The 115,343-nt window shown below is 43.2% G+C and carries 104 protein-coding genes and 7 pseudogenes (2 of these 111 running past the window's edge); 56 read left to right on the forward strand and 55 right to left on the reverse strand.

Going from position 1 to position 115,343, the window contains the following annotated elements; translation table 11 throughout:
* Positions 1-192 carry the 3' end of a PLP-dependent transferase gene (locus ACMAZD_RS07810; protein WP_435249182.1) on the forward strand. 1,620 nt of this gene lie to the left of the window's left edge, so only the last 192 of its 1,812 coding nucleotides appear in the window; the start codon falls outside the window, past its left edge; its stop codon occupies positions 190-192.
* A gap of 191 nt (positions 193-383) precedes the next feature.
* On the opposite strand, the gene ACMAZD_RS07815 is transcribed toward ACMAZD_RS07810, so the two are convergent.
* The gene (locus ACMAZD_RS07815; RefSeq protein ID WP_435249183.1) at positions 384-629 is read right to left on the reverse strand and encodes a hypothetical protein; all 246 of its coding nucleotides are present in this window, start codon (positions 627-629) and stop codon (positions 384-386) included.
* Positions 630-958: 329 nt separating this feature from the next.
* Entirely contained in the window at positions 959-2,053 is a 1,095-nt protein-coding gene (locus ACMAZD_RS07820) for a methyl-accepting chemotaxis protein (RefSeq protein WP_435249184.1), read from the reverse strand.
* Positions 2,054-2,302: 249 nt separating this feature from the next.
* On the opposite strand from ACMAZD_RS07820, the gene ACMAZD_RS07825 reads away from it, so the two are divergent.
* Positions 2,303-3,064 carry an IS5 family transposase gene (locus ACMAZD_RS07825; protein WP_102276546.1) on the forward strand — a complete coding sequence of 254 codons (762 nt, stop codon included), beginning with the start codon at positions 2,303-2,305 and terminating at the stop codon, positions 3,062-3,064.
* A 485-nt stretch (positions 3,065-3,549) separates the two neighbouring features.
* Here ACMAZD_RS07825 and ACMAZD_RS07830 read toward each other — a convergent pair whose 3' ends face one another.
* Positions 3,550-4,044 carry a YcxB family protein gene (locus ACMAZD_RS07830; RefSeq protein ID WP_435249185.1) on the reverse strand — a complete coding sequence of 165 codons (495 nt, stop codon included), beginning with the start codon at positions 4,042-4,044 and terminating at the stop codon, positions 3,550-3,552.
* A gap of 275 nt (positions 4,045-4,319) precedes the next feature.
* On the opposite strand from ACMAZD_RS07830, the gene ACMAZD_RS07835 reads away from it, so the two are divergent.
* Positions 4,320-4,433 carry an ArsR family transcriptional regulator gene (locus tag ACMAZD_RS07835; protein ID WP_435249186.1) on the forward strand — a complete coding sequence of 38 codons (114 nt, stop codon included), beginning with the start codon at positions 4,320-4,322 and terminating at the stop codon, positions 4,431-4,433.
* 45 nt (positions 4,434-4,478) lie between these two features.
* Here the strand turns inward: ACMAZD_RS07835 and ACMAZD_RS07840 are convergent, their stop codons facing one another.
* A complete protein-coding gene (locus tag ACMAZD_RS07840; protein WP_435249187.1) occupies positions 4,479-5,576 on the reverse strand; it encodes a nickel/cobalt transporter in 1,098 nt (365 codons plus the stop codon).
* A 94-nt stretch (positions 5,577-5,670) separates the two neighbouring features.
* On the reverse strand, positions 5,671-6,393 hold the full coding sequence (locus ACMAZD_RS07845; protein WP_435249188.1) for a DUF1007 family protein: 723 nt from the start codon (positions 6,391-6,393) through the stop codon (positions 5,671-5,673).
* 340 nt (positions 6,394-6,733) lie between these two features.
* Between ACMAZD_RS07845 and rcnR the strand changes: the two genes are divergently transcribed.
* Positions 6,734-7,009, forward strand: coding sequence for a Ni(II)/Co(II)-binding transcriptional repressor RcnR (rcnR, locus tag ACMAZD_RS07850; RefSeq protein WP_017631168.1), 276 nt, complete (start codon positions 6,734-6,736; stop codon positions 7,007-7,009).
* Between the two features lie 9 nt (positions 7,010-7,018).
* Here rcnR and ACMAZD_RS07855 read toward each other — a convergent pair whose 3' ends face one another.
* From ACMAZD_RS07855 to ACMAZD_RS07865, 3 genes and pseudogenes are all read right to left on the reverse strand, one after another.
* Positions 7,019-7,198: a DUF1289 domain-containing protein gene (locus tag ACMAZD_RS07855; protein WP_435249189.1), complete on the reverse strand. Its 180-nt coding sequence runs from the start codon at positions 7,196-7,198 to the stop codon at positions 7,019-7,021.
* Positions 7,199-7,230: 32 nt separating this feature from the next.
* Positions 7,231-7,668, reverse strand: a complete 438-nt coding sequence (locus ACMAZD_RS07860; protein ID WP_435249190.1) for a hypothetical protein — start codon at positions 7,666-7,668, stop codon at positions 7,231-7,233.
* A 381-nt stretch (positions 7,669-8,049) separates the two neighbouring features.
* Positions 8,050-8,313: pseudogene (locus ACMAZD_RS07865) on the reverse strand (VOC family protein); the annotation flags it as partial.
* A 300-nt stretch (positions 8,314-8,613) separates the two neighbouring features.
* Between ACMAZD_RS07865 and ACMAZD_RS07870 the strand changes: the two are divergent.
* Positions 8,614-9,705 (forward strand): transporter substrate-binding domain-containing protein, encoded by a 1,092-nt coding sequence (locus tag ACMAZD_RS07870; protein ID WP_435249191.1) that lies wholly within the window; start codon positions 8,614-8,616, stop codon positions 9,703-9,705.
* Positions 9,706-9,747: 42 nt separating this feature from the next.
* Here the strand turns inward: ACMAZD_RS07870 and ACMAZD_RS07875 are convergent, their stop codons facing one another.
* The 9 genes and pseudogenes from ACMAZD_RS07875 to ACMAZD_RS07915 all read right to left on the reverse strand — a co-directional run bounded on the left by ACMAZD_RS07875 (position 9,748) and on the right by ACMAZD_RS07915 (position 15,890).
* Positions 9,748-9,951, reverse strand: a complete 204-nt coding sequence (locus ACMAZD_RS07875) for a hypothetical protein (RefSeq protein WP_102266202.1) — start codon at positions 9,949-9,951, stop codon at positions 9,748-9,750.
* A 204-nt stretch (positions 9,952-10,155) separates the two neighbouring features.
* Complete coding sequence (locus ACMAZD_RS07880) at positions 10,156-11,466, reverse strand: hypothetical protein (protein ID WP_435249192.1); 1,311 nt, start codon at positions 11,464-11,466, stop codon at positions 10,156-10,158.
* Positions 11,467-11,933: 467 nt separating this feature from the next.
* Complete coding sequence (locus ACMAZD_RS07885) at positions 11,934-12,848, reverse strand: VirK/YbjX family protein (RefSeq protein WP_435249340.1); 915 nt, start codon at positions 12,846-12,848, stop codon at positions 11,934-11,936.
* A gap of 285 nt (positions 12,849-13,133) precedes the next feature.
* Entirely contained in the window at positions 13,134-13,280 is a 147-nt protein-coding gene (locus ACMAZD_RS07890; protein ID WP_435249193.1) for a hypothetical protein, read from the reverse strand.
* 27 nt (positions 13,281-13,307) lie between these two features.
* Complete coding sequence (locus ACMAZD_RS07895) at positions 13,308-13,583, reverse strand: HU family DNA-binding protein (RefSeq protein ID WP_192888868.1); 276 nt, start codon at positions 13,581-13,583, stop codon at positions 13,308-13,310.
* A gap of 352 nt (positions 13,584-13,935) precedes the next feature.
* Entirely contained in the window at positions 13,936-14,631 is a 696-nt protein-coding gene (locus ACMAZD_RS07900; protein WP_435249194.1) for a VC0807 family protein, read from the reverse strand.
* A gap of 182 nt (positions 14,632-14,813) precedes the next feature.
* Positions 14,814-14,954: pseudogene (locus ACMAZD_RS07905) on the reverse strand (NADH oxidase); the annotation flags it as partial.
* Positions 14,923-15,108 (reverse strand): annotated as a pseudogene (locus ACMAZD_RS07910) (NADH oxidase); the annotation flags it as partial. The pseudogenes ACMAZD_RS07905 and ACMAZD_RS07910, both read right to left, overlap by 32 nt.
* 210 nt (positions 15,109-15,318) lie before the next feature.
* Positions 15,319-15,890: pseudogene (locus ACMAZD_RS07915) on the reverse strand (YceI family protein).
* A 292-nt stretch (positions 15,891-16,182) separates the two neighbouring features.
* Here ACMAZD_RS07915 and ACMAZD_RS07920 point away from each other — a divergent pair.
* The gene (locus ACMAZD_RS07920; RefSeq protein ID WP_435249341.1) at positions 16,183-16,899 is read left to right on the forward strand and encodes a DUF1826 domain-containing protein; all 717 of its coding nucleotides are present in this window, start codon (positions 16,183-16,185) and stop codon (positions 16,897-16,899) included.
* A 63-nt stretch (positions 16,900-16,962) separates the two neighbouring features.
* Here ACMAZD_RS07920 and ACMAZD_RS07925 read toward each other — a convergent pair whose 3' ends face one another.
* Entirely contained in the window at positions 16,963-17,322 is a 360-nt protein-coding gene (locus tag ACMAZD_RS07925; protein WP_435249195.1) for a VOC family protein, read from the reverse strand.
* Positions 17,323-17,455: 133 nt separating this feature from the next.
* The gene (locus ACMAZD_RS07930; protein ID WP_435249196.1) at positions 17,456-18,157 is read right to left on the reverse strand and encodes a helix-turn-helix transcriptional regulator; all 702 of its coding nucleotides are present in this window, start codon (positions 18,155-18,157) and stop codon (positions 17,456-17,458) included.
* Positions 18,158-18,461: 304 nt separating this feature from the next.
* Here ACMAZD_RS07930 and ACMAZD_RS07935 point away from each other — a divergent pair, with 304 nt between their 5' ends.
* From ACMAZD_RS07935 to ACMAZD_RS07980, 10 genes and pseudogenes are all read left to right on the forward strand, one after another.
* The gene (locus tag ACMAZD_RS07935; protein WP_435249197.1) at positions 18,462-20,348 is read left to right on the forward strand and encodes a methyl-accepting chemotaxis protein; all 1,887 of its coding nucleotides are present in this window, start codon (positions 18,462-18,464) and stop codon (positions 20,346-20,348) included.
* Between the two features lie 654 nt (positions 20,349-21,002).
* Entirely contained in the window at positions 21,003-23,108 is a 2,106-nt protein-coding gene (locus ACMAZD_RS07940; protein WP_435249198.1) for a TonB-dependent siderophore receptor, read from the forward strand.
* A 302-nt stretch (positions 23,109-23,410) separates the two neighbouring features.
* Positions 23,411-23,488, forward strand: a pseudogene (locus ACMAZD_RS07945) (IS6 family transposase); the annotation flags it as partial.
* 154 nt (positions 23,489-23,642) lie between these two features.
* On the forward strand, positions 23,643-24,842 hold the full coding sequence (locus ACMAZD_RS07950) for an IS4 family transposase (RefSeq protein WP_435249199.1): 1,200 nt from the start codon (positions 23,643-23,645) through the stop codon (positions 24,840-24,842).
* Between the two features lie 46 nt (positions 24,843-24,888).
* Entirely contained in the window at positions 24,889-25,137 is a 249-nt protein-coding gene (locus ACMAZD_RS07955) for a DDE-type integrase/transposase/recombinase (protein WP_435249200.1), read from the forward strand.
* Between the two features lie 445 nt (positions 25,138-25,582).
* Complete coding sequence (locus tag ACMAZD_RS07960) at positions 25,583-27,688, forward strand: TonB-dependent receptor (RefSeq protein ID WP_435249201.1); 2,106 nt, start codon at positions 25,583-25,585, stop codon at positions 27,686-27,688.
* 140 nt (positions 27,689-27,828) lie between these two features.
* Entirely contained in the window at positions 27,829-28,215 is a 387-nt protein-coding gene (locus tag ACMAZD_RS07965) for a hypothetical protein (RefSeq protein ID WP_435249202.1), read from the forward strand.
* Complete coding sequence (locus ACMAZD_RS07970) at positions 28,175-28,483, forward strand: hypothetical protein (protein WP_435249203.1); 309 nt, start codon at positions 28,175-28,177, stop codon at positions 28,481-28,483. The genes ACMAZD_RS07965 and ACMAZD_RS07970 overlap by 41 nt, the downstream gene beginning before the upstream one ends.
* A 4-nt stretch (positions 28,484-28,487) precedes the next feature.
* Positions 28,488-29,834 (forward strand): MATE family efflux transporter, encoded by a 1,347-nt coding sequence (locus tag ACMAZD_RS07975; RefSeq protein ID WP_435249204.1) that lies wholly within the window; start codon positions 28,488-28,490, stop codon positions 29,832-29,834.
* Positions 29,835-30,001: 167 nt separating this feature from the next.
* A pseudogene (locus ACMAZD_RS07980) lies at positions 30,002-30,103 on the forward strand (IS6 family transposase); the annotation flags it as partial.
* Positions 30,104-30,371: 268 nt separating this feature from the next.
* Here ACMAZD_RS07980 and ACMAZD_RS07985 read toward each other — a convergent pair.
* The gene (locus ACMAZD_RS07985; protein WP_435249205.1) at positions 30,372-31,241 is read right to left on the reverse strand and encodes an alpha/beta fold hydrolase; all 870 of its coding nucleotides are present in this window, start codon (positions 31,239-31,241) and stop codon (positions 30,372-30,374) included.
* A 423-nt stretch (positions 31,242-31,664) separates the two neighbouring features.
* On the opposite strand from ACMAZD_RS07985, the gene ACMAZD_RS07990 reads away from it, so the two are divergent.
* From ACMAZD_RS07990 to ACMAZD_RS08005, 4 genes are all read left to right on the forward strand, one after another.
* Complete coding sequence (locus ACMAZD_RS07990) at positions 31,665-33,257, forward strand: S8 family peptidase (protein ID WP_435249206.1); 1,593 nt, start codon at positions 31,665-31,667, stop codon at positions 33,255-33,257.
* Positions 33,258-33,724: 467 nt separating this feature from the next.
* Complete coding sequence (locus tag ACMAZD_RS07995) at positions 33,725-34,540, forward strand: TauD/TfdA dioxygenase family protein (protein WP_435249207.1); 816 nt, start codon at positions 33,725-33,727, stop codon at positions 34,538-34,540.
* 322 nt (positions 34,541-34,862) lie between these two features.
* The gene (locus ACMAZD_RS08000) at positions 34,863-36,632 is read left to right on the forward strand and encodes an ABC-F family ATP-binding cassette domain-containing protein (RefSeq protein ID WP_435249208.1); all 1,770 of its coding nucleotides are present in this window, start codon (positions 34,863-34,865) and stop codon (positions 36,630-36,632) included.
* Between the two features lie 291 nt (positions 36,633-36,923).
* Complete coding sequence (locus ACMAZD_RS08005) at positions 36,924-37,787, forward strand: AraC family transcriptional regulator (protein ID WP_435249209.1); 864 nt, start codon at positions 36,924-36,926, stop codon at positions 37,785-37,787.
* 197 nt (positions 37,788-37,984) lie between these two features.
* On the opposite strand, the pseudogene ACMAZD_RS08010 reads toward ACMAZD_RS08005, so the two are convergent.
* Together ACMAZD_RS08010 and ACMAZD_RS08015 are read right to left on the reverse strand one after the other, a co-directional pair.
* Positions 37,985-38,140 (reverse strand): annotated as a pseudogene (locus ACMAZD_RS08010) (alpha-hydroxyketone-type quorum-sensing autoinducer synthase); the annotation flags it as partial.
* A gap of 244 nt (positions 38,141-38,384) precedes the next feature.
* Positions 38,385-39,773 carry a PLP-dependent aminotransferase family protein gene (locus ACMAZD_RS08015; protein ID WP_435249210.1) on the reverse strand — a complete coding sequence of 463 codons (1,389 nt, stop codon included), beginning with the start codon at positions 39,771-39,773 and terminating at the stop codon, positions 38,385-38,387.
* A 103-nt stretch (positions 39,774-39,876) separates the two neighbouring features.
* On the opposite strand from ACMAZD_RS08015, the gene ACMAZD_RS08020 reads away from it, so the two are divergent.
* The gene (locus ACMAZD_RS08020; RefSeq protein WP_435249211.1) at positions 39,877-40,773 is read left to right on the forward strand and encodes an EamA family transporter; all 897 of its coding nucleotides are present in this window, start codon (positions 39,877-39,879) and stop codon (positions 40,771-40,773) included.
* Positions 40,774-40,946: 173 nt separating this feature from the next.
* Here the strand turns inward: ACMAZD_RS08020 and ACMAZD_RS08025 are convergent, their stop codons facing one another.
* The 4 genes from ACMAZD_RS08025 to ACMAZD_RS08040 all read right to left on the reverse strand — a co-directional run bounded on the left by ACMAZD_RS08025 (position 40,947) and on the right by ACMAZD_RS08040 (position 44,460).
* Positions 40,947-41,957, reverse strand: coding sequence for a CobW family GTP-binding protein (locus ACMAZD_RS08025; RefSeq protein ID WP_435249212.1), 1,011 nt, complete (start codon positions 41,955-41,957; stop codon positions 40,947-40,949).
* Positions 41,947-42,507: a carbonate dehydratase gene (locus ACMAZD_RS08030; RefSeq protein ID WP_102431767.1), complete on the reverse strand. Its 561-nt coding sequence runs from the start codon at positions 42,505-42,507 to the stop codon at positions 41,947-41,949. The genes ACMAZD_RS08025 and ACMAZD_RS08030 overlap by 11 nt, the downstream gene beginning before the upstream one ends.
* Before the next feature lie 37 nt (positions 42,508-42,544).
* Positions 42,545-43,924, reverse strand: a complete 1,380-nt coding sequence (locus ACMAZD_RS08035) for a dihydroorotase (protein WP_435249213.1) — start codon at positions 43,922-43,924, stop codon at positions 42,545-42,547.
* A gap of 77 nt (positions 43,925-44,001) precedes the next feature.
* A complete protein-coding gene (locus ACMAZD_RS08040) occupies positions 44,002-44,460 on the reverse strand; it encodes a Fur family transcriptional regulator (protein WP_286298145.1) in 459 nt (152 codons plus the stop codon).
* A gap of 638 nt (positions 44,461-45,098) precedes the next feature.
* Between ACMAZD_RS08040 and ihfA the strand changes: the two genes are divergently transcribed.
* The 5 genes from ihfA to ACMAZD_RS08065 all read left to right on the forward strand — a co-directional run bounded on the left by ihfA (position 45,099) and on the right by ACMAZD_RS08065 (position 48,291).
* Complete coding sequence (ihfA, locus tag ACMAZD_RS08045) at positions 45,099-45,395, forward strand: integration host factor subunit alpha (protein WP_004734853.1); 297 nt, start codon at positions 45,099-45,101, stop codon at positions 45,393-45,395.
* Between the two features lie 445 nt (positions 45,396-45,840).
* Complete coding sequence (locus ACMAZD_RS08050) at positions 45,841-46,146, forward strand: c-type cytochrome (RefSeq protein ID WP_435249214.1); 306 nt, start codon at positions 45,841-45,843, stop codon at positions 46,144-46,146.
* A complete protein-coding gene (locus ACMAZD_RS08055) occupies positions 46,143-47,369 on the forward strand; it encodes a molybdopterin-dependent oxidoreductase (protein ID WP_435249215.1) in 1,227 nt (408 codons plus the stop codon). The genes ACMAZD_RS08050 and ACMAZD_RS08055 overlap by 4 nt, the downstream gene beginning before the upstream one ends.
* Positions 47,369-47,857 carry a cytochrome C gene (locus ACMAZD_RS08060; protein ID WP_102285839.1) on the forward strand — a complete coding sequence of 163 codons (489 nt, stop codon included), beginning with the start codon at positions 47,369-47,371 and terminating at the stop codon, positions 47,855-47,857. The genes ACMAZD_RS08055 and ACMAZD_RS08060 overlap by 1 nt, the downstream gene beginning before the upstream one ends.
* The gene (locus ACMAZD_RS08065) at positions 47,854-48,291 is read left to right on the forward strand and encodes a c-type cytochrome (protein ID WP_435249216.1); all 438 of its coding nucleotides are present in this window, start codon (positions 47,854-47,856) and stop codon (positions 48,289-48,291) included. The genes ACMAZD_RS08060 and ACMAZD_RS08065 overlap by 4 nt, the downstream gene beginning before the upstream one ends.
* 112 nt (positions 48,292-48,403) lie before the next feature.
* On the opposite strand, the gene ACMAZD_RS08070 is transcribed toward ACMAZD_RS08065, so the two are convergent.
* Entirely contained in the window at positions 48,404-49,180 is a 777-nt protein-coding gene (locus ACMAZD_RS08070) for a RelA/SpoT domain-containing protein (protein WP_435249217.1), read from the reverse strand.
* Positions 49,181-49,512: 332 nt separating this feature from the next.
* Between ACMAZD_RS08070 and ACMAZD_RS08075 the strand changes: the two genes are divergently transcribed.
* Complete coding sequence (locus ACMAZD_RS08075) at positions 49,513-50,166, forward strand: thiopurine S-methyltransferase (RefSeq protein ID WP_435249218.1); 654 nt, start codon at positions 49,513-49,515, stop codon at positions 50,164-50,166.
* A 129-nt stretch (positions 50,167-50,295) separates the two neighbouring features.
* On the opposite strand, the gene purT is transcribed toward ACMAZD_RS08075, so the two are convergent.
* The 8 genes from purT to tnpA all read right to left on the reverse strand — a co-directional run bounded on the left by purT (position 50,296) and on the right by tnpA (position 58,658).
* Positions 50,296-51,471 (reverse strand): formate-dependent phosphoribosylglycinamide formyltransferase, encoded by a 1,176-nt coding sequence (gene purT / locus ACMAZD_RS08080; RefSeq protein WP_435249219.1) that lies wholly within the window; start codon positions 51,469-51,471, stop codon positions 50,296-50,298.
* A gap of 166 nt (positions 51,472-51,637) precedes the next feature.
* Positions 51,638-52,525, reverse strand: a complete 888-nt coding sequence (gene cdd / locus ACMAZD_RS08085) for a cytidine deaminase (RefSeq protein ID WP_435249220.1) — start codon at positions 52,523-52,525, stop codon at positions 51,638-51,640.
* A gap of 288 nt (positions 52,526-52,813) precedes the next feature.
* Positions 52,814-53,491, reverse strand: coding sequence for an LrgB family protein (locus tag ACMAZD_RS08090; RefSeq protein WP_435249221.1), 678 nt, complete (start codon positions 53,489-53,491; stop codon positions 52,814-52,816).
* Between the two features lie 2 nt (positions 53,492-53,493).
* Entirely contained in the window at positions 53,494-53,865 is a 372-nt protein-coding gene (locus tag ACMAZD_RS08095) for a CidA/LrgA family protein (protein ID WP_017080643.1), read from the reverse strand.
* A gap of 24 nt (positions 53,866-53,889) precedes the next feature.
* Positions 53,890-55,314 (reverse strand): exodeoxyribonuclease I, encoded by a 1,425-nt coding sequence (gene sbcB / locus ACMAZD_RS08100; protein WP_435249222.1) that lies wholly within the window; start codon positions 55,312-55,314, stop codon positions 53,890-53,892.
* A gap of 1,096 nt (positions 55,315-56,410) precedes the next feature.
* Positions 56,411-57,937: an IS66 family transposase gene (gene tnpC / locus ACMAZD_RS08105; protein ID WP_435247105.1), complete on the reverse strand. Its 1,527-nt coding sequence runs from the start codon at positions 57,935-57,937 to the stop codon at positions 56,411-56,413.
* A gap of 59 nt (positions 57,938-57,996) precedes the next feature.
* Positions 57,997-58,350 carry an IS66 family insertion sequence element accessory protein TnpB gene (gene tnpB, locus ACMAZD_RS08110; protein ID WP_435247104.1) on the reverse strand — a complete coding sequence of 118 codons (354 nt, stop codon included), beginning with the start codon at positions 58,348-58,350 and terminating at the stop codon, positions 57,997-57,999.
* Positions 58,347-58,658: an IS66 family insertion sequence element accessory protein TnpA gene (tnpA, locus tag ACMAZD_RS08115; protein WP_016767112.1), complete on the reverse strand. Its 312-nt coding sequence runs from the start codon at positions 58,656-58,658 to the stop codon at positions 58,347-58,349. Before tnpA ends, tnpB begins: the two co-directional genes overlap by 4 nt.
* 187 nt (positions 58,659-58,845) lie before the next feature.
* Between tnpA and ACMAZD_RS08120 the strand changes: the two genes are divergently transcribed.
* The 5 genes from ACMAZD_RS08120 (at position 58,846) to ACMAZD_RS08140 (ending at position 64,613) form a co-directional block, all read left to right on the forward strand.
* The gene (locus tag ACMAZD_RS08120) at positions 58,846-60,465 is read left to right on the forward strand and encodes an IS1634 family transposase (protein ID WP_435247103.1); all 1,620 of its coding nucleotides are present in this window, start codon (positions 58,846-58,848) and stop codon (positions 60,463-60,465) included.
* A 5-nt stretch (positions 60,466-60,470) separates the two neighbouring features.
* On the forward strand, positions 60,471-60,881 hold the full coding sequence (locus tag ACMAZD_RS08125) for a DUF4402 domain-containing protein (protein WP_435249223.1): 411 nt from the start codon (positions 60,471-60,473) through the stop codon (positions 60,879-60,881).
* Positions 60,882-60,934: 53 nt separating this feature from the next.
* Positions 60,935-61,372, forward strand: a complete 438-nt coding sequence (locus ACMAZD_RS08130; protein WP_435249342.1) for a DUF4402 domain-containing protein — start codon at positions 60,935-60,937, stop codon at positions 61,370-61,372.
* Complete coding sequence (locus ACMAZD_RS08135; protein WP_435249224.1) at positions 61,369-62,079, forward strand: fimbrial biogenesis chaperone; 711 nt, start codon at positions 61,369-61,371, stop codon at positions 62,077-62,079. Before ACMAZD_RS08130 ends, ACMAZD_RS08135 begins: the two co-directional genes overlap by 4 nt.
* Before the next feature lie 74 nt (positions 62,080-62,153).
* A complete protein-coding gene (locus tag ACMAZD_RS08140; protein WP_435249343.1) occupies positions 62,154-64,613 on the forward strand; it encodes a carboxypeptidase-like regulatory domain-containing protein in 2,460 nt (819 codons plus the stop codon).
* 51 nt (positions 64,614-64,664) lie between these two features.
* Here the strand turns inward: ACMAZD_RS08140 and ACMAZD_RS08145 are convergent, their stop codons facing one another.
* Positions 64,665-65,411: an ADP-ribosyltransferase gene (locus ACMAZD_RS08145; protein ID WP_435249225.1), complete on the reverse strand. Its 747-nt coding sequence runs from the start codon at positions 65,409-65,411 to the stop codon at positions 64,665-64,667.
* A 281-nt stretch (positions 65,412-65,692) separates the two neighbouring features.
* Here ACMAZD_RS08145 and ACMAZD_RS08150 point away from each other — a divergent pair, with 281 nt between their 5' ends.
* The gene (locus ACMAZD_RS08150) at positions 65,693-66,415 is read left to right on the forward strand and encodes a hypothetical protein (RefSeq protein WP_435249226.1); all 723 of its coding nucleotides are present in this window, start codon (positions 65,693-65,695) and stop codon (positions 66,413-66,415) included.
* Positions 66,416-66,600: 185 nt separating this feature from the next.
* On the opposite strand, the gene ACMAZD_RS08155 is transcribed toward ACMAZD_RS08150, so the two are convergent.
* Together ACMAZD_RS08155 and ACMAZD_RS08160 are read right to left on the reverse strand one after the other, a co-directional pair.
* Positions 66,601-67,449 carry a sterol desaturase family protein gene (locus tag ACMAZD_RS08155; protein ID WP_435249227.1) on the reverse strand — a complete coding sequence of 283 codons (849 nt, stop codon included), beginning with the start codon at positions 67,447-67,449 and terminating at the stop codon, positions 66,601-66,603.
* Between the two features lie 33 nt (positions 67,450-67,482).
* Positions 67,483-68,496 (reverse strand): DUF2804 domain-containing protein, encoded by a 1,014-nt coding sequence (locus ACMAZD_RS08160; RefSeq protein WP_435249228.1) that lies wholly within the window; start codon positions 68,494-68,496, stop codon positions 67,483-67,485.
* A 164-nt stretch (positions 68,497-68,660) separates the two neighbouring features.
* On the opposite strand from ACMAZD_RS08160, the gene ACMAZD_RS08165 reads away from it, so the two are divergent.
* Positions 68,661-69,695, forward strand: coding sequence for an AraC family transcriptional regulator (locus ACMAZD_RS08165; protein WP_435249229.1), 1,035 nt, complete (start codon positions 68,661-68,663; stop codon positions 69,693-69,695).
* A 24-nt stretch (positions 69,696-69,719) separates the two neighbouring features.
* Here ACMAZD_RS08165 and ACMAZD_RS08170 read toward each other — a convergent pair whose 3' ends face one another.
* Both ACMAZD_RS08170 and ACMAZD_RS08175 read right to left on the reverse strand, forming a co-directional pair.
* The gene (locus tag ACMAZD_RS08170; RefSeq protein ID WP_435249344.1) at positions 69,720-70,670 is read right to left on the reverse strand and encodes a chromosome partitioning protein ParA; all 951 of its coding nucleotides are present in this window, start codon (positions 70,668-70,670) and stop codon (positions 69,720-69,722) included.
* A gap of 39 nt (positions 70,671-70,709) precedes the next feature.
* Positions 70,710-72,044 (reverse strand): sphingomyelin phosphodiesterase, encoded by a 1,335-nt coding sequence (locus ACMAZD_RS08175; protein ID WP_435249230.1) that lies wholly within the window; start codon positions 72,042-72,044, stop codon positions 70,710-70,712.
* 402 nt (positions 72,045-72,446) lie between these two features.
* Here ACMAZD_RS08175 and ACMAZD_RS08180 point away from each other — a divergent pair, with 402 nt between their 5' ends.
* Positions 72,447-72,968 carry a DUF2058 domain-containing protein gene (locus ACMAZD_RS08180; protein ID WP_004734880.1) on the forward strand — a complete coding sequence of 174 codons (522 nt, stop codon included), beginning with the start codon at positions 72,447-72,449 and terminating at the stop codon, positions 72,966-72,968.
* A 238-nt stretch (positions 72,969-73,206) separates the two neighbouring features.
* On the opposite strand, the gene ACMAZD_RS08185 is transcribed toward ACMAZD_RS08180, so the two are convergent.
* The 5 genes from ACMAZD_RS08185 to ACMAZD_RS08205 all read right to left on the reverse strand — a co-directional run bounded on the left by ACMAZD_RS08185 (position 73,207) and on the right by ACMAZD_RS08205 (position 80,437).
* A complete protein-coding gene (locus tag ACMAZD_RS08185) occupies positions 73,207-73,389 on the reverse strand; it encodes a hypothetical protein (RefSeq protein ID WP_017104482.1) in 183 nt (60 codons plus the stop codon).
* A gap of 179 nt (positions 73,390-73,568) precedes the next feature.
* Positions 73,569-75,188, reverse strand: coding sequence for a M91 family zinc metallopeptidase (locus ACMAZD_RS08190; protein WP_435249231.1), 1,620 nt, complete (start codon positions 75,186-75,188; stop codon positions 73,569-73,571).
* A gap of 4 nt (positions 75,189-75,192) precedes the next feature.
* A complete protein-coding gene (locus ACMAZD_RS08195) occupies positions 75,193-77,472 on the reverse strand; it encodes a hypothetical protein (protein ID WP_435249232.1) in 2,280 nt (759 codons plus the stop codon).
* A gap of 173 nt (positions 77,473-77,645) precedes the next feature.
* Complete coding sequence (locus ACMAZD_RS08200; RefSeq protein ID WP_435249233.1) at positions 77,646-79,118, reverse strand: aerolysin family beta-barrel pore-forming toxin; 1,473 nt, start codon at positions 79,116-79,118, stop codon at positions 77,646-77,648.
* A 557-nt stretch (positions 79,119-79,675) separates the two neighbouring features.
* Entirely contained in the window at positions 79,676-80,437 is a 762-nt protein-coding gene (locus ACMAZD_RS08205; RefSeq protein WP_435249234.1) for a YdcF family protein, read from the reverse strand.
* Positions 80,438-81,181: 744 nt separating this feature from the next.
* Here ACMAZD_RS08205 and ltrA point away from each other — a divergent pair.
* Positions 81,182-82,474: a group II intron reverse transcriptase/maturase gene (gene ltrA, locus ACMAZD_RS08210; protein WP_435249345.1), complete on the forward strand. Its 1,293-nt coding sequence runs from the start codon at positions 81,182-81,184 to the stop codon at positions 82,472-82,474.
* A gap of 55 nt (positions 82,475-82,529) precedes the next feature.
* On the opposite strand, the gene ACMAZD_RS08215 is transcribed toward ltrA, so the two are convergent.
* Positions 82,530-83,900 (reverse strand): L-cystine transporter, encoded by a 1,371-nt coding sequence (locus ACMAZD_RS08215; protein ID WP_435249235.1) that lies wholly within the window; start codon positions 83,898-83,900, stop codon positions 82,530-82,532.
* 184 nt (positions 83,901-84,084) lie between these two features.
* A complete protein-coding gene (locus ACMAZD_RS08220) occupies positions 84,085-84,780 on the reverse strand; it encodes an NAD-dependent epimerase/dehydratase family protein (protein WP_435249236.1) in 696 nt (231 codons plus the stop codon).
* A 680-nt stretch (positions 84,781-85,460) separates the two neighbouring features.
* Between ACMAZD_RS08220 and ACMAZD_RS08225 the strand changes: the two genes are divergently transcribed.
* The 9 genes from ACMAZD_RS08225 (at position 85,461) to btuD (ending at position 94,350) form a co-directional block, all read left to right on the forward strand.
* Complete coding sequence (locus tag ACMAZD_RS08225; protein WP_435249237.1) at positions 85,461-86,072, forward strand: flavin reductase family protein; 612 nt, start codon at positions 85,461-85,463, stop codon at positions 86,070-86,072.
* Positions 86,073-86,143: 71 nt separating this feature from the next.
* The gene (gene cobT, locus ACMAZD_RS08230) at positions 86,144-87,172 is read left to right on the forward strand and encodes a nicotinate-nucleotide--dimethylbenzimidazole phosphoribosyltransferase (RefSeq protein WP_435249238.1); all 1,029 of its coding nucleotides are present in this window, start codon (positions 86,144-86,146) and stop codon (positions 87,170-87,172) included.
* A complete protein-coding gene (locus ACMAZD_RS08235; RefSeq protein WP_435249239.1) occupies positions 87,172-87,978 on the forward strand; it encodes an adenosylcobinamide-GDP ribazoletransferase in 807 nt (268 codons plus the stop codon). Before cobT ends, ACMAZD_RS08235 begins: the two co-directional genes overlap by 1 nt.
* A 26-nt stretch (positions 87,979-88,004) precedes the next feature.
* The gene (gene cobU / locus ACMAZD_RS08240) at positions 88,005-88,598 is read left to right on the forward strand and encodes a bifunctional adenosylcobinamide kinase/adenosylcobinamide-phosphate guanylyltransferase (RefSeq protein ID WP_435249240.1); all 594 of its coding nucleotides are present in this window, start codon (positions 88,005-88,007) and stop codon (positions 88,596-88,598) included.
* Positions 88,599-88,607: 9 nt separating this feature from the next.
* Positions 88,608-89,225: an alpha-ribazole phosphatase family protein gene (cobC, locus tag ACMAZD_RS08245; protein WP_435249241.1), complete on the forward strand. Its 618-nt coding sequence runs from the start codon at positions 88,608-88,610 to the stop codon at positions 89,223-89,225.
* Positions 89,226-89,372: 147 nt separating this feature from the next.
* Complete coding sequence (locus ACMAZD_RS08250; RefSeq protein WP_435249242.1) at positions 89,373-91,169, forward strand: M3 family oligoendopeptidase; 1,797 nt, start codon at positions 89,373-89,375, stop codon at positions 91,167-91,169.
* A gap of 278 nt (positions 91,170-91,447) precedes the next feature.
* Positions 91,448-92,476 (forward strand): succinylglutamate desuccinylase, encoded by a 1,029-nt coding sequence (locus ACMAZD_RS08255; RefSeq protein ID WP_435249243.1) that lies wholly within the window; start codon positions 91,448-91,450, stop codon positions 92,474-92,476.
* A gap of 133 nt (positions 92,477-92,609) precedes the next feature.
* The gene (gene btuC, locus ACMAZD_RS08260) at positions 92,610-93,605 is read left to right on the forward strand and encodes a vitamin B12 ABC transporter permease BtuC (protein ID WP_435249244.1); all 996 of its coding nucleotides are present in this window, start codon (positions 92,610-92,612) and stop codon (positions 93,603-93,605) included.
* Complete coding sequence (gene btuD / locus ACMAZD_RS08265) at positions 93,592-94,350, forward strand: vitamin B12 ABC transporter ATP-binding protein BtuD (RefSeq protein WP_435249245.1); 759 nt, start codon at positions 93,592-93,594, stop codon at positions 94,348-94,350. The genes btuC and btuD overlap by 14 nt, the downstream gene beginning before the upstream one ends.
* Positions 94,351-94,813: 463 nt before the next feature.
* Here the strand turns inward: btuD and ACMAZD_RS08270 are convergent, their stop codons facing one another.
* On the reverse strand, positions 94,814-95,761 hold the full coding sequence (locus tag ACMAZD_RS08270) for an IS30 family transposase (RefSeq protein ID WP_435248156.1): 948 nt from the start codon (positions 95,759-95,761) through the stop codon (positions 94,814-94,816).
* Between the two features lie 131 nt (positions 95,762-95,892).
* Between ACMAZD_RS08270 and ACMAZD_RS08275 the strand changes: the two genes are divergently transcribed.
* The 6 genes from ACMAZD_RS08275 (at position 95,893) to cydX (ending at position 104,277) form a co-directional block, all read left to right on the forward strand.
* A complete protein-coding gene (locus tag ACMAZD_RS08275; protein WP_435249246.1) occupies positions 95,893-97,659 on the forward strand; it encodes a hypothetical protein in 1,767 nt (588 codons plus the stop codon).
* Between the two features lie 529 nt (positions 97,660-98,188).
* Entirely contained in the window at positions 98,189-99,637 is a 1,449-nt protein-coding gene (locus ACMAZD_RS08280; RefSeq protein WP_435249346.1) for a lytic polysaccharide monooxygenase, read from the forward strand.
* Between the two features lie 201 nt (positions 99,638-99,838).
* Positions 99,839-101,257 carry a PLP-dependent aminotransferase family protein gene (locus ACMAZD_RS08285; RefSeq protein WP_435249247.1) on the forward strand — a complete coding sequence of 473 codons (1,419 nt, stop codon included), beginning with the start codon at positions 99,839-99,841 and terminating at the stop codon, positions 101,255-101,257.
* Positions 101,258-101,432: 175 nt separating this feature from the next.
* Positions 101,433-103,016, forward strand: a complete 1,584-nt coding sequence (locus tag ACMAZD_RS08290; protein WP_435249248.1) for a cytochrome ubiquinol oxidase subunit I — start codon at positions 101,433-101,435, stop codon at positions 103,014-103,016.
* A gap of 12 nt (positions 103,017-103,028) precedes the next feature.
* Entirely contained in the window at positions 103,029-104,165 is a 1,137-nt protein-coding gene (cydB, locus tag ACMAZD_RS08295) for a cytochrome d ubiquinol oxidase subunit II (RefSeq protein WP_435249249.1), read from the forward strand.
* 10 nt (positions 104,166-104,175) lie between these two features.
* A complete protein-coding gene (gene cydX / locus ACMAZD_RS08300; RefSeq protein ID WP_017109819.1) occupies positions 104,176-104,277 on the forward strand; it encodes a cytochrome bd-I oxidase subunit CydX in 102 nt (33 codons plus the stop codon).
* A 159-nt stretch (positions 104,278-104,436) separates the two neighbouring features.
* On the opposite strand, the gene ACMAZD_RS08305 is transcribed toward cydX, so the two are convergent.
* On the reverse strand, positions 104,437-105,198 hold the full coding sequence (locus tag ACMAZD_RS08305; protein WP_435246940.1) for an IS5 family transposase: 762 nt from the start codon (positions 105,196-105,198) through the stop codon (positions 104,437-104,439).
* Between the two features lie 439 nt (positions 105,199-105,637).
* On the opposite strand from ACMAZD_RS08305, the gene ACMAZD_RS08310 reads away from it, so the two are divergent.
* Entirely contained in the window at positions 105,638-106,126 is a 489-nt protein-coding gene (locus ACMAZD_RS08310; protein WP_435249250.1) for a GNAT family N-acetyltransferase, read from the forward strand.
* A gap of 203 nt (positions 106,127-106,329) precedes the next feature.
* Here the strand turns inward: ACMAZD_RS08310 and ACMAZD_RS08315 are convergent, their stop codons facing one another.
* Entirely contained in the window at positions 106,330-106,905 is a 576-nt protein-coding gene (locus ACMAZD_RS08315) for a nucleoside triphosphate pyrophosphohydrolase family protein (protein WP_435249251.1), read from the reverse strand.
* Between the two features lie 213 nt (positions 106,906-107,118).
* On the opposite strand from ACMAZD_RS08315, the gene ACMAZD_RS08320 reads away from it, so the two are divergent.
* Positions 107,119-108,189: a sensor domain-containing diguanylate cyclase gene (locus ACMAZD_RS08320; RefSeq protein WP_435249252.1), complete on the forward strand. Its 1,071-nt coding sequence runs from the start codon at positions 107,119-107,121 to the stop codon at positions 108,187-108,189.
* Positions 108,190-108,227: 38 nt separating this feature from the next.
* On the opposite strand, the gene ACMAZD_RS08325 is transcribed toward ACMAZD_RS08320, so the two are convergent.
* Positions 108,228-108,794: a DUF1415 domain-containing protein gene (locus ACMAZD_RS08325; RefSeq protein WP_435249253.1), complete on the reverse strand. Its 567-nt coding sequence runs from the start codon at positions 108,792-108,794 to the stop codon at positions 108,228-108,230.
* Between the two features lie 85 nt (positions 108,795-108,879).
* Positions 108,880-110,079: an MFS transporter gene (locus tag ACMAZD_RS08330; RefSeq protein WP_435249254.1), complete on the reverse strand. Its 1,200-nt coding sequence runs from the start codon at positions 110,077-110,079 to the stop codon at positions 108,880-108,882.
* A gap of 110 nt (positions 110,080-110,189) precedes the next feature.
* Between ACMAZD_RS08330 and ACMAZD_RS08335 the strand changes: the two genes are divergently transcribed.
* The gene (locus ACMAZD_RS08335; protein WP_435249255.1) at positions 110,190-111,062 is read left to right on the forward strand and encodes a LysR family transcriptional regulator; all 873 of its coding nucleotides are present in this window, start codon (positions 110,190-110,192) and stop codon (positions 111,060-111,062) included.
* 94 nt (positions 111,063-111,156) lie between these two features.
* On the opposite strand, the gene ACMAZD_RS08340 is transcribed toward ACMAZD_RS08335, so the two are convergent.
* Positions 111,157-111,393, reverse strand: coding sequence for a glutaredoxin family protein (locus ACMAZD_RS08340; protein ID WP_004734934.1), 237 nt, complete (start codon positions 111,391-111,393; stop codon positions 111,157-111,159).
* A gap of 153 nt (positions 111,394-111,546) precedes the next feature.
* Between ACMAZD_RS08340 and ACMAZD_RS08345 the strand changes: the two genes are divergently transcribed.
* Together ACMAZD_RS08345 and rlmF are read left to right on the forward strand one after the other, a co-directional pair.
* Positions 111,547-112,044 carry a M48 metallopeptidase family protein gene (locus ACMAZD_RS08345; protein ID WP_435249256.1) on the forward strand — a complete coding sequence of 166 codons (498 nt, stop codon included), beginning with the start codon at positions 111,547-111,549 and terminating at the stop codon, positions 112,042-112,044.
* Positions 112,045-112,048: 4 nt separating this feature from the next.
* A complete protein-coding gene (gene rlmF, locus ACMAZD_RS08350) occupies positions 112,049-113,371 on the forward strand; it encodes a 23S rRNA (adenine(1618)-N(6))-methyltransferase RlmF (RefSeq protein ID WP_435249257.1) in 1,323 nt (440 codons plus the stop codon).
* A gap of 127 nt (positions 113,372-113,498) precedes the next feature.
* Here the strand turns inward: rlmF and pilW are convergent, their stop codons facing one another.
* Both pilW and metA read right to left on the reverse strand, forming a co-directional pair.
* Positions 113,499-114,245: a type IV pilus biogenesis/stability protein PilW gene (pilW, locus tag ACMAZD_RS08355; protein WP_435249258.1), complete on the reverse strand. Its 747-nt coding sequence runs from the start codon at positions 114,243-114,245 to the stop codon at positions 113,499-113,501.
* Positions 114,246-114,449: 204 nt separating this feature from the next.
* Positions 114,450-115,343, reverse strand: the 3' portion of a protein-coding gene (gene metA, locus ACMAZD_RS08360) for a homoserine O-succinyltransferase MetA (RefSeq protein WP_435249259.1). The gene runs 48 nt beyond the window's last position; 894 of the gene's 942 nt are visible here — the last part of the coding sequence; the start codon falls outside the window, past its right edge — the gene reads right to left on this strand; its stop codon occupies positions 114,450-114,452.

Here is a 115,343-nt window from a genome sequence, read left to right on the forward strand (position 1 = left end):
TTGGAAGATCCTCGAATGTTCATTGCTCATATTATCGAGGCCGCTAAATTGTCGATTGACCGCAAGCACGCCGACTTCTCATCCAGCTTCCCCAGTGGTGACAATATCGATAAACTCTATATGCAAACCTATATGGATGTTCACCAGAGGTTTGTGAAGAGCTTGCCCAAGTTCAGCCAGCTCATTCAATAACTTTGGTTAGTAAGCCAAGTCATTGGAGTATGGCGCAGTGATCGTTGAGAATCGCTTCATCGCTAGACAGAAAAACTAAGGCCTCTCATGTGCGAGGCCTTTTGGGTTTTGGAGAGTGCCAATAAATCAGTTTCGAACACACTTGTGAAGACTGTCGTTAGCGAATTTTGTAATTTTCTCTACCCACTCGTCTAGTCTTTTGGCTGGTGGCCTGTCTTCTTCGCAAGCTCTTGCATAGCCTCTGCAAAGGTTGTTGTCCCGCCTTTAGCTTTAACCTGTACCACTTTATATCCCAGTTTTTCCAGTGCTTGGCGCTCTGCTAAAACAGCTTTATCGTCAGGTTGACTGCCTTGCAAAGGCTGATGAATGTAACACCCCTCAAGTTGACCATCTTCGACCCGTTGGTGGTGTTTTAGTGCATTGATATCAAAATTCATAGTCAGTCTTTTCGTTTAAATGGTGAGTCTCTGTGGCAAAGGCCGCAAGTCTTTATAATTTGATTTTTGTACCATACGGCATTTTAACCATAAGAAGCTAGTGTGAATACAGTAATTCAAAGGAATATAGCTGGGTACGGTTCCCCCCGGAAGGGGCAAAGATCAATGACGAAACACCTCGTTTCGTCATTCAGTGAAAAGCTGACGCCTAATGTATCGCGTTTGCGAGGCCTTTTTGTGTGGTGACAGTAAACTGAGTTCTGGCAACTTATTGGACAGACATTGGCTAGTGGTGTCGCACTAACCAAGTCGAATATATGGGGTCAGTGCTACTTTGATTCAGTTTCAATGATTTCAATCATTAAACGATCAATTTGGAACACAACTTGGATACTCGCATCTTCCATCGCTTGAACCGCTGTGATTACGCCTTTTGTATCCCCTGAGGCTGCTTGATGCATGGCCTTGCGACCGTTGTCATGCACCTGTTTGTGTGGCTCTTCAAGCAATTGATAGCTTCTCAAGTGATTGTAAGCCTTACCATCACCGCGATAATACCATTGCCCTAAGCGACACTCTGAGTGAGTGTTGATGGTTTCAGTGAATGAACCACTTTGGAGTAGGCGATAGGTATTATTTTTCCAGATAGCGTGGTCGAGTTTTACTGAATCCAAGAACGCGCGAGTAGAAGCAATGTGAATCACTTGCTTCATGTTTTCCGACTTCACAACCACTTCATTAACAATAGAGCTTATTTGTGCGGAGGACGCTGACACTTCTTCTGCGCAAACTTGGTTCTCTTCAATAGAGGTCTTTATCGCGTTTACTTGAGTCAAAACTTGTTTCACTAATGAATCAATTTTTTCACTGGCTTCGCTGGCTTTACCTGCAAGGGTTCTTACTTCGTCAGCGACGACTGCAAATCCGCGTCCAGCCTCACCTGCGCGCGCGGCTTCAATAGCAGCGTTTAATGCTAAAAGGTTAGTTTGGTCTGAAATCTCTTGGATAGTCGATACCAGGTTAGAAATAGCGCCAGCCGTATGATCCAATATATCCACAGATTGAATGCTTTGAGACGCCTGATCGCTGATCTTGATTGCTCGGTTGTCTAGGTGCACTAATGCTTGATGTGTTTGTTTAAACATATCATCCAGCTGTTGAAGCTCTTGGTTTTCATGATCCATAGATTTCGCACTTTCAACCATCTCTTTTTGAATGGTTTTGAGCATGTCTCCACCTTTCAAGCAATTAGACATCATTTCACTGCTGTTACGATGTTGTTGATGTGTCGATTGAGCAAGGTTTTGCGACTTATTTAATTCCATTTCGAGAGCATTAATATCAGATTGATACTTCTTTTTTAGTTCGGCTAGTTGTTTTTTAAGTAATTGGTTTTCTAGTTTTATTTGTTTTATTCCAAACATAAAATACCTATATGTATAGATCGAAAAGCTATTCAAGGGGCTGATAATGAAGCCGGGTTGGTAACGTATTGGTTTTAAAGGTAATAATTACCGGCTGGATTGTAACAAAGTATTATTAGGTTGTTAGCCTTATTATCTTGGCTAGTTTGATTAATGACTAGGGCGTGTTGATCTTTCGTGAGTGTTTTTTGAACAGCATGGTAAAGAGTTATAATTTGCTTCGCCAAAAGTAAAACCATAACCAATACCATGCCAAGAACAATGCTAACTGATATTCGCTGGGAACTGCTACTCCAAGTTATGAAAAGTACAGGTCGTATTTACGATAAAACTGAACATCGAATGACATTTGAAGGAATACTTTATCGAATGAGAACAGGTATTCCTTGGCGAGATCTACCCTCTGAGTTCGGAGAGTGGAGTACCGTTTACAGACGATTTAATCTTTGGTCAAAGAAAGGGATTTTAGATAATCTTTTCAAAAGCTTATCTAGCATGGCTGACTTTGAATGGGTATTTCTTGATGGCTCTATAGTTAGAGCGCATCAGCATAGTACAGGTGCAGCTACTGAAAGTTCAGAGCAAATAGGAAAAAGTCGCGGGGGCAACTCAACCAAAATTCACTTAGCTGTAGATAGTGGTGGCCTGCCGATTTGCTTTGATTTATCAGAGGGACAACGCCACGATATAGTGCATGCCGAAAGCTTAGTTGAGCAACTCGATGAAGTTAATACCATCGTTTGTGATAAAGGATATGACAGCGAACCTTTCCGTACTTTTGTTAAGGAACGTGGCGGAGAAACAGTAATTGCTAAACGCAATTACGGACAAGATATAGACAAAGACAGTATGGATTGGTGTCTATACAAGTATCGTCACTTGGTCGAAAATGCCTTTGGGAGAATTAAGCATTATCGAGCTATTTCAAGTAGATATGACAAGCTAGAAAGGAATTATGCCAGCATGTTATCACTGGCATTCATGTTAATGTGGCTACCGATGTATTGTTGAACACGGAATGTACAGCAAAGATCAACACGCCCTAGTAAATCACTTTTTTATTGTTTGGATAGTATAATTTTGGCTCGTTTTAAACACGCCTTCACAATATTTTTATAGGGTGGTTGGTATTGATAAATATAAATAATGTTTGATTGTAATTATCTTACCCATTGATTTAGAATGCTCTAATGCAAGGTGAGAGAGTAGTTTGTCGTGGTCCGATAAAGGCAACGTTTAATATCAGCTGTTTAAACATATCTATGTCTCTTATCTGTTTTGCTTAAATGTGACGTGTCCAAGGTCAGGGTGTGTTCATAATTTGAACCTTTCAAGTGTGGCTTAGTTGGATCTTTTGTTTAAAAAATGAAGGGATAAGTTTTGGTTTACTGGTGAGGGGAGTGCGAGTGCTGCTGAAGCTGAGTGAGTTGTGTGTCTGACTTTTATAGCCAGACCATGTTATGGCCTCGTCAATGTGAGGCCAATATACATTGATGTTAGTTAGCTTTTGACGCTTTATGTTGCTCAACCATGAAAGTAATCGCATCGTCTCTTAAGCACGACTTACTCACGTATTGGCGCTGTTTACCAATGTGAATGATAAAGCCGAGGTCGGTCTGTTCTAGCTCATCGATTTGATTCCACGTAATGGTATTTGTGGCTTTGCGGTTTTTATAGCTCACACCATCAGTATCTCCTGAAAAGATCACCTTACTGCCAGCGCCTGAGCTGATTTTTTGTCGCCATAACCACCAGGTTCTCTTGCAGTAGACACTGAATGCTTCAATCACACTCAAAACAATAAAGAACCAGCCAACGTAACCGTTCGGTAATAGTTCAAACTCTAATAGAACCACACCAAAAACAAGAAACAGTATTCCTTTCAAATAAGCTTTTGGAAATTGAGTCGGAAGGCTTGTTTGACCATAACACTCTGCGAAAAACGTCTTGTCGAGGGTATATTCTGTGGTGAAACCGGATTCTTTAGACATGCGTGGCTACTTTAAGGTTCTCTGTGAATGGGCTTTGTTTCAATGGGCATTCCATGCTGCACTCTTGCAACTTGATCATTGTATCGCTTCTCGATACTTTTCTTTAGCGGTTTTGAACCTCTTTTGTAAATCAATAATACCGCAGGTGTTTGCTCATGCCATAGTTATGCACAACAGATTAGATAGGGCGTGTCTCAGTTTATTATTTCGATGTTCTACAACAATAATGAAAAGAGATAAAAAGGTCATACTTCGCTTCATAACGAAGTGTCACAATGACGGAGCTCATTGCTGTCGCTGAGATTGGAGCATCAACAACCAGCGCTCACTTGTCTCGTCTGTTAAAAGCCAACCTAGTGACGTGTTTGTCACAAGGGCGACATCGATAATGCTACTGGGCAGTAAATGAACTGCCCGTTATTCGTCTCTACCAATTACATAGTGAACACCGGCGACATGCCATTGTCTGGCCCGTTCATTAACAGTAAACCAATAAACACCAATAGAATGCCGCCGAAAAGCTGAAGATAGTGACCAGCCACTTTCAATGATGCGCTGCTATTCTTGCTTCCTGCCGACAAATAACGCTTCACCAAATGTTTTCCTGTTAGCGTCATTATGGCGATTAATGAGGTCGTAAATGCCGTACCTATGGCCATGGCAAAGGCACTCAGTACCCCCATCCAGTAAAGGCCAACCATATTAGCGAACAGTAGAACCATAATGGCACCGGTACAAGGTCTTACGCCAATAGTAACGATGATTCCGGCGTATTCGCGGATCGTTGAAGCTTTGTTTATCGCGTCTGCATCGGCCACATGCTGGTGGCCGCATCCACAATCGGAATGAGAATGATCGGCGTGAGAATGTTCTGCAGGTTGTAATGCGTTAGTCGGGTTCAACATTGCTGAACCAGCAGATACAGATGAGCGAATCACTATTGGCGATTGGACTGAAATTGGCGAAGACGCATCACCAGCTAGTGTGGTGATGGCTTTCACTTTCAACTTGGGTTTACGCATCGTGGTATAGATGTTTTTAAGAGCCTTCGAGCAGATCAAAGTACCGACCACGGCCACTAACGCAAAGCTCAATGAGACAAACATATTGGCTTTGTCGTTCACCACTCGCATTGATGCGCTAAAGCCCCATAGCAATACACTCACCAGTAAGATAGCAACCAGCGCTTGTAAAAACGCAGAAACAACCGTCAGCACTAAACTGGCTTTCGCCTTGGTTGGGTGCGTCGCTAAATAAGTGGACACGATAACCTTGCCGTGTCCTGGGCCCATAGAGTGAAGCATACCGTAGACGAAGCTGAATCCGATGAGGTAACTGCCTGCGCCCCAAGGATTAGACTTAGCTTCATAGAGTAGGTCAGCAAGCTCAGAGTTAACTTCTCTTTGCCATTGAATACTAGAAATCACTAGTGATGGCCACATACACCACAATTGATATGCGCCGACAGCAAGCAGCAATAAAGTGCCGAGACCAATGAGGTAATAGTTTGTTTTAAATTGATTTTTCTGCATTTGACAAGAACCTGTATCAGAGACCTTTTTCATTGAGTGAGAGGTTTAATGAGTTTGAGTTAAGACATTTACTGACTGAAACGAGCCGCAATGATTAAGACGCTGGAACCGCAGCGCAATGAAGCTCAACCGATTGAGTAAACAGTTGGCCTAAAGTGTTGTCAGGATCTGCATCAGCAGGTAAAGACATCGCATAGCTCATTTGTTCAGGTGTCGGGTTCGGTTCAATGATCTCCAACTGGCATTGTCTCGCGAGCGCAGGTGATAAGGTCACATCACCATTTGAGATCCACGACATATCGACGAAATAACTCGGGTCAAAAATCAACACGCGAAGTGAGTCTCTTGTTACGGGCTTTGGTTTTGAGAGCGGTAGAGCAAAAGTGAGCACCATTTTGGCTTTGTCACGCTTAAATTTGGAATGTTCAGCCACTTGATATTTTATTGGCTCTTCACCATCGTAGAAGTAGGTGAAGTAGTGCTCATACATCATGTTTTCGATAACAGATGCAGCGAGATTTTTAAATGTCTCGACTTCTTTCTCGGGCGAGACATCTTCTCCATCCAACATATACATGGATGTCATGGCATCAAAAGACCATTCCATTGAAAGGCCAGTGATCATGCCATTTTCGCCCTCGATGTGGGTTTTCATTTCAACCCAAGAGTGAGGGTGGGCTTGTAGGGTCGGAGCAAAAGACAATAATGCCAACCAAATAGGCAGGGGCTTAATAGAACGTAAGCTCGTCGAGAAGTGGCTTACATAGCGCGAAGAGAGACGATTGAATGCGTTGGTTAGAACAAATAGCTGTTTCATGAGGACAAATGGTCATTTATTGTAATGTTATAGTATAACAATTTGCGGGGTTGTTCATTTTAAATTGTCAGCTTATTCACTTCAAAATGTAAGTTTGTTTGCTCGAAAGGCGTCTCAATCCATGACCGTCTGTTCAATTCTCTTGTTGCTATTAATTCGTTGAATAGTGTTCGTTTCAGTATTAGCTCAGTTAATGCTTGAGTGTTGGACTACTTGGTTTTGGCTTTAAACAAGCCGATTGGAATACACTCTTGATGGCCTTATGAACTACCCCCTAGTATAGGTAAGGTGCTATATTACTTGTTAAATCTTTTCTTCCATCACATTGAGTAACCACGTTATGTCACACACAGCCAAAGATCAGAAAAAACTCAAGGCACGAGTTAGCAAGATACAAGGTCAGGTTAATGGTCTGAAAAAGATGTTGGATGATGAAGAGCAGCAATGTCAGGATGTGTTACAACAGATAGCAGCCATTCGTGGTGCTGTGAATGGCTTAATGCGAGAAGTGATTAAAGGCCATCTGTTAGAACACGTCGTGTTAGAAGATGACAAGGTTCAGCGTGAAGAAGATATGGAAGTGGTGCTTAAGGTGCTCGACTCTTACATTAAGTAATAGCCTCAGTTAATCTGCTTTCATTTGTGACTTTCTTTTTATCAGCTCTTTCTTGAGAGTATTGATGGCGTAAGGCTTCATCGATTTCCAAGCCTTGCACTCTTCTCGGGTTCTCCCACACCCCAAGCACCATCCTTTACTGTTTGAAAAGTCGCACATATCAATACATGGGCTTTTTTGTTTTTTCATTTAGAGCTTGTCCTATTTAAAGTCGGTCTTCATTAAAGCCTGTCTAGAACTTTGTCGACACTTGCTTCAAGAGTACGTAATCGGTTGAACTCTTCGAACAAACGCTGTTCAAGGTTTTTAAAGTTTAGCGGAAACGTTCGTTGACAAATGCCATAGCTGTTGTCTTGAGTTTTGTATCCCTTCCAACTTTCGATGCGACTTTTTTCCAACTCTTTAAACTGACGTATAAATTCAGCCTGAGCAGGGCAATCTTCTTCCGCATGCATGCAGATTGGGAAGGATTTTTGTTTGATTTGAGGGCCCTCAATAAACGTCTCAAAGTGAACGCCGCCTTGGCTTTGGTTAAACCAGTTCTCTTTATAGAGTTGAAGGTACTCACCACGGTTATAGATTTCCCAACCATCTTCAAACCAATTCGCGTTTCGTAGCATTTTCTCTAGGTTGCGGAACACACCCTTAACGTCTTTCATTCGGAAACTCTTCTCTTCTTAGCTAATAGGGTTAGTAGGGGATACGAGATATATCGTTCAAAAAACTATACTCCCCTCCAGTATAAAATACTACCCCCTAGTATGTGTGGTTAATCTTGTTGATAACGCTTAGGTTTGTCTTTAGCGCTTGCTATGGTTGATAATCTTGAGGGCACCTTAGTTGTGAAATCTAAGTTGGGTGTGGGGAGTACCTTCACTCTTATACTTTAGTGACGGGATTGCCGGCTATCGTTTTTATTGGCTACGAAGGTCGGCGACGAGCCTTGTAGGTAATGAGTAGGTTACCCAGCAGCATCACCACGCTTTCGGCTTCTCTGGCGTAATTGAGAACTCGACTCCTAGATCGACCAGTCTTTCCTATTCTGCATTAACGTCATCAACAGTAAATGACGTCTAAGGAATACCAGCTTCTTTCAATGAATCTTGGTATTGCTTAGTGGGTTCGAACGCCATTGGCTCAAGCAGCAGTTCAACGCCCGATTGTTCTTGAGGGGACACAACCGTTAACCATTTGTGTTCACCGAGCGGGACTTCTGTCTTCTTGATAAAGCCCAGAATATTGGTATAGAAATCCAGTGTTTTATCTTGGTCTTCAGCGGGAACACTTGTTACGACGATTTTCATTGGGAACTATCTTTAATTGTTGGGAACAGAAAAAGAATAACCAGAAGGCGGTGACAATACTTATTCTATATTGCTTTTCTGAAAGTGTAGAGTCGAGCTGTCCCATAGTTTGTACTTTGTTGAGCCCATTCTTTGCACATTAAATAGGGTTCTCTATAGTTAAAGCTATAACTATTAAAGCTAGGGCAGTATTGAATTTATCATAAACTCTCTCCACTTCTGAGCCCATTAATATGTGTTCGTTAGGTGAGCCTTCGCACTCGATTTAATTCATCGCTGCCTTTTTCTGGAGGGCTGGTGATGCGCAAATTCTTCAAATCGACACTCCGATACAGTGTCACTTCAATCGTTTCTCTTTTTCTATTCTTCAGTACTTTTGCTTCCTCTTCTCCACTTAAAGTCGGTGTGTATCCGTGTCCGCCTTTTGTGATTAGTTCGATGGAAAATCAATGGAATGGCCTAAGTATCGAGCTTTGGGAACAGATCGCCAAAGAAATGGACGTTGAGTACACGATAGAGAATCACCGTTTGGATGAACTACTCAATGCGATTGAAACCGAGCAAATCGATATCGGTGTCTCTTGTATTTCAGTCACCCCAGAGCGAGAGCTATTTGCTGATTTTTCCCATTCCTTTTACGAAACTCACCTTGCCATCGCGGTGAAGAAGCAGGGATACCTTCACACCTTACACGCCATTTTCTTGAACCCTGCATTGTGGCTAATCATTGGTGTCATCGTTTTTATCTCTGGGATCATTGGTGCCTTTTTCTACGTATTGGAACACGGCGAGAATGAAAAACTCTATTCGATGAAAAGCCGCACCGGTCGTTGGTTAGAAAGCTTCATACTGGGCTTGCTGTTCATCACCCGAGGGCCATTCAATTACTTTGAGTTTAAGAGCTTAACTGGACGAATTGCCACGGTGTTCATTGGTGTGTTGAGTATGCTGTTCATCGCCAGCATTACCGCCGTGTTAGCCAGCAAGCTTACGCTCAGCCAAGGCTCTTCACATATTAAAGGCGTTAATGATCTTGCGGATGTTGAGGTGGGAGCAAAAGTCGCGACGACGTCTTCTTTGATGCTCACAAGCTTCGGCATCCGACATAAGAGTTATGTGGATATGCCCAGGCTTTTGGTGGCTTTAGAGGATGGCGAAGTTGAAGCCATCGTTGCCGATGATGTCGTGCTTAAATATATGATCGGCAACGGCAGAATGACGGGACAATTTGATGACTTGGAGGTGTTGCCTTATCAGTTAGAAAAGCAAAACTATGGTTTCATCATTACGGAAAACAATTCGTACGAAGAAGAGATAAATCGCGCGCTTCTAAAAATTCGCGAGTCGCGTAAGTGGCGAAAAATTTTGGTCGATTATTTTGCGGATCAATAACCGACATCTGCTGCCGACTTAAGCGCTTTCTTAGATCTAGCCCTAGAGCTGATCTGACCCAGAGGCTTTGTTTTTCTTGAAGTATTTGAACGCAGTCCAAACGGCATAAGCCGAAACTCCGACAATCAATGCTGAACGAAGAAGAATGGGAGCATCATGCTCTAACTGGCTAACATGCGGCACGATACTGGCAAACAATCGACTGGTAAAAAACAGCCCCATTACTAACATAATAACTTTATTCATGTGACCTACCATTCAATCAGATGCGTTGCACAGAACAATTTATGGATGGGTTAGGCTATTAATATCGCCAAAACTATTCTGCTCGGAAATAAAAGCATGCGCTTCTCAAACGTAACCGTCAACGCGAGATCGGCTGAAAGCCAGTAAGCTAAAATTTCGTTTTTGGAAGTGAGTTACCCTAATGTTATCCGTTATGATACTTAACTATTGACGAACCTGGAGAATCAAACGTGTTTTTGAGCCAGATTTGATCTTCTCTTTCAATTCGGCTTTATTATTTTTATCTAAAAAGGCGTCCCATTCATCGAGTAATAGTGTCTCTTGTGTATGGTTGATCAACCACTCTAGGCATTTCTTTGTGTACTCTCCGTCGGATAGGTTTTCTCTATCTAGCTCTGACTCCCAGGGCCAACATACGCGGTATGAAGGATTGAAGTACAGACCTCCAGCATCTCTTTGATAGTCTTTAAGGAAAGTGGTTTTTCCTGAACCGTTCGAACCAATAACAGAGAGATACCCGTTATGATAAGCCTTAAGCTCTTTCGTGCTCACCGGTTTATGGGTTTGATTATCTTTGAGTTCAATAGTGTGCGTTTCCATTTTAAAAGGTGCTTTAGCGTAACTAAACTTGGTGAGTATTCGAAGCTGCCCTTTGATATTGGGGAGTAGGATAATTATCGATACTAATTCGTTTGCCGAAGCAAGGAGATGGTAGATACGAGTCAGGTTGACCACAGTTCCTAGTTTAATCGCGGCATCTATTTGAGGTGAAAACAGCAAAAACACGACCAAAGAAGTGGTGGGTAAGAGGGAAAATAAAGAGGTGATCAGCATTGCAGCGTATTTGCTGCGAGCCTCATTCATCCTAGATGAAAGGTATGCCTCGGTGCTCAAGCGTGTATCACTCTTAAAACTTTCACGATTAATAGAGGATCCGTGATGATAGTTTTCATGGATGGCGGATAATTTCTTGGTAAGGATTGAGCCTTGAGTATTTCTAGTCTCTGACAACCACTCCATTCTTTTGGATATATACATCTTGTAGGCAGCAATAAAGAGTGAACTGACTAGGACAGAGAGAGCAAACCGATAATCTAAAACAACACTAATCACTAACAAGCTCAAACTGAAGTTCAGTAGTGCAGAGATAGAATGAAACGAATAACCAATAAAGTTAATGATGGTCTCTTTACCTTGAGAGACCAGAACTCCTTTGATGTTATCGGTGTCGGTTTTGTTGGTGCACGAACCGTAGATTGTTGTGGCAGCAGACCAAAAATCACTCAGAGCAGAGCATAACCACGACTCCCGAGACATATCACTGAAATATGAAACACAGTAAGGTAGAACCATGCACGTCAAGTAAACAACGGCCCACAGTTTGAAATCAATACTATCGAAGCCAACATTGTTGACTTCGTAGATGATTTGAACGGATGCGTAGACAGATATTGCGATAGAGAGTTGGTGTATGCTCGCAAAAGAGATAGCTAACCAAGCGTGCTTATTGAACATGCTTAGCGCAATGGACCTTACTGATTCAAACTTCATGCAGGGAATATCCGTTTAGTGCTGTAATTTCGAAAGGCGTTTGCTTTGTTTTTCTGGACCATGAAAATCAGCCATGATGTTTTCCAAATTAATCATTTTACAATCTCCTTTTCTGGATTTAATTAACGAGCCTACTTTGGCTCGAAGCTATTAATTATATAAATAGGACTTTCTTTCAATATGAATTTCCCTTCGATTTATAAATATGCAACCAGACGCTTAAAGTTGTTGTTTTGTTAATGTAATGTTGTCAATATAGCTTGTGTATTAGGCTAGAAATCGCCGTTTCTGAGCATGCTTCTGTCCTGTTTTTCTATCTAGATTTAAGATGTAGTGCTTTGTAAGTGCATTAATCTGTGAGGGTGGAGTCTGGGGAGGTGTTAAAAAGCCCCGCGATTGCGAGGCCTAGTGTTCTGTTCAACAGAATTAAATCAGCTAGCTTTTGCTATTTCAATTGGTGGTATTTCAGCACCGTTGGTGTGCTGGCTGATTACGTTACGCAGGTCTTGTTCATACTGATCTAACCAAGCATAGCGCTCACGATATAGTTTTCGTTTCTGACGTTTAAGCGGCTCTAGGTCTTTCCTTGTTGACTGGATAGGTAAAGCGTAAAAACATTTGTCATATTGTTGTCCGTCGTGCTCTTCCCACAAGCAATTATACTTGAGGCTTATCTCTTTCTCTTTCTTCCCATAGCGTAATGAATTAGAGACATGTCCAGATTCATTGACCGCGTAGATGTGATTAATTCCCAGGCTGGTCGCTATCAATCGAAGGGTTTCTACCATAAAGGATTTGGGTCTCAAACCATAAAATGCTTTTGTGAATGTGCGGCTGAAGCCATTGTCGTTTGCTCCGCCTTGAACGCCGCCAATGTAGATATCATTGTTAAAAACAGAGAATGATATGGTGTACATTTTGTTCAACATAGAATCAGTAAGGGAAAGGGTGAGTTCGCCTTCTTTTCTCGCATTTCTTTCAAAGCTGAGGTTGAGCAAGTAGGTTTGTTCGTCGATCTCAAGCTCTACAAGGTTAAGTCTCTCTTTATAAATTTGATGGCGCGCTTGTGTCGTGAACTTGTCTTCAAACCAATCATAATGCTTTGATAATATGTCGATTTTTTCTTTCTTACTGAAGTCAGTACACAAGTAAGGGGTGACAAATTTAGATAGGAAATTTGGCTGCTTTTTGAATAAGAGTTTTCTCTCGACAGAGCTGAAGTTCTCACTCATTTTTTTAGTATCTGAATAATAAAACAGTGCACGAACAGCGAACTTAACTATCGCCTTGTACTTTCCCTTATTCTTATGGACATTAGCATCAATTCCCATGCGAACTACATTCATAATCACCTCAACAAAGAAGTACAGCACGAACACATCAGTGTCGCGATTGCTTCCTTTATTCTCATAAACAACAAGGGAAATGATGATAATGAAAAGTGTCATGTGGGTATGTATGGGTATGTATGGGTATGTAACTGAATCAGTTACTGAGTGTTCAGAACTTGTGCGTTTGTCTCTATTAATCGGGAAGAGGTTATTATGGGAGAGGGAGTATTTGTTGCAGGCGTTGGTCCTTAAACAAACAGTGCCACTACAGAGGTGCAGTGGCATTTGAACGATAACAACCTATAACTCTAACAGTTTGGCCAATTCACGCTGTTCCATTAGCTCTTCAATACGTTGACGAGTTTTAGGCGTTTCGGCTTGTGCTTTAGCAGACTTGCCAGCTTTTTTACTGCGACTGGTTTTCGCTTTTTCTTTTGGCGTAGTCATCGTAACTTTCCTTGTTGTATTGCGGTGTTAAAGATTGCATGCCTCTTTTAAAGCTTTACCTGCTTTAAAGGCTGGCGTTTTTGATGCTGAAATTTGAATCTCTTCTCCAGTTCTTGGGTTACGACCAGTGCGTGCAGCACGAGTGTTCACTTTAAAACTGCCAAATCCAAGGATGGACACATCATCACCGTTAGCAAGCGTAGTAGAGATGCCTTCAACGAGAGCATTTAACGCTGTGCCCGCTTGGTCTTTTGAGATGTCTGCAGAAGTCGCGATGTGTTCAACTAATTGAGATTTGTTCATAATCTATATTCCTTATTGAGTACGGCTGGCGTCTACCTTTAGCACCTAGCTGATACGATCTTATCAATAGCAATTGAGATAATGTCAGTGATTGGGTAGGGCTTTGTAAAGTAACCAACAAAATCGACTATAAAAGCATCTGTCGGTTCAATCAATGGAATTCGTTGATTATTATGGATTTAGAGTGAGTTACTTGACCTAATCTAAGAAAACTGGCCTCGAATTATAAATGTGATTCATTTGATCAATCAAAGATGAAAATCCATCGGTCGACCAACGAGAGAGGAAAACGAAAAAGCCCAGCGAATGTGCTGAGCTTTTGGAGTGTGTTTCTAAGGTCGTTCGGTAAGATCTACTTGGTAATGAAGATCTTTTCCGTTTCTAATGACGTCATGCCGCGTACTTGGCGCCAAATGTAGTAGAAAATACCTAACATCATCAGAAGGCTTGGGATAGCGATTGCTGGGTAGCTGTAAAGTGTCAACTTACCAAGCTCTTCATTGTAGGCTACCGTGCCTGCAGGGCTGGTCACAATCCAAGTCACTAGAAAGTAGTTCATCGCAGAAGAGAAGGCGAACGTGCTAGCGAACATGTAGTTTGATGTCATTAGGCAACGATCAAACTTCGCTTGGTTACCAAACTGTCTCAAACGCTCTTCAATCAACGAGATGTTTAATAGTGCTGGAGTGAAGATGACTTTTTGGATAAATGGGTAGCGAGTAAAGGTAGAGCCAAGTACCGCTAAACCAATTAAGCCGGGGATTAATGCTTCTTTGAGTGCTAACCAACGAGTGTCGAGTTCGAAGAAACCAATGCCGCCCGTTAATAGTACGCTGACAAAGCCCAGCGCCGCGATAAAGTTAAACTTCTTATTACGGATTAATTCCATGCCACCGTAAGCAATAGGGAAGGCAAGTGCGACAAGCAATGCTAAGCCAGTTCCGAGATGTTCCTCTCCACTGAACTTCATTAGGATGAATGAAGGAAGAAAGACGTTAAAAACGACTTCGAAAAGAGGGCTCGATTTTTTGTTTTCTGTATTACTCATAATTTCTAAATACATTATGTTATGGATTTATTCTCAAGGATTGTTGTTTACCTCGCCCAAGATGTAAAGCATTAAGGCTTCATGCTGTGTAACGACATGTGACATCAACGACATCTTTTGGAGTATAAGCGCTTCAATTCTCCAGAATAAATACGCTAAATACGTCAAATACGCTAAACACGTTACGCTCTGCGTTTCTTGAAGGCGTGCCAACCGGCACTTAAGATCGTTTTAACCACGACGCCAAGCGCACTTAATCTAGGATCGGTGTTTTTTACGGCGGCCATTCGCCACATTTGATGCTCGTACCAAACCAATCCCACCGTTCGCCCAGCGTTGATAGAGCTTAACCAAACCGACTGTTGGGTTGTGGTGTTTGTCGCCAAGTTGTTCGCTCATCGCTGATTTAAACAGGCGATTCTTAATCACTTGGTCATTGATTAAGGTGAAAGGTTCACTGAGGCTAATAAAGTTCATACGGTTTTGGCTGCTATGGGCTTTTGATAGGAGGGCTCTAGTATGAACTATTTGGTCGTTCGTTCCGAGTAATTCGGCTTTGTTGAACCTTGTTCTGCCTCTGTTTGGGACTTTATAGGCATTAAGAATGACGGGGTATTCTTCACTTAAGCTCTCGCCTTAATTAGATTGGGAGAGCTTAGAGGGAATCAGAAATAGATGATAAAACCATTACTTGTCGAAGAGTATATTGAAGCTTAGCGGAACCTTGTCGGAAATCGCTAGCCCGCCAACGGTTGCAGAGAGCTTGTTGAGGTTTTCCGTCGAAATCCCAAAATCAGCGCCATTGACGATGATGGTTGAAGTTGAATTGACCATGACAAAACCTTCGGACGGAACAACCATAACCGGGAAGTCGATGGTTTTGGTAACGCCATGCAAGGTGACTTCGGCAGCGATGGTCGTATTTTGCGGGTCGCCAGATAGCATTGTAGAGTCAACCTTTCCTGAGATCTTCACTTTAGGGAAAATCATCGATTCAAAGTAGAGCTCATTGAGTCGCTGGTCGCGAATGGATACTCCAGTACTGATGTTTAACAATATGGAAAATTGACCGTCTTCAGTAAGCCCACCAGATAGAGGTTTATAGACGCGGGCTCTACAACAAACTACTTCTTAATGGTTGCGAATGTAACGTTCGATAACTTGGGATCTAACGTGTAGCCCGTTTCTGCAAAAGATGGCGCAGAAATGAGGGTACAAAACAGACCGAGCGTTGGTATTAGTTTTTCATAAGTGGTCATCAGATTGCTCAATTTACAGGTTTAACGTTATGGAACCGTTCGCTTAAAGAACTTCTTTGGCACATCTTTTCGATCTCATCTTTTGGAAAGTAAAGATAGATAAAAGCTTAGTCTAGCATTCACCAAATTACCTGAGGAAGGTAGAGCATCGCCATATTATTGGAACCATGATCGGCTAAGTTACTTGTGTATTTTTGGTTATGTTATAACATAACCAAAAAATCACTCTTGCTGCCAATAACGAGCGTATTGGTAAAAGGGGGACGAAAGCATGTACCAAGGAGATGACGTAATGAATGCGGTGTTAACCAAGCCTTTGGCAACCAATAGTAACCAGCCACTTAATATTAGTTCGGCTGTTAGTATCAAAGATCAGGCGAGTCACAAGCCATGCGCTAGTGCTTCAGAGCAGCCCACGGTATTAGCCGACATCTATCAAAGTGATATCAACATCGCGATTTGGCAGCGTAAGTTTGATGCTAATTTAACAGGCGACATTGGTGAGTTTATCGCGTCGAATTCAAACTTTAGTAAGTCTATTAGTCTGTCACCTGACAACGCTTTTGAGAAATTAGAGTTTGCGACAGACGGAACGGCTTCTAAAGCGCTATTAGAAAACATGGCAGAGTTGGTGGATATGTTCTGTTGTTTGTTCGAGCTTGAAGAAGTAGGGCTCCGTTTGGCGGTTCTGAATAAAGCGATGTGTCCCCGTTTCCATTTTGACCAAGTACCTTGCCGCTTAGTGACGACTTATCATGGTGTCGCGACGCAATGGTTGCCAAACGAATTGGTCGACCGTTCTAAGCTAGGACGAGGAGCCAACGGACAACAAGATTCTGCTTCAGGCTTATACACTCATGAATCTGATATTCAACAAATGGTGAGTGGTGATGTGGCGTTGCTGAAAGGAGAGAGTTGGAGTGGCAATGAAAATGCGGGTCTTGTACATCGTTCACCCGTAACTTCATCTGACGAGACACGATTGTTGCTGACGTTAGATTTCGGTTAGTACGCTTTTTATGAGGTGAGATGAGATGAGCAAGCGGCTTAAATGTAGATTGCTCTCTCTCATTTAAGCGAAGACGCGGATACGGTGTCCGTCTGGGTCAACAGCAAGGAAGTTGATGCCGTAAACCGACTCTTCTGGATCTTGTTCAACCTGAATGCCTTTCTCTTTCCATGCTTTATAAAGACTTTCTAGTGTTTCTTTATCTGCGATAGGCATAGAAAGCTCAGTACCGCCGCCCTTGATGGTACTTGCCGGAGTTAGTACGTCAGCTTGCTTGAGTGTAATTTTAACGTTGTCTGCAAAGTCCAGGGCAGCAAAGGTCGGTGATAGAAGCTTTGGCTCGCAATCAAATGCTTTTGCATAAAAGTCCATGCTGCGATGAATGTCTGCGACATAAAGAACAAATGAATCAATGGTAAACATAATAGCTCCTAGGCTGGTCAATTTGATTAGCGATGTTGTTTCTGAGTTAACTCGTTTCGTCTCTGGGCAACTTGATTTGCATCGAGTTCGCTCGGGTTGAGATAAATATAACGCGTGCTAGTGACAGTTTTTGTCAGTAGCGAATCACTTTATCTGCAATGCCCTCCAAGCTCTGCCAATCTTTAATCAAGTCATGACGCGGACGCTGGTATTTTTCTTCAAGCATTTTCCAATCGGAAATTCTATCGAGCCTGAAATTACGATACGCACTTCGCGTTTCACACCAAGCGACTAAAATATAGTGTTGTTCGAATAAGCCAATCAACATCGGCCAAACGATTCTTGAACTCACATTAGCTTTTGCGTCGGTGTAATGGAGCTCGGCTTTGTTCTGCTGCTTAATTGCTAGCTTGATGTCTGACAGTTCAATAGTTAGCTCTGTAACCTCAATGATTGAAGCAACACGCACAATGTCTTCACTGCGTTTGGCCTGATGGTCAGCAGGTAACACCGCAGAAATCTTGGCAATGGCATTTCTAGCTGATTCACTGAATTCACCATTGGCTTGCTTGGCTATCCATTCCGCGCCAAGCCTTAATGCTTCCAGCTCTTCCGTTGAAAACATCATCGGTGGGAGGGTGAAGGTGGGTTTCAATTGATAACCCACTCCCGCTTCACCATCAATTTCTGCACCTTGTGCTTGCAGCGTCACGATGTCTCTATAAATGGTGCGAGTACTCACGTTTAGCTCACTAGCCAAGTAGTCAGCGGAAACTGGATATTTATGACAGCGCAATAATTGGAGCAGGTCGAAGAGGCGTTGGCTGCGGGACATAGGAAAACTCTGAGTACTTAACAGCCTGTAAGATTAATGCATTGAGAATACTAACGCTATTTACATCAGGGTAAAAGAAACAAAAGGCTCGACATCTTTGTTTGGGCTTTGACTGTGTAACTTAACGTGTATCATTCTTTCGATTGTGAATTGAACTGGATCTGCTATTGGCTCACATATAACGATAATACAATGAGTTAGCCCATTTTATTATTTATTTTAATGTGTAAAATATATTAACTTGCTGCCGCATGGGGACGGTTCTGTTACCCACGTTTATTTATACAAAAATTATAGGTTTTCTATGTTAAAGAAACTCTCGCTTAAGAATAAGCTGGCGATCTCTGCCAGTATGGCCATCATCCTGGGGGGGATTTTGGTCGAAGCACTTTCATTTCGTGCATCATTGCAACGATTGGATACTGAAGTTGAACAGCGTTTGGAAGGGGCATCCGCTTCTTACAACCAATACGTGTCAGATTGGATCTTATCCAAAGAGCGTGCGCTTACTTCTCTTTCGAAAGAATCCAAACAAGAAAGCTTGGTAACTCACCTAAAACAGGTCCGTGATTCTGCCTCTTTTGATAATGTCTTCCTGGCATTCCCTGACGGTTCACAAAAGAATGCGAATGGTGTTGTGTTGCCACCAGGCAATGATGATCCACGCATATGGGGTTGGTACACCAATGCGGTAGCAAACCCAAGTAAAGTGTTCATGGACAACCCAACGGTTGCTGCGGCAACGGGTGCTAACGTTGTGTCGCTGGGTACTGCAATGCAATTGCATGGTCAGCAGGTCGTATTGGGTGCTGATGTAGAAATTACCGACATCCTTAACAGCCTTGAAAAAGTGATTCTTCCGGGTGAAGGTTACATGTTCATCGCAACGAACAAGGGCACGGTTTACACGCACGCAGATACTAAGCTACTGAACAAGAATATCAGCTCGCTTGGGTTGAATTTCTCCGATGTACAAAAGGCGTTGGTGAGCCGTAAAGATACTTCTATCGATTTGAACGGCAGTGACTATGTTCTGTATGCACGAGCGATTGATGGCACAAACCTTATTACCATCAGCGTGGTTAATCATGACTCTTTGGTTGCGCCGTTATTTGATGCAGTGATCGGTCAAGTGTTGGTGACATTACTGGTTGTGATTGTATGTACCATATTGTTCAATCTGCTGTGTACGATTCTATTCCGTCCGCTTAATCATGTATCTCAAGCCTTGGCACAAATCGCCAATGGTAGCGGTGATTTAACTCAACGAATTCATGTTGAAAACCAAGACGAAGTCGGTGAGCTGGCTCATAACTTCAATACCTTTGTTGGCAGTTTACAGCAGTTGATTGGTCATATTCGTGGACAATCAGAACAGTTAAACAGCCAGTCGGAGCAAAGTGCCCAGCGTGCAAATCGTTCTGTGGACGAACTTAACCACCAGCAGCAAGAAATCACTATGGTGGCGACGGCGGTAACGGAGATGGCTTGTGCAACTCAAGAGATTGCATCGCATGCAGAGCAAACAGCAAAAGCTGCACAAGACTCAGCAGCAAGTACCAACAGTGGTCACGCTCTGGTTGTCGACACGAAAGGTTCGATTAATAACTTGGCCAATGAAGTGAACGAAGCGGGTAACGTGATTAGCGAACTTAACAAGCATGCTCAAGAGATCTCAACAGTATTAGCGACAATTCAAGGCATTGCAGAGCAAACCAACTTACTTGCTTTGAATGCAGCGATTGAAGCGGCTCGTGCTGGCGAGCAAGGTCGGGGTTTTGCAGTGGTAGCTGACGAAGTACGTGTGCTTTCTCAACGCACTCACTCTTCGACGGAAGAGATCAAATCAACGATTGATATTCTGCAGCGTACAACGACCCAAGCCGTTGAGCTTATGGAGAGCAGTTCGAAACTGGCAATACATTCAGTAGAAGATGCCGACAGAGCTTCGCACGCGCTTGAAGAGATCAACACGGCGGTTGCTTTGATCAGCGATATGGCGACTCAAATTGCGACCGCAGCTGAAGAGCAAACGCACGTGACGGGGGAAATTACCCAAAACATTACAACCATTAAAGATGTCACTGACCACTTAGTTGTGGGTGCACAGGACAGCTTAACTGAGTCGAACGAACTTAAGAGCCAAGCCGCTGGTTTAAGTGACAAAGTGGCAACTTTTAAGCTTGCTTAACTGTTTAATTAGCTGATGCCTGATCAGTGAATGAACAGTAAGCCAAAGCGACGTAGATTACGTCGCTTTTTTTGTGGGAAATTAGCTATAAATCTGTTCTATATTTTAGTGTCCAAAAGTACGCTGTAACATCCAAATATCGGCGATATTTATCATAGAGTGTCGAGCAACGGTATGTCGAAAAGCGTGACTGACTTGTCCTGAGAGTACATGGTTTGGTAATTCTCGTCTTACGCGCGTCCAAGCATTTTGGCAACTGACATCGAATAGGTGGGGTCCACTCGCTGAGTTCCTAAAGGTCTCTTTTTATAAAGTAGAAAAAATAGGAACCGATTAGCTCTTTTTACCTTTCATTTCAATCCAGGTCAGTTTATATCTTGTTAATTGAGCATATTACTCAGAACGACCAAGTTGAATTAACGGGCGTCAGCTAGGCAGGAGTTTATCATGTAAATTAGGGTTTGAGGCAAACTGAATGTTGAGGCCACAGCTTCCTAACCAATTTTTCCCGACTAATGATAAATAACGTAAATAGTGTAAATTTAATGCAAATGATAATTCATCTCACTTATGCTTGCTGGCCTATACATTTCAACTTTACTAGAGGCTGTTGTGAGTACTGCATCTCCACTTTTTAAGTTATCGCCACTTCCATTGGCTATTTCTGCTGTAATTTCAATTCCTGCGGTTGCAGAGACTGTTGAGTCCCCAAATGAGGATATCGAACGTGTTGTTGTTGTTATCGGCAGTCAGTTTAATCATTACAAGGCAGATGAAGCATTTGGTGCAATGCGAAGTGACATCAGCTTACTTGACACGCCACAATCAGTCGCTGTGATTCCTAGTTCCATGACTGATGAACAATTGGCGCATAATCTGGGCGATATTCTTGAAAATGATTCGAGCGTTACCGCTGGGGGACAAAAGTGGGGCTTTCAATACTTTAAAATTCGCGGGTTCGATTTAAGTGCAAGCTCTGGATATCTTGTTAATGGCCATCAACACTTTTCATATTACCAACACCCTACAGAGATTTTAGAGCGAGTAGAAGTACTCAAAGGTCCTTCAAGTATGCTTTATGGTCAATCTGGTCCTGGCGGTTTGATTAACATGGTTACGAAGAAACCAACATATGAAAACATGGCCAAAGTGGGTTTTGACGTGAATAGTAATGGTTCTACTCGCTATAGCTTAGATGCAGGCGGTAGCTTGAACGATGATGAGACAATTCGTTACCGTACTGTACTTGCAAAGCAGGACTCTGTTTCTGCTAGAAAATACAAGCAAAACGGCAAACACAATGAAGGCGATAAATTTGTTGGCTATTTGAACTTAGAGTTTGATGTTACTGAAGACCTACTATTGTCTCTTGCTTATAGTAAAACCAATGATAAATCAGGCATAGACGGTGGACGTCTCGATGATGAAGGGAACCTTATTGGTAATCGAGAAACTATTTGGGATATGCCATGGGCGCAAACAGATAAAGAAGTGACCAACATTAGTGCTGATTTGATATATCAAATTAATACTGATTGGAAAGTTAAACTTGGGTATAACGAGCAACAATATGAACGAAACTATGTAGCCTCTCAACCAAATCAATGCAATAAAAATAATTGCTACGATGACATGGAAGATGGATACTTTATTAAACCATTTGATCGTTACGACGATTGGAATTTCCAAACTGGATATGTTGACCTAACTGGGCGAGCCTACGGTTTGGGATTAGAGCACCAGCTGCTTTTAGGTGCCAATATTCTTGACTACGATTACGCGCAAACACGTTATACATACAATGATGCAAACGGTAATAACTTCATCGAAGTAAAACCTGGGGACAATGTAGCTAAACCGGATTTTTATAACAATAGCACACGGTCAACAAGTGATAGTGCATACAAACACTTTGGGTTCTACGTACAGGACTTGATGACTATCAACAATTACTGGAAAGTTTTAGCTGGTGTCCGATACGACGAACAGCATAAAGAGGGCAATGGTAATAACAGCTATGCGGTTTCTCCAAAAGCTGGTTTAATTTTTAACCCTACATTGGATAGCAGTATCTACCTGAATTACTCGAAAAGTTTCATGCCACAGGGAGCTGTTAATAATCAAAGTGATGCTAATGATGGCCTTAACTTAAAACCTGAATACGGTGAGCAATACGAGTTGGGAGCAAAATGGTCATTATTTGACGAAAATTTATTAATAACTGGCGCTATCTTTGATATTGAAGTTTCAAACATAAAAGTGACTGAAGAACTCGTTGATAACTCTAGTTTCGATCAAATCACGACTCAGTCTGGTATACAAAAACACCGAGGCTTTGAACTGGGTACACAAGGAAAAGCTACAGAAAAACTTTTCTTAGCCGCCTCTATGATGTATCTAGATGCTGTGTATAAAAGACCTGCAGACGATAGCCTGAATGGGAAACGACCTGCTGATACACCAAAGTGGTCTGCAAATGTATGGAGTCGTTATGAAGTTAATGACCAACTAGCATTGAATCTTGGTGCAGTGTATGAAGGTAAACGTTTTGCTGATAACCAAAATACAGTATCTAAAGATGGATACATCCGTTTTGACTCAGGGGCCTCTTACAGTATGGATATTGCTGAGACCGATGTTGAATTGCGCTTAAATATTAAGAACCTATTTGATACTGAATACTTTGGCGGCGGCGGTAAAACGAGTACTACGGTTGCCGATGGCCGAGAGTTTACGTTAGGTGTCAATGCGACATTCTAAATAACCTTAACTTATTAGTATCTTTTATCCATATGGATTGTAGCCCTAAATGTCTGAGGGCTACAATCCATTCTTTGAGTGCATTACCTCCAAATTTCCCGTATGGCGCTACCTTTAGTTTGGCTCTACTGCCATGTGCCACGCAAATGTGAGTGATATACTTCCAACGCGAGGTGTTTCTACTAATCGCACGACGATTTCTTGCAATTTTATTGATAACTGCACCATCTTGAACAGAAGTTACGTCGTTATTAATCCGCCCAAATCGATTCTTTTTGACAATTGGATGAAACATACTCAGAGGTCAATGGCACTATTTCTATCGAGCCATCAATCAACTTAGTGAAATCCTCGACTTCTCCTTCACTTATAAATGCAATTAAGAAGTGGTTTATAAATTCCTAAAACGCTGCTTACGCCGCTATCTTGCGAATCCCCTCATAATCAGGCGTAAAAACAATGAGGTAGACGCGCATCGCCGTCTTTGATCTAATGAATATCGCTGAACACACATTTCGAACAAGTGAACTAACGATGTGCAATATTCAGATTTTACAACAAACCATACAAAACCAATGCTCCTCCATTTACAAAAAACGCGTTAGCTCTCTGATACTTGCTACAAAAAGTGTACTTGACGGCTCAGACTTCACGTTGACTAAACTAGCTCTGAAACTGGAAACTAATACCACGGTAAAACATGCGATCAAACGCGTTGATAGACTGCTTGGAAATCGCCAACTACATCGTGAAAAAGACCTAATTTATAAATGGCATGCCTACTTAATAAGGGGCGCCAACCCTTGCCCTATCATCCTTGTGGATTGGTCTGATGTTCGTGAACAACTTCGTTATATGACGTTAAGAGCATCCGTTGCACTTGATGGTCGAGCCATCACAATCTTTGAGCAAGTTTTTAAGTATGGCCAATACAATTCACCGAAAAGTCACCAAACATTCCTCGATAAATTGCAGAGTATTTTACCGAATAAAATCAGTCCAATCATCGTTTTGGATGCGGGTTTTAGAAATACTTGGTTCCACCAAGTTCAGGAAAAAGGTTGGTTTTGGTTAGGCCGTGTCCGAGGTGAGGTATCAATCAAACAACCTCAAAAACTTTGGGTCTCAAATAAAACCTTTTATCCAAACGCTATCCATAAACCCAAATATCTTGGCCACTGCTTGTTAGCAAAGAGATCACCGATATCTTGTGAAGCCTATGTTTATAAAGGATTAGAAAGAGGCAGAAAAGCCCAACGCCATAGCAGAACCAGTCAAAAACACTCTGCTACACATCTCTATCAACGCAGTGCAAAGGAGCCATGGTTACTCGCGACCAATGTCCCTAGACACATCTTAAATGAAGTACAAATTACCAACCTGTACGCCAAGCGCATGCAAATAGAAGAAGCCTTCCACGATCTAAAGAGTACCGCCTATGGAATCGCGCTTCGTCACAACAGAACTCGTTGTACTAAGCGATTGGATATCCTGCTACTTATTGCGTTGCTCGCTGAAATCTTGATGTGGTGGAATGGCCTCATTGCAGTACAAGCCAAATGGCATTTTGACTTCCAAGCCAACAGCATTAAACACCGCCGAGTTCTATCCATACCTCGTCTAGGGAGAGAGGTACGAAATCATCGGCGATATCAAATTAACGAATCCCAATATCAATGGGGAATGTTCGAATATCAAAGGCTCACACACAATGCAGGACTAGGGAAATTATGAGGGGATCCGTCAGCGCCGCTATAAAACGTTCTTTAATCCCAAAATAGTGAATACTGTTCAAAATTCGTCTTATGGCAACATTATTGCTAGCCTCAAGCGTGAAGGTCGTTTCCGGCAAGATATAGAACACCAGAAAGTGAAATATCTCAACAACGGTATTGACCCCGAACATGCCCCGATTAAAAAGCTTAACGAAGCCAACGGTGGATTCAAAGTACGGGGGCGGGTTTGGCCAAAGGTTCAAGGTTCTGAAGGGATACAGATGTTGAATAGCGGCAAGTGTGATTTTAGTTAAAACATGCTGAACCTAGAATGAGTTGGCGGAAGAGAGCCGCCTTGCTTTACGAATTCTTCAATATCTTTAGATCTTACATATAAAATGATTCGCTCAAACAAGCACTTAAGAAACATTTTCAGTTTTTGCGGCTAGTCCTTTGTTAGGTCAGACATCAGGGCTAAAGGACTCTGCTCAACTCCGCGTGTAGCTGTAACAGTAAGTTCCTCGAGCATGCATGAGGGTATCTGCCTATATCAATAAAGGATTCATGCAATATGAATTTTTTATTAGTGCACTCATTCACAGTATTGATTTTTTTGTCATTAGGTTGGGTTGTAAGGCTTATAATTTCGGTTTTTCCAGTGGTTCAACGTTAATTTAACTATTAAATACGATTTGAAATGGGAATGATTATCATTAAGATTATGGGCCTTATTTTGCTAGCTAAATTAAGGGCGCTATTTTGTGTAAGTTAACCTCTGGGTCATTTCTTTTATCACCCACCATACTGACGTTTTTTTCTGCTTATGCTTTTGCGGCCGATATTCAAGAAAAATCACAGATCGAAACTGTGACGGTATATGGTCAAAAGATTGAGCGTACAACTCAAGAAACGAAAGAAAGTGTGGCGATACTCGACGCCGAAGTTATGGACGAAGTGGGTATCAAAGATCTTAACGATGTATATAACTATACAGCGAATGTTTACTCGGTTGATAATGGCGACCAGTTTGGTATTCGTGGTGTTACACAGAACTCAAAATCTACAGGCGGCGGTACGAGCGATATTGCAACCCTGTTTATTGATGATGTTGCTTACTCGGGTTTTGCTTCTAAATTTGGCCCTAAAAACCTCTGGGATGTGGAGCAGGTAGAAGTCTTCCGTGGCCCACAATCAACCAACTTTGGTCGCAACTCACTTCTAGGTGCGGTATCAGTACAAACTAAGCGCCCAGACACAGCTGGTTTCGAAAGTGCAGTACAAGCTGATATTGGCAACGATGGTCGCCAAACATACAACGGTATGGTGAACATCCCATTGTCAGATACTGTTGCTGTACGCTTGACGGGCACTTACTCTGAAGCTGACGGCTACGTAGATAACGACGTGCTAAATGATGACCGCTATGACTCTTCTCGTGATCACAATGTTCGCGGTCAGGTTTTATTCACGCCAAATGATCGTTTGTCGGTTAACTTGATGATTCAAAGTGGTCAGGTGACAGAAGGCCGCGACTACTATGAAGTTGCTCCTGGCGATAATATTGAAGATCGCACAAGCCATTCAAAAGTGAATGAGTTTACGCGTTACGAGATTCTGACAACGTCCTTAACTGCAGGCTATGCGATCAACGATACTTGGTCGGTGAAGTCGATTACGTCTTATTTGGAGGGCGAGCGAACTTCTTTGACATATGACCACGCTGAGTTGGATATCAAAGACATCATCGGTTCGCCATTCCCAATGGTTATCCCGGTAGATATCAACGGTGATTTTGACTCTAAAGATGAAAGCTTTAGCCAAGAAGTCCGCTTTAACTACACTGATGCCAAGTTGAAAACCAGCTTAGGTGGTTACTTCACGAAAGTCGACCTTGTGAACAACAACCTTTATACCTACACAGGTGAAGTTTTTGGTTCGCCAGTTGAAATTCCGCTGGACAGCAAGTTCAATGGTAAAACAACAGGCTACGCGCTATTTGCTGAAGCGGATTACGAGTTTGCACCAGCTTGGGTAGTGTCTGCAGGCTTGCGTTACGATAACGAGAAGCAAGGCAACGTAGCTGGTGGTAATAGCTATGATGCAGATTACGATGCCTTCTTGCCAAGCTTGGGTGTCACGAACTACGTAACAGACAATGTAAATGTGAGTGCATTCTATAGCCGTGGTTACCGCGTGGGCGGCTCAGAGCTACTGTCTACAGGCGTGAACCAATTTGCTCCAGAATACCTAGACATGTACGAACTGGCGTTACGTTCTGAGTGGCTAGACACCAGCTTGATTGTGAATGCGAACGTCTACTACGGCGATTGGACTGATCAACAGCTTCGTTCTGATCAAGCTCTGCCAACGGGTGACATTCCAACGACTAACGCAGGTTCTTCAAAGCTTTACGGTGCTGAGTTTGAAGTTCAGTATTACCCAACAGCAGACCTATCGCTTTACTACAACCTAGGCTTGTCTAAAGCTGAGTTCGATGATTACAAAGCAACGGACAATACAGGTAATGCACAAGACTACTCAGGTAATGAACTTGCGTTTAGCCCAAGTTTTACAACGTCACTTGGTGGTCGTTACTACGTGATGGATAACTTGTACTTAGGTGGTAATGTGAACTACCAAGGTGAGCAATACGCAGACCAAGCGAACACTGAGAAACTGGATTCAAGAACCTTGGTTAACCTAAATGCAGGTTACGAAGTAAGTGACTTCTTGATCGAAGCCTACGTTGATAACCTAACCGATGAATTCTACGTTACTAGCCAATTTACTGGCGCTTCAGGTAACCCGATGGTTCAAGCTGGTAACCCACGAGAATTTGGTATTCGTGGCACATACCGTTACTAAGCGAATCGTATTAAACTAACTCAACTCGGCGAATTTCCTCGCCGAGATTTTTATATGGAAGTACGCAGCGATAGCGATACTTGAGCGTTATGGAATTTATTAAAAGCCTGATCAGACCGATCTATTTCTGGGTCTTTCGAATGCGAGGTTATCCAGGCGTAGACCTTCAAGAATTCAAGATTTTAGCGATCAAAAATGAATACAATGATGTCTATACTTATGATATCGAAAAACCAGCCGATTTGCATTTTTATGCTGGCTATTATGCCCATGTTGTGGCCCCCAGTGGTCATATCAACAATCACGACGTTCGTGATATGTCATTCGCGAACGCACCAAGTGAAAGCTCCATTAAAATCACAATGGACTTAGCATCTAACACGCGTTTTAAGCATAAGTTTCGTGATGCAAAAGCGGGTGACCGTGTGGGTTTTTATGCCATCAAAGGTGACTTCACGAACGATGATATACCACGAGAAACCATGTGTGTACATTGCAGGTGGTGTGGGTATCACGGCTATTCGTAGTTTGATTGTCAACCGTATTCAAGCGCCTTGGCAGTTGATTTATGCGGGCAAAGGATATGCTTACGATGAGTTATGGAATGAACACCAAGATCATGTAGTTAAAGTGAAGCGAGATTCGTTGTTTCCTGCCATTGAGCGTTCGATTGGTATTGATAAGCAATATTTTGTGTGCGGCACAGAGTCTTTCGTTACCGTCGTGAAAGCGTATCTGCTAAACAATGGTATCGAAGCATCGCGAATAAAAGTTGAAGGCTTTGGGGGCAATTGAGCAAATGAGTCAATTTGAACGAAAAAGTCTATTTCGACTGACGCTTCCACTGTTTCTATTCACCTTTATTTCCATTGGTGTCACATTCGTAGACACCATTTTGCTATCTGGCTACTCAGACAACCTTGCTGCTGCGGTGAGTCTTGCAAACCAAATTTTAGGTGTCGCTTATGATGTTTCTGGTTTACTTTCGGTTGGCGGATTGATCCTGATCTCTCAGCATTTAGGAAGGGATGAAGTCGATAAAGCAAAGAACATTGCAGTGATTGCCGTGCAGGGCAGTTTAGTATTGGGCGGTGCTATTACACTGGTACTGATTTTAGGTGCGGGCTTTTTTGCTGACTGGGTTAACACACCAGATGAAATCCGAAATGATGTGATTGCGTATGTTTATATCATTGCTGGAGCGATGGTCTTCAACGGAGTGATCACCTCGGTGACGGCTGCGCTTCGTGGTTTTGGGCGTACAGTTGAAATCCTTATCATGGGCTTGGTTGCCAATGCGGTTTATATCTTCTTTGAGTACGTGTTGATTTATGGTTACTGGGGATTCCCAGAAATGGGAGTATACGGCGCGGCATTGTCGACCTTGATTGTGCGCATCGCTTCGATAGGTTTCTTGCTTTACGTTTTGCATGCCAAATTGCAAATTTCGGTATTCAAGCAGCCGACGGACTTTATTGAGCGAGTTAAAGGCATCACCAAAATCTCTTACCCAAGCGTAGGCGAGGGCATGAGCTACAACGTGTATCAACTGACGATGGTCTCGCTAATTGCCGTTCTTGGAACCACGGCTGTTTTGACTCGTTCGTACACCCTGACGATCACTTCTTTGTTGAGCGTGATCAGCTTTGTTATCTCTCAAGGTAATGAAATCTTGGTGGGTTACGATAAAGGCTCGCAAGATAATGAGTCTGCTTACAATCGTGCTAATCGAACCTCGGTAATTACGTGTGTGATTAACATGTTCTGTGCTTATCTCATCTATCTGAACGGTGAGACCTTGGTTGGGTTGTTCACTCAAGATCAAGAAGTTGTTAACGGCGTGGTGAGCTTGCTGCTTTTGAGTATTTTCCTGACACCTTTCAACACCATTAACCTGATTTTGTTTAACTCCTTGAAAGCGACAGGGGATGTAAATCGTCCGGTACTCTGGAACTTAGCGATTACTTTCGCAATTGCATTGCCATTGGGTTACGTCATGGTTCGTCACTTCGATATGGGTGTAGAAGGTTTGTGGTATGTTTACATGGTTGAAGAGGCGATTAAAGCTATGATGATGTTTACGTTGTGGCAAAGTAAGAAGTGGCGCAACTTGCGAGTTTTAGAGAATAAAAATACATCACTTTAATCCTCTGATATTAATTGTTCCTCATCAGGTGTTTATTGGGCTTGTTGCAAAATTTCGGGAACCGTCAGACTTTAATGACGGTTCACCGCTAATCAAAGTTGTATGACCGGGTCTTAATAGAAATGGCACATTTCACCTCCAAATTTTCCATATGGCTTGTCCTTTAGTTTGGCTCTACTGCCATGTGCTACGCAAATCTGAGTGATATACTTTCAACGCGAGGTATTTCTGTTAATCTCACCACGATTTATCGCTGGTTTTTTCACTTCGGCCATCCTGCATAGGAAGTTGCACTGCTATCAAGCATCCTTTCATGCCAAAATATTTAATAAGTAGCTAGCTTGAATTTTAGTTACGTTGTTACTGGGTGGTGCTGAGGGAACAGGCGAGAATCTCTGTTCTCATCGAACTCTTCAATATCTTTTAAGTTTACGCATCAAATGAGGTGCTCAGATAGGCACCTGAATAACATTTTTAGTCTTGCTAATTTGCTGTTTTTTGTGGTGGTCTGATTTACCGATGAAGATGGCTGTTTGTTTAACCCAGTAAGTGAGCACAAATAATATCAATAAACTCTTCTTGAGACTCAAGCATAGGGGTATGAGATACACCTTTAAGCGCCACTAGCTTCAGTGAGCGAAATGTCTCTTTTAAAGGCAACCACGTATCCAAAGGCGCAATGCTAAAATCAAGCTCACCAATGGCAACAGTAACATCCAATTGGTTAGCATTAGGCAGCGTAGCGAGATTTATCTTGCTAAAGGCATCACCCCAGAGTGAATCAAGTAGTGCTCTATTAGTTGTAACTTGCTCCCAAAGGGGAAGCTCATCAAAGCTAGGATCTGCCCAACGCATAGGCCCTAATCTGCGACACAAGTGCGCGAACTTTCTGTGAGGTTCTTTGTTTATGTCCTGTTCAAGTTTTCCAAGGCTCTGATCCAAAAGCTCCTTGCGCTCATTTGAGGCATTGTTATCCCAGTATATAAATTGCTTAGTTTTCATTGCCTCTGATAGATTTGGCGGAGCGCCCACAACCATTACTTTTTTAATCTGGATATCGGTCAAACTGGCAAAATGAAGTGCCATGTATGCATGACCTGAATGGCCCAGAATACTCGTTTTACGAATGCTGAAATAATCGCAGATAGCTTCAATATCCTTGGAAATGATGTCCAGAGTAATAGTGTCGTTCTGATTGTCGTTTACGGTTTGAGCGAAGCCTCGATGGTCTAGGTACAGGCAGGTGAAGTGGTCGTGAAGCGTTGTTGGGATCACTCTTTTATAGTAATCAACACTGCCAACAATCAATAAGTTAGGTCCTTTGCCATATTGTTCTATTTTGAGTTGGTATCCATCGCGCTCTAAAACTTTCTCGCGTTGGTTTGTGGTGTTGAGTAATGTATCCAAGATAGAGATAAGCTGTCGGCGAGTACAATTAAAAATATTTATTCATTATAAGCACGATTAACCGTTAGTAATTTTAATTCTGTGTTTTCCGGTTTTTAAAGTGTTTTGGTGTGTTATATATCAATAGTCAAGTTCATTCCGCTTCCATACACCATTTTTATCCATGCATTCAACTTTTATTAAAATTAGAGCTTTTGATCAAATTATATAAATTGTGCTTGCATAAGTTTGTCAAAATAATTTGACTCAACTCGAAGTTCCTAGTGAGGTGAATATAAATTAATAAGCAATCTCATTGGTATTGTCTTAGGTTGAATTTGTAACACTGTTGCTTCACGTATTGAGCGTACAACGCTAGCTGTCTGCATTTTCGTGTTTGTCGTAGGTAACAACCAACAAACCTAAAATATCAAGGAAAAAGCTATGTTAAAGAAAGTATTAAGTTGTTGTATTTCAGCCACATTTTGTATTTATTCTGCATCAAGTCTGGCTCAAAGTTCTGTTATAAATTCGACTGAAAACTCACAACAACCTATTGCTCCACTGGTGTTGGCTTCATCAGATAATGCGATCACTGATCGCTATATTGTTGTATTGAAACAACCGCAGATGCTAATGAATGACGCGGCTGGGTTGCAGCAGTTCACTCAACAGACGGTAGGCCTGATGGCCAATTCGTTTTCAATTAAAACAGACGATGTTTTTGATAGTTCCATTATTGGCTTTGTGGCGAATTTAGATGCGCTTCAGTTAAAGCAGCTTAGACGCGACTCTCGTGTTGAATACATCGAACAAGACCAAATACTCAGTATTGATCCTGTTGTTTCAAATGAGGTGGTTCAAAGTAATGCGATTTGGGGGCTAGACCGAATAGACCAGAGAAATCTTCCTTTGGACCGAAACTATAATGCTAATTTTGATGGCTCTGGCGTAACAGCCTACGTGATTGATACGGGTGTTAATAACAATCATGAAGAATTCGGTGGACGATCGGTTTCAGGCTATGATTTTGTTGATAATGATGCCGATTCTAGTGACTGTAATGGTCATGGTACCCATGTTGCAGGCACGATTGGCGGCGGCCTGTACGGTGTGGCTAAAAACGTCAATATTGTTGGGGTAAGAGTGCTTAGCTGTTCAGGTTCAGGAACCACATCTGGCGTGATATCTGGTGTGGATTGGGTAGCGCAAAATGCATCAGGGCCTTCGGTCGCCAACATGAGTTTAGGTGGAGGTCAATCCACTGCATTAGATAGCGCGGTGCAAGGCGCGATTCAATCTGGGGTGAGCTTCATGCTGGCGGCTGGGAACTCAAATGCCGATGCGTGTAATACATCGCCAGCTCGTGTACCAAGTGGCGTGACGGTGGGTTCAACGACCAGCTCTGATTCGCGTTCAAGTTTCTCGAACTGGGGCAGTTGTGTTGACCTATTCGCACCTGGGTCTCAAATTAAGTCTGCTTGGTATGATGGCGGCTATAAAACGATTAGCGGAACCTCTATGGCGACACCACATGTTGCCGGCGTTGCAGCCTTGTACTTACAAGAAAACAATGGCTTAACACCGCTTCAGCTTGCAGGGTTACTGAACTCAAGAGCCTCGGAGAATAAGGTTTCTGATACAAGAGGCACCACCAATAAACTATTATATAGCACGGCAGACAGCGGTTGTGAACCTGATTGTGGTGGTCCAACTCCTGGGCCTGATCCAGATGGAAAGCTAGTCTCTGGCGTGCCGGTTAACGGATTAAGTGGCAGCCGAGGACAAAAGGACTACTTCTACATGGACTTAGAACAGGGCCAACAGCTGACAGTGGTGACCATTGGTGGAACAGGCGATGCGGATCTGTATCTACGTTTCGGGGATAAACCAACGCTTAGTACATGGGACTGCCGACCTTACCGATCTGGCAACAGCGAGACTTGTACGGTGAATGTCACCCAAAACGGCAGATACCACGTGATGTTGAATGCATACTCGGCTTACAGTGGTTTGACGATCCAAGCAAACTTTTAAGTTTAGGTTTGAACGACGGTTTCAAAAAGCTACTCACAAGTTTAGTCAGTTCAGAAGCCGGATAGTCAAAGCCCACCTCGTTGTGGGTTTTGTTTTTTGGTTTGTAGCAGGCAACAAAAGGATATGGCGCTGCGTTCTTAGGCTGATAAGCAAGAATTGTCGGTACTTAGACGAACTTTCGACTACATCTCAGAAAAGCTTAAAGTTTGTATGCTAGGTTTAGTAGTGATACACAACTGGAGATATCGATGATCTAGCTCTCGGTGAAAATCCTACAGATTGGACTGGTCTAGGGATACAGGAAGTATCAAAAAACGAAAAGAGCGCTAGTTTAGGGGGCTCCTTTTACGTTTTCCAAGTAAAGTCATCTTATGTTGAATAGGATTGAAAGAAAAACCACCTTTGTCCGGTTTAATAGTCAGTATCTAAATTGACTCTGAAATGTTACATCATCAATAAGCGAATTTATGTTGAAAATAGACCCCATTACCCCTCATATCGGTGCTCGTATCCATGGAGTCGATCTCGCTATATGTAGTGCGGCTGAACTCGATGAGGTTTATCAGGCGCTTCTAACCCATCAAGTGATTTTTCTGAATGATCAAACCCTTGCGCCAGAGCAGCACTTGATGATTGCAGAACGATTTGGGCAGCTCGAACCAGCGCATCCGTTTTTTCCTCGCGTCGAGCATGTACCTCAGGTGAGCGTGATAGAAACAACGCGTGGAAATGCTCCGATGGAAAGCTATTGGCATACGGATCTAACCTGGCGCAAATTGCCATCGAAAGCGTCGTTGTTGCATGCTCAGCATCTGCCTAATGTGGGAGGGGATACGATTTGGTGCTCGATGACTGCTGTGTTTGATTCATTAGATGAAGACATGAAAGCAAAGCTGAGAGGCTTATCTGCGACTCATTCGTTGGTGGCGTTTGAGGGCATAGAGTCGGATCAGATTGAGCTTGATTGGCATAAGTCGTTAATCAAAACGGCTCAAGACAATCCCCCAGTGATTCACCCGGTTGTTCAAATTCATCCTGAAACAGGTAAAGAAACGCTTTATATCAATGAACAGTTTACGCGTTATATCAATGAGCTTGACCGACAAGAGAGCGATACTTTACTCAGTCAGCTGTTTGAAATAGCGCGCCGCCCTGAGTTTCAAGTTCGGTTTAAATGGGGTAAAGGCTCAATGGCGATCTGGGATAACAGGGTAACGCAGCATTACGCGGTGATAGATTACGGTGACACGCCAAGGAGAATGCACAGAGTCACGGTGACCTAGCTTACGTAAGTTTAGGGTAAATTCAGACCAAGTCGAATACGACTAAATATTTTGACTCATCGATAAATGTGATTTATTTTTAGCGCTAATGTTCAACTCAATATAAATAAGGAGGATTTTTATGAAAGTGTGTAAGTTTAACTTTGCGCATATTTTTTGGTACGACCAAAACTCAAGTTTTAACACTATCGTGCTGCGATAACCAAAACTTGAGCGAAGCATTTAAAACTAAACTTCTATAGAGTTTCTTCACTCTAGTTTACTTGGTTGTTGTCAGCGAATGACGACAGCGCTTTCATGCGCTTGAAACTTGAGTAAACAAATGACTACATTAATATCTACATCATCTATTTCTTACGATCTAACATCATGCCGCTTATTTGATGGGCTTTCTTTCACCATTAAAAAGGGTGACCGTATTGGCCTAATTGGCAGCAATGGGTGTGGGAAAAGCACCTTACTCCGTCTATTAAACAAAGACTTACCTGACTCTATCGGCAGTGTGTCTTTCTCCTCTTATGCCGAAGTAGCGCTTATTGAGCAACATCTCCCCAAACGCCTTTTGAGCATGTCGATGCTTGATGCTGTTATCGATAATCTCCCATCTGAGATCCAACTCTCTGAGCAATGGCGCGCTCAAATCATCTTGTCTAACTTAGGCTTTGACGAAAGCTATTGGGATCAGTCGATTGATACCTTAAGTGGCGGTCAATTCGCGCGAGTCTTGGTGGCAAGAGCCTTAATTGTCGAACCTGATGTTCTACTGCTAGACGAACCGAGCAACCACTTAGATTTGCCAACCTTGCTTTGGTTAGAGCAATTTATTATGGATTGGAGAGGCACCTTTGTCATGGTGTCGCATGACCAAAGGCTACTCGACCATGTGACCAATTGTACTTGGGTGTTACGTGACAAAAAGCTGCAATATTTCAGCCAAACCTGCACTGAAGCAAGAAAGGCGTTAGAAGAGAAAGATCGCGCTGACGCTGAAAGACAAGAGGTGGAACAAAAAGAGATCAACCGCATTGAAAAGAGCGCGCAGCGATTAGCTATTTGGGGTAGGGATTTCGATAACGAAGGCCTAGCACGCAAAGCCAAAAGTATGGAGAAACGTGCTGCTGGTTTGCGAACGACTATGACCCGTTTGGATACGATTGAACCATGGACGTTAAGCCTATCAGGTGAGTCGATGAAGGCCAATCGCTTACTTGAATTAGCATCGGTATCAATAGCAGCCGCGCAAGACCAAGCGCCACTGTTTGAAATTCTGTTCCAGCAAGTCAAAAGTGGCGACCGTGTCGCTATCTTAGGCAAGAATGGCGCGGGTAAGTCTTCATTGTTGAAAGTGTTATGGGAAAGCTATCAAGTCTCTCAACTTGAAGATAATGGCTACTTCCACCCTCAAGCTGAAGTCGGTTATTACGACCAAAGCTTGAACCAAGTGTGCGATGAGCACTCATTAATAGACTCGCTGTCTCCGTTTTATCCTGTGTCGCAGGAAGCAAGAAAAATGGCTCTGATCAGCGCTGGTTTTTCTTATGAAAGACACGATCAAAAGATCGCAGAATTAAGTGGTGGCGAGCGTTCTCGTTTATTGTTTGTCGCGCTATCTTTGGCTAAGTATCACTTCCTGCTACTTGATGAACCAACGAATCACCTTGATATCGAAGGTAAGGAAGAGCTAGCGCATTGCTTAACTCATTTTGAAGGAGGCCTGTTGTTGGTCAGTCATGATCGAGAACTCATCGAGAGTTCATGCAATCGATTTTGGTATATCAATGATGGTCAGCTGGTGGAAATGACTTATTTAGATGCGGTTTATGAGGCCATGTCTGTCGGTAATCAGGTCGTTAGCTTAGAGGTGAGTGAGGCCACACCAAGCTCGGTGTTGTTATCCAAATCTGAGTCTAGAGAAAACCATCACTCAGAGACGGCTCAAAACGATGAAGAGTTGTCTTTGGAAAGGCTGTTGGAGTTGGAAGCGTTACTGACACAAGACCAGTGTCGAAAAGTAAAACATCAAAAGCCAGATCTTCAACAGAAATGGCAGCAAGAAATAGTAAGTATCAATATGAAATTGGATCTTAGTTAGCTTTTGATTCTATTAGTTAAGTACATTGGCTAGCAGTACCGTTCGACTGTGACTGCCAAGTATGAAAAGTAAGGCTCTTTAGCTCTGTATCGACTAAAGAGCCTATTTTCAATTTCTCATCGTGAGATATTTCCTTTTTACATCAACATAGCCTCCATTCGTTTCTATAAAAACATATACTTATCCATAGTGTTAAAAGCACATTACCTAGCGAATATCGCAATCTCAGTCAGGCGAATGCGATTTTCTGTGGGTATCATTTCTACGAATTCTTAGCTGGGTACAAGAAAAATGAATGTAGTGAAACACCATGAACGAAGAATACGGAAGGTATGTGACTTCATCGATGGCCATTTAGATGAAGCGTTGAGTTTGGAAGAGTTGAGCTCTGTTGGCGCGAGCTCTAAATACCATTTTCACCGTGTTTTTAAATCATTCATGGGTATTAGCACCATTCAATATGTACTGTTGATGCGCTTAAAACGAGCTTCTTTTCGATTGGCTTTTGAGCCTGAACATAGTGTTACGGATGTTGCTTTTGAAGCCCATTTTGAAAGTCTCGAGGCGTTTTCTCGTGCATTTTCTAGAAACTTTGGGCAAACGCCTTCCCAGTTTAGAAAAAAACCCAATTGGCCATCTTGGCATTCAAAGTATGAGTTTAACCCACCGAAAATTGGAGATAGGTTAATGGACGTAAAAGTCGTAGAGTTTTGTGAAACACAAGTCGCTTTAATTGAACATAAGGGAAGCCCTAAGCTTGTCTACAACACGGCAGCCAAGTTTATTGATTGGAGAAAATCGACAGGGCTCTCTCCCGTAAAAACGAGCCACACTTATGGGGTACCTTATTCAGACCCAGCCGACACCGTGGAAGACGAATTTCGTTTTGACATTTGCGGAGTTCACCAAGGCAATGTGCCGGAAAATACTTTTGGCGTGAAGTCTGGTGTTATTCCTGGCGGTAGATGCGCTGTTGCTATTCATGAAGGAAGCCATGACCTAATCAGTGACACGGTTTATTACTTGTATCGAAATTGGTTACCTGAAAGCGGAGAGGAGCTAAGGGGTTTTCCATGCTTTTTCCACTATGTGAACCTTGTTCATGAAGTGGACGAGTGCGATTTGATAACTCATATCTATCTACCGATACGTTAGGCTCGTTACTGAACTAGCATTGCATATCGATTGAGAGGCCTCGTTTTCACGAGGCCTTGTTTTTATAAGCAAAAAACAAGCCCAAAATTTAAGTTTAAAAGCCAAAACCTTGATATATATTTGATTCAAACCTCACTGCTCGGAGGTGATGTGTAATATCATCGTCAGGTTGTAACAAAAACTCAATCATAAAACGAGTCATTGCTTTGCATCAAAATTGAGTTACCCGTGGGCTGCTTACCTAGAACCAAATACTCGTGGCTTTCGTTCTGGGTAATTAGATCTTCAATGTAATGGTTTAAGCGTTCTTCAATAAAGGAAGGTAGTGGTTTATTTTTGGTTTTATCACTCATAATAATCCTCTTCATATACAGGATAACGCCAGCGCTGGCGGGTGTATATTGACGACAAAAAATGAGGTTTCATTAGCTAAGCTGCATGAATGGGCACACCCTTGCAAACTCAATGTTTATGGGTTTAAAGTAAGTACATTTCGTTACGTTAACGAGCTGTAGCCCCGTTCAAATCAGAATAATAAACGCCTTTTTCTATAACAAATAACGATGAAAAAATTAAAGTTCAACGCTTGGGCAGAAGCTATTTGCTGACACATTGTCGGATAAGTTTAATCAAGTCATCTAGCTGTTGTTTGGCCGCTCCCTCTAGCGAATAACCAATGTTGATCCGTAAGCAGTTACTATAGAGATCAAGAGTACTGAACAGGTGTCCAAGTCGAATATCAATGTTTTTCTCGGTAACGGCTTGAGCAAAAATTGGTTGATTCAGATTTGGAATCTGTAGCCAAAGCACCATGCCACCTTGTGGGTGACTTATCTTCACGTCTTGAGGAAGGTGTTGGGTTAAATAGTTGAGGTATTGCTGACGCAACGAGAGGATTTGAGAGCATCTTCTTCTAACGTGCTTGGCGTATTGGCCAGATTCGATAAAGTCAGCAACCGCTAGTTGAGTGGGTAGGGCAACGCCATAGCTCGCGGCAGAAAATTGAGCCTTGTACTCATCCAAGTACCTTCCCGGCAAGCACCAGCCTAAACGATAACTTGGCGATAGACTTTTCGATACCGAACCACACCAAAGCACGTATCCACCTTTGTCATAGTATTTTGCTGGCAATGGTGCGTGTGATGAGTAAGAGAGCTCTAGATACACGTCGTCTTCAATGATTGGTACTCGATAGTGATTCGCCAATTTAGCCAGTTTTTGTTTTTGACTGGCCGACATATTGATGCCTTGAGGATTCATATGTGAGGTACAGAAGATAGCAGCATCCACACGTTTGTTTTTCAGATGTGTTTCTAGCTGTTGTAGGTCGACACCGTCATCCAAAGACGGGATCTCAATGATCTGACGTGACATCTTGCCAAGCAACTCCAGAATACCGTTGAAACAAGGTGAGCTGATGGCAATGGTGTCACCTTCTTTGGTACACGATTCAAGAGCAGCTTTAATTGCCGACATGCAGCCAGCAGTGATCACCATTTCTTCAGGTGAAAAGTGCACATCGAGCTTGGCGAAGTGGGTAGATAAAGCCTGTCTTAACATCGGCTCGCCCTGTGTATCAGGATAATGGTTGAGCCTGTTGCCCATGCGTTTGATAGAGCGACGGAAGCTGCGTTCTAGTTCAACAATCGATTGTTCATCATTGGTGGTATTAGAGACCCCTAAAGGCCCATTGATTGAGTTGTGAGTCGATGAAGTTTGTCTGACTCTGGAAACCTTACTTTCAAACTGTGCCCATTCCGGTGTGGAGTGAGAAGGCTTATGAGGTGATACAAAATAGCCCGCTTGCGGTCGAGAATGAATCCAACCCTGTGATTCTAACTCTTGGTAACAACTCACTACGGTCGACATGCTGATGGCTTGTTGTTTGGCTAACTGGCGCAGTGAAGGCATACGTCCACCTTCGGGTCTTTTCCCCGTTTCAATCTCATCTATAAATTGATTAGCAAGCTTTCTGTAGATACTCATGGTCACGATCGTTCTTAACTGTACTGGTTTTTATTATAATAATTGTATCTGTACTGGTTCTGTTGATCAAGGGATACTCTTTTAAAACAAAGGAGGGGTCAGTATGAAAAGAAATGATTTGTTGTTAGCGGTGTTCGTGATGGCAATTTGGGGATTCAATTTCTCGATGATAAAAATGGGTGTGACAAATGTTCATCCGTTGTTGGCAACCGCTGCGCGTTTCTCGCTAGCGGTGATCCCGGTGATATTTTTTGTAGCGAGACCGAATATCGCTTGGCGCTATTTAGTGAGTTATGGTTTTGTGTTTGGTGTGGGTATCTGGGGCATGGCTTCTTGGTCAATCACAGCCGGGCTTTCTTCTGGGCTTTCATCGGTATTGCTTTCAACCAATGTGCTAATCGGTATGGCTGTTGGGGTATGGGTTTTCAAAGAAAGTGCGTCGGTTCGTAAGTTAATGGGTGCGATGTTAGCGATGTGTGCCTTGGCGGTATTGGTTTCCGCAGCAACGGGGAATGTCACCGTTAATGGCGTGCTTCTTATTATGATCGCAGCGTGCAGTTGGACGTTAATGGGGGTGATTGTTAAGGCATCTAAAACTAAGCAGGCTTTTGCATTTAATGTGTGGGGAATGCTGTTTGCGCCAGTTCCATTAGTGTTGTTTGCCGTGATGCTGCACGGTGACCAAATCATTTGGCAGGGTATCGAACTTTGGGATTGGAACACAACGATTGCCGTGTTGTTTCAGGCTTACCCAACCACGCTATTTGGTTACTGGGTGTGGAATAAGTTGTTAATCCAATATCCGTTAAGCACGACCGCACCGTTAACCTTGCTCGTGCCAATCTTTGCATTGATCAGTGGTTACTTTATGTATGACGAAGTACTGTCAGTCGCCCAAGTTGTCGCATCGGTACTGTTCTTAGTCGGGATTGGTTTGATTGTGAAGCCTGCTAAGGCTTCGAATGCCCAAGCTACAACGAAACTCGCAGAACAAAAGTGATTGATAATCGGCCAGCATTCAATAAACGGATAGAAATCAGATGCTTTGAATAACAAATAAGACCTCGCACTTGCGAGGTCTTATTTTATGTCGTAGAAGTGAAGTTATTTAAAGAATCAATTAACTGCACTTTATTAACCAGCTCTTAATTAAGAACTCTATTAACTAAGCAATCAAGTAACCATACACTCAAGCAATTGCCCTTCTAGGCCTTCCTCTATTTGGTGCCCAATCACCTCAATTCTGGTTTCATTGCATTCATCAAGTTCACACTCTGTTAGACCATCTTCCGTTAGGTTGTAACCAAATATGCCACTTTGAGTGATGAACACTGCTTTCATTCGTTCGGCTTTGAGTCCAACCAATACCTTAAGCAGTTGCTGGCGGTCGAACAGTTTGTCAGCCTCGAATCGCCAACCCACACTTTCAAACCCTTCACCTTGGTTGCTCGCTTTTATCATGCCGCTTTCTGGCATCGGTAATTCAGAAGCGAGTGGCTTATCTTGTTTATGATCATGGTAGTGATGGTGCCCATGAGCTTGATGATGGTAAAAATTGGTGTTTCCATCGAACTCGTCGGAAGGGATCTTACCGTGATGAGCAAATATGAGTTTGGTGTCTGGGTGACAAACCTGTGCGACGTACTCAGCCAGTTTTTCTGCATCGCCACTTTTGTAGAGATCGACTTTATTACCCACAATGGTGTCGGCAATGGTGATTTGCTGATTGAAGGTATCATGTTCAGAATAGCGTGTGTCAGAGAGCTTGCGGGCATCAACCAAAGTAATGTTTTTCTGTAGTGATAACACTTTACGATAGTGCTCTGAAGACAAGACTTCTAGCACTTCTTTAGGGTGACCAAGCCCGGTTGGCTCGATCAATAAGCGATCAGCTTTTGCTTCTGACAGCAGTTGATTCAGTGCGATCTGCATCGGTAAACCAGCCGCGCAACACATACAACCGCCAGGCACTTCACGAATAAACACTTGTTGTTTGCTGTCGCTCCCTTGTATCAAACTGCCATCAACGCCAATTTCTCCAAATTCGTTCACCAAAATAGCCCAGCTTTCATCTGCGGGCTTATTCTTCATTAGGTTGAGAATCGCAGTGGTTTTACCTACGCCGAGAAAGCCGGTAATGATATTGGTTGGAACTCCCAAGATAGGCTTTTTATCAGAGCTCATTGGCAATTCTCCGATAACCTTGAACAAGGGTATGGTTTGCTGAAACGACCGACTCCGAAAACGCAGAGTACTCAGGTGGGACTTTGGAGATATTGTTCAAATCAAACCCTGAACCGATGTTGGTCATTGGTGGTACATGGAAGCTCTCAGGTAAGTCGTGACCGTCTACCACACAGTTATGGCGAATTACACAACCTTTGCCAATCACCGCATTAAAAACGACTGAGTTGAAGCCAATAAATACGTCGTCACAGACCTGACAAGGACCATGAATGATCGAGCGATGAGCGATGGATGAGCGTTCACCAATGGTGACGGCAGCGCCAGCTTTTGAGTGAATAACCACACCGTCTTGAATATTGGTATCACGCTTGATCACGATGGCTTCCATATCGCCTTGTTCATTGACTTCGTCAGCTCGAATCACGGCGTAAGGGCCAATAAATACGTTGTCTTCAATGATGACCTTGCCACATATGATGGCCGTTGGGTCAATGAAAGCGGTCTCCGATACTTCTGGCATATGGCCGCTTGGGTTTCTTCTTAACATATTGGGTTCTTATTATTTATGGGTAATGACAGCTGAACTAGCGTTTGAATGACAGCCTCATTGCTGAAGTTGGCATTTCGTTTGGTATCTCATTTGGTAAATGAGTGGTATGTGTGCTGTTGTCTGCGGATTCTGGGTTGCTATAAACCTTGATGCCGTTTACCCATGTATGCTTAATCTGAGCAGAGAATTCGTGTCCTGAGAATGGCGACCACCCACATTGATACAAGCTGTTTTCATTGCTGACCAAGGTTGGGTCTCGCGGATCGACTAACACTAAGTCGGCGTAGTAACCCTCACGAATATAGCCACGCTTCTGTATCGCATAACGGATAGCTGGGTTATGTGCGGTTTTCTCGACAACCTGAGCCACAGTCATGTTTCCCGCACTTACATGGTCAAATAGGCTCAATAGGGCGTGTTGTACCAAAGGTAGTCCTGCTGGAGCTTGTTCGTAAGGAACTTGTTTTTCTTCCCATGTATGCGGTGCGTGATCCGTCGCAATGATGTCTATTTTCCCCGTGTTCAAAGCGGCTAATAGGGCGTCTCTATCACTTGGGTATTTGACGGCCGGGTTACATTTGATTTGGTTACCTAGCGCTGCGTAATCTTTGTTGCTGAACCAAAGATGGTGCACACAAGCTTCTGCTGTAATGCGCTTGTCTTGAATTGGCCCTTCGTCAAACAGAGCGAGTTCTTTGGCTGTCGTGATGTGCAACACATGAAGTTGACTGTTGTGTTTTTTGGCTAGTTCAATCGCGTAAGAAGAAGAGGCATAACAGGCACGGTCATCTCTTATAATTGGGTGATCTTCAATCGTGAAAACATCTTTTTCTTTTCTTAATTGTTCTTGGTTTTTAGCGATCACTGGCCCGCTTTCGCAATGGGTGACAATAAGGACGGGAGAATCACGAAATATGGCATCGAGCGCTTGAGGATCTTCAACCAACAAGTCGCCGGTCGAAGCGCCCATAAACACCTTCACACCGCAGTGTTTAGTCGGGTCGAGTCGCTTAATCTGTTCGAGGTTGTCTTCAGTTGCTCCGAGATAAAACGAGTAATTTGCCATCGAGTTTTGTGATGCAATATCAAACTTTCTTTCTAAGGCTTCAATGGTCGTTGTAGCAGGGTTTACGTTTGGCATCTCCATATAACTGGTAATACCGCCTGAAACCGCTGCTCGTGACTCTGTGGCGATTGAACCTTTGTGTGTTAATCCCGGTTCACGAAAGTGAACTTGGTCGTCAATCATCCCTGGGATGAGGTAACAGCCTTGCGCGTCAATGACCTCATCGTTTAGTTCTGGCTTGATATCATCCGCGATTTTTTCAATTCGGTGACCAACGATTAACACGTCGGTCTTAGTCACGGTACCTTCATTGACCACTCGGGCATTTTTGATGAGCGTTACTGACATAGCGTTTCAGTGTCTCCTTTCTGATTAAGGCTAAGGTAATTTTGAATGTATTAGAGGTTGGGCTAAGTGGAATGTCGCTAGGTATGCTCCGCGCAATCATCGCACACGCAGTTAATCTCCAATTGAGGACTGACCACGGTGAAACCTTCTTGTTTGGCGTGGGATTGAAGCCCATGAATCATGGCAGGGTCGATGGTTTGCTCGCTGATTTTGTCGCACTTTGAGCAAATTAAAAATTGAGGGATACCATGTTCATGTTCGCAAAGGATATGGTCGCAGAGTATGTATTTGTTGGAGACTTTAAGTTTGTGCGCCAAGTGTTGTTCTTCAAGAAACTCCAACACACGATAAACTGACATAGCTTGAACATGTTGGTCAAAGTGCTCCTTACAATAATCAACGATTTCATAAGCAGAAAGTGCTTTGTTGGCGTGTATTAAGGCCCGCAGAATTAACTGTCTTTTGGCCGTAAATTGTTTGCCACTGACCTTACAGCCCTGTTTTACATGTTCAATGATCGCTTCAAGATCTCTCATTAAATCCACAAAATTAGAAATAATATAGGTATGTTATAACATAACAAAGAGGGGTGTGAAACGTACTTTTTGCTTTGCTTAAGCTAAGTGTGAGTAATATTGGTTGTGGATGAGATAAGGTGCCGAGGCGGTTGTTGAGTTGAATAGTGAGTTCTGGTTGAAAATACGGTTTTAAAACGTCCAGGAGCGTGCAACATATCAATAGTCAGTATTGACCCAATCGAATTAAATCCTGAAATGATACTAATCTTATATTTAAGAATGCTCATTTAGTAACCTCTGTTGAGTTTGATATCAAATCAAGTCGCTGATTTTATTGAACATAGGAGAAAATTCTCTTAAATTAATATTTAGGAAACAAAAGTTATAAATTCCATATTAAGCGCTATTAATAGCATATTATTCTATTTTGTTGTGCGTTAGTAGATGTTTTTTAGCCATATATGTGAATTTAGGAGTGGCTTATCTTTCTGATTTGAAAGAATAATTAAATAGTTGAGATAAAAAAGTTGGCGAAAATCAGAAGCTTGGCATACACTTTCCTTGTAAATGACCTTATCTCATTGATTGAATAGGGTAAATGCTTTGGCGCTACTGGCGATGGTAGCAATGTTTAACATAGCTTTGAGGAAAGTTTTATGGCACTCACGAAGGCCGATTTGGCTGAGAACCTGTTTGAGACACTCGGATACAGCAAGCGGGATGCCAAGGAAACGGTTGAAGTGTTTTTCGAAGAAGTTCGTAAAGCACTCGAAAATGGCGAACAGGTAAAACTGTCTGGTTTTGGTAATTTTGATCTTCGCGAGAAAAACGAGCGACCTGGTCGTAACCCGAAAACTGGTGAAGACATTCCAATTTCTGCTCGACGTGTTGTTACTTTTAGACCGGGACAAAAACTAAAGGCCCGTGTCGAGAATATTAAAATCGAGAAGTAGCCAAGCAATAGACCACGCCTAGCGTGGTCTTTTTGTATCTGGCTCATTTAACCTCCAGTAATCGTCTCACTTCAAACATCTCTTTGGAACGAGAACAGTCCCGTTTCCTATGCGGGTATCTTAAGTCGATTAGATCCTCTCGTTTCGCCACATCTTATTTGCTCTCTGAACTTCTCTCTTATACTTTGCTTTTCTGTCTGAACCCTTTTCAGGTTAACCCCCATCATTTCTGTGTTACATATCTTTTTTTAAGCCGTACTTCTTTCATTAAATCTCACACTAACGGTGTCTTTGTTGCCTCACTCATAGCCATTCAGGTAATCGTTTAGTTTTAATAAACGAAGGTTAAATATATTTGAATTTAAATAAACAAATCAATTTGATTTAATGCGAGATATTAACAGTCTCTTAACCTATTTAACCGTTCAAATACTAAGGATGAACTTTGCGACAAGCCTTTTTAGCTTTGATATTGCTCGCTCTGCCTGTGGTAGTCACGGCAGCGGAATATCAGCAAATAGCAGATATGTGTATTGCCTGTCACGGTAGCGACGAAGATACGTTATACCCGTCGATTCCCAACTTGAAGTGGCAAAACAAGGTTTACCTTACCGAACAGCTGTCGAACTTTAAGAGTGGTAAACGAACAGACAAAACCATGTCTAAAGTGGCTCAACTTTTGTCTGAAGACGATATCGAGAAACTAGCCAACTACTTTTACACACTGCATCACAAAGGGTCACCTCAATGAGTTTAGACAGAAGACAATTTCTAAAAGCTGCACTTTCCGCTACAGCCGTTTCTGCATTGCCGGTTTCTTGGGTATTTGCGGCTAATCGACCTGAAGATTTAGCGGTGCTCGATATCAACGCGTTAACGTGGATGAAAGCTGAAGACCTTCCAGATTATTACACCGTTTTGAATACCAACCCTCTGAATGCCTATCCGCCAGAAAGTATGCTTGCACCGGCTGTTACACCTGCAGACGTGCCGTTTGTTCGATGGAATGGCTTGATGCCAGATTTTGAAGAGATTGACCCTGAGACTTGGACTTTTGAAGTGAAAGGCGAGTCAGTGAAAGAAAGTAAAACCTATACGCTGGCAGAACTTAAATCCAAATTTAAACATCATACTCAAAGCCTTGTTTTGGAATGTGGTGGTAACAGCCGCAATAATTTCTATCCAAGCACCAAGGGGAATCAATGGAGCAACGCAGGCGTTTACTGTTCGCAATGGACCGGCGTTTTGCTCAGTGATGTTCTTAAAGACTGTGGCATTCAAGATGATGCAGTTTACGTAGGTAATCACGGCTTTGATAAACACTTAAGTGGTAAAGGCGAAGCCATATCGCGTGGTGTGCCTATTGCGGCTGCGATGAACGACAACGCTTTGATTGCATGGGAAATGAATGGAGAACCTATCCCATACCTTCATGGCTTCCCACTTCGAACCGTGTTTGGTGGACGCCCAGCATCGGTTTCTCAGAAGTGCACGATAGGGATTAGTATTCGTAACAAAATTCATGACAGCCAAAAGATGGCGGCACCTGCTTATCAAGTGCCAAAACATCCGATAGCGCCGGGTGAGAAGGTCGATAACAAAGATTTTCGAATCATTGAAGAGATGATCGTAAAATCGTTGATTACTTCACCAAAGAGCGGGACTGAGTTTTCGCTTGGTAAAAAAGTTACGGTCAGCGGCCATGCTTGGGCCGGGCTCAGAACAGTTGAGAAGCTGCAGGTGAGTTACGATTATGGGACGACATGGCATGATGCAAAACTTAATAGACCTGTCAACAAAGGCGCTTGGCAGCAATGGGAGGCCGATTTAGACCTTCCTATGACCGGTTATTACGAGATTTGGGCAAAAGCAACCGACAGTGAAGGCGACAGTCAGCCAGTCGTACAACCACAATGGAACCCGAAAGGCTATCTGTTCAATGGTTGTCACCGTATTGCAGTTCGAGTGTCGTGATGAAACAAATTAACAATAAGTCTCTTCATAATCATTCTACTTTCGACAACTCTGCCCCCGCCCGGTCGACTGATGTAGGTAAGCGTTCTTACCGCAAAGACATAATGAGAGCCGCACTAGTATACAGTCTATTAACCTCGATGCTTGTACATGCCGATGAGATTCCAGAAAATCCGAAAGAGTATTACGGTGTAGACAAGACCTCTGGGTTAATTATGGCTCCAGGTTGGGAAGTGGTGAATGGCCAGTGTAATGCGTGTCACACCAGTTTAATCGTGGCTCAGAACAGCGGTACTAGAGAACAGTGGCGAGAGACGATCCAATGGATGGTCGATACTCAGGGGCTGTGGGACTTGTCTGATACGTGGGATCCAGTGCTCGATTACTTGAGCACTTACTACCAAGACAAAGGCATCGACATGAATAAGTATCGTCGTAAGCCTATTGATAGCGCCTTGTTGCCACCAATGCTAGGAGCGCATAAATGACGATAAATTCAGTGACGTTAGTGTCTATATTTCTGGCGCCAGCGATGGCCGTTATGTTGCTTTCTACATGCTCTGAGGAACATTCCGAACCTGACACCAAGACAGTGTCCAAAATGGAAGTGAAGGTCGAAGAAGCCGAGATTTATACACCAAATTTAGTCGCGGGTGAGAAACACGCTCAGAACCTTTGTAGTCAGTGCCACGGAGATAAGATCATTCCTTTTGTGCAATCTTACCCAAATATAAAGGGACAAAAGGCGAGTTACATCCTTAAGCAATTACGTGATTTCAAAATCGATGAACGCCAAGACTTATACATGCAGTCGGTAGTAAAATCTTTATCAGATAGAGACTTACAAGACGCGGCGGCATTTTACAGCATGTTAAAACCTTTGGATTTATACAACCGCTCTAAAGAGTATTATCACCAATAGTTTGGAACGGGGAGGTTGTGACAGACAAGTGAACGGTTTGCTTATCAAACAAGAACTAAAAAGGGATGCGAGTGCAGCCCTTTTGGTGTCTGTTGGTATTACACGGTTCGCGTTATGCCGCTTTAATGTGAGTTGTAATATATGGTTGCCATGCTTGTTGGTAAAGCTCTAGAGATTGACGTCTTAGGCTATTGATTTGCGCCGCTTCGATGTCGTTAATTGGACGTTTTTCTGCAATAGCGTGACGCTCAATGCCTTGGATGATTTCGTAAAGCTCATGCTCAGGGCCACTTTTCACATCAGCGATGGCTCTCAAGTGAAGCTGAACTTCGGCAATAACATTAGTTTTAGGTAAACGAACCAAAAGGTTCAAATCACGGTAGCCAGAATCCGCCGGTGATTTGAATTTGTTTTTCACTTTTACCACATCCGCTTCGCGGATTAGAGCTTCGTATACTTCGACCAAGCTTTCTACATCGTTAGCGATGATGGTTGCACGGGCTAAGTCGGTAATTCTTGATACATCGCCATCTAACTCAAGATCAATTTTCTCTTCTGCTCGTGCTTGAGATTTAACGCCAGCAAAGAGTGCGTCTGAGTTAGTCAGTAGGGCAGTACTTTTACAAATGGTTTCTAGTTCAGCCTGTGCTTGGTGAGCTTTGCTGTACAGAATATCGAAGTCGGTATAAGGCTGAGTCGGACGTGAGTCGAATGCTTTGATGCCGTATAAGCCGCTAAGGCTGTGGCGGAATACGTTTGATGAATCTTGGTTTTGCGCAGGAGTGCGCGATTGATCAGTTGAACTCGTTGAAACAGGTGCTGCTGCGAATGCAGGCGCTCGGCTCAATACTAGAAGCATTAGGGCCGTCGTACGGAGAAATACACTCATTCAAACTCCAAAATACAAGGTTACAAAAACGGGTAATCAAAAGGGGTAACCAGTAACGCATAAGAGTAAAAACAGCTTAACTACACTAACCAATCTCACTATCTATTAGATGGGGCTAGTTAAGACCGAAACCAACTCTAACGTTTAATATTGCTTTAAAATGTGAAGATATAGACAAATCATTTAAGCGTTTGTTCCCAAATTTTGAGAACTTTGAACCTCGGCAATCTTCTTTGCTAACTCGCGTCGTTTTTAAGTTTGAATCAAGCGAAGGTTGCTCTTACTTCTCTATACTGTACCCTTGCATTATGACTATTTAACATGAACGAAAGATGAATAATCCTGAATTTTGGCACAATAAATGGGCAGCCAACCAAATTGGTTTCCACCTTGAAGATGTAAATCCGCTTCTTATCGAATTTTGGCAAAAGACTCACCCTGGTTACGACAAGAGTGTCTTCGTGCCTCTTTGTGGTAAGAGTGAAGATTTGATTTGGTTAGCGACCAAGCATGAAGAGGTTCAAGGTGTCGAATTAAGCCAGATCGCGGTTCGCGCATTTTTCGCTGAGCACTTATACACACCGACAGTGACTCAAATCAGTAGTCAACATGAGCTCTACCAATTCGATGAATTGAGTGTTTACACCGGTGACTACTTCACTGCGCCCATTCAGCCAGTCGACATTATTTATGATCGAGCTTCTTTGGTGGCTTTGCCTGCTGATATGCGCGTGCAATATGTGGAACGTTTGAAGCAACTGTTAAAGCCAGGCGGCAAGATCTTGTTGGTTACATTGGATTACGACCAAAGCGAAATGGCAGGACCTCCGTTTAGCGTACCTAAGCTAGAGATCGATCAGTTATTTGCAGGTTATAAGATTACTCTGTTGAATCAAGATATTGCAGATGATGAACACCCTAAGATTGCGAAGAAAGGTTTGTCTCGATTCAGTGAAGAAGTGTATTTGATTGAGTCTGACGCTTAAGCTGAGTTTGCTTTTAAGCCAATAGCTAACAGCTAGCGCAACAGCTAAAAGGAACAAAAGACGGGCTCGATAGCCGTCTTTTTTATTATTCAGATTTGAAGTCGTGATTGTTCAGAATTGAATAGCTGGTTAGTAAATCACTTTTACTTTTGCCGCGCTTTCAATGGCATCTTCGATCGCTGTCTCTGTGCTGTTGCGACGAGTTAACGCCACACCAAGACGACGGCGACCATCAATGTCAGGCTTACCAAACAGACGGACTTGCGTTTGTGGTGCGTCTAGCGCTTCTACAAGGCCTTCAAAACGGATATTCGTTGATGTGCCTTGGCCTAAGATAACCGCTGATGCACATGGACCATATTGAATAATCGACTTAATTGGCGAACCCGTAAATGCGCGAACATGTAGTGCGAATTCCGATGAGTCTTGAGAAATCAAAGTTACCAAACCAGTATCGTGTGGGCGAGGGGAGACTTCATTGAAGACGACGTGGTCGCCTTTAACGAACAGTTCAACACCGAAGATACCGTGGCCGCCTAGTGCGTTAACTACTTGCTCTGCCGTGTATTGCGCTGCTTTCAGAGCGTTGTCTGACATCACTTGTGGTTGCCATGACTCACGGTAGTCACCGTCTTCTTGGCGGTGGCCAATTGGTGCACAGAAGTGAACACCGTCGACTGCACGAACGGTAAGCAGTGTGATTTCGTAATCAAAATCGATGAAGCCTTCAACGATTACGCGACCCGCGCCAGTACGACCGCCTTCTTGTGCGTAACCCCAAGATTTTTGGATATCACCTTCTGTTTTGATAACGCTTTGGCCTTTGCCTGAAGAACTCATGACTGGTTTCACAACGCAAGGCATACCCACGAATTCAATAGCGGCTGAGAAATCTTCGAAGGTGTCTGCAAAGCGGTAAGGAGACGTGCTCAGTTTCAACTCTTCTGCGGCTAGACGACGAATGCCTTCGCGGTTCATCGTTAGCTTGGTTGCATTCGCAGTTGGAACGACATTCAACCCTTTTGCTTCTAGCTCTACTAATTTGCTGGTGGCAATCGCTTCGATTTCCGGTACCACATAATCTGGTTTTTCTAGTTCAATAATGGCTTCTAAAGCGTCAACGTCTAGCATATCCAATACGTGACTGCGATGTGCGACTTGCATAGCTGGCGCGTTTGCATAACGGTCACAAGCAATAACTTCTAAACCTAAACGTTGGCACTCGATAGCCACTTCTTTGGCGAGTTCACCTGAACCTAATAGAAGTACACGAGTAGCATTTTCAAGAGTAGCGGTACCAAACATAGAAATTCCTTCCGATCTTTTGAACGAGTGATTGAAAACGGGGCGATCATACTTGTTTAAATGACAAAAGCAAACGTTTGCTTAGGTTGCTGCGTTAATTACAAGCATAAAAAAGCAGCACCGTTAAATAGGGCTGCTTATTTGAGTTTTTGTTAATTAAATGTACTTAGATTGCTAAGTAAGTCACTGGAATATCGGGATTAATCGCTTCTAATGTAGATTGCGTATCCGCTAGGTGACTAATGCTACCATCGGCCATTTCAACCAAAGCTGCGTTTTCAATTTGTTTAAAATTGAAGCCAGCCAATTTCAGCTGAATTAAAGCCACTTGTAGAGGTGGTAGGCTCGGGTTGAACGCTGCGTTTTCGGCGTAAGCACCCGTAAAGATTTCGCCAGTTGTCAGTTGTAGTGAAACGCCACTTAGGTTTTTAGTGTAAGGAGCGTGGCTGCGGTTCAATGCAGCTAAAGCGTCTATAACAACAGGGCTCGTTTCATCTGTTGTGTACTGGTGGTTCAGCTTTGTCATCAAGCCAGTTGTCACACCTAAATCAGCAGGGCCGAAAGAATCTGGCAGGTATTCCTGCAGTGACATTTCATCACGCTGTGGAAGTTGAACCTTCAGTTCTTTTGCCGTCGTCAATTCGTTCATAAATTGGCGACAGTGACCGCAAGGGCTGAAGTTGATAGTGATGTCAGAAAGGCCTTCTTCACCCTTCATCCAAGCGTGGCTGATGGCTGATTGTTCAGCATGAACTGTTTGACCAAGTTGAGCACCTGCGATCTCCAAGTTTGCACCGAAGTATAAGCGACCAGATAGGCCACGCACGATGGCACCAACATAGAATTCAGAAAGAGGCGCATAGGAGTATGCTGCTGCGATTGGCAGTAAAGCTAGGCGAACTTCTTTATCAGAAAGACCGCTCGCATCCAGCAAGCTTTGCAACTGCTCTTTAGAGATAGTGGCGTCAAAGTTGTCTGCTAATACGATGTCACTCAAAAGCGCTTTCATTGATGTTGGAGCACTTTCCAGCGCCAGGGTAATACGACTGTTCATGTTGAATCCTTAATTGACCTTAGGCTTTAATTCTATGCAATGCTCAGGATTTTTCTGTGATTATGATCACTATTGAGTTGTTGTTGTTACATTGGTTTGCATAATTAGAGTGAGGTCACAGATGAAATCGATTGCAATGACAAAAATCATCGTTGATATCGCAAATCAAAGGTTAGTTGGGACCGTTATCGCTGAATAATGGCGACGAAAAAGCCCAAACAGACGCTGAAATAACAGGTGATGTTTGGGCTTACATGATCTTATAAAAATAATGTCAGAGTTGATTGGTTAAGAGTAGAGCCAAATCACCACTGAAAATACGCTAGGTGCAATAATTGAAGTGATAACCCCACAAAGAACCAACGCCAACGAACTGAATGCCGCATCTTCTTGGTTCTTTTCAGCACACGTAGCGGTACCTAAAGCGTGAGATACCGTGCCCATGGTTAAACCTCTTGCGATTGGGCTTTTAATTCCAATCAGGTTATAGATAGGGTAAGCAAAGATGGCTCCGAACAGACCAACGATTAACACCAGAATCGCTGCAATCGCTGCTTCACCGCCAAGGTGGCTCGATACTTCCATTGCAATCGGTGTGGTGACCGATTTACCTAGCAGGCTAGCAATAAGGCTCAGGTCTGCTTTAAAGGCGACAGCAATCAATGCTGTCGTGGTCATCGACATTACACTGCCCAGCGTGCAAGCAAAGGTAATGATGCGCCAATTAGCTCGAATTTGAGGTAACTGCTCATACAAAGGGTAAGCAAGTGCCACAACCGCAGGCTGAAGCATGTAAGTAATCCAAGTGTTGTCTGCGTAATAGATCTCGAAAGGGACCTTGAAGAACAACAGGATAGGAATAATGATACTAATGCTGATCAGTAACGGATTACACAATGGTGAGTTCACTTTCTGGCTGACCCAACGAGCAAACAAAAACACCACGATAGTGAGTAGAATCCACATGATTATTTACCTCTCGAAAGCAAGCGGTCTAAGAACCATGATAGAGATACCAATACGATCAGCGTTCCACCGACCGCACTCGCCATTATTGGCAGTGCGTTGGCGATAAGCATATCGAAGTGATCCATTAGCCCAACACTGATTGGGACGAACAATAAGATCATCAAACGAATAATCAAACTGGCACCGGGCTGCACCCAGTGCGAAGGAACGATACCAATCACCATGGCAGTAAACAGAATCAACATGCCAAAAATACTGCCTGGGATTGAGGTCTCTAGATATTGTTGTAACGCGTTGCCTGCAGTGAGAGCACCTATGATTAAGGTGAAGGAGATTAAGCAGTAAACGAGTTTGATCAATCTTTCTTTCAAAGTGTCGCGTCTCTTGATTATGAATTAACTAGCTAACTTTTCTACGTACTGATAAACCGCTTTTAAGATAGCCATTTTCTTCTCGTCGCTTTCGTGTTCATGCGCGAGGTTTTCGAGGTTCAACATATAATCCTCTAAACGACTCTCGTAATACTCACGGCAGTGGTTAGCCCATTTGAGTTGTTCAGCTTCGTCTAGCGTCCATGGGAAATGGCGAGCACGGTAACGGAACAACAAAGGCTTAATACGTTCGTCACCAAAAGTGATGTCCAGTGCTGCCAAGTTATTCGGGTCAGTTTCACGAATGATGTTCATAGCGGTTTTGTCTGCTGGTGAGAAGAAACCGTCGTAAAGATGTGTGTCTACGTTGGCGCTTTTCTCGTACTCACGCTCTTGTGAATACAAACCGATCAGCTTTTCGCGGATCTCTGGATGTTCACGCAATAGGGCTAGGTTTTTCAAGCATTGTTGACGGTCGATACCGATCGTTTCTGCGTTTTCAGCGGTGAGCGTTTTTGCTGGCGCAAGAATAGGACACTTGTTGAGCTGTACCAGTTTGATTGGTACGGGTAGTTCGTCTTCAGCAAGCTCACTGCGCTTGGTATAAAGCCTTTCTCTTAGTTCATCCGCATCCATTTCCAGTAACGGACTTGGATCTTTCGCTAGGTCGACCACAATAACCGCATTTTGGTTGGTTGGGTGCCATGCCATCGGCACTACCCAGCTTGTGTAATTACAATCACGACCAAACATGCCAGAAACGTGCATTAAAGGCGTCATGTTTACGATGTCGACTAAATCGTTCAACTTGCGCTTATGACGCATGTTGTAGAGGTAATCAAACATCTTAGGCTGTGCGGCCTTTAACTTCTTAGCCAGTTCGATAGTCGCAATAACATCTGCCATAGCATCGTGCGCGTTTTCGTGTTCGATGCCGTTTGCCACCGATAGATGTTCCAGTTTGAAATTTGGAAAACCTTCATCGTTTGTTGGCCAGTTAATACCGTTAGGGCGCAGTGCATGGACGGCACGCATCACATCGAGTAAATCCCAACGTGAATTGCCGTTCTGCCAGCTCCAAGCATATGGGTCAATAAAGTTGCGATAACAGGTGTATCGTGTTATTTCATCATCGAATCGAATGCTGTTGTATCCAAGGCTCGTCGTATTTGGCTTAGCAAGCTCAGCATGAATTTTAGCGATAAACTCAGGCTCAGGTAAGCCTTGAGACATAGCTTTCTGAGGCGTAATTCGAGTGATTAATGCGGCTTCAGGTCCAGGAAGATAATCAGCAGGAGGCTGACAGTAGATAACTAAAGGCTCTCCGATAATGTTGAAATCTTGGTCGGTACGAACACCGGCGAACTGACTCGGGCGATCTTTCGCTGGGCTAACGCCCCATGTTTCGTAATCGAAAAAGAAGTAGGTCGACTGATTATCTGAACTCATTGAATTTCCTGAACAGCAAGCGGGAGCCGTTTACTGTGGCTGAAGGTTAGTTTTGTTCAGTATCTGATAGTATGCGGTACGCGTGCAACCCAGATCACAAATAAATTGCCGTAAAACGGTGGTTTACTATTCAATCGAGCCGATAGGTGTGCGTTAAAATCCAATTGTGACTATTTCTTAGAACCCTTCTGTCTGTTTTCTTCTTTCTATCCCGGCTTTATGAATTGTACTGAAGTTACCGCGAACGACCTTGTTTGCGGTTTGCTCTAGTGGTTGTAGTTGTAGTTGTAGTTGTAGTTGTAGTTGTGGTTAGGGTTAGGGTTAGAGTTAGAGGCGCATTCATTTTCTTAGACAGGTGTATAAGCTATCGTATGAGTGTTTAAATCGCTGCATCTGCCTATCTAGCGCTCTGCCCACGAAGGTGTCAGTCTGCAATATAATTCTCTTTTCCTTATTTAGTTTGCGGGCATTTATGAGTGTAGGAATTAACTTAATTGGTGGGTTCTACTTGTCTCATTTTTAATACTCTATAGACGCCTTGTTTTAATTGGATAACACAAGAAACGGTAATGCTTAATTTATATTACAATGTGAGATTAATCCCGACTTGTTTCACTTTTGAGACTATATTGCAATACGATGATCTATATAACAATTAACCTTAGTTAAATAAGTGTTTATTGCTATCCTTTATTTTTTGACTATTTTAACTAAGTTGTCTTTTATGAAAATTAATGCCGTGCAAAAATAAAAGGATTAAGTGTAAAACTAGTTTTATATCTACTAGTGTAAATAAGTAAATACCATTTTTTTTAGTGTCATTTATATCAATTTTCGTGATCTTATCCTCACTGTGCCTCATTTATTTATAAATAAGTGTCAATGTATATGTTTTCTAAATAGGATTGTTGTTACTTGACAGTTAACTTTGATTGACTGTTAGGTATCTCTAATAATAAAGCCGATTTTATATAAAGGATTAAAGAAATGAACAAAGTATTTAAGGTTGTTGCTGTATCTGCACTTTCTATCCGTCATTCCGCAGCCAATTCTAGATTTTAATGTAAACGCCCCATGAACCCACGAGGCGATGTTGTTAATGTTTGAAGTTCCAAGGTAGGAGCGCATCGATATCAGGCTCAGCTTTCGCTAGCTCTTTCATGCACTTGACCATGTAGTCGTAGAGGATAAGGCCGTTGGCTTTCGCCGTCTCGACGATGCTGTAAAGCATCGCGCTCGCATCAGCACCATTTGGTGTGTTCGAGAAGAGCCAATTTTTTCTGCCAATGACCAGCGGTTTAATGGCGCGTTCAGCACGATTATTATCGATAGATAAATGACCGTCATCGATATAGCGGATAAGTTTCGGCCATTGGCCGAGCGTGTATTTTATCGCCTTGCCCAGCGAGCTAGACGCTAGCACTTGTTGAGTCGTCATCCACTCGTACAGCTCATCCAGTATCGGCTTGGCATGCAGTTGACGTTCTGCTTTTCGTGTTTCGACAGTCGCACCTCTTAAGCGCGATTCTATCCCATAGAGCTTCTGGATTTTGGCTAGCGCTTTATCTGCTTTGCCTGACTTACCTTTACCTTGAAGCTTCTTAGCATCCATGAACTTACGCCGTGCATGTGCCAAGCAACCAACATTGGTTACGTGATGAAGACCATCATAGGCACCATAGCCATCGGTTTGCAGATAACCACTGTAATCCCCCAAGAAGGCAACAGGGCATGCCCTCGCGCGACTGTTTTGATAGTCGTACAAGGCGATATTCTTTACATTCGGCAGTGCAGCGTCGGGCGAGTCTGCGCCCGAGCAGTAGAGCCACATATAACACTGTTTATCTTCTTTGAGGACATTGAGCGGCGTTTCATCTGCCTGAACCACCACTTGTTGGAGTAGATGCTCTTTCAAGGCCGCATACAGCGGTGTGAACTTCTCACTGACTTGGATAACCCACCTTGCCATCGTGGTTCGTGATAGCTCGATACCCGACTGGGTAAACAGCGACTCTTGGCGGTACAGTGGCATTGCGTATTGATATTTGCCAAGGATGATGTTGGCTAGCAAGCTTTCTGTCGCGAAGCTTTTAGGGATGATGCTCTGGGGCGCTGGCTTTTGAACGATGTGGCTTTTGTCTTCAGTTTGCTCGCACTGACGACAAGCATACTTAGGACGAACATATTCCAGCACTTTGAGCACGGCTGGTGAGAACTCAAGTTTCTCACTGCGGTCTTCACCGATTTTATGCAGACTATGTTGGCAGCATGCACACTGTTTTTCATGGTCGTCTAAATCGAGTTCGATAACCTCACGAGGCAAAGTCTTTGGAAGTGGCTTGCGTTTACCACGCTTCTTCGTTGTGGTCGTTGTTACCTCAACCACCTCTCCCTTAGCGGCTTCACATTCCACTTCGTTGAAGAGGTCACCTTGAGATTCATCGTAAGGCTTTAACGCCTCCGAGCGTTTTGCGAACTGGCGGTCGAAAGCAAGTTTGAGTTGCTCAAGCAGAGATTGACGCTCTTGTTTCCATTGGTTTTCTGACGCCATCAGCGCTTTCACCATCGCTTGTAGCTTGGCAATATCTTGGCTTTCTGGGTTGATATCTGGCGTCTTTTTCATGGCATTTATTATACTAAAATCATGCTGTTAACGCTTGGCAGATAAGGCTTTATTATCGATTAAGTCATTGTAACATCGTTTATTTGAACGGGTTTATGGCCGATAATCGTGAAGCCAGAAAGCAGTCTATCAAGCTCGAATTGAGTCAGGGTAAACACTTCATTTTTCTCTTTTGTAGGCCATTTATACTTGGCTTTTTCAAGGCGTTTATACCAAAGCGCAAAGCCAGTTTTATCCCAGTACAGCACTTTGATTTTGTCGCGCTGTTTATTGGTGAACAGGAACAGTGCGCCGCTTCCCAAGGGTAAATCGGTGTCACTTTCGATAATCGCCGCGAGGCCATTGATGGACTTTCTAAAATCGACACTCTCACGATACAGATAAATCTCTGGTGCGCTGAGCATATGTTTCATGACAAGGCTCCAATGAGTTCTGCCAGGTAGGTAGCGGGCGTGCCTTGAGGAATGCTCAACTCCACATCATTGATGAGAAGTGTCATGTTAGCGGTGGCTATTTGAGCTTGATATTTCGTTGTCTTTTCGACGATCTCTGCCCGTACAAAGCCTTGAGAGACATCTGCTTTTTTGAGTTGCTGGCGCTTAGCGTAAAACGTCGAGGGGTTGAGTTCATTTAGCTTACAAAATGCAAGCGTTGACAATGAACTCGATTCAGATTGCTCGATGAGCGTTTGCCATTCTTGATTAGTGTGTCGTTTTCCCATTTCAAATCTCCTTATGGTTGGAGACTTGATCTTATTCTTCGCGCTAGGCGATTAGAATGCGGGGTTTATGACGCGCTTACATTTTAATTAGTGTGATCCCACGATCATTTATCAATAATGATTGCAGTTGAGACTTGACGCAGATCCCCCGTTTTGATCTATTACTTTTATTTGCCGGTAACTTGCGATGTCTGCTCCTCAACCTGTCATAAAACGCTTAGATCATCTTGGATTAATCGCTGCATTCTGTCATGAGATTGATTTACCCGGGCTTATCGACCGCATAATTCCTAAGTATTCAGAGCATAATGTCTCACACGGTGATGCCGTTCTAGCCATGATTTTGAACGGTTTGGGCTTCCATAGTCGAACATTGCATATGTTTTCTGACTTTTTCGAGACAAAGCCAATATCAAAGCTGCTTGCTAAAAACATAGAAGCGCACCACTTAACTGATGATGTTCTTGGGCGCACATTAGATGCTTTATTTGAAGCTGATGTATCTATTTTATATCAAGTTATTGCAGAGCATACCGTTGAAAAATTGGGCCTCAAGACAGAGTCTGTCCACCTTGATATAACGAGTTTCCATGTTGATGGTGAATATGCTCAATCAGCAGAGGATGACATTAATTCTATTCAACTCGTCAAAGGTTATAGTCGAGATCACCGACCTGAATTGAATCAGGTTGTCCTTGAATTAATTTGTGAAAATCAAGCAGGGCTCCCTGTTTATATGCAGGCTCTCAGTGGAAACACGAACGATGCAAAAGCATTTGCAGAGGTCACTAAGCGCCATATTCACTGTCTTAAAGCCGCGCAAAATAGTCGTTACTTTATTGCTGATGCAGCTTTATACACGTCAGACAGTATTTGCTCACTTGATGAACAAAAGCAGAAGTTCATTACACGCGTCCCAATGACCATTAAAATGGCCAAACAAGCTCTACTGGCATTATCGCCAGCGCAATTAGAGCCTATCGGTAATGGTTATTCGGGGCACTGGATTGAATCTGATTATGGCAACGTGAAGCAGCGATGGTTGTTAGTGAACAGCGAGCAAGCGACAAAGCGAGAAGAAGCCACTTTTTATAAAAATTTGGATAAAAATCTGACCAAAGAGCTTAAATCTCTAGCTCAATTAGCTAAGAAACAATTTGCCTGTGCGACTGATGCACAAAAGGCTATGAGTGAATTTCAGAGTCAATGCCAACTGTTGAGTTTCGAGCAAAGTGAGATACGGCAAGTGCCCGAGTTTGCTGGCCGAGGGCGCCCTAAAAAAGATGAGGTTCCAACTGGATACCACTACAAAATTGAAGCAAATCCGTTCACTGATTTAGAAAAAGTAAAACTCGCGAAGCTTAAAGTTGGTATGTTCATTCTTGCGACCAATGATACTGAAAGTACCGATCTCGATATGGCTGCGTTACTGGAACACTACAAGTCACAACAGAAAGTCGAGCGAGGTTTTCGCTTCCTTAAAAGCCCTGAGTTTTTAACATCATCTATCTTCTTAAAAAAACCACAACGCATCGAAGCTTTACTCATGATAATGACCTTAAGCCTAATGGTTTATGCTGGACTCGAGCATAAGATACGTGAAGAGTTGGCTGTTACTGAAGAATTTTTTCCAAGCATGGTTAAGAACAAAACCACATCTAAGCCAACTGCTCGCTGGGTGTTTTTAAAATTTGAAGGGGTCGATACACTTGAGTTCGGCGAACAATGGTTTATCACCGGCATTCAAGACCATCAGAGGAGATTGCTTCAATTGCTAGGTAAGCTATATGAAGCAATTTATTCCTAAATGAGGTGCGGAATGTCGGTTCTATCTCTTCAGCGAATGTTTTCGCTGTGAGTGACACTTTTGATGCAACACTAGAAGTAAAACAAGCAATTACGATGACAAAAACAAGTGATCTTGACTTCGGTATCATCACTTCAGATAACACAACAGATGTTGTTATCGCTCAAGGTGACGCAGGTGCTGCGGCATTTACGCTTTCTGGAGAGTCTGGTGATGCGGTAACAGTAAGTATTTCTAATACTGACTTACTTAATGGCGCAAATACAATTGGGGCTGAATTTGACTTTAATAATGCTATCACTCTGACGGGCGGTACTGCGGATCTTAAAATTGGTGGTACAGCAAAAACCTCAACAGCAACACTAGTTGCTGGTACTTATACTGCAAACGTTGCAGTTGATGTTACTTATCAGTAATTAAGTGAAACAAGTATAATATAGTGGCTGTTTTAGAGCAGCCATTTTCCACTATGAAGCTTCTATTTAAATATTCGATATATATAGGCCTGATTTTTTATTCAAGCCCATTTCATGCTCTAGAAATAATTCCTGAAAATATGGAATTGAAATTTCCGGGTATGTATATCTCTGGATCGGGTCAAAAAGCCGATGCTAATCCGGCTAATAGTCAGATCTATGTGGTGCGTTTTTATGTTGAAGGCGAGCCAGGTAAAAAGATCGTGGTGTCTCTCCCTTCTAATCAGTACCTCAACCATTCTCGTAAATCTAAACGTCTTCGTATTAAAAAGTTCTATTTTGGCTGCGGTTTATCAAAGCGAGGCAGGGCCAAAATAAAAGGTAATGGAAGAAGCAAATTACTGTGCATTGGTGCGAGAGTGAAAATTGGTGCTAATCATCCTGCTGGCGTTTACACCAGCACTATCCCTTTTGAGGTTAATTATAAATGAAGTTGTTTATCTCATGCGTTCTCGGCTTATTTTTCACATCACAAGCCTATGCTCAACTCCTAATCGCTCCCACTCGTTTTGTTCTAGACGCTGATACCTCCGTAACGGAAAAAATCGTGGTGGAGAACAATTCAGATCAACCGATTCGATTGGAGATCAAGCCTATCTATCGACCAGTAAAGGCCCATGGGCTGGTTCGCACCGATACCAATATTGCAGAGTCTGAAAACATCGCCAATTGGATTAAAGTATCACCACCGATTATTCGTGAATTGAAACCTAACCAAAGGCGCACGGTTCGCTTACGTATGAACGCCTTGCCAGCCGATATGCCTGATGGCGAATACCGAGCTTATTTATGGTTTTCACCTATCGCAAAAGCATCTGAAGTTGCAACGGCTGATTTATCCCGAAAGGTTCGTTCTAACAACGGTTCTGCGTTTCAGCTTAACTTTCATATCAACAGCTACGTCCCAGTTTACGTTCAGAAAGGTCAGAAGGTACAAGATGTGAAGTTTCAATGTGATAACCAAAACCTCAAGATCACCAATGACGGCAAGTTTCAGTTCAGCGCTAAATTGAATGTCAACGAACATAGCGAAAAAGTAGTGTTACTTCGTAATGCCGAGTTAACTAAGCCCTTCCCGAAAGGTTCGAAGGTTTCATTGGTGCAAAACGACCAACCCTTGTACGAATGTGTTTTGTAGTTCGCAATATGTCTTGCCCATGATTTCACGCTCGATTGAGTGACAAAGCGATCTATCGAGTGACTAAAAAATCAATGTTCAAACGTATGATTTGGCGAGTTACCTTGTTCTCTTCTCTGTTTCCTTTTGCAGTGCATTCGGAAGGGGAACACGAGGCGACTGAACTTTATCCTGCTCATATTGAAGTTCGAGTTGGGCAAGTCGGCGATAGCTTTTATCGTGTCATGATGGATGACTACGAAGAACCGTTTATTTCAATTTCAAACGCTGCATTTTCATTGTTGGAAATGAATGGGCAATGCGATGACAAAGGCTATTGCGAAATCTACCTGCCGCAAGATGTGGGTAGAGAGTCTCCTCCCTATATCGTCGATATCGAACAAGCTGTCTGCTATCGAGATGACAACAATATCCAGTCAATCAAATTTGAAGTGATTGACTCGGAAACCTACATCCACTGGTACAGCTTACAAGCCTGTATCCCTGCCAAAATCCGATGGGATATTGATGACTATCGGTTAACGGTCTCTCCAGAATTCAGCTCGTTGACCGAGTTAGAAGCAGTGATCTCAAAGATCAAAAATGAATCCCGTAAGAAAGCGGAAGACTTAAAGCGCGCGGGCAATATTCCAGCTATAGAACCGCGTGCGACTGTGGGTTTAGCGACGAGAGTTGCAGCCTCTGTTTATCATGATAGCGATATTGGCAGCGATGTTTATGCCATCTCCGACACCATATTAAGCACGGAAGACTCCTTGTCTCGACTGTCTATTGATTCAGGAGAAGACCAGCCCATCGTCTATTACAACATTGCGGTTGAGGCAAATGAAGGGGAAGGCTCTCTTGAAATCGGTCATGTGCTGTTAGATGGCAGCGTTTTTACCGTAAATCAAACACTCGAAGATGGGCTTTACTACACCAACCGAAAGAGTCAACCAGAGTTCGGCAACCTGCAATTGGAACGCACCACTCAGCCCAATATCAGTATCGACGTGCTGGTTAACGGCATCTATCAAACTACGTATCGTTCTGATGAGTTTGGACGTTTCGTTGTGGAAGAAGACAACATCTCGCCGGGTGACACCATTAAGTTTCGCTATTACTTATCGAAAGGGGTTTGGCAGGAAGAAGAGATTACCGTCGCGGGTTTAGAAGATGCATTTTTGCCACGCAACGAGTGGGGCGTGCAGGTGGTCGGTAATGAAGGTGCAGACAGAGCGAGTGCCGTATCTCTGGAATATGGCCTTGCTGATTACTTTACTGTGGGGAGTGCTTTTATGAGGCAACATGGAAAAGACTTAGTCGGTTTTCAGGGGCGATATTTACCGACACATTGGTTTGCAGGTCATATCGGATGGTTGCCTGATTTCCATCGCTTTCCAACGGAGTTTGATATCTTGTTGGGAAGCGATCAATCCGTTTCGATAGAGCTTAATAAAACCGATGAATTAGATTTGGAGTCGATGGAGTACCACGTCTTCAAATATAACCTGTCTCTAGCCAACTTAACGGCATTTTTGACGGTGAGAGATGACGAGAAGGAATTGAGTGTCGAGCCCAAGTTTAACACCAAGGTATCTCCCAACTTATTTTTCTCTTATGCTGGAGACTATCGATATATCAAGAGCTCCCATAAAGATGATTATCTTCACACAATAGGGTTAGCCAAGAGCGGATTTTCAGACACCTCTTGGAATGTCTCGGGCACAGTGAATGGCTCCGGACACCATGAACGAACCGAGTTTTCGTTAAGGAACGCGTGCAAAGAGTGCATATTGGACCCACTTAAAGCTTTTCAAGAACTTACGACCAATGTATCCGCAAGATATCAAAAGCAAGAGGTGTCATTTTCGGCTTCTCTAGAAGCGCGCGTGAACCCTTATCTGGTCTTCAAATTGGAAGGAAACGAAGACCGTTATGGTGTGGAGGTGACCACTGAATTTGGCGCGAAAACCTATTTTGATGAGAACATAGGCGAGTTCGTTGAGTGGAATAAATACAATCAATCTAAGCTGACTGGAATTGTTTATGATCACCACAAGCAGCCTATCGCGGGTGTGAGCTTACAAATACTGGACCAACGTGCGGCGAGCGATTCAAAAGGGCGCTTCGAATTCTCAAATGTTCCCGCGCGCGACAATCTGCCTATCTATATCGATGAAGGTGCGCTTGACCTTAACTTAACGCCGATTCAAAACCCTGTATTTGTGAATACTAAACAAGTCGGGCTGACCCATGCTCATATCGAAATGGTGGTGTCATTTGGCGTTGACGGCACAGTCGAGGGCATGCTGGAAGATAACGCATATTTACACTTCAAACACATACAAAAAGGCACGGAATATTCGAGTGAAATCGAAAGCGATGGGTTCTACATGGTAGAAGGACTCATCGCGGGTAAGTATATTGTCACCTTAGAGATGGGCGACAAAAAATACGTTCAAGGAGCCGACTTGGACGGCGACTTTTGGGTAAGCGACTTTTGGGTAAGCGACTTAACATTCCAGTTGATCGATTTCCATAAGGTCTATTAATGCTAGTTGAGGCTTATATTCGATGTTCTCAGCCTATTACCCTAATGCTCACTAGTAGGCACAGGCTTCCGCTACCGTGAGGGTTTCTCCTGAATGGAGATCTTTTATAGGACGCATGCCGACTTGTTCCGCAGACACTTCACGATAGATCACTTGATTTCCCTCTGGTGTGGTATTGATAGCCGTGACCTCAAACAGAGAGTTTCTATTGATGAGCACTTCTAGTTCATCATCACGCACCGTAGGTATCACGATTCCGTGTTGACCAAGATTGAGCTCAAAGCGCGAAAGTTGCCCATTATGAAAAGTATAAGAGGATGTTTTCGATATAGACGTCGATAAGTAGGAAGATGGGCTGACGATATCTCCAACCTTTACGTTCGATCCATAAGTAGAGAGTAAGCGCTCACCGCGAAAAACCGTCCCTTGGTATTTGATGCCATTTTTGAACGCAGAATCGATTTCTTTCACTAACGATTCTGTTTCCGCATCCATCCTACCTCGTGCTAAGCCCCTTCTTATTGGCTGGTAAGCATCGTATTGATACCTTTCTAAGGCTTCGATCTCACTATAGCTCAGCTTTTGGTTTTGCATTCCTGCTTGCTGATAAAGCTCCGATCGAATCTTAGCAAAGTCCCCATAATTCGATTCGAACCCTGGGTCGGACATATCATCAAGAATGGCCTCAATGTTATCGGCACTATAGTATTCAGCGTTATATTTGAATCCGGCAAGAGAAGTAAAAGGTATCGCCGTAAGGCAAAGGGCAAGTAAGTAGCGAATGTGCAATGCTTTCATTTTAGTAATAATAATCGTTATTTTAATAGCTTTTCATTACACAGTATATGCCCTCAGTTTAATATTAATTATTCTATATCTACTTGATTATTTATAGATAATTCGCGTTCTAATTAGTTTAGAAGATAAATGGAGTTGTTATTCGAAAGGGAATCACAGTTTGATTTATTGGTATGATCGTGAAATTGATTTATCCCATAAAGCGCACCACTCTGCTTACTTTGTCATGTTAATGGTAATTATTATCAATAACAATATTAACTGAGTGAGTAGAAATTTTAATGAAAACGATCGTAACTTTATTGTCAGCGATGCTCCCATATGCCGCAACCGCTAGTGATTCAAAAGTCACCGAATTTATTGAAGCGTTTCATGAATCCCCCCAAACAGTCATGAATGCTGTGCCAGAAAAAAGTGGCCATGTTATTTTTTCCAAGAACTCTGAATATATGAGTAGTCACCGAGACTTGATGAGAGAAACTATAATTAGAAGGGGAGAGATAAATTCGGGAATATCAGAATTTTTAATATCACCGATTCAACAAAACGATAACCCTGCTCGTTTAGTTGACTCTGGGAATGGTCTGATTCGCAATTTAGAGCAATTGTCTCAAGTGGCTCCAAATCAAACACGACTCGATGTTCAACCGTGGTCAGATACGTATTGGCCTTTGTATTCTGGTGCACTTGCTTGGCGCTATGCCGATAAGGAGTTGAGAGCGAATAACTGGCAAGCCTATTTCGACTTCAATCACTTGCAAAAACCTTTAGAGTATTATCAAGGTCAAGACCGTGATGATTTGTCGCCAGCAGAAAAATATGATCTCCTGGTTGGAGATGAGAATTTCACGTTGACGCAACGTTCATGGGATTCGGGTAAGGGGTACTATGAGTCTCGTGGACATGTTGAGCGTTGGATGGGCCTTTGTCATGGTTGGGCTCCTGCAGCCTATATGCTTCCTCGACCAAAACGGCATAGATATCAGTTTAGAGGAGTGCCGTAATCATGAGACTCAACAATGGCGCTGGGATAATGGCCAGCTGAAGAATGGCTTGGCGAACTCTCTAAAATGGAATGAACGAACTTGGTTGGTGGGAGCTGATATCAACGGCAGTCAGTGGCGTTGGAAATAAACTGAATTGTTGGCCCGCGTTATGCGGGCTTTTTTATTCTATCGACTTGCAGATTTTAATCGGAAGGCGGGGAAAGCATCAGCTTGATTTTCTGCATTCGCGAGAGCTGTGTATTCTTGAGATCTTTCCATATCGCTCTCCATTCTTGAAAGGTCACCGTTATGGGATTGAAACTGGCTACAGGTTTCGTGACGCCGTAACGCACAGTTTCAATTTCAGGTTCGAATGTGCCAAATAATTTATCCCAGATAATAAGAACGCCTGCGTAGTTTTTATCAATGTATTGTGGGTTTCTGCCATGATGAACACGGTGATGGGATGGGGTATTAAAAAGATACTCTAGAGGCCCTAGACTTCGTACCCACTGAGTATGCACAAAGAATTGCAAACCCAGATTCAAAAGCACCACAAAGATTACCCATTTAGGATCAAAACCTATGATGACGAGTGGCACCCAAAATAGCCACATCCCAGCAAGTGGGTACATTAAGCTCTGACGGAAAGCTGTACTGAAGTTCATGCTTTCTGAACTATGGTGTGCCACGTGTGCCGCCCACATCCAGCGAACGCGGTGGCTTGCCCTGTGAAACCAGTAATAGAAAAAATCCTGTAGAACCATCAGTACGATAAAGCTGATCACACCCATTTCGATATCCATTAAGTGCCAGCCGAATAACCAAAGATACAGTTGAACAATCAGTAATCCGGTTAACAAATCGGAGAGCTGGTGCATACCCGCCAACGTAAAGTTACAGAGCACTTCAGACAATTTATAACTCGAATTGTCGGGTAATCGACCTTGCTTCTGGCCAATAAAATACTCGGCCAACATACAAAGCAGGAACAAGGGAGCCAAAACAAGCAGTAGCCATTCTGGATGATTGATCAGTGAGTCGATGTCCATTTCCTGTTCCTTTTTTCTTCGTGACTAGGTGCGCTACCAGCGTGCAAAATGATCTTCGGTAAGACCAAGCACATTCTCTAGCTGATGGATGATCCCGTCGTTGTCTTGAATTGAACCTGAAAAGTGGCCGATGAACTGTCGGAAGTTACTTTTAAGTACCCATAAATTGAGCTTTTCACTGCGTTGGTTAATAGGGGTAAACGTCAGGTTGATGCGCCCATCTTGCGATGTGATTGTCCAAGGGCGGTCGATATCATCTCGGTTAAACATAAAGTACACGGGGTTAAGTAGGTGTCTAGAGCCATTCACCCACAATACGTTTTCACACCCTCCGGTTTCATTGACACCTGCCGCAAGGTTGAGGCCAATGTTTGTATTATGGGATTGCGCGTTGATGCTTGCCCAGCGCCAACTGGTTTCACGCTTCATGTATCCTGCAGAGAAATCATACCCAGCACGAGCTTGCTCTAGGGAGATAGGCTGTTGATTAATCTCAAGGCTGCCCGTTATTTTTAACGCGTTATGCTTTTGGGTGTAGGTCCAACCTGAGTAACCTGTTGGACTGCACATTGCCATGGGTAAGCTGTCGCACTCTGATTCTAAGCAAAGCTCAGCGTTGATGATTTTCGTGTTCAGTGAAACTTTCCATTGTCCGTTCTCAATATCAAACATAATGTTTTGCCCTGCAATGTTTGTGATTCCTTCAAAGGGTGAGCGCGTTACCTGTTTATCAAACTCCAGTGGTCGTAACCATGAACACTCTTCTAACTCGTTATTCTGGATGTCGTAGACGTAACAAAACGCCGAACTCAAGTAACGAATGTCTGCAATGGCCACACCGATTATGTGAGTCTCGGTAACAACGCTGACAAACTGAAATTGTTTATAGTGGAAGTGCCTTTGCCATGCGTTGGCCTTTGTATCCATGGTGTTTCGATAGTCGAACTGTTCAATATTTAGAGCGTGAGGGATCCCGTCAAAGTGCCCAATAATGGGCTGACCATTTGTGTCAATAATGCTATCTGGGGCGGGTTGAGTCTGTATCATGGCTCGCTCGTTTACATGACGTTAACAATTGGTGTTATTGTGTCGGTAGAACGATTTAATTGGGAGGTCATTTCCGGACAAAGGTGAATCTTCCATCACGGTTTTGTGCATGTCGGTTAGTTATGATTAGTGAGCACAAAGTGAAAGCACATAGGGAGCGTGGGGTGGAAATTCTCGCTGAGTACATGCCAACAGAACATCGACATCAATTGGGCGCTTTGGATGTCGCACTGCTGTTGAACACCTTAGAGCGAAGAGATGTTGATGTTGAACAACTGTTGATTGGTGCGGGCTTATCCGGTTTGGACTTACGAGACCCGAATGGAAAGTTGACCTACGCTGACAAACTCTCACTGTTTAGCATTGCCAATCAACACTTTCCTGATGACGGGTTGGGCTTATGGCTCGGAGAGCATGCAAGCTTGAGCCACTTTGGTGTGTTGGGCTATGCGTTGTCGACCAGTCAAGATGTAGCAGAGGCAATCAAATCAGGCTTTAAGTATCTGCGTTTAAATGGGCCGATATTTTCCGTCAAGTTGTTTGTAGATTCGGATCTGGCGGCGATTCAAATTGAAAATACGTTAGAGGTGGGAGACTTGCTGCCTTTTTGTAGTGAGTATTTTCTCAGCTCCATTGTGTCTCTGTTTAAAGAACTGACCGGAGAACCACTTTCAATAAACCAATTGTCGTTACCTTACGCGCGACCCAATTACGCAGAGCGATATCAAAGCCGTTTCAATTGCCCTGTGCATTTCAAGCAAAAGATGTGTGAGCTGCGCTTTGATGCTTCCGTTTTATCGCAACCTTTGCTGACTCACGATGCGACGACGTTAAAACGCTACCTTGCTTCTTGTCAGTCGATAGTTGAGACATTGGATTCTGAGCACCTACTGACAAATCAGATTAAAACGATCTTCTATCAAACCGCGGCCAGTGTCCCCAGTATTGAACAGCTTGCTTACGAGTTCGGCTGTAGCTCTCGAACATTAAGACGGGGCCTAACGACTCAAGGTTCGAGTTATCAAACATTACTTACCGAGGTTCGCGTCGAGTTAGCCAAAGAGTTGTTACTTGGCACTGCAATGAGCATCGATGACATTGGCGAAAGGCTAGGGTATAGCGACCCCGCCAATTTCAGACGAGCATTCAAAAGCTGGCTAAATAAAACACCGGCGAAGTTTCGCGACGGTCTCAGTTAATCTGGTTATAACTATTGTATCTCTTTATTTCCTGAAGAACTGCTCACGAAATTCAGTTACTTGTTGTTGATAATAACTGTCCCATTTCTGAGTATCCCAATTAGCATGACTGGCAGAGCGTTGAGAGTCTAAGCTCGATTTTAAGTGATCAAGTTGGTCTTGATAGGTCATCACCGCCTGCTGCTGTTGAGCCACTTGTTGTTCACGCGCGGTGATATTATCGGCCTGTTCGGCATCTAAATATGTCTCTTGAAGTTCAGCCTTGATCGTCGCTAACTCAACAGAGCTATAGCTGTTTGGCAGTAATGAAACAGCAAGCTCGTATTTTTGAGCCGGAGTCTCTGCGTTTAATGTTCCTGTTTTATTTTCCCATTCCGACATCAAATCTTGGTAGTGCAAGACAAACTCACTGGGCTCAACTTCCTCAAGCGTGTTTGCTCTGAGCGTAAAATCCAGATGTGCAAATTGATCGGTAAATAGCTGGTGGGCTAACTCTCCCCAAACCTCTTGTGCAGACTGCTTAAACAACTCAACACGCGCTTCCAAAGAGTCAACGGATTCAAGTGGAATTGTGCTTTCCCTTACTTGCCAATCAGCAGAGAGCTTGGGGTAATCACTTAATAGTTCAAACCATTCTATCGGTAACTCAGTTTCCAACTGCGCGAGTTGTTCAATGCAATTACTCACCTGTTGGCAAAGCGTCCAAAATTCATCGAGTTCCTTTAGTAACGTCTTACCTTCAAGTTCAGTTAGGTTTTCTGCATACGCTTTTCCGTGCAGATTTTCAGTTTGGACTTGTTTACCTTGCGAAACGCGATTGTCTGAAAAGCTTGCCGTATTTGATGTGGGACTATTGTCATCAGTCGTTTTAGAAACGTGCTTTTTTGCTTCTGTGTGTTGGACAGAAGATTGCGATGTTTCAATCGATTTTGATGACCATGAATAGCCAACAATGCTCGTCAGAGCGACGAGCATTAGGATTAATATAACTCGATGCATTATTGATTCACCGCGCTACTTGATGACAGCACTAACAGGGAAGTGGTCTGAAAGGTTGTAGTGCTTCCATAATTCACTGCTGGTTGAGCGAGGAACGTCAACGCGGTTATTGTTGTGAGCTTTTTGCGCGTACTCAGAACTCACTACCACGTAATCCAAGTATTCAACATTTCCCCCGCCAGACATAGGTGCGCCAGCAAAGTTGTTGATGCGAGGATCAAAGGTGGAAGCGGTATAACCTGAATACTCCGGCTCAGCGGCTTGTAGGTTAGCGAACATCTGTTGGTAGTCGCCTGGGAACTTCAGCTTGTTCACGTTGAAGTCACCGCTGTAAATAACCGTTTCTGAGGTTGGTATTTCCAGTGATTGAGCAAGCTGACGCATCTGTTTAAATTGGCGCTGTCGGTAGTCACGAGCCGTATCGGTATCAAATGATGCCGTGTGAGTGCCAAACACATGGTAAGCCTGACCGTTTTTGATGATTTCAGCGTAATTCACGCCTTTGTCAGCGAAACAATCCGTTCCGGTGCAATCAGGAAAAACGTACTGTGCTTCGTTGACGATAGGGTAACGGCTCACAATGATCACGCCGCCGTCATAAATGTTGATGCCATCTTTATTGAGCATCTTGGTTTGGTAAGGATACTCTTTCGCAAGTTCACGTAGGAACTTGTCTCGTCCGTTGGCAAACACTTCTTGAAGTGCCAATACGTCGTAACCCTTAACGTATTGAGGGATGAGATCGTAACGATCACCGATGTGCGAAGCGATAGCTGGAAGCGCCCAAATGTTGTAGGTCATCACTTTCAGTGTGTTGGCATCCGGTTCGGGCTGCTCATCCACTTTTTGTGGGGTGATGGTGTAGTAAATATCATCGTAGCGAGCGGTGTTATCAGCTTTGAATGCAAGTTCAGTGTTTACATCAAAAGCGTCGGTTGAACTACGGTGAATATTACGATCATCATGCAGTGTTAAGTCGACGTCTGCTGCGCTCAAACCGTGTTGCAGTGTTGAGTTGTACCAATGCCCTTCCATGGTTTGATTGAGCGTGACGCTCTCCCCAAGAGAATTTGAGACTACTGTGTCAAACTCGTATGTCTTACCGGGCTTCACGCCTGTCCAGCGGTTGAAACTGATCAGCTTTTTGGTTTCCCACGGACCAATTTGTTCAACATGTTGCTGCCACTCATCACCGAACTGAAGTAGGTCGGTACCAGTATGATTGGTTTGAATCGTCATCACTTGGTTGGTGTTGTTGGTCAGGTACACATCGGTATCTGCAATAGTTGAGGTTGAAATGAATGAAGCTGATGCAAGTAATGCACTCAGGCAAGTCCATTGAGTTTTCATTTTCACGTTATCCTTACTGATTGGTTTAAAGAATAACGTAGTAAAGAGTTATGGCATTGGAGTTATAACTCTATCAGAATTATCCAAATATTAGATATATGCCATGGTTTTATAAATTTGATTACTCATTGATAATTAACATATTGCTTTGTTGGAATGATAAGTGATACGCGCGAACGCCAAATAATAGAGGAACAATTTGGGTCTGCGGATAAGTCATTAGTGGTGTGTTTTCGTAGAAATCATAGGTCGGGAAATAACCAGAAGTGGATGCTGTGAATCACGATAAGGGATAACGCTAACCGCCTTGCTCCATCAGCATAAATTTTGCCATTGTTCAGTAAACAGATTCCTCAAAAACAGGTATGATAGTGTCGTTTTTAATCCTGAACTGGGAAAGTCATGGCAAAGTTAACACTCCAAGAGCAAATGCTTAAAGCTGGCTTGGTAAATGAGAAAAAATTAAAGAAGGCGAAGAAAGGCTCTAAAAAGTCTCGCGTTCAGTCTCGTGAAGCAAAAGCGGCAGCAGAAGAAACTAAACTGGCGCAGCAAGCGAAAGACAAAGAGTTAAACCAACAGTTGAAAGAACAGCAGTTGAGCAAAGAAATTAAAGCTCAAGTAAAGCAACTGATTGAGATGAACAAGATCGAACAGAAGAATGGTGAGATCAAATATAACTTCACCGATGGTACGCTAGTTAAATATCTTTACGTAGAAGATCTGACTCAAAAGCAACTCAGTAAAGGTATCCTAAGTATCGCGCGTCAAGGCGAAAGCTATGTTGTTATCCCTACTGCGGTAGCGAACAAGATCGCGATGCGTGACGAAGAATCTATCGTTGATACTCAAGCTTCAAGCTCAGATGAAGTAGACGAGGATGACCCGTACAAAGACTTCGTGATCCCAGATGATCTAATGTGGTAGTCCTCGACTAAACCACTATCTAATTCGTCAATTACTTGTGGCGTTAAAGAAGTATCAAAAGCCCCGATGTGTCTTACATCGGGGCTTTTTCAATGTTGGCAACTGCATAGAATTATTTACGAGCTCATCTGAACCAGTCGTGTCTCAATATTCGAGACATAATTCATTGCCAGTGTCTCACTTTCGACCGCTTTACTGGTAGGTAAGCAGGTAGGTTACCGACTAAGGCTTTGTCCAGTTAATCGGCAACAATGTCTGCGATGTCGAAAGTTGAGTCTTGTTGGTTGTTTTTAAGTTGATGATATTCGAGCTTATATTGCTCATAGCCATCAAAATAGCAGTCGCCGATTTCATTGCGTGGGCAAATTTGTACATCGTCTCTAGCGACCAGTTCAGTTGAACAAGATGGGCAGTGTTTCATAGATCCTCCTGATGGAACCTCAGTGTATAACCGACCCCATTAACTCACTCTTTTGTTTCGTTGTGATTTCATTTTTAAGTCAAGTAGCGGGTTTATTTGTCATAATCCCGGGACTTGTTGCTGTGCTTGGCTATAGAAAGGAGCGGCTATATGAGGCGCTTCGAGTACGACAATGCTGTTTATTGGACGCTACATATATTGAAGCGAGAGCGACTGCCTCCACCTAACATTTTTACATTCTCTTTTTTACCAAGCGTCTTCCATGCAGTACTTTCTTCTGCACTGAGATTTGAAGGTTGATAATCTAAGTTTGCGTATCGTGACACAATTACTTCCTTAGCCATACTTTCGGAAAGGCTGTCGATAACGTTGGTTGTCATTTGGCCATCTGAGTAGGCCATGACTACTACATCGTCGTTTTCCCCAAGCGCTGAGACTAACGAGCTTTGATTGTCTTTGCTGTATTGCACATCACTGTAACCTTGGTCTGCATCTGCTTGTTTTCCTGAAATTGAACGATAAAGCAGGCTCTTTTTACGTTTATTTAAGGCGCTCAGTGGTGTCTGGTTCTGCTCGCTGTAAATATTGACGACTTTGATATCGTTTTTAGCTGCGTATTTCAGAATCGAGCTTTGGTTACAAAGGCCTCTTCGTGTTAGTGCTGGTGAGTTCTGTAGGCTTTGAGATAAACGCTGCTCAGTTGCATCTACAATGACAATTGCGGGGTTGTTCCCTTCACGCAACGATTTTTTTAGTGCATTTCTTACCTCGATATGTGCCATTTTTCCTTCTAAAGTATCCCAGTTTGGAGAATGCTGAGGCGTTGCAGACGGTCTTGTTTCCAGCGTATATGACTTGTAGTCGTAGTGCTCTTTCGGCCAATAAGTATTTCTTTTTGCTTTTCCTAAATCGTCAGCTAAGTGAAACTCACTCACTACCTTTTCATTTTTTAAATACGCTTTAGGTTTTTCTTGTCCTAGTGCTTTCCATTGGAAGTGCATCTCTTCACGAAGGTTGATGATTGACTGCCTGGCACTACTGATTTCCGTAACAGGATCTCGACCGTGTTCAGCATTGTTGTAGTGAGTAATTCCTGTGGTCTGATATTCATAATTTGGAATGACATATTCTGTCGCTCTATTGGTGTCTGGGTGTCGGTGAGACAGAGGCGTATTACCTTGAGGTACGGCACCAGAAGAGAAGTCTCTCGCGTGTATGAGTTCATGTCCTAGTGCAACGGTTTGATTAAATGGTGTCTCTGTACCTGGAATATTGACCATCTCCGTGGTGGAGAAGTAAACCGTATTTGAGACACCTTTACCATTAAACTGTCGCTGCCAAGCTAGTGAAGCCTTGTGTTGATCTTCGAACATCGAGGGTACCGTTTCGAAAAGTCTTCCTTGTCCTTCTGGTTCCCTGATCACAGTGACAACTGTAGCCTTAGGACTATCGACTCCAATAGAATGTTCAATTAATGGTTCAACGCCATCATTAGGTGCATTAACTGGAACGTAGGTGGCGATTTGTCGTAAAATTTCTCGCCCAGTTTGAGACAATTGTAAATGGCGGATCAACACGCTTATATCAGCAAGGTATGCGTCATTTTTAGTTTGTACATAGAGGTTTCTCGACATGCGATAAAGCTTACCGTTGATGTCTGAGTTGTACCCAGCAATAACGTTCACACCATCGGGAGCATCATAAAAAAGCCCAAACTCTGAGCCTTTGCCTGCAAATATGTTGGATGAGTTAACGAGAATTAAGAACGTTAATAGGGCTTGGATGATTTTATATTTCATTGATTTATCCCTCTAATCCAACTTGTAATTCAATCCAATCTTCCAGTTCTTTTAGGAGCATATCGTTGATATGTGGGAGCATGGTTAATTCCTCTTGTTTAATAATGCCTCCAAGTTGTGCTATCGCTGATTCAAGGTTACCTTGGCTTAAAGTGGCTTTTATCCCTTCAAGTTGGCCCCATAGCTCGTGTGTAGATACATACCCGGCTTGTTGCTCAATCTCATCTTGATGCTCGCTGGAAAGGTAGCTTAGGTGTAAAGGGGAAAGTGTGCTGTTGAATAGTTGTTCGTTGTTGCTTGGAGATACGTTTATTTCTGACTGCTGATGTTGCGCAATTAGTAGATAGAGTGATAGGTCACCTAATAAATTTTGGAGTTGGTTGGCATTCGTTGTCAGCATTGCCATATCCATAATCTGCTTGAGAGCGAGTTCAACGTTTTGTTCTAAATTAGCGCGAGGTTTGGACATGACATCATCGAGTATATCGGCCATTTGGGGAGCATAAAATCTAAGGTTTTCTGCAGCGTAAACGCTTGGATATGGCACTGAATAGTTAAGTGAACGAATATAAGAAAGCGATATAGCGACCTCAAATTGAGGGCGTATAAAATTGTTGAAGATTTCATTTTGTTGAATCTGACTTAATACCCCTCCTGTTGGGCGTTCTGTTAGGAGGAGCTCATACCAACGACTGATTTGATACCAGTCTGTGCGGTTTTCGATGTTTGAGCTGTCTATTCCTTTGCTTTGTAGATAATCAACGAAAGACGTTTGGTAGCTAAGAATTTCGATGTCAGCTAGCAAGGATAATTGCTGTTCAAATACCTGATTCGAGAGTTGACCTGATATATAAGCGTTAGCTGTATTCATTAGTTGTGTTCTAAATAAATCAGCAGCCCAACCAGAGGTCACGATCGATTGTATATAATAATCGACATTAAACTCTACTCTTCTTGTTAATACGCTCACCAATTCAGGGTCTTTTTGCGGATGATAGGTATCGTATAATGCGCCAGAGTCCTGACATGCATCTATAGAAGCTTGGATCCCTCCCGGAGCTACGGAAGGTACTCCCCAACAAGTTCTAGCAGGCCGTATTTCAACGGTAGCGGTGTTAAGTTGCTCTTCACTCAGGTAATCGATATCCCACATTGCTTTGGCATACTCTCTTAAGCCGCTTTGTCTCGCTTGGAACTGTAAGTTGCTTCGGTTGATCGTGCTATGGGTGATCATGGCAAGAACGTGAGGTTTCGCCCTGTCGCTTACTTTCTTGATTAAATTTTGTCGGTACTCAGCTAATTGGCGTAAAGCAATGCCGACCAGTTCTTTCTTTTTTGTGTATATCGTTAAAGCAAGATCGTGATACTCATTAGCGTTCAATTTAGTAATGAGGTTACTAATTCGAGTTGGCCCTTGATTGCGAATGCAGTTTTCAATTTCGGCTTGAGAATGAGATGAACCTTGGCACAAAGGCTGGTGTAAATTTGAATTGATAGAGACGTACCCTAGGGACTTCAAAAGTTCTAAATCGATTCGAGCCATTTGTTTAGATAGCTGCCTGTCGTATGCTGAAGTTAATCGGCGATATTCTGTATCAGCTTCAAGAAGTAGGTGGTCGATATACATGGACACGCTCAATTTTACATGGTTATCGTACTTGGAAATCAGATTAATGGCGTCTGTTTTTTTATGATGAAAACGAGAAAAATTTGCAGAATGGTTGTTGAAAATATAGTGCGTCTGTTGTTCAAACTCGTTGATTTTTTCTTTTGCTGCAAAGTATTTAATATCGTTCGATAACAGGTTTAATTCGTCACCAACGAGGGGGATGAGAGAAAAAACAGAAGCCGCTTTATCGAGCCTAGTGGCAGATTCTTGAGAGAAAGTATTCACCATGTTGTCTACCCAAAAACCGACGGCGACCGCATCTCCGATTGGTCCTAAGACTTCTAAAGTCGAGGAGCCGACTCGACCCAGTCGATTAAATAGACTTTCTTGGCTTAATGAGCTTTGGAAAGTTTGCGGGACGTTAGTCAGAGCTTTTTCTGTTTGTGGCCATGTTGATGCGAAAGAGCTCGTGTGTGCTTCATGCTCAAGCTCACCCAATGCAATACCAAACTGCGGCTCTGAATAAACCTCATTTCGTGACCATGAAGTCGTACGATGATTGTTTATCGTGTCTAGTGATTGGGTATCCTGTGCGCCGTTGCTTAAACAAAGCGCGGCTGATAAAGGACTATATACAATGGCATTGAGCCACCATAAATGGGTCTTCTTGGTCATGTTTAACTACTCGTTTTTTCTCGAGGTTAGGGGAATTGCACTTTTCGACTAGTTTTTACTGACAACAAAGATATCGTGTCAACATAAGTAGCGAATAGGTGCTTTGGGTTTGTAAGCAACAAAAAAGCTCACCACCAGAGTGATGAGCCTAGATAGAGGGAGAATGTGATTTTTTACTTCGGTATAGGGTTAATCATAAGTTGAGCGTCTTCAAACCCAAGTTGAGCGAGGGTTGCAGAATCAAAGTTAGTAACCACCTGAATATCGCCTGCATAATAGATTTTATGATTGCTCAGTGCGGTCATCGCATCAAATGAGTTTACTGATTGTTCTGCACCGATATCGATTAGGCCTGAATATTGAGATTCAGCATTGAATTGACCTGATACGTGAGTGTAGAACGGACGCAAACTTGCTCCTGCGGCATATTGCATGCTGCTCAGGCCATATTCGTTGATTGCCCAACTCCAGTCCCACCATTTCATCTCACCTGGAATGTAAAGGTGGTCCCATTGGTAGCGGATATTCGCTTGCTCTTCGCTGTTGGTGCCCATGGTAAATGTGTGTGAAACGGTTGGACGGTTAGTTGGGTGTGAAACTAGTGCATTACCACTGTAACGAAGAAAGCCTGTGAAGTTTACGTCGTAACTCATATTAACTTTGATGCGATAAGGGTAAGAGATAGTAGAGCGCAAGAACTCAACTCTAAATGGTAATACTGAACGAGCGGGTACCGTTAAGATGGCTTGAAGGTCACTCGTCTCAGAACGCTGCCCACTATTGGTATTAGCGAAATGCTGGCCTTTTTCTAACACCACTCGAACATCGGTTTTTCCAGCTTGAGGCCAGTTAAAGTCTTCTTCCATCAAAACAACATCTGCAAGATCAAAACGATTGGTCTTATTCCACTGCGTTGATTGTAAAAAACGAAGATCGACGATGATCTGCTTCGGCTGCTCTGTTTGGTTGATTGCATAAGCGGAAAGGGTGTTGATCAGCTCTTGGTCTGTCTCTTTAACGGTGCCGTACGAGAATCCTTGAGTATCAAGTGTGTAGGAGAAGTTATCGACTGTAATCGTCGTTTTCTCATGACAACGTTCACCTGAACAGCTTCCATTACTATTCCCTTTTATCTCCCAACCGTCGTTGAGCTGTTTGATTGACATGTCTTGACCTACATAGCGGGCATTGTTACCACCCACCCATGCAAAACCAAGATTGTGAGCCAAGTAACTGAGTGGTCTGATAAAGTTTCCGTTGTCGTTGACTAAAGTGCTTTGAACCTCAAGGTTGTGGCTCCCTTGAATCGCTTGTTCATCGTAATAAGGCAGACCAGCATCCGGCGAGTTTGGATAACACCAAGTGTTGTTGCTTTCTTGTCCTTTTTTGATGAGTCCGTGATAGCCAGAGCCCATGATCACCCAATCGTCTTGAAGGCCAGTGATCTCCCAAACGTTCATACGAGAGATAAGAGCCGTTTTATGTTCTTGAGCTTCAAACTTATTCAGCGGGCGATAGTCTGAACGGCAATTATCGTCGCCAAGTTTATCTAAGACAATTTGGTCAGAGTAAATCTTTGAATGAACCGTAAAGGGTATTAAAGATAGGGCAGCACTCAATAGCATGGTTTTACTAACGTTAAGCATGAATAATTTCCTAAATGCCATTTTCTGGCTATTTTTATTAGTATGGATGATTAAATTATATTTATATTATTGTGAAGCCGAGGGCCCCTAGCGGCGAGTACTTTGTCATATAAAACAAAGCCAAAAGTACTGAAATTAAATGAAAATAAATTCTGATAAATATCAGTCACATACATTAATTAACTTGTTGCTTGATAAGGTTTTATCTTACTTGATTTCATTTGGTTTCAATTAACCAGAAAATCGGTGATGGATTTATGAACAATGATGTCTACCCTGTCCTGCTATTTACTTCATTAAGTTGTCTTTATTACCGAATGGATTGGGGAGGGTAGGTATTAATGAGAAAAAGAAAAGGAGTCTTTCAGGGAATATGTAAGGCAGGCAGACGATTAAATGATCAGGTGATTCGATAGATAAGATCAAATAATCCAGCTAACAGCCTTTCGATTGCTGCTGCATTTTTGTTTGTAAAACTGAACAGTTAAGTTGCTAAGTTATCTAGTAGCCCAGTTGTTGTATAGTTGTATAGTATCTTCGTTACTTGAAAGAAGGGATTAAGCATCACCTGGCTTTTCTCGCTTACTGTTCCAACCCATGAAGTTGTAGATACGGTATCGAGCGAAGCCTATTTGTTCGTGCAGGGCAAAGTCTGTCACTGCAAAATTGTACCACAATGGCAGCCACGAAATTTGAGCTGCCATATAATCGGCTCTTACTGGAATCACATTCAATCCGAAGTGGTTGAAATAGAGTTCACTACGACGAATGTGTAGGCCAGATGAAACTAGAACAACGTTGTCGAATTGGTGATGTTTCATTAGGTCGCTCGTCAGCTGTGCATTTTTCCAAGTGTTGACGCTGTTCGGTTCTTGGATAAGGTCGGCTATTGGAACACCAAGTCTAAGCAGTTGCTGTTCATAAACTTCAGCCTCTGTGACGCCGTTATTCTGAGCATCACCACCACTGATGATCACTTTGCATGCGGTTGTCGCTTTTGCACAATCTTTATATTGGTTTGCGGTTTCGCTGATTCGGCCAAAAGAGAAAAAAGCTGGCTCGAACTCTTGCGTGCTTCGAATAAACTGAGTGCCAGCACCGAGAAGAACAATCGCATTATTATCAGACCATTTTATATCTGGCTTAATTTCGTAATTTGCTTGCAGATCATCTAATAAATAACGAGGAATTAACCCCGTACCAATTAGCACAAATGACGAGAAAAGAACAAAGGAAAGAAAATAAGAGGTTTTTCGCCAGTGTAGTAAACGAGTAGCTAAAACGAATAATAGAAGAAGTAAAAGTATAATAAAGCTCATTGGAATCCTGTTATCGGGCTTTTGCTATGGTTAAATACTGTGTTTTAAGCGGTGCATCATATATCATTTTTTCTAGGTAACCCATTGTATTGTTGAACAAATGCACGCCCAACATTTAAAAAGCAACTCTGACATCAAATAGACAATAAAAAACCGATGCATGGGCATCGGTTTTTTTGTTTGGTGCGCCGAGCATGGCGTTGATCTAGGAGGTGAAAGTCCTCTACGGGCTCAGTCGAGCGAGAACCGTTAGCCTATGCAAGGGTGTTCACCGTGAGGTGAAATCTGAAGGAAGCAAATGGCAAAACTTGGTTGTGACGAACAGAAATCTGATAGTAGGCCATTACAACTTGGGCAACCTAGCCATAGATAGAATAGTCCAATGCCTCGACGGGAAGTGTGTAGTGGTAAATCAGGCACAGCCAAGGGAAAGAACAACGCCTTACCTCGGGAGATCTTATTGTTTGTCTCAATAGAGACTAATACAGCAGTGATGTTGTGTGATGGACAATAAGAAGTCAGCAGAAGGCATAGTACTTTGAGAACGTACAACTCAAAGGAAGGCCTGAACTGAATATATCAAGAAGCAGTCACTAGACACTCAATCATGTGGAGTCATAGCAAGATGAAACTCATCTCTACGTCCCAAAGGGCAATACCGCAAGTAAAGCTCATGGATACGAAGAATGACAAGCATGGTCGGCGTAGACAGGAGGGCGAGTCTTGGTGACCTCAACTTCGTTGATGGAGCAAATTTGCTCTTCAACCAATTTGAATCAAGCTCTTAGACGCGTGAAGAAGAACAAAGGGTGTGCAGGAGTCGACAAGTTCGACATCAACGCCACTATCTCAAGACTTCGACAGGCATCAAACGGGCAAGAGCTTCGCCAGATTCTTCTGGATGGAAGCTATCAACCTCAATCTGTTCTTGGTGTAGAAATCCCCAAAGCTAGTGGTGGCGTAAGGCAATTAGGTATCCCAACAGTCCTTGATAGGGTAGTCCAACAGGCAATCACATCAGTGCTGTCATGTATCTATGAGCCGAAGTTCTCCGACAATAGTTACGGGTTTAGACCCAACCGCAGTGCGCACCATGCATTGGCGGCCGCCAGTCGCTACATCCGAGAGGGTCGAGGTTATGTAGTAGATATAGACCTAGCAAAATACTTCGATACAGTGAATCACGATAGGCTAATGCACAGGCTGTCACAAGATATTGCTGATAAACGCGTGTTAAAGCTAATTAGGTCATACCTACAGGTAGGCATAATGCGACATGGACTAGTTGAGCAGAGACAACGAGGCACACCCCAGGGTGGGCCATTATCTCCGCTACTATCAAATATTGTATTAGATGAACTGGATAAAGAGTTAGAGCGTAGAGGGCATAAGTTCTGTCGATATGCAGATGACTGCCAAATCTACGTGCGTAGTGAGGAAGCCGCTCATCGAGTCAAAGAGTCGATAACGGAGTTCTTGGAGCAGAAACTAAAGCTGACGGTAAACCGTAAGAAAAGTGCAGCAACGAGAGTGACAAAGCGAACTTACCTAAGCCATCGCTTCCAGATAGACGGAACAATCGGGATATCGAAGACGGCACAAGCTCAAATGAAGAAGCGAGTACGTCAGATAACGAAGCGAAATCGAGGACGAGAGTTACAGGTGATAATCACGGAGTTAACTCAATATCTAAGAGGATGGCAACACTACTTCAAGCTTCCTGTTCGTAAAAGTGCAATGCAGCGCTTAGATGAATGGATACGGCGTAGGCTAAGGTGCTACCGACTAAAGCAGCGCAAACGCAGACACAGCATAGCGACATGGTTACAGCGACAAGGTGTAACGGAGCGTAATGCGTGGAAGCTAGCGATGTCAGATAAGGGTTGGTGGCATCTAGCTTTAACGCCACAGGTTAATCACGCCATGCCAATAAAATGGTTCGAGGGGTTGGGGCTGTACTCATTAAGAGATGGGTACGAGTCACTGAAAGTATATTCGGAACCGCCGTATGCGACCCACGCTTGTACGGTGGTGTGAGAGGACGGAGGCTGCGAGGCCTCCTCCTACTCGATTTAAGCTGTTTGACTCAGAATTAAGCGTTCGCTTGTTCCAACTCTTTTTGTTCTTTCTTACCCAGTATACGACTTGTAATCGTGCCGGCTGTCATTGCACCTGATACGTTAAGCGCAGTACGTGCCATATCGATGAGTGGTTCGATAGAGATAAGTAGAGCTGCGATAGTCACTGGAAGACCCATAGCTGGCAGGACGATAAGCGCTGCGAAAGTTGCACCGCCACCCACGCCCGCGATACCGAATGAGCTCACCGTAATAATCGCAATCAGAGACAGAATGAAGTTGATGTCCATTGGGTCGATGCCCACGGTTGGTGCAACCATAACTGCTAGCATGGCAGGGTAGATACCCGCACAACCGTTCTGGCCAATTGTTGCACCGAAAGTTGCAGACAGGTTAGCAATCGCTGGTGGCACGTCTAGCTTAGTAATTTGAGCTTCGACGTTCAGTGGAATCGTTGCTGCAGAACTGCGTGAGGTGAAGGCAAATGTCAGTACAGGCCAGATTTTTTGGAAGTATTCTTTCGGGTTTACGCCAACAAAAGAGATCAACACACCATGGACAACAAACATCAGGATGATTGCGACGTAAGAAGCAACGATGAAACCCATTAGGCTTAGGATGTCTGAAGCACTTGATGTTGCGACAACTTTCGCCATTAACGCGGCGATGCCGTATGGCGTTAGTGCCATAATCATCTTAACTAAACGCATGACGATAGATTGAGCTGCTTCAACGAATGTGCGAATTGGTGACTCTAGATCTTCTTTCTCAACCATTACCTTACGAGCAGCAATGCCTGAAAGCACACCGAAGATAACCACCGCGATGATTGAAGTAGAGCGAGCACCAGTTAGGTCTGCAAATGGGTTCGTTGGAATGAAGCTAACCAGCATTTGTGGAATAGTTAGGTCAGACACGCTTCCCATGCGGCTTTCTAGTGTTGCGATACGAGCTGTTTCACGAGCGCCTTCGGTTAAGCCTTCTGCCGAAAGACCGAATGCTTGAGCTACTGCAATACCCACAATCGCAGAGATCGCTGTTGTTGCCAGTAATACTGAAATAGTGATACCAGAAATCTTGCCCAGTGAACCACCTTTCTCAAGCTTCACCACGGCCGCAATCATTGAAACCAATACTAATGGCATGATCACCATTTTTAGTAGGCCAACATAGCCACTGCCAACAACATTTACCCAATCCAACGTTTCTTTGATGGCCGGGTTGCCTTCGCCAAATAGTAGCTGTAGGCCTAGGCCGAATGCGCTACCAAAAACTAAACCTAATAGAACAAGGCGAGAAAGTGTGTTTTCCTTTTTCTGCTGTCCGTAGAGAAAGAATAAAATACCAATGAATACCGCTAAGGCAGCGATAGTTGGGAATGACATTTAATGTCCTTATGAATTACTTCAGATTGTGGGTGGCCTAGATGTATAGGCTTAAGTACTGTTGGCTAAGATAACGTTCTGTTACAAAACGTAAAATAAAGAAAAGTAATTGATTAGAACAATTAGTAATATTCACTCAATGGGATGAATAGATATCCAACATTTTGGTGAATAGATGAGCTTTTTAGCGATATTTTGCCAATAAATTGAGCATGTCACTTGACGAATAAATTTCTATATTTTGGAAATTATTTTCGAATAATCGGAACAACATGGTTTGTGCCACGTCTTTTGATTGAATAGGGCGCAGGTTTTTATATTTCCCAATCATAAATGGTGACAGCAGAGGGAAAATACTTTGTAGGAGTTTTTCATCGGCTCGTGGTTGGGCTCTTTCGCCAACAAGAGGACCTGGACGAGCAATAAACAGCTGCTTGAAGCCAATTCGCATTAAGTTCTGTTCCATTTGTCCTTTGCATTTTAGGTAGTGAGAATAAGATCTTGCTGATGCACAATAGCTTGAAACCACAGCAAGTCTTTCTACTCCAATAAACTTCATCGACTGTGCCACCTGGCTGACTAATTCAACATCGACTTTGCGCAATGCTTCTTTAGAACCCGCTTTTTTCTTGGTCGAACCCAGGCAGATAACGCCTAAGTTGGGCGTCGCTTTGGTATCGTCCCAGCTTGTTACTTGAAGGTCACTGTGAATGAGCGTGTGGAGTTTGCTGGAGTTAAACTGAGAATCAAGTGCTCTTCGGGACAATGCATAGATATGCTCGACCGCGGGTTCGTCTATGAGTAACTCCAAAACGTGTGAACCTATCAGGCCTGTTGCTCCTGCAACAATGACCGATGCTTTGTCTCCTGAAATACTCATAGCTATCCTTAACCCTTGGCAAGTGCTTGTTTAATATAAACAGTGTTTGAATTTTAAGCGAATAAAACTTTTGAACAACGAGTGGTCAGTTGCGTGGTTGATAGGATGGAAGTCTAACAATAAGTTAAAACGGGGCTGGTGGTCTAAAATCTAATGTTCAATATTAATGCAGTGCGAGATATAACAAAGCCCGCTGGGCAACGGGCTTGTCATAATCATGTGAAGGATAGTGGGATTTTCTTCAATTTCTTACTTGCTTTTTTATTCGATTTAATTGGTTTCCTTTTGCTTGTGAGCATTTCACCTCCTAAATCTTTGTTTTTTACTAGTCTACTGTTTGTTACTAAGTGAGGGAGTCACTTTTTGTTAGCGTCTTACTGCACTTGCTTTGTTGTTAACTTCTCGATGGAGAGAGACCGACAAGTTACTTGCTTAACTTATCAACGGAGAAGGTTTAATAAGTTATTTCATAAAAAAAAATTATAAACGATGCCAAAATTCAAATTATTCATAGACCAATATCAGTATTGTAGGTGTTTTAGGGTTTGTCAATTTGAGAAAAAATTAGCGTGATCTGTTTAAATTAAGAACACTCTCTACGGTTTCTGTTGATTAGGGATAGATACAGCATTACTTAACACGTAAACTCAGTCGTAATTCACATAGACCAAGGACGTGCTATGAACCTCAAGCTTGATACTCTTGCTCCCACTCAAATTTATCACCTGATGACACAAACCGTTGTTCCTCGCCCGATCGCGTGGGCATTGACGGAATCTTCTGACCAAGAGTACAACCTAGCGCCTTTTTCTTATTTCACGCCTGTTTCCAGCAATCCGCCGCTACTGATGTTATCGGTTGGGAAAAAGCCTTCAGGTGAAATCAAAGACACCACTCGTAATGCCCTTGAAACGGGTAAGTTGGTGATTCACATTGCTTCTTCAAGTTCTGCAGAAACAATGACGGCGACCGCTGCGACACTGGATCATGATGAATCTGAAGTGACGTTGAATAATATCGAGCTCGTTGAATTTGAGGGATTTTCTTTACCAAGAGTAAAAGAATGCCCGGTGGCTTTCGGTTGCACACTTTATGAAGTAAAAGAGGTCGGCGAGGTTCCACAAAGCTTGATATTTGCTCAGGTCGAAACCGTGTATATCTCAGAATATATCATCGACAAAGACAGTGAGCGTCTTAAGATCGACGCGTTAGCACTTGATCCTTTATCGCGACTGGGTGGAGGTGAATACGCCACGCTTTCCAATGTGTTCTCTGTCGTTCGCCCTAAATAGTCTTAACCATTTAGCTCAAGCATAACAAGCGCTCTCAAACTCGTTTCATCAATTTAAGTGCCACTAATTTTATGTTAGATACAAAATACTCACAGTCCATCCAACATCGTATTGACCAAAAAACTAAGCCGTTAGGCGCTCTTGGTTTATTAGAAAAAGTCGCACATCAATTGGCGTTGATTCAGAGCCAAGGTCAAGAGTCTGCGGTTGAATACATCGAATTGAACAAGCCTAGTATCATCATATTTGCTGGCGACCATGGCATTGCTGACGAAGGCGTGAGTATTGCTCCAAGTGCTGTCACACAACAAATGGTGTTGAACTTCTTAAACGGCGGCGCAGCGATTAATTGCTTTTGTGCGATGAACAACATCGATATTACGGTGGTGGATACTGGGATTTTCTTACCAGTAGAATCTCATAGCCCAATGCTGATCTCTCAGCGCTTAGGTACACGAACCAATAACTTTGCCAACGAAGCGGCAATGAGTTTAGAAACGGTTGAACGCGGAATTGAACTGGGCGCAGAGCTTGTATCTAGAACCATTTCGAATGGCACAAACATCATCATGTTTGGTGAAATGGGTATCGGAAACACCAGCAGCGCGTCTGCGATTTTAAGTGCACTAGCAAACCGTACTGCGGCAGAGTGTGTTGGTTTAGGTACTGGCATCAACAACGAACAACTCGCACGTAAAGTGGCGCTGGTAGAACACGGTGTTGCTCGTTGTAAAGGGCTCGATCCTAAATCGATTTTAGCTCAAGTCGGTGGCTACGAGATCGTGCAAATGGTGGGTGGTTTCCTTGGTGCTTACCAAAACAGAACGCCAGTATTAGTCGATGGTTTTATTGTGTCAGTTGCGGCGTATGTTGCGACCTTAATTGAGCCTAACTGTCTCGATTACATGATCTTTGCGCATCGCTCTGAAGAGTCCGGACACAAAATTTTACTAGACCTGCTCAATGCTGAGCCATTGCTCGACCTTGGTTTAAGACTAGGTGAGGGGACAGGCGCTGCACTGGCCATGCCAATCCTCCAAGCGGCGGCAGAGTTTTACAATAATATGGCGAGTTTTGAGAGCGCTGGAGTCACAGTTTAATGGGTGATACGCCAGAAAGAACGTTAAAAGATCGCGCAACTTATCAATGGGAACTTTTTTCGTTAGCAATGGGCTTCTTTTCTCGTTTGCCGATGCCAAACAATACACCCTATTCAGAAGAGCGTATGAACCGTTCTGGTCGTTACTTCTCAACAGTCGGTTTGTTACTTGGTATCTTGAGTGGCGGTCTGTTCTTACTGCTCGATGCGGTATTGCCGAGTTCGATTGCCATATTTTTGATGATGAGCTTTAACTTGATACTTACTGGTGCCTTCCATGAAGACGGCTTAACCGATATGGCGGATGGCATCGGTGGCGGTATGACATTGGAACGCCGTTTAACCATCATGAAAGATAGCCGTATCGGCACCTATGGCGCGTCTGCGTTGATTATGGCTTTGCTCGGCAAGTGGGTTTTATTGAATGAACTCATAAGCATGACCGGACTGTTTATGGTCATCGTGACGAGTTATACCTTTAGCCGTGCGATTGCGGCGTCCCTCATTTTTGACATGCCTTATGTCAGCGATTTGGATACAAGTAAGAGTAAGCCTTTAGCCAATAAGCAAACTAGGGGCGAACTTGTCTTTCTATTGCTTGTGGGCGTTTTACCTAGCCTGTGGTTTGGTCTTAAGTTCGTTTTGGTTATATCTGTCGTCGCCTATCTGTTCAGAACAGGTTTTAAAAAGTGGTTAATCGCACGCATTGGTGGCTTTACTGGTGACTGTTTGGGGGCAGCTCAACAGTTGATGGAGTTGCTGATTTACGTTGCGTTCGCTGCTGCTTTTTATAACGGCCTTATGTAACTCATTTAGGACTTCAGGGACAACGCATGACAACAAATAATCAAGTGAACCAAAGTCATTGCCATCTTATTTTCGGAGGCGCTCGCTCGGGCAAGTCGAGTTTTGCAGAACAACAAGCATTATTTGCGCTTGAAGCATGTTTAAATGGACGTTTGCATTACATTGCGACTGCCACCTATCTAGACGATGAAATGCGTGAGCGTATCGTCCATCATAAAGAACGTCGACGCGAACATTGGATTGAGCATGAAGTGCCCGTCGAATTAGCCACGAAACTGCAGTCTTTTAACCAAGATGATGTGGTGCTGATTGATTGCCTAACATTGTGGCTGAACAACATCATCTTTGAACTGGGTGAGGATGCGACTAATGAGCAAGTCGAAGCTGTGGTTGAAGGCTTGGTTAGAAGTGTCGAGCAAAGCACGGCAAACATTATCATGGTATCTAACGAAGTAGGTTTAGGCGTTGTTCCTCTGGGTAAAGTGTCGCGCTTGTTTGTAGACAATGCGGGGCGAATGAACCAAGCATTGGCTCGCGTTGTCGAACGAGTTACGTTGATAGCTGCCGGATTGCCACTGCACTTAAAACCATCTATTCATTCGCTTGATACTCAAGGCTAGGTCGCACACATGGCCAATGGAACAACCAAAAATATCTATTTGCTGAGGCATGGCAAGGTTGAAGGGAAAGCTGCACTGAATGGTTTATCTGACGTGTTGGTTAACCCAAACCTTCAACAACAGATTTGTGATGCGTTGGCTCATCATGATGTCGCTTTCGATGGTGTTATTACCTCACCATTAAGACGATGCAGTGACCTGGCAAAGCTGTATACACAGTGCATGTCGATGCCTTTGTCAATCGCTCCTGATTTCCAAGAAATGAACTTTGGTGAAGTTGACGGAGTCGCATTTGATGAACTTGAAGACAAGTGGACGATGTTAGACACCTTCTGGCAAGATCCCGCAAACCATCAACTGACTGGTGCGGAAAGTTTACAGAGCTTCCATAACAGAGTAACTCAAGCTTGGTCGCAACTTTTGAATGATCCAAGTGACAATCTATTGCTGGTTACTCATGGTGGCGTAATTCGATTGTTATTGGCGCATTGCCTTGATATTGATTGGAAAAATCCGAGCTTGTACTCGAAGTTATCGATTGAGAATGCGTCGATAACCCATATTCAAGTCACTCAGTTTGCGCAGAGCTCTATCAGCGTTAAAGCGATAGGGCTGCCTGTTCTCTGAGTGTTCACAAAATACAGTTTAAGAATTAACAATCTACTAAAAATATTAGAAGTATTAAAAGTAACTAAAAGTAATTAGAAGTATAAAGCGGCGTGAACAGTCGCTATACCAGATTGGTATTACTACCTACGTGAAAGGAATTTAGTCATGACAACTCCAAGTTGGGATTTAAGCATTGCTTATCGCGATCTTGATGATGCAAAAATCGAACAAGACATCGAACTCATTCAGCAGTGTATTGAACTGCTGTACCTGCATGTTGAAAAGCGTCACATCATTCTAGCAATGCAAAACGCAATCCAGACCTCAGAAGCTGCAGGCACGTTACTGAGCACGATCAACACCTTCGCTAATTGCCACGCATCGGTAGACGCGACCCACACAGAAGCCAAAACACTGCTTGGTCGAGTAGCGAAGCTGAACTCTGAAATGTCTCAAGCGTTTAGCCCTTACGAAGACACGCTAATTCACGCAGAACCAGAATTTATTGATGCAGTATTAGAGCATGAGAGCGCAGATGTTGCAGGCCAGCGCTTTGCGATTGAGAGCTTACGTAAATTAGCTAGTAGCCGACTCAGCGTTGCAGAAGAGCAGTTGTTAGCAGCAATGAAAGTTGATGGCCGTGACGCATGGGGTCGTTTGTATGACAACCTAACCGGTTCTTTGAAGCTGTCGCTAAAACTTGATGGTGAAGAAGAGCCGCTTGGTTTCTCGCAAGCCGCTAGCTTGCTGTATGGCAGTGAATTCGACAAACAAGAACCGGCATGGCGCGCTGTTCTGAGGGCTATGAAGACTCACCAAGAGTCATTTGCTTCGATCCTAAATGCGCTGGCAGGTTGGCGTCTGACTGAAAACAAAAAGCGTTCGAAAATCAGCGATGTACATTTCTTAGATCCAAGCTTGCATGGCAGCCGCATCGTGCCTGAAACGCTAGACATTATGATGTCTGTCGCTAAAGCGAATCGCGAAGTGGGTCAGAAAGCGGGTCTACTAATGGCAAAAGTTCACGGCTTAGATGAGATGAAGCCTTGGAACCAATTAGCTGCAATGCCGCCATTGGGTGATGCTGAATCTAAGGTTTACCCTTTTGATGAAGCGATTGAGGTGATTAAAACCGCTTTTACTGAAGTGAATCCAGAGATGGCTGATTTTGTCATTTTGATGGTTGAGAATGGTTGGATTGATGCTGCGCCAGCAGCCAACAAACGTTTGGGCGCATACTGCACCAAGTTTGCTGCGACACGTACACCGCTTGTCTTTATGACGTGGAGCGGTAGCCGCTCTGACTTAATGACACTGGCACACGAACTGGGCCACGCGTTCCACAACTGGGTAATGAAAGACATGCCGTTGTGTCAAACTCGTTACCCAATGACGCTGGCAGAAACGGCTTCTATTTTTGCTGAAAACATCGTTCGTGATCACTTGCTACAACAAGCTCAAACACGTAATGAGAAGCTCGAAATGTTGTGGGAAGAGCTTTCTTCTTCACTCGCTTTGATGGTGAATATTCCAGTACGTTTCGAATTTGAAAAAGCGTTTTACGAGCAGCGTGAAAAAGGTGAACTGACGCCTCAACAATTATGTGACCTGATGGAGAGTACTTGGAAAGACTGGTACGGCGATGCAATGACAGAAGCCGACCCTTACTTCTGGGCGAGCAAGCTGCACTTCAGCATCTCTCAAGTGAGCTTCTACAACTATCCATACCTGTTCGGTTACTTGTTCAGTAAAGGCGTTTACGCACAACGTGACGCTAAGGGTGAAAAGTTCTACGGTGATTATGTCTCATTGCTTCGTGATACTGGCAGCATGATGGCGGAAGAAGTGGTGCAAAAGCACCTCGGAATGGACCTGACTCAAGCTGATTTTTGGCAACAAAGTATCGACATGGTCAAAGTTCAAATCGATGAATTCGAAAGATTGCTGAATCAGGAAGATTAATTGATCTCAATCTGTTCATAGCAGGTCAGAGCTGTGTTAGCTTACGTGGCTCTTATCTTGCTGACATGACTTGAGAAAAGCTGAGTCGACCCAAAGTTACTTTAAATAGAGAAAGTTATTTGGAACAGATGTCGGTTAGTAAAGCCAGCAGGAAATATAAATATATATGGGTAGTATTTGTGATTGATAACGGAGTTTCTGTTGATAAGTGCGATCCTAGCGACACAATTTCCATGTACAATTTATTAACATACGGCCGTGCAATTAAGGAGTAGCGCATGACGAAGACCCTATTTCGCCAATCATTTCTTTTTGACAGCCTAGATCTTGAGCAAGAAGTGTTTGCAGGACAGACCGTACTAAGTAACGGTGTTCAAATTAAGCTTCATCAACGTGGTGTATTGGAAGTCATTCCCGCGGATTATAATTCTGAAACTAAGAACATCATCTTCTCAACAGGTGTTCATGGTGATGAAACTTCACCGATGGAGCTAGTAGATAAATTAGTGGAGGATATTGAGACAGGCTTTCAAGTAGTAAATGCTCGATGCTTGTTTATTATCGCTCACCCAGAAGCGACCAATGCGCATACGCGTTTTCTCGATGTGAATATGAATCGTCTGTTTGATGAAAAGCAGCACGAAAGCAATCGAGAAGTGGATATCGCGAAGAACTTGAAGTTCTTGGTTACTGAGTTTTACAAAGAAACGGAACCTGCCACTCGTTGGCATCTAGATTTGCACTGTGCAATCCGTTTATCTAAGCATTACTCGTTCGCTGTGAGCCCTAAGGTTCGCCACGAAGTACGTAGCAAAGAGTTATTTGACTTCATCAACAGTGCTCACGTTGAAGCCGTGTTGTTGTCGAATGCACCAACCAGCACTTTCAGCTGGTACAGCGCAGAGAACTTCGAAGCGCAAGCACTGACAATGGAACTTGGGCAAGTTGCGAGAATTGGTGAGAACCAACTTGATAAGCTCACTGCTTTTGATTTAGCAATGCGTAATTTAATCGCGGAAGTAGAACCAGAGCATCTGCCTAAGCCAACCATTACTTATCGAGTGAGCCGTACTATTGTTCGCTTGCATGATGACTTCGATTTCATGTTCTCTGATTTTGTAGAGAACTTTACCGCGTTCAAGCACGGTGAAGTATTTGGTCATGATGGTGATAAACCATTGATGGCGAAGAATGAAAACGAAGCGGTGGTGTTCCCAAATCGAAACGTAGCAATCGGTCAACGAGCCGCCTTGATGGTGTGTGAAGTTGAAACGCGATTCGACCACGGTCAGCTTGTGTACGATTAATACCGAGTCGGGTTTAAGCGACTAGAACAACTGCTCAACTGGTTGAAATATCAAGGTTCACATTACGGCGTGAGCCTTGAGTTTATTTGGGTATACAGGTAAGGTTACGCGAACTTTTTCAAAGTAGCTTGATATGGATTTCCAACAACTTCTTCACCAAAAACAGCGCAAATGGATGCGAGCCATTTATTTGATGGCAGTAATGCTTGTCGCGCTGAGTGCAATTTACCTAATGGTTGGCGATCTCTTCATTTCCCCTCTGGGCACCTTGCCCACGTTAGAACAAAAACTACTGATTGATTTACGCTTACCTCGACTATTGGCTGCTATTGCTATCGGGGCAGGTTTGGCTGTATCTGGCGCAAGCTTACAAGTGTTATTAGGTAACGTATTAGCAGAGCCCGGTGTGCTCGGTATTTCCGGTGGCGCGAGTTTAGCCATGGTGATCGTGCTGTTCTTCTTGCCGTTTGCTCCTACACCAGAACTCTTCATGATCGCTGCCGTATTAGGGTCACTCTGCTTTACCGTAATTCTGGTGAGCATGGTCAAAACGATGCGACTGACTACGGCCAAATTATTGCTGGTGGGTGTCGCGTTAGGCATTCTTTCTGGTGCTATGGTGACATGGGCTTTTTATTTTAGTGATGATCTCAGCCTTCGCTTATTAATGTACTGGTTGATGGGCAGTCTAGGCGGCGTGACTTGGCATCAACACTCGCTCACCTTAGTGATGATTCCGGTGATTATTTGGTTGTGTTTGCAAGGCAGCAAGTTAGATAAACTGATGATTGGCGAGACTCATGCTGCGCAATTGGGTGTGAACGTACCTAAACTGCGTTGGCGCTTAATCTTCGCTGTGTCTATTTTGGTAGGCTGCGCGGTGGCATTAGGTGGCGTAATCAGCTTTGTTGGCTTGGTTGTGCCACACTTACTGCGTTTAGCGATTGGTACCGATAACAAATATCTACTGCCTCTGTCTGCCGTTGCGGGTGCAGTGCTGTTGGTGTTTGCTGATATTTGCGCACGAACCTTACTCGATTCTGCAGAATTACCTTTGGGTGTGATGACCACAAGTATCGGTGCGCCTATCTTCATTTGGATGTTAATTAAAAATCATGATTCAAATTAAGAGCCTGAGCGTCGGCGCTCGTTTATTACCTCTATCATTTGATCTCAAGCCGGGCCAAGTGACTCATGTTATTGGGCCTAATGGCAGTGGCAAGAGTACTTTGCTTGAAGCAATTTCAGGCATTGGTGACGGCTATAAAGGAGATATCAAGCTCGATGAGAAAGACCTATCTGACTTATCTTTACAGGACCTATCATTGCACCGTGCGTACTTGTGTCAGAGTGCAAGACCGGCTTTTAACTTAGAAGTGTTCCAATATCTCGCGCTCTCATTGCCGAGTTCATCACACGGACTTGATACTGAAATCAACGCTGCTATGGACGAAATAAGCCAGATGTTGGATATCACAGACAAACTTCATCGTTCAATCCAAGCTTTGTCAGGTGGTGAATGGCAGCGCGTTCGATTGGCGGGCATGTGCCTACAAGTTTGGCCCACACTTAACCCATATGCGAAGCTACTGATCTTAGATGAACCCGCGGCACCGTTAGACATTGCGCAAGAAGCGTTACTCTATAAGCTTATTGAAAGAGTCGCACAAAAGGGCATCGCCGTAGTCATGGCAAACCACGACCTTAACCGCACCCTAAGGCACGCCGACCAAGTACTACTGCTCGACAAAGGTGTTTTACAAGCTTCTGGTACAGCGGCAGAAGTGCTGACTCCAAAGCAACTTGAGTCTGTATTCAACACTCAAGTGAAAAGTGTGCTTATTGATGGAATTATGGTATTGCTGTTTCAATGACAGAGGGGGACAAGTCAACTAAAAAAATAAAAACCCCCGAGTTTTATTTCCGCTTGAGATCTGATCGTCGATTTCTACCTAATCTTATCCCCCCTTTTAGATATTACTTCTCGAAATTTTCATTTTAACAATAATCTATTTTTGATAACAATTCTTTCACTTCAACGCTATTTGGATGCATAAAAAAGCAAGGTAACAGTTGTTTTATCATAAAATTAAATTATTACCTCGCCATATTGATTTTTTCGTGTGATGTTTGTGTTGCATATGTATCTTGTATGCCTTTTGGTGTTTTGGTTGTTTTTCTTATGTTTCATTCGTTAAAAAACAATTCTTAATAGCATAAATACTTTTAATTTGTGTTTGCACTGTAATCAATTCACTCTATTAAATACTGAGAAAACATATGAATATCACTATAAAGAAGCCCGAATTCAACTCCGAAGTGCGACACTCTCCAATATCAAGCAGCCAATACCATTTCTTTAAAGACAATCGCTGGTTGCTTGAAGTCTAAACACTTTTTCGGTCGATAATTTATCCGTGATACAGCGAATTCAATATCGCTGTCTGTTACCGTTGTTAAGTCGGTTCCTTTCTTCACATATTGCCTTAAAAGCCCGTTAGCATTCTCATTGGCTCCACGCTCCCAAGAACTATAAGGGTGGGCAAAGTACACATCAGCCTCCAACGCCTTTGCGATGGTTTCGTGGCCTGCAAACTCTCTCCCGTTATCTGCCGTGATGGTATGGACATGTTCCTTATAAGGCATGAGTAGCTCGATGGTGGCTTTGGTGACATCATCTGCTGACTTCGATGGCACTTTCTTGACCACGTAAAATCGTGTTTTACGCTCTAAAATTGTCACCATAGCACCAGTGCCATGTTTGCCTAATACGGTGTCGATTTCCCAATCACCCAATCGCTCCTTACTGTCAACGATGCTTGGCCTATCATCGATAGAAACAGCATTCTTGATCGCTGGCGCTTTCTCTTTTCTACCGCGACGATACCGCTTGTGACCTTGCCTCAAGTGGCGATATAACTTGCCTCCCAAGCGTTTATCCTGCGCAACAAATCGGTAGATCCACTCATGGCTGACAGCGGCACCGACTCTCGTTAATACACTGGAAATCTGCTCTGGACTCCAATCCGATTCCAAAAGGAGACGGATAAAATCAACACGCTCCTGAGGTATTCTGTATTTACGAGCTGATGTGCGTTTTTTGATTGAGAATACCTGAGCTTCGCTTGGGCAATAATGACTGCCTCTACTGCCGCGTTTAAGCTCACGATATACCGTAGAGCGATGGCACTGAACAGTTTTAGCTATTTCAGAAACCGAAATCCCCCGTTCCAAAAGAGCAGAAATCTGGTATCTTCTGCCCTCGGTCAACTGCTGATAATTCATGGTAGTACTGCTTGTTTCTTTGGCGAGAAGAGCGTACCACTTTCAGCAGTTGGCTTCCTCTTCTACACCTTTCCATGAATGTCGCACTTATTATCTGAAATCGGGAGCTAGCTCTAGGCATATCATTAGCCATGGTCCAGTATTCTGCATTTGCTGATCACAATACCTTTCCTACACTCAACAGTTCACATGAACATAAGTTTAAAGCCAATAACCAGCTTTCAAGAGAATCTGAATTAACTTTCAACTTCGTGTTAAATAATGGCCCTAGAAACACGTTAGATACTTTATCTAAGTCTTACTTAAATCAAATTGAAATTATTGATAAGAATAATCCTTTATATGATGAAAACCGTGTTAACCGTGATGCAGTAAAACAAGAGGTGGCTGAATCAATACAATATTATTTAAAGCATCAGCTCGTGTTGAACCCAAGGTTTGCTATATTGGGCGGGAAAGTTGAGGAGTGGTGCTTGGAAGCACTTGACTCTAGTTGTGTGAGTCCGGTCGCGCCATTTGGACAATTGGCACACCTGGATACTGCGCTGGCACCTTCGGGAGGTTTTACACTTATTGTCGGTAAACCGAATAGTCAAGCAACCATAAAAACGATACTTCAAACTGTACCCGGTCAGCGCTATACGCTTTCTTTTGATATCACTGGTGAATTTGTTAAGCATCCCGGACTCTCTTATACATATCAACCACTAAATACACGTGTGTCCATTGGGGGGGAGGATACGCTGATCACTAAAGCACACCCTTTAATTCAAGAAGAGTTTTGGTCTGGGGGCGTTTATGGGGTTGTAGATGCACCGTGGGATAACAACGAAAACGGCCGAAATCATTGGGAAAAGGTTGAACTGCAGTTCGTAGCCACGCAAGAACAAACTATCTTAAGTTTCACAAATCTTGCTAGAACGAACAGTGGTCAGCAGACATCACCAACAATGCTCACTAACATAATGGTTTATGATGATGTGACAGCAGATAAAGGCCTTCAGCCAGGTAAAGTTGCGGTTATCGCCACGGCTGGCGTGAGCGTTGCTGCGCTTGCTGGGACGACAATTTATCTAGCTCGAAAAGGTGTTTTTCAAGATGTATTCCAGGCTCTTGGATATTCTGCAACTACAGTTGGTCCTGGTACTGACGCAATGAAACTAAATGCGTCTTTTGATGATATGTATGAGATCCTGCAAGGAAATGGTGGTAAGCAAGCTTTAGAAAATTATCTAACCTTTCCTACTCGAGAGTATGGCGCTGAATATTTTGAGAATCAGATTTCAGAGTCCGATCTTAACTTTATGACTGATATGGGATTTAAAGAACTTCACACTGGTTTGCCAGCTAATCAACTTCCATTTGATGAGAGCGCTACATACATTACAAAAACGGTTTCAGATATCGCGCCTATAGAAGAGCAAACTGTCATCAAGTTTGACTCTCAAGAGGCTGCTGCAAGTTTTGTTAGGCAGTTAGATTCTTACTTATTGAGGGAAGAAGAGGCTATCCCAGGGATCAGTCAGCATGTGAATAGTATTAGTGTCATTGTCGGTACTGATGAAGCAAATGCAGTTGTAGCTGAACATGAATCTGTAATTATTCTTCACAGTGCTAGTGAGTTTGAAGCGGGCGATGCTGGTCTTATGGGAGTAGGCGAGTTTGTTGCCAGGTTTGCGGTTGCCAACGGTTTTGAACAGTCTATCGTTGATAGTCTGCCGTTCATCTACAACTCAACAAGCCTTGCAGGTGTGGGTTGGAGCTCAGTTATAGAAGACGTAAGTCAGGCTGCAACTACTGCCATTCATAGTTCCTACCAAATCGGGATGACTGCAGAAGAGTTTTCTGCAGCAGCAATGGAATCTTTGGAGGTTGCTGGTATTGTAGCGTTACTTTAGTCCAAATTTGATAATTTCATGAAAAGGGTGCTGAAGTATAAGCATTGTGCTTTTTACGGCCTATCAATTCTAACGCCCAACACCATGATCATGTCGACTTTACAAATTAAGTGAGACAGCAATGGAAAAAGTTGGACTAAGATATCACTTATCTAGCTGATTTAATTATCTTTTGACTATGAGAACCTCAAAGTGGCTTACTCACTAAGCCGCTTTTTTCTTCACTTTGAATATTGTTTCTACAATCAGGACAGGATACTGAGATCCAATAATTAGAAGCAACATCATCTATCTAGAACGCTTTTGTTTGAGTTGTGTGATGCTGATTCCTATCAATATAAAACCCGCTGTTATTGATAAAATTGACGTATATATTTTTCGTTGTTCTTCAAATAAAAACTATAAACCCTCGAACTGAAATGTTGATTGGTAAGTGACCAATTGACGTTGTGCTCAGGGTAAAATAATAGAGAGTGGGAAAGTGACAACAATAAATAATACTATACTAAAAGTAGCAGTAGGTATGGCTATGCTATCGAGTGTGCCGTCAGTGGCAAACGCTCATGGTTGGTCTGAATTTCCAAGTGCACGTCAGAACACGTGTTACGAGCAAGGCGGGATTTGGTCAGGTACACCACCGAATGCTGCATGTGCTCAAGCGAAAGATATTTCTGGTTCATACCCGTTCGTTCAACGTAACGAGTACGCGAAAAATATCCAAGATTTCAACAATATCAATGCTGTGAAAGCGGCGATTCCTGATGGCACATTGTGTTATGCCAATGATTCGCAAAAGCGCGGTATGGGTACTCCTCATACTGGTTGGACTCGCACCGAGCTAAGCACTGGTACATTTGAATATGTGTTTAACGCGACTGCACCACACAACCCTTCATTTTGGGAGTTCTACCTAACGAAACCAAACGCAGACCTGAGCAAAGGCCTAGCGTGGGGTGACTTAAATCTTATCCAAGAAGTGGGCAATGTTCCTGTTAGCGGTGGTAAATACCGTATCAACGTGACCATTCCTTCAGACCGTTCTGGCGATGCAATCTTATACGTACGTTGGCAGCGTGATGATGCTGCAGGCGAAGGCTTCTACAACTGTTCAGACATCACTATCGCGGGTGGTACAACACCTCCGCCAGATCCTACCCCACAGCCTGATCTAGTTCGTGGCGACCTGTTTGTTTCTGACCAGTTTGGTACTCCAGAAATTGGTGATACAGTTAAGTACGACATCATCAACAAATACGGTGAAGTTGCACGTAGCTTTGATATTGTTATTGATAAAACGAACGTTAACGATTGGGCTCGCTTGTTGGCTTCGGAAATCAACGGTTGGCACGAAGAGTTTAAAGATGGTGCGATCTTCATTGGTGACTGGCATGCTGAAATGCAGCACTACATGTATTTCCAAAACGATCCTTCACGTAACTTCTTCAACTCAAAGGATAGCCGTGCTTCTGGTCAGCTAACTCTAATTGAAGGTGGTGACGGCGGTGTTGAGCCGTTAAAAGGCGACATCTACGAATTAGTGAAGAGTGACAATGTTGTTAATGCTGGCGATAAAGTTGTGATTGCAACGAGCGAAGCCGCAAACCTAACACAGACTCAAGGTTCTGCAGTTAGTATTCAAAACAATGGTACAGCTTCAATTGTGGTTGATACGACTTTGATTACAGCGAACGAAACATTGTCTTTCATTGCTAGCTCTATTGAAAGCGAGAGTGTAGAAACCTTTACATTCGAAGTCATTGCTGATGACGGTGGCGTGACACCAGACCCAGATCCAACGCCGGATCCTGATCCGACACCTGACCCAGGCTCTTGGGATTCATCAGCGACTTATCTTGGTGGTGAAATAGTGACTTACTCGAACCAGTCATGGAAAGCACAATGGTGGGTTCAAGGTGGTACAAATCCTGAAGCGACCTACGAAAATGACAAATGGGGTGTTTGGCGTCCAGCTAACTAGTCAGCTAGTTGACCTAAACTGAGTAACTAAGACACTACACTCGCTTGACGAGTGTGGTGTCTTTTCTTATGGGAGAGATAAACAAGTCGACCGTGAAGGTAATTGGGTTTAGGGTAGGGCTTTGTTATACCTAAATGTCCGAGTACTTCGAATATCCAAGGTTTAGTCATTGTTTGCACGTTTGATAGAAAAGACTTTTTGATGAAAAAATCACAGATACTCGCCAATACAATCAAGAATCAGATAGAGCAAAATATTTGGCTGAGTGGTGAGAAGATCCCATCAATTAGAGATGCATGTAAGCGCTATAAACTCAGCACAGAGACGGTATTACAAGCCTATCAGCAGCTTGAAGACCAAGGCTATGTTCGCTCAAAACCCAAGTCTGGTTATTTCGTGTTACCACGCAGAAATGTGTTCGTTTCAGATCATTCAAAGCAAAAAGCCATCAAGCCGTATCCCGTTAAGATCAGTGATCTGCTTTACGATGTGCTTCAACGAGCCAAAGACCCTAGCATCATTCCACTTAGCTCGGCATTTCCAGACCCTGCTTTGTTTCCGCATCAAGCATTGTCGCGTAGTTTGGCCAATGCCAGCCGCCAAATGCCTGACAACAGCATGCTCACTAATTTACCTCCGGGCAGTGAAACACTCCGCAGGCAAATTGCCCAACGCTACCAAATGCACGGTATAAATGTACTGCCAGACGATATTGTGATTACTTCTGGAGCGATGGAAGCACTTAATCTTTGCCTGCAATCTTGCACAGAGCCGGGTGACTTGGTCGCGATCGAGTACCCTGCGTTCTATGGTGTGTTGCAGACCATTGAAAGGCTAAACCTTACGGCAGTTGAAATACCAACAGACACAGAAACCGGAATCGATCTTGATGTGTTGGAATCGGTGATGGCTTCAATGGACATCAAAGCGTGTTGGTTCATGACGGAATCACAAAACCCAGTCGGCTATTCGATGAGTGACAACAACAAGCAAAGGTTGGTTGAGTTGGTGAATCAACACAAGATCCCGATGATCGAAGACGATGTGTATCGTGAGCTTCACGTCGGTAATCAAAGCTCATTGCCTGCTAAAGCCTATGACACTGGCGAGCAGATCATGCTTTGTGGCTCGTTTTCTAAATCATTGTCGCCCGGCTTTCGAATCGGTTGGGTAGTTGCAAGGAAACAAGCGTTGAAGATTCAACGATTGCAACACCTATCAACACTTTCCAGCAGCATTCCTATTCAGCTCGGTTTGTCTCACTACCTGACGTTTTATAGCTATGACAATCATTTGAAAAAGCTTCGTAAACTGCTGAACGAAAGGAAGAAGGCGCATATAGCACTTCTAGAATCCAGTTTGCCTCAGAGTGCTCGGATTCATAAAAGCCAAGGTGGTTACTTCCTTTGGATAGAATTACCTCACTCTGTTTGTGTTGAGAAGCTTTATGAGCAAGCTCTTGAACACAACATATCTGTCGCGCCAGGGATCATATTCAGTAGTGACAAGAAGTTCTCCCATCACATTCGACTTAATTGCTCGTATGCTTGCGACGACAAAATCGCAGAGGCCATTCGTACGCTAGGTGGTTTGATTCAGGCAATGGAATCACAAGCCTAAGTCGTTAGTCTATCTTCGAATATGTTTACCTGAAATCTAGTTTGCCTCTCGTCGGATCATTTAATCTGTTCTGTTTTTTAACGGCTTATCTGTTCTAGTTTAGTTTGTTCGAACTGTGCTGAAATACGCTCCAATTCTTAATATTAAAGCCATCATTATGATGTTTGGAGCTTAAATGTTTGATGTAGTTGAATTGTCGCGTTTACAGTTTGCGCTAACCGCTATGTTCCACTTTCTCTTCGTCCCGTTAACTATCGGTATGTCTTGCTTACTGGCGATCATGGAATCCATTTATGTGCTCACCGGTAAGCAAATCTATCAAGATATGACTCGCTTCTGGGGCAAACTGTTTGGTATTAACTTCGCCTTGGGTGTCACGACGGGTTTAACTATGGAGTTCCAGTTCGGCACCAACTGGTCTTATTATTCTCACTATGTTGGCGACATCTTTGGTGCTCCTCTCGCCATCGAAGCCCTTGTCGCATTCTTCTTAGAATCCACGTTTGTTGGCCTCTTCTTCTTCGGCTGGGAAAGGTTATCGAAACGCCAACACCTTGTTGTGACTTGGTTGGTGGCGTTGGGCTCTAGCTTCTCTGCATTATGGATTCTGGTTGCTAACGGTTGGATGCAAAACCCGATCGGGTCGGAGTTCAATTATCAAACCATGCGTATGGAAATGACCAGCTTCGCCGAAGTGGTGCTCAACCCAGTTGCTCAGGTTAAGTTTTTACATACCGTCGCTTCGGCTTATACCTGTGGCGCGATGTTTATTCTTGGCGTGAGTTCATATTACTTGCTGAAAGGTCGAGATATTGCCTTTGCCAAGCGTTCTTTCGCTGTAGCGGCATCCTTTGGAATCGCTTCAATTATCTCAGTAATCGTACTCGGTGATGAGTCCGGCTATGAACTGGGTGATGTCCAGAAAGTAAAACTTGCTGCTATAGAAGCGGAATGGCACACCGAACCTGCACCTGCGGCTTTCACCTTGTTCGGACTACCCAACCAAGAGGAAGGCAAAACGGACTTCGCTGTGAAAATTCCTTATGTGATGGGGATTATTGCAACGCGATCTTTGGATGAGCAAGTAACGGGTCTTCATGACTTACGTGATCAACATTTAGTGCGTATTCGAAACGGTATTATTGCTTATGAATTGCTAGAGCGTTTGCGAGCTGGCGATACCTCACATGACACGGAACAAGCCTTTGATCAAACCAAGCACGACCTCGGCTACGGCTTATTGCTCAAGCGATACACAGACATCGTGACTGATGCTACTGAACAGCAAATCCAACAAGCAGCCGACGATTCAATCCCAACAGTGTGGCCTCTGTTCTGGTCATTCAGAATCATGGTGGGTTGTGGCTTCATTATGTTGTTTGTCTTTGGCGTGGCTTTCTTACAAACCTACCGTAAAAACATCACTCAAAAGCCTTGGTTATTGAAGGCGGCGCTTTGGTCAATTCCATTACCTTGGGTAGCAATAGAAGCAGGTTGGTTTGTCGCTGAGTATGGTCGTCAACCGTGGGCAGTCGGTGAAATTCTCCCTGTTGCAGTCGCGGCATCTTCGCAAACCGTTGAAAACTTGCTGACGTCTCTCGCGCTAATTATTAGTCTCTATACGGTCTTCATCATTGTTGAAAGTTACTTGATGATTACCGTCGTCAAAAAAGGCCCAAGCAGTTTAAAAACGGGGCGTTATCACTATGAACAAACAACATCGCTTGAAGCCAAATTGGCACAACAAGTTCAACAATAAGGTGACTGACTCATGTTCGAATATGACACATTACGTTTAATTTGGTGGGTGCTAATCGGTGTGTTGCTGATGGGTTTTATGATCACCGATGGCTTCGATATGGGAGTAGGAGCGTTATTACCGTTTATCGGTAAAACTAACTCTGAAAGACGAGTGATGATTAACTCCATCGCACCCCATTGGGACGGCAACCAAGTGTGGTTAATTACCGCAGGTGGCGCTTTGTTTGCAGCTTGGCCGTTAGTGTATGCGACATCCTTTTCAAGCTTATATGTTGCGATGTACTTGGCTCTTATCCCATTGTGGCTGCGTCCTCTTGCGCTTGAGTATCGAGCTAAGATAGATAACGACCAATGGCGCAAAGTGTGTGATTTGGCGATTTCATTTTCAGGCTTCTTTCCGCCGATTTTATTTGGTGTCGCGTTTGGCAACTTGATGCAAGGGCTTCCATTCTCGCTCAATAGTTTGCTTATGGTTGAATACCACGGATCGTTTGTTGATTTGCTTAATCCGTTTGCTCTGTTGTGTGGCTTTGTTGGGTTATTGATGGCGCTGTTGCAAGGCAGTGCTTGGCTGATGATGAAAACGACAGATGCGCTATACAACAAGGCAAGATTGGTTGCGCAGGCGAGTGCGATATTTGTGGCTAGCCTGATGGTCATTGGCGGTTTAGCGATAAGCCAAATTAATGGCTATCTGATTGTCAGTGAGTTGAACCATAGCGCTGTTTCAAACCCGTTAAACAAACAAGCGATAGCAGAAACCGGTGCTTGGCTAACCAATTTTGAGACTTATTCATGGATGGGGTTTGCGCCGATTGGCAGTGAGCTCATTCCGCTGTTGGCGCTTATTAGCGCGAGGTTAAAATGGGACGCACTGGCTTTCATCAGCTCAAGTCTGACTAATGCGTGCATTGTTTTAACGGCTGGTTTCTCGATGTTCCCATTCATCATTCCGTCTAGCGTTAATCCAAGCCATAGCTTAACGTTGTGGGATTCAACATCGAGCGAACTGACTTTGAACATCATGACAGGCGTAGCGTTTGTGATGGTGCCAATCATCCTGTGTTACACCGCTTTTAGTTATCGCACCATGTTTGGACGACTCGATAGCGAGTATGTCGAACGCAACGGCCATTCACTGTATTAAGGAGTTTTTCATGTGGTATTTTGTTTGGATACTAGGTCTGTTCTTAGCGTCAGCATTCGCTGTTTTGAATGTAATCAGTTTAGAAAAAAGTGATTCTGAAACAGAACTCTGATTGACGTTTGATTTGTGAAAAGACCAGAAGCGTGATGCTCTGGTCTTTTTTATGCTTTTAAATCATGGCTATGCTGCTTTCTTAGTTAGTGGCCAAAATGGTAAGGCTCGATTCGAGCTAATGACTAGGGCGTGTTGATCTTTGCTGTACATTCCGTGTTCAACAATACATCGGTAGCCACATTAACATGAATGCCAGTGATAACATGCTGGCATAATTCCTTTCTAGCTTGTCATATCTACTTGAAATAGCTCGATAATGCTTAATTCTCCCAAAGGCATTTTCGACCAAGTGACGATACTTGTATAGACACCAATCCATACTGTCTTTGTCTATATCTTGTCCGTAATTGCGTTTAGCAATTACTGTTTCTCCGCCACGTTCCTTAACAAAAGTACGGAAAGGTTCGCTGTCATATCCTTTATCACAAACGATGGTATTAACTTCATCGAGTTGCTCAACTAAGCTTTCGGCATGCACTATATCGTGGCGTTGTCCCTCTGATAAATCAAAGCAAATCGGCAGGCCACCACTATCTACAGCTAAGTGAATTTTGGTTGAGTTGCCCCCGCGACTTTTTCCTATTTGCTCTGAACTTTCAGTAGCTGCACCTGTACTATGCTGATGCGCTCTAACTATAGAGCCATCAAGAAATACCCATTCAAAGTCAGCCATGCTAGATAAGCTTATGAAAAGATTATCTAAAATCCCTTTCTTTGACCAAAGATTAAATCGTCTGTAAACGGTACTCCACTCTCCGAACTCAGAGGGTAGATCTCGCCAAGGAATACCTGTTCTCATTCGATAAAGTATTCCTTCAAATGTCATTCGATGTTCAGTTTTATCGTAAATACGACCTGTACTTTTCATAACTTGGAGTAGCAGTTCCCAGCGAATATCAGTTAGCATTGTTCTTGGCATGGTATTGGTTATGGTTTTACTTTTGGCGAAGCAAATTATAACTCTTTACCATGCTGTTCAAAAAACACTCACGAAAGATCAACACGCCCTAGAATTATCTCAAACGAAACAAGTGAGCTAGGACTTAATCTGATCACTTTATCTTATTCGAATGGATGCTTTCGAAACTCGAAAGAGGGTTAATTAACGTACGAACTAATTCCATAGATTTGTCGGTGTGGCACACCCGAGGTGCCCATATCGAATTACCTTCAGTTTAACTAATCTTGATTCCTTAAATTTACTTCTTCAGATCATCCACATACATTCCTCACATCAGCCCCAATAGAAACAATTTTATCTAACCTATTGTTAAATATTTACTATTTGATAGTGTGTCTAGGTGCACATAAAAAGTGTACTTCAGATTTAGCAAAAAATAATAACAGTAGGAGTTGCGATGAGTATTGTAGTGAGACGCTCTGAACCGTCAGATGCAAAGGGAATAAAAGAAGTTTACGAATGCACTAATGCTTATACCGGTACGCTGCAACTCCCAAATCCATCTCTGGAAACTTGGCAAAAACGAATCTCAAATGTTCCAGATAATGTGTACTCTTATGTCGCGTTATTGGACGGAGAAATTGTTGGAAACCTAGGTTTAGAAGTGTGTGTAAATCCAAGAAGGCGTCATGTCGCTTCTTTTGGTATGGGTGTTAAAGACGATGTGTTAGGCAGAGGTGTAGGTAGCCAATTACTCGCAACGGCGATCGACTTATGTGACAACTGGATTAACATCAAAAGACTGGAACTCACCGTTTATACCGATAACGAACGAGCGATCGGCCTGTATAAGAAGTTTGGTTTTGTGATTGAAGGGGAGTCTGCTGGATTTGCCTTTAAAAATGGCGAATATGTGGCGGCTTATCATATGGCACGACTGGTATAGCACTTTACAATAAACACTCAGCTACAATAAACACTTAGATGCAACTGACACTCGGCTATAGTCAACACACAGCTGCAATTTATACAGTTGAATTTACTGACAGATAATAAAACGCCACGTTGTTAAAACGTGGCGTTTTCTATTCAAGTTAGCTGAAGCTTTTCACCGCTTCAGCTGTCACTTTAGTTCAGTCGAAAACTTAGTTAAGCCGTCAGAGACTCAAGGTTCGCAGGGCGGTAGTGTACAGATTTTAGTACTTTACCTTGGCGAATTGTCTTGCCTTCAGAAACGAAATCTTCCGCACACTTAGCGATGATGTACTCGCCTTTTTGAACCGCCATCAGTTTGATGTTCTGCTCAGCATAGAAAGCTTCAGTTTCTGCGTATTCTGTTTCGTTACGGCAAACTTTACTCATGTTGCTTGAGTGTACTTCGTCCCAACAAGGCAGAAAGTCGATTGAGCGGTTTTTAGAAACATTCAACAGTAGGTCGATCAGGTAGCTGATTGCTAGGTTGTCTTCTACCTTAGCTTGGCCAAGGTGAACTAAACGTCCCATCAAAACATAAACGCTGTCTACAATAGCGTCCGCTTGTTCGAGTTTAGAGTCAGCTTCTGCAAGTTCTGTCAGTTCTTCGATCGCTAGAGAGGTGTGTAGCGTATCGCCTTTTTCGTCCATTGTTTCAGGAGCAGCAACAGGCAGATCAAAAGTACTGCGGAACTCTTCAATGTCGCGATAAAGGTGATCGTAGATTTCTTGGCTTAGTTGAGAAAGGTTCATTTTCCTATCCATTCTGTTTCGTTAATTGGGTATTTTACCAAAGCTGGGAATAGGGTGCTAACGCAAAGTCGAAGAAGTCGACTTTTATTCATTGGACCAATGAGGTATTTTGCATACAAACCAATTGATTATTGTGTTTTATTACCCTTTACTCTTCTAAATATACCAAATATTGATGTTGTCATTAAACTCGGCAGCAGTGGGATCCCAGTTATGAACCAAGCCAGTGAAAGTGAAATTGTGATACGCCGCTTGTATCAAATCACGAATGATTATCGAAAGGGCTTCGAGAGTCAGATCGCTCAGCTGCTTATCATGGGGCTCGAACGCTTTAATTTAGATATTGGTATTTTGTCGAAAGTTGATGGTAATACGTATTTAGTTGAACACTGCGTCACACCTGAGGGGGTTGAACTTAATAGTGGTGACACCTTCGATTATCGCTCGACCTACTGTGAGATAACCTGTAAATCTATCAGTCCTATCTGCATTGAACATTGCTGCAAACACGATAAGTACGCGACTCACCCTGCCTACCAGTCTTTTGGTTTGGAGTCGTACATTGGTATTCCTATCTTCGTTAATGATGAGCTTTATGGCACCTTAAACTTTTCAAGCCCGGCTCCTTATCATCGTGAATTCAAAGAGTTCGACATCGACGTGATGAGGTTAATGGCCTCATGGATAGAAGTGGAACTCGTAAGAAGACAACAAGAACGAAAACTCAAAGAGCTCAATGAGAAGTTAGAGTATCAAGCGCTTTATGATCCTCTTACACACTTACCAAATAGGCGTTGCTTGTTCAAAACGCTGAATGTGGAGGTTGAGCAGTTAAAAGGCTCTTTAGGAAAAGGGACACTCGCGGTGGTCGACATCGATTTCTTTAAGATAGTTAATGACACTTATGGCCATCAAATGGGTGATGTTGTTTTAAAGAAAGTAGCGAACGTGTTGAGTCATAACACTCAAGAAGGCGAGTTTGTGGCGCGTTTTGGTGGCGAGGAGTTCATTCTTTGGTATCCAAATCGAACTCCCAGTTATGTTGAAGATAAGTTCATGATGCTTTTGCGAGAGATGAAGAAAATCACACTCGATAGAAAGCCAGTCACTATATCAATCGGAGCGTGTCATTTTAAATTGAGTACTGGAGATACCAAAGGGGAAAGAATGTCGGCGTTAGACTCGTTAATCAAAGTTGCCGATGAATGCCTTTACATTGCTAAACAAAATGGACGAGATCAGTTTATTTCTCGTCCATACCATCAAGAACACTCCGGCATGTAAGTCGAAAGTGGTTTGTTCTTAATGGGTAACTGTCGCAATTAGCTGAATAGATAAGGGAACAATTGACGACGTTCCGATGGCGTTAACGACTCAACTCTCGCGATGTTGGTATCAGGAATCGCTTCAGGGTTAGGGTAGTGCTTCAGCACTTTTTCCATGCTTGCTTCTCGAATCAAATGGTAAACCGGATACGGGGAGCGATTCGTTAGGTTTTCATCGTCTTCTGGATCCGCACCACCGAAGCAATAATCTGGGTGGAATGTCGCTACTTGATAAACACCTTCCCAACCTTCCTGTTTGATCAGCGCTTCTATCCAATCAATGAACATGTTGTAGTCGAAGAAATCTTGCAGCATGTTAGGGACAACCACCAACGTCGTCTCTAATTCTGCGACTGGCGTGTTATCTAACTCTGCGAAATGCGTCATGATGTCTTCCAATAACGCTTCTTCCGTATTCGCTTCACTCACAAAGATCTTAATCTGTTTATTACGTTGTGGCTTGGCTGCGAATGGGCACAGGTTTAGGCCAATAACGACATCGTCTAACCATTGCTTTACTTGGTCGTGGATGGTTTGAAGATCTATGCTTTGAGTGTTCGACATAACAGGTTCCGAAATGAAATTTTGCGTAGGATATCAGAACGGACGTTAATCAAAAGCAATAATTCAATCAGGCAGTTTGTGTTACTTAAGCTTCAGCTAGTTTCGAGGTTAATACCTGAAGCTGTTTCAATTGATAGACCCAAGCAAATATTGCGACATAGAAGATAGAACCACCTGCGATCACACCATTCCAGCCAAACAGCTGCCAACAGTGCAAGAGTAAGAACCCCCCCAAGCTCCCGCCTATGTAATAGTGGACTAAGTATAGTGCGGTTGCTGTGGCCTTAGCGCTCGGTGCTTTTTGACTTACCCAAGAGTAGGCAAGGGTATGGGCGAAGAAGGCACCGCCACTTATCAGTAGTAAACCAGCGAGTATGAACGGGACTTTGTCGATGGCAGAAATTAGCATTCCGATTAAGCTGATACACACGCCCATCAATATCCCGCTTAACGGATCAAAATGAAGTGTCCATTTGTTAGAGAGTTTAGAACTTACCGTTCCGGCCAAGTAACATAGGAATATGAGTGAAGCCAAACCAACAGGTACTGAGTGAGGTTCGGATACCAACCTAAAGCCCATTACTGAATACAGGTTAACGAATAGCGCGAAGTTAGCGCCCCCAATCAACATCGCGAGCCACAAGGTGCGGTTTCTTAAATGCATCACTACCGAGCGGTTATGATGAAAGAACAGCCCTTTCTGTGGCTTGAAGTTTTGTTGGTCAGGCAGGCTATACGCAATATAGAGTGCACCAAGTAAAGATCCGACCACGAAAAATACCACCGTCGCATGCCAATCGAAATAGTCTGTGATTAAGCCGCCTAATACACGTCCGAAGATACCACCTAATGAGTTGGCCGCAATATAGCCACCAATCGCGACCGCAAACGCTTTGGGTGATAACTCTTCCACCATGTAGGCAACCGCGACACCAGCAAAAGCGGCGACAGCAATGCCCATGAAAGCTCTCGCAATAACCAGTTGTAACAGGGTTGTCGTGAACACCATGCTCAATCCAATCACAGGAATCGCAAATAAGCTGAATAGAATGATAGGTTTTCGACCAAAGGTTTCAGATGCAATTGCCCAGGGTACTAAGCTAATCGAAAGTCCTAATGTCGTTGCGGCAAATAACCAATTGATTTGAGTTTCAGATACTTGGAAGTGCTCTGCCATGTGCGGCAAAATTGGCTGAAAGAGATAAAGGTTACAAAAAATGATGAACGAGCCCATTGCCAATGATCGGGTGATTCGTTTGTACTGAGGACTGCCTTTATCAAACATTGATGTTGTGCCTGTACGAGTTAGTAAGCTATTTGTGAACAAGTTATCAGTACGGGTATGATTAAAGAAATATATTAAAGATATAACCTCAATATATAAAATATATCGACATGCTTGAATCAAAACCCCTTCGACATTTTCTGGCCGTTGCTCAGTTTGGTAACTTTACTCAGGCCGCAAAAATGCTGCATATTGCACAGCCTGCATTGAGTATTTCCATCAAGAAACTTGAGCAAACATTGGAGTTAATTCTGTTCCGTCGCGGAGACAAATCCGTCACCTTAACGGAAGAGGGGAAGGTGTTGTTCGAGCATGCCAAGAGAATTGCTCAACAGTTTGATGATGCTCAACTCGCAATGAACGAGTTAAAGGGGTTAGAGAAAGGAGAGGTTCGTTTAGGGGCGCCAAGCATGATGGGGAGTTACTTTTTCCCACAAGTGGTGATGGCGTTTAAAAGCCAATACCCAAACTTAAAACTGACGATTATAGATGCAGGTACCGCTTCGATTCGGCAGATGCTATTAAACGGTGAGCTTGATATTGGGGTTATCAATCATGAAAACGTGCCTGATGATCTTGAAACTGACCACCTATTAAGTTCAGAAATGTTAGCCGTCGTTGGTAAAGATCACCCATTGGCAACGCAACCATCCATCACCTTTGAAGAGTTTTTCGCTCAAGAACTGATCATGTTCAAGTCGGGTTATTTCCACCGTGACTTTATCGATGCGACCTGTAAAAAGTTCAATCTAGACATGACCATCGCATTCGAAACCAATTTACTCCCGATGATTCTATCTATTGTAAAACGAGAGTTCGCCATTACTGCGTTACTCAGTTTAGTGACAGAGTATGAAGCAGATGTTGTCGGCGTGCCATTTAAAGATCCGGTGAAACTGAATCTCTCTTTAGCATGGAGAAAAGAAGGCTATTTGTCGAAGGCAGACCGAACCTTTATTGATTTCGTAAAGCAGTATGTGTGATTAAGTGAGGCTCGACCAGAAAAAACAAAGCCCACACATCCTTGGTTGGATCTGCGGGCTTTGTTGTATAGAAGTATTAAGCTCTAAGGCCACATTATGTGTTCTTTGAGTTATACATCTTATCGAAGTTCTTCTGATTCCAACCGACCATCACTTGATCACCGATTTTCAGTACAGGGATAGAGCGCGCGCCCATTGCCTGCAATTCTTTACGACCACGCTGCATTTTTGCATTCGTGAGGCGATATTCAATTTTCTTTGAGTCCAGATAGCGTTGGGCATCTTTACAGTGCGGACATTTGTCAGCGACGTACAATACAACACGTTTCATTTTTACAATCTCTTTTTGAGTGTAGCTCTTGGTGAATCTCGCTAAAGTGTAACGAATCCTAGGTGATTAGAAAAGTGTGATCAGTTACACTATGCGGCTCAAATTTCAAGACCACAACGTATTGTCGTGGTGTAACCGATACGGTCTTTCAGCATGCATCCTTCTTTGCGGTATATTCAAGGCTATCCCAAGCACATTATTGATCCTGTTACTCAGTTACTTGAGTCGGATAAGTTAGTGCCTTGGTTTGAAGCTCGTTATCCAAATAATCATGAGATAAAGAGCGAGAGAGCCTTATTTGACTATGCGATTGAGATAAAAAATCGCTATATGAAAAAAACACCGCCCATTAGCAAAGTAATGTACGACGGGAAGATACACCTAATCAATAATGCATTAGGCCTTCATTCTTACGTTGCGAAGAATCACGGTGGAAAGATCAAATCGAAAAATGAAATTCGCATAGCGAGTGTTTTTAAGAACGCACCAGAGCCTCTATTGAGAATGCTGGTGGTTCATGAACTGGCGCATATTAAAGAGAAAGAGCACGATAAAGCTTTTTACCAACTATGCTGTCACATGGAACCGGACTATCACCAACTTGAGTTAGATGCCCGTTTATTCATGATGTATTTAGATTTAAAGAAGTAGCCCAATGAGCCAATCACAAAACAGAACTACGCTAAGCCTGTCGAAGAACAGTACCTCATCAGCACAAACTAAAGATAACCAAGCTGATGTTAAGCCAAGCACAGCTGAGCCAAGCAGCGACAAGCGTATTTCTACAAAGAACACATCTGACAAAAGCCGTAAAAATAGTGCCCCTAAAGACGCTGGCAACAACAATGCAAAGCGACCTTTTGCAAAAAATAGTAAAGGTAAACAGGGTGCGAATAAAGGGTCATCGAATGAGGGTTCTTTTAATAAAACTGCTTTTAACAAAAACGCAGCTCAGAAAAGACGCTCGACTGAAAAGCCTCAAGGCGGATTGCACCCAAGAAACCAACACACAGGCCGATACGATTTTGACCTGTTGGTCGCGGCACTGCCTGAGTTGAAAGAACATCTGATTAAGAACCCTGTAGGGGAAGATACGGTTAACTTCTCTGATCCTCTGGCAGTCAAGCTTTTGAACAAAGCCTTACTTGCTCATCACTACGGTGTGAAGCATTGGGATATTCCTGCGGGTTATTTGTGTCCGCCTATTCCGGGACGTGCTGATTACATCCACAGAGTGGCAGATATCCTGAATAGCGATGGCCAAGGTGAATCTTATAACCATGCTTCTGTTAAAGCGCTAGATATCGGTGTTGGTGCAAACTGTATCTACCCAATCATCGGTGCGACAGAGTATAAATGGCGTTGTACTGGTACGGATGTGGATCCTGTTTCAGTGAAAGCGGCGAACTTTATGGCAGAAAGTAATGCAAACCTAAAAGGTAAGATCCGCAGTCGTTTGCAAGCAGACTCTGAATCCATCTTTAAAGGTGTGATCAAGGATAATGAGCGTTACGATGTCACTATCTGTAATCCTCCTTTCCATGGTTCACAAGAAGAAGCTGAGCAAGGTTCTCAACGTAAGCTAGATAACTTAGCAGCCAATCGAGCGAAGAAAGCAGGCTTACCGTTTAAGCCTGAGCGTAAAAACAAGAAGACGGCGCAGAATGCCGTAGATGCAGGGAGCAAACCAACATTAAACTTCGGTGGTCAGAAAACCGAGTTGTGGTGTCCGGGTGGTGAGGCCGCGTTTATCTTGAAAATGGCCAAAGAGAGTCAATTGTTCTCGACGCAAGTCTTGTGGTTTACGACGCTGATTTCTAAGAAAGACAACGTAGACATGATTCGTTCAGAACTTGGCAAGCTGAGAGCAAAAAAAGTGAAAGTGGTTGAGATGTCGCAAGGGCAAAAAGTCAGTCGCTTCGTTGCTTGGACATTTATGGACGACGAACAGCGTCAACAATGGATCGAATTGAAATAACGAATCCAAAACTGAAGTGACTGGTTTAAAACCGACCTCCCAAATGAACAACGGGCTTGCCGATACTTTCAGCAAGCCCGTTTTGATCTAATCATCTAATCATCCAATATCTTAACCGTAAGCTGCTTTAAACAGAAAGTAGCTCGTCTAATTCACTTTGGTACTTCTGCTGTAATGCGCCGTTACCGGTTTTCTTTTCTAGTTCGATTAAGATTTGAAGTGAGGGGACTTGATAGCCATAACGTTGGTGGAATTTAAACAGGCGCAGCCGTGCATCATTATAATCCTCAGTACTGACTTCTATCTTAGAGAGCTGGAGAATTGATTTTACGCGGTTTGGATCGTGGTCAATCGCACGAGAGAAGTAGTATTTTGCTTGCTCTACCTCTCCGGCCTTAAACGCACAAAAAGCCGCGTTTTCATAACTGGCAGATACCAGATAATAATAGGGTTGGTCGATGGCACGGTTAAAGTATTTATCGGCTTGCTCGTATTCGCCCTGTTTACACAAGAATGTACCGTAGTTGTTCAATACGTTGCCGTTTCTTGCGTCTAACCTCAGCGCTTTCTTATAGGCGTCTCTTGCTTCGTCAACTTCCCCAACTTGTTCGTAATAGTGCGCAATGGAAAGGCGTGCGCGATAGTAACTTGGCGCATGTTTAACGGCGAGCTCAAGATTCTCTCTAGCTCTTACCATGTTACCTTGCCCCATATATCCTAAGCCTAACTCGATTCGAGATTCAGACATCGCAATAGGATCGCTTTTTATCTTAGGTGGTCCTTCCGTCACAGAAACGCAGCCAGCCAGTGAGAATGAGGCGAGTAGCGCGAGATTTGATAGTTGTGGATATGAAAACAACGATTTGGCAGGCATGTGCGGCTCCTTATGAACACCAACCCATCATATGAAATCGCAGTCGTCGAAGTGGTAAATCTATTATGGAATGCGAGGCACACACCATAAAAAAGCCGCACTCAATTAGCTGTTTTATCAACAACCTACCGAGTGCGGCTTTATCAAGATTGGTTACAACGAATTATTAATTACTACGAACTGTTGATTACAACGAACTCACGTTTAATCGTCTTTAGTGAAGTTGTCTTCGCTGAAGTGATCCAGATCGTAAGGCGTTTGTTGGTAAACGCAGTAGTTTAGCCAATTGGAGAACAGCAAGTGTCCATGGCTTCTCCAGCTTGCAACTGGCTTATTATCTGGATTGTTGTTCGGGTAGTAATTGATAGGAATCGTCGGCTCCAGGCCTTCCCCTAAATCACGAACGTACTCACCGTGTAATGTATGCGCATCGTATTCTGGGTGGCCGGTGACAAACACATTTCGCTTATCTTTGGTTGCAGCTAGATAAACACCCGCAACGTCAGATGTTGCGAGAATATCCAATTCAGTATGGTCGGTTAGGTATTCTTGTGAAAAATCGGCATAACGTGCGTGGGGCGCTAAAAATGAGTCGTCAAAGCCACGCAGAAGAGGGTGGTATGGGTTATGTATCTCGTGATTATAAACACCAGAAAGTTTCTCTTTGCGAGTGCGCTTTGGCAAATCATACAGCAGTTTTAAGCCCGCCTGAGCCGCCCAACACACATACAAGGTTGAGGTCACGTGCTTGTTTGCCCATTCCATGATGGTTTTTAGGTGGTCCCAGTAGATCACATCTTCAAATTGAACCAAGCCAAGCGGTGCTCCAGTGATGATCAATCCATCAAAGTTTCTCCCTTTGACCATTTCAAATTGGCGGTAGAAGTTATCAAGGTGTTCAGTCGGTGTGTTTTTGCTTGGTCGGTCATCAATGCGCAGCAGCTCAACATCCACTTGCAATGGACTGTTTGATAGTAGGCGTAAGAATTGAGTTTCAGTTTCAATTTTCTTAGGCATTAGGTTGAGGATCAAGACTCGAAGTGGACGAATTTCCTGTGTCGATGCTCTTGATAGCGGCATAACAAAGATGTTTTCTTC

Origin of the sequence: Vibrio sp. nBUS_14, assembly GCF_051201655.1 — a bacterium.
In the GTDB taxonomy this organism is placed as follows: domain Bacteria; phylum Pseudomonadota; class Gammaproteobacteria; order Enterobacterales; family Vibrionaceae; genus Vibrio.

Coding starts and splice junctions, on each gene's coding strand:
- ACMAZD_RS08175 (WP_435249230.1), bottom strand. CDS start 72,044: ATGAAAACTCAATGGACTTGCCTGAGTGCATTACTTGCATCAGCTTCA.
- tnpC (WP_435247105.1), bottom strand. CDS start 57,937: ATGAAAAAGACGCCAGATATCAACCCAGAAAGCCAAGATATTGCCAAG.
- ACMAZD_RS08155 (WP_435249227.1), bottom strand. CDS start 67,449: ATGGACATCGACTCACTGATCAATCATCCAGAATGGCTACTGCTTGTT.
- ACMAZD_RS08120 (WP_435247103.1), top strand. CDS start 58,846: ATGTCTGCTCCTCAACCTGTCATAAAACGCTTAGATCATCTTGGATTA.
- ACMAZD_RS08270 (WP_435248156.1), bottom strand. CDS start 95,761: ATGAATTATCAGCAGTTGACCGAGGGCAGAAGATACCAGATTTCTGCT.
- ACMAZD_RS08170 (WP_435249344.1), bottom strand. CDS start 70,670: ATGCTCGTCGCTCTGACGAGCATTGTTGGCTATTCATGGTCATCAAAA.
- ltrA (WP_435249345.1), top strand. CDS start 81,182: ATGGAGCAAATTTGCTCTTCAACCAATTTGAATCAAGCTCTTAGACGC.
- ACMAZD_RS08340 (WP_004734934.1), bottom strand. CDS start 111,393: ATGAAACGTGTTGTATTGTACGTCGCTGACAAATGTCCGCACTGTAAA.
- ACMAZD_RS07825 (WP_102276546.1), top strand. CDS start 2,303: ATGCCAAGAACAATGCTAACTGATATTCGCTGGGAACTGCTACTCCAA.
- ACMAZD_RS08140 (WP_435249343.1), top strand. CDS start 62,154: ATGTTCAAACGTATGATTTGGCGAGTTACCTTGTTCTCTTCTCTGTTT.
- ACMAZD_RS07965 (WP_435249202.1), top strand. CDS start 27,829: ATGCGAGGTTATCCAGGCGTAGACCTTCAAGAATTCAAGATTTTAGCG.
- ACMAZD_RS08330 (WP_435249254.1), bottom strand. CDS start 110,079: ATGTTTGATAAAGGCAGTCCTCAGTACAAACGAATCACCCGATCATTG.
- pilW (WP_435249258.1), bottom strand. CDS start 114,245: ATGCCTGCCAAATCGTTGTTTTCATATCCACAACTATCAAATCTCGCG.
- ACMAZD_RS08145 (WP_435249225.1), bottom strand. CDS start 65,411: ATGAAAGCATTGCACATTCGCTACTTACTTGCCCTTTGCCTTACGGCG.
- ACMAZD_RS08285 (WP_435249247.1), top strand. CDS start 99,839: ATGAAAAAATCACAGATACTCGCCAATACAATCAAGAATCAGATAGAG.
- ACMAZD_RS07855 (WP_435249189.1), bottom strand. CDS start 7,198: ATGAAAAAACAAAAAAGCCCATGTATTGATATGTGCGACTTTTCAAAC.
- ACMAZD_RS08205 (WP_435249234.1), bottom strand. CDS start 80,437: ATGAGCTTTATTATACTTTTACTTCTTCTATTATTCGTTTTAGCTACT.
- btuC (WP_435249244.1), top strand. CDS start 92,610: ATGGATTTCCAACAACTTCTTCACCAAAAACAGCGCAAATGGATGCGA.
- ACMAZD_RS07975 (WP_435249204.1), top strand. CDS start 28,488: ATGAGTCAATTTGAACGAAAAAGTCTATTTCGACTGACGCTTCCACTG.
- ACMAZD_RS08190 (WP_435249231.1), bottom strand. CDS start 75,188: ATGAAATATAAAATCATCCAAGCCCTATTAACGTTCTTAATTCTCGTT.
- ACMAZD_RS07990 (WP_435249206.1), top strand. CDS start 31,665: ATGTTAAAGAAAGTATTAAGTTGTTGTATTTCAGCCACATTTTGTATT.
- ACMAZD_RS08035 (WP_435249213.1), bottom strand. CDS start 43,924: ATGTCAGTAACGCTCATCAAAAATGCCCGAGTGGTCAATGAAGGTACC.
- ACMAZD_RS07995 (WP_435249207.1), top strand. CDS start 33,725: ATGTTGAAAATAGACCCCATTACCCCTCATATCGGTGCTCGTATCCAT.
- cobC (WP_435249241.1), top strand. CDS start 88,608: ATGGCCAATGGAACAACCAAAAATATCTATTTGCTGAGGCATGGCAAG.
- ACMAZD_RS07885 (WP_435249340.1), bottom strand. CDS start 12,848: ATGAATGTAGTTCGCATGGGAATTGATGCTAATGTCCATAAGAATAAG.
- btuD (WP_435249245.1), top strand. CDS start 93,592: ATGATTCAAATTAAGAGCCTGAGCGTCGGCGCTCGTTTATTACCTCTA.
- purT (WP_435249219.1), bottom strand. CDS start 51,471: ATGTTTGGTACCGCTACTCTTGAAAATGCTACTCGTGTACTTCTATTA.
- cydX (WP_017109819.1), top strand. CDS start 104,176: ATGTGGTATTTTGTTTGGATACTAGGTCTGTTCTTAGCGTCAGCATTC.
- ACMAZD_RS08060 (WP_102285839.1), top strand. CDS start 47,369: ATGAAACAAATTAACAATAAGTCTCTTCATAATCATTCTACTTTCGAC.
- ACMAZD_RS08195 (WP_435249232.1), bottom strand. CDS start 77,472: ATGACCAAGAAGACCCATTTATGGTGGCTCAATGCCATTGTATATAGT.
- ACMAZD_RS08130 (WP_435249342.1), top strand. CDS start 60,935: ATGAAGCTTCTATTTAAATATTCGATATATATAGGCCTGATTTTTTAT.
- rcnR (WP_017631168.1), top strand. CDS start 6,734: ATGTCACACACAGCCAAAGATCAGAAAAAACTCAAGGCACGAGTTAGC.
- ACMAZD_RS07920 (WP_435249341.1), top strand. CDS start 16,183: ATGAATGCGGTGTTAACCAAGCCTTTGGCAACCAATAGTAACCAGCCA.
- ACMAZD_RS07815 (WP_435249183.1), bottom strand. CDS start 629: ATGAATTTTGATATCAATGCACTAAAACACCACCAACGGGTCGAAGAT.
- ACMAZD_RS07925 (WP_435249195.1), bottom strand. CDS start 17,322: ATGTTTACCATTGATTCATTTGTTCTTTATGTCGCAGACATTCATCGC.
- ACMAZD_RS07900 (WP_435249194.1), bottom strand. CDS start 14,631: ATGAGTAATACAGAAAACAAAAAATCGAGCCCTCTTTTCGAAGTCGTT.
- ACMAZD_RS07930 (WP_435249196.1), bottom strand. CDS start 18,157: ATGTCCCGCAGCCAACGCCTCTTCGACCTGCTCCAATTATTGCGCTGT.
- ACMAZD_RS08025 (WP_435249212.1), bottom strand. CDS start 41,957: ATGAGCTCTGATAAAAAGCCTATCTTGGGAGTTCCAACCAATATCATT.
- tnpB (WP_435247104.1), bottom strand. CDS start 58,350: ATGAAACATATGCTCAGCGCACCAGAGATTTATCTGTATCGTGAGAGT.
- ACMAZD_RS08070 (WP_435249217.1), bottom strand. CDS start 49,180: ATGAGTGTATTTCTCCGTACGACGGCCCTAATGCTTCTAGTATTGAGC.
- ACMAZD_RS08040 (WP_286298145.1), bottom strand. CDS start 44,460: ATGAGAGATCTTGAAGCGATCATTGAACATGTAAAACAGGGCTGTAAG.
- ACMAZD_RS07880 (WP_435249192.1), bottom strand. CDS start 11,466: ATGTTCAATAAGCACGCTTGGTTAGCTATCTCTTTTGCGAGCATACAC.
- ACMAZD_RS07935 (WP_435249197.1), top strand. CDS start 18,462: ATGTTAAAGAAACTCTCGCTTAAGAATAAGCTGGCGATCTCTGCCAGT.
- ACMAZD_RS08250 (WP_435249242.1), top strand. CDS start 89,373: ATGACAACTCCAAGTTGGGATTTAAGCATTGCTTATCGCGATCTTGAT.
- ACMAZD_RS08020 (WP_435249211.1), top strand. CDS start 39,877: ATGAAAAGAAATGATTTGTTGTTAGCGGTGTTCGTGATGGCAATTTGG.
- ACMAZD_RS08215 (WP_435249235.1), bottom strand. CDS start 83,900: ATGTCATTCCCAACTATCGCTGCCTTAGCGGTATTCATTGGTATTTTA.
- tnpA (WP_016767112.1), bottom strand. CDS start 58,658: ATGGGAAAACGACACACTAATCAAGAATGGCAAACGCTCATCGAGCAA.
- cobT (WP_435249238.1), top strand. CDS start 86,144: ATGTTAGATACAAAATACTCACAGTCCATCCAACATCGTATTGACCAA.
- ACMAZD_RS08075 (WP_435249218.1), top strand. CDS start 49,513: ATGAATAATCCTGAATTTTGGCACAATAAATGGGCAGCCAACCAAATT.
- ACMAZD_RS08275 (WP_435249246.1), top strand. CDS start 95,893: ATGGTCCAGTATTCTGCATTTGCTGATCACAATACCTTTCCTACACTC.
- ACMAZD_RS08185 (WP_017104482.1), bottom strand. CDS start 73,389: ATGAAACACTGCCCATCTTGTTCAACTGAACTGGTCGCTAGAGACGAT.
- ACMAZD_RS08345 (WP_435249256.1), top strand. CDS start 111,547: ATGCATCCTTCTTTGCGGTATATTCAAGGCTATCCCAAGCACATTATT.
- ACMAZD_RS08160 (WP_435249228.1), bottom strand. CDS start 68,496: ATGATACAGACTCAACCCGCCCCAGATAGCATTATTGACACAAATGGT.
- ACMAZD_RS08005 (WP_435249209.1), top strand. CDS start 36,924: ATGAATGTAGTGAAACACCATGAACGAAGAATACGGAAGGTATGTGAC.
- ACMAZD_RS08000 (WP_435249208.1), top strand. CDS start 34,863: ATGACTACATTAATATCTACATCATCTATTTCTTACGATCTAACATCA.
- cydB (WP_435249249.1), top strand. CDS start 103,029: ATGTTCGAATATGACACATTACGTTTAATTTGGTGGGTGCTAATCGGT.
- ACMAZD_RS07835 (WP_435249186.1), top strand. CDS start 4,320: ATGACGGAGCTCATTGCTGTCGCTGAGATTGGAGCATCAACAACCAGC.
- ACMAZD_RS08150 (WP_435249226.1), top strand. CDS start 65,693: ATGAAAACGATCGTAACTTTATTGTCAGCGATGCTCCCATATGCCGCA.
- ACMAZD_RS08235 (WP_435249239.1), top strand. CDS start 87,172: ATGGGTGATACGCCAGAAAGAACGTTAAAAGATCGCGCAACTTATCAA.
- ACMAZD_RS07950 (WP_435249199.1), top strand. CDS start 23,643: ATGTGCAATATTCAGATTTTACAACAAACCATACAAAACCAATGCTCC.
- ACMAZD_RS08225 (WP_435249237.1), top strand. CDS start 85,461: ATGAACCTCAAGCTTGATACTCTTGCTCCCACTCAAATTTATCACCTG.
- ACMAZD_RS07875 (WP_102266202.1), bottom strand. CDS start 9,951: ATGAATAAAGTTATTATGTTAGTAATGGGGCTGTTTTTTACCAGTCGA.
- ACMAZD_RS08055 (WP_435249215.1), top strand. CDS start 46,143: ATGAGTTTAGACAGAAGACAATTTCTAAAAGCTGCACTTTCCGCTACA.
- ACMAZD_RS07830 (WP_435249185.1), bottom strand. CDS start 4,044: ATGTCTAAAGAATCCGGTTTCACCACAGAATATACCCTCGACAAGACG.
- ACMAZD_RS08320 (WP_435249252.1), top strand. CDS start 107,119: ATGAACCAAGCCAGTGAAAGTGAAATTGTGATACGCCGCTTGTATCAA.
- ACMAZD_RS08310 (WP_435249250.1), top strand. CDS start 105,638: ATGAGTATTGTAGTGAGACGCTCTGAACCGTCAGATGCAAAGGGAATA.
- ACMAZD_RS07840 (WP_435249187.1), bottom strand. CDS start 5,576: ATGCAGAAAAATCAATTTAAAACAAACTATTACCTCATTGGTCTCGGC.
- ACMAZD_RS08030 (WP_102431767.1), bottom strand. CDS start 42,507: ATGTTAAGAAGAAACCCAAGCGGCCATATGCCAGAAGTATCGGAGACC.
- ACMAZD_RS07890 (WP_435249193.1), bottom strand. CDS start 13,280: ATGACTACGCCAAAAGAAAAAGCGAAAACCAGTCGCAGTAAAAAAGCT.
- ACMAZD_RS08180 (WP_004734880.1), top strand. CDS start 72,447: ATGGCAAAGTTAACACTCCAAGAGCAAATGCTTAAAGCTGGCTTGGTA.
- sbcB (WP_435249222.1), bottom strand. CDS start 55,314: ATGAGTTCAGATAATCAGTCGACCTACTTCTTTTTCGATTACGAAACA.
- ACMAZD_RS08305 (WP_435246940.1), bottom strand. CDS start 105,198: ATGCCAAGAACAATGCTAACTGATATTCGCTGGGAACTGCTACTCCAA.
- cobU (WP_435249240.1), top strand. CDS start 88,005: ATGACAACAAATAATCAAGTGAACCAAAGTCATTGCCATCTTATTTTC.
- ACMAZD_RS08200 (WP_435249233.1), bottom strand. CDS start 79,118: ATGCTTAACGTTAGTAAAACCATGCTATTGAGTGCTGCCCTATCTTTA.
- ACMAZD_RS08290 (WP_435249248.1), top strand. CDS start 101,433: ATGTTTGATGTAGTTGAATTGTCGCGTTTACAGTTTGCGCTAACCGCT.
- ACMAZD_RS07895 (WP_192888868.1), bottom strand. CDS start 13,583: ATGAACAAATCTCAATTAGTTGAACACATCGCGACTTCTGCAGACATC.
- rlmF (WP_435249257.1), top strand. CDS start 112,049: ATGAGCCAATCACAAAACAGAACTACGCTAAGCCTGTCGAAGAACAGT.
- ACMAZD_RS07870 (WP_435249191.1), top strand. CDS start 8,614: ATGCGCAAATTCTTCAAATCGACACTCCGATACAGTGTCACTTCAATC.
- ACMAZD_RS08255 (WP_435249243.1), top strand. CDS start 91,448: ATGACGAAGACCCTATTTCGCCAATCATTTCTTTTTGACAGCCTAGAT.
- ACMAZD_RS07860 (WP_435249190.1), bottom strand. CDS start 7,668: ATGAAAGACGTTAAGGGTGTGTTCCGCAACCTAGAGAAAATGCTACGA.
- ACMAZD_RS08325 (WP_435249253.1), bottom strand. CDS start 108,794: ATGTCGAACACTCAAAGCATAGATCTTCAAACCATCCACGACCAAGTA.
- ACMAZD_RS08065 (WP_435249216.1), top strand. CDS start 47,854: ATGACGATAAATTCAGTGACGTTAGTGTCTATATTTCTGGCGCCAGCG.
- ihfA (WP_004734853.1), top strand. CDS start 45,099: ATGGCACTCACGAAGGCCGATTTGGCTGAGAACCTGTTTGAGACACTC.
- ACMAZD_RS08135 (WP_435249224.1), top strand. CDS start 61,369: ATGAAGTTGTTTATCTCATGCGTTCTCGGCTTATTTTTCACATCACAA.
- ACMAZD_RS08220 (WP_435249236.1), bottom strand. CDS start 84,780: ATGAGTATTTCAGGAGACAAAGCATCGGTCATTGTTGCAGGAGCAACA.
- ACMAZD_RS08280 (WP_435249346.1), top strand. CDS start 98,189: ATGCTATCGAGTGTGCCGTCAGTGGCAAACGCTCATGGTTGGTCTGAA.
- ACMAZD_RS08015 (WP_435249210.1), bottom strand. CDS start 39,773: ATGAGTATCTACAGAAAGCTTGCTAATCAATTTATAGATGAGATTGAA.
- cdd (WP_435249220.1), bottom strand. CDS start 52,525: ATGAACAGTCGTATTACCCTGGCGCTGGAAAGTGCTCCAACATCAATG.
- ACMAZD_RS07845 (WP_435249188.1), bottom strand. CDS start 6,393: ATGAAACAGCTATTTGTTCTAACCAACGCATTCAATCGTCTCTCTTCG.
- ACMAZD_RS07820 (WP_435249184.1), bottom strand. CDS start 2,053: ATGTTTGGAATAAAACAAATAAAACTAGAAAACCAATTACTTAAAAAA.
- ACMAZD_RS08315 (WP_435249251.1), bottom strand. CDS start 106,905: ATGAACCTTTCTCAACTAAGCCAAGAAATCTACGATCACCTTTATCGC.
- ACMAZD_RS08335 (WP_435249255.1), top strand. CDS start 110,190: ATGCTTGAATCAAAACCCCTTCGACATTTTCTGGCCGTTGCTCAGTTT.
- ACMAZD_RS08090 (WP_435249221.1), bottom strand. CDS start 53,491: ATGTGGATTCTACTCACTATCGTGGTGTTTTTGTTTGCTCGTTGGGTC.